97 protein-coding genes, 2 tRNA genes, 1 other RNA gene and 1 pseudogene (1 of these 101 running past the window's edge) are annotated in these 108,458 nt (G+C 38.4%); 61 read left to right on the forward strand and 40 right to left on the reverse strand.

Annotated features, from left to right (window positions below):
• Positions 1–8 precede the first annotated feature (8 nt).
• Positions 9–281 carry a hypothetical protein gene (locus V4B18_RS02385; protein WP_455476245.1) on the reverse strand — a complete coding sequence of 91 codons (273 nt, stop codon included), beginning with the start codon at positions 279–281 and terminating at the stop codon, positions 9–11.
• A 248-nt stretch (positions 282–529) separates the two neighbouring features.
• On the opposite strand from V4B18_RS02385, the gene ispG reads away from it, so the two are divergent.
• Positions 530–1,771 carry a flavodoxin-dependent (E)-4-hydroxy-3-methylbut-2-enyl-diphosphate synthase gene (ispG, locus tag V4B18_RS02390; RefSeq protein ID WP_455476246.1) on the forward strand — a complete coding sequence of 414 codons (1,242 nt, stop codon included), beginning with the start codon at positions 530–532 and terminating at the stop codon, positions 1,769–1,771.
• 103 nt (positions 1,772–1,874) lie between these two features.
• On the opposite strand, the gene V4B18_RS02395 is transcribed toward ispG, so the two are convergent.
• Positions 1,875–2,777: a polyprenyl synthetase family protein gene (locus V4B18_RS02395; RefSeq protein WP_455476247.1), complete on the reverse strand. Its 903-nt coding sequence runs from the start codon at positions 2,775–2,777 to the stop codon at positions 1,875–1,877.
• Between the two features lie 315 nt (positions 2,778–3,092).
• Here V4B18_RS02395 and rpmF point away from each other — a divergent pair, with 315 nt between their 5' ends.
• Positions 3,093–3,272: a 50S ribosomal protein L32 gene (rpmF, locus tag V4B18_RS02400; protein WP_455476248.1), complete on the forward strand. Its 180-nt coding sequence runs from the start codon at positions 3,093–3,095 to the stop codon at positions 3,270–3,272.
• Between the two features lie 490 nt (positions 3,273–3,762).
• On the opposite strand, the gene V4B18_RS02405 is transcribed toward rpmF, so the two are convergent.
• The 3 genes from V4B18_RS02405 to V4B18_RS02415 form a co-directional block, all read right to left on the reverse strand.
• Positions 3,763–4,347, reverse strand: a complete 585-nt coding sequence (locus V4B18_RS02405; protein WP_455476249.1) for a CarD family transcriptional regulator — start codon at positions 4,345–4,347, stop codon at positions 3,763–3,765.
• Positions 4,348–4,683: 336 nt separating this feature from the next.
• Entirely contained in the window at positions 4,684–5,022 is a 339-nt protein-coding gene (gene fdxA, locus V4B18_RS02410) for a ferredoxin FdxA (protein ID WP_455476250.1), read from the reverse strand.
• A gap of 21 nt (positions 5,023–5,043) precedes the next feature.
• Positions 5,044–6,612 carry a hypothetical protein gene (locus tag V4B18_RS02415; RefSeq protein WP_455476251.1) on the reverse strand — a complete coding sequence of 523 codons (1,569 nt, stop codon included), beginning with the start codon at positions 6,610–6,612 and terminating at the stop codon, positions 5,044–5,046.
• 579 nt (positions 6,613–7,191) lie between these two features.
• On the opposite strand from V4B18_RS02415, the gene V4B18_RS02420 reads away from it, so the two are divergent.
• Positions 7,192–8,103, forward strand: a complete 912-nt coding sequence (locus V4B18_RS02420) for an RNA polymerase factor sigma-32 (protein ID WP_455476252.1) — start codon at positions 7,192–7,194, stop codon at positions 8,101–8,103.
• A gap of 164 nt (positions 8,104–8,267) precedes the next feature.
• Here V4B18_RS02420 and V4B18_RS02425 read toward each other — a convergent pair whose 3' ends face one another.
• Positions 8,268–9,764, reverse strand: a complete 1,497-nt coding sequence (locus tag V4B18_RS02425; RefSeq protein WP_455476253.1) for a M48 family metalloprotease — start codon at positions 9,762–9,764, stop codon at positions 8,268–8,270.
• Between the two features lie 162 nt (positions 9,765–9,926).
• On the opposite strand from V4B18_RS02425, the gene V4B18_RS02430 reads away from it, so the two are divergent.
• From V4B18_RS02430 to V4B18_RS02440, 3 genes are all read left to right on the forward strand, one after another.
• Entirely contained in the window at positions 9,927–10,562 is a 636-nt protein-coding gene (locus V4B18_RS02430; protein ID WP_455476254.1) for a thiamine diphosphokinase, read from the forward strand.
• A 110-nt stretch (positions 10,563–10,672) separates the two neighbouring features.
• The gene (locus tag V4B18_RS02435; protein ID WP_455476255.1) at positions 10,673–11,086 is read left to right on the forward strand and encodes a hypothetical protein; all 414 of its coding nucleotides are present in this window, start codon (positions 10,673–10,675) and stop codon (positions 11,084–11,086) included.
• Positions 11,086–12,909, forward strand: coding sequence for an ABC-F family ATP-binding cassette domain-containing protein (locus tag V4B18_RS02440; RefSeq protein ID WP_455476510.1), 1,824 nt, complete (start codon positions 11,086–11,088; stop codon positions 12,907–12,909). The genes V4B18_RS02435 and V4B18_RS02440 overlap by 1 nt, the downstream gene beginning before the upstream one ends.
• On the opposite strand, the gene V4B18_RS02445 is transcribed toward V4B18_RS02440, so the two are convergent.
• Positions 12,906–13,163: a DUF2312 domain-containing protein gene (locus V4B18_RS02445; RefSeq protein ID WP_455476256.1), complete on the reverse strand. Its 258-nt coding sequence runs from the start codon at positions 13,161–13,163 to the stop codon at positions 12,906–12,908. The genes V4B18_RS02440 and V4B18_RS02445 overlap by 4 nt on opposite strands.
• Positions 13,164–14,517: 1,354 nt before the next feature.
• On the opposite strand from V4B18_RS02445, the gene V4B18_RS02450 reads away from it, so the two are divergent.
• The gene (locus V4B18_RS02450; protein ID WP_455476257.1) at positions 14,518–15,012 is read left to right on the forward strand and encodes a DUF1036 domain-containing protein; all 495 of its coding nucleotides are present in this window, start codon (positions 14,518–14,520) and stop codon (positions 15,010–15,012) included.
• A complete protein-coding gene (pyk, locus tag V4B18_RS02455; protein ID WP_455476258.1) occupies positions 15,009–16,445 on the forward strand; it encodes a pyruvate kinase in 1,437 nt (478 codons plus the stop codon). Before V4B18_RS02450 ends, pyk begins: the two co-directional genes overlap by 4 nt.
• Positions 16,446–16,578: 133 nt before the next feature.
• Here pyk and V4B18_RS02460 read toward each other — a convergent pair whose 3' ends face one another.
• A complete protein-coding gene (locus tag V4B18_RS02460) occupies positions 16,579–16,956 on the reverse strand; it encodes a cell division protein ZapA (protein WP_455476259.1) in 378 nt (125 codons plus the stop codon).
• A 12-nt stretch (positions 16,957–16,968) separates the two neighbouring features.
• Positions 16,969–17,244, reverse strand: coding sequence for a DUF4164 domain-containing protein (locus tag V4B18_RS02465; protein WP_455476260.1), 276 nt, complete (start codon positions 17,242–17,244; stop codon positions 16,969–16,971).
• Between the two features lie 300 nt (positions 17,245–17,544).
• Here V4B18_RS02465 and tkt point away from each other — a divergent pair, with 300 nt between their 5' ends.
• The 4 genes from tkt to V4B18_RS02485 all read left to right on the forward strand — a co-directional run bounded on the left by tkt (position 17,545) and on the right by V4B18_RS02485 (position 23,103).
• Positions 17,545–19,551: a transketolase gene (gene tkt, locus V4B18_RS02470; RefSeq protein WP_455476261.1), complete on the forward strand. Its 2,007-nt coding sequence runs from the start codon at positions 17,545–17,547 to the stop codon at positions 19,549–19,551.
• Positions 19,548–20,555 (forward strand): type I glyceraldehyde-3-phosphate dehydrogenase, encoded by a 1,008-nt coding sequence (gap, locus tag V4B18_RS02475; RefSeq protein WP_455476262.1) that lies wholly within the window; start codon positions 19,548–19,550, stop codon positions 20,553–20,555. The genes tkt and gap overlap by 4 nt, the downstream gene beginning before the upstream one ends.
• Positions 20,556–20,791: 236 nt before the next feature.
• Positions 20,792–21,985 (forward strand): phosphoglycerate kinase, encoded by a 1,194-nt coding sequence (locus V4B18_RS02480; RefSeq protein WP_455476511.1) that lies wholly within the window; start codon positions 20,792–20,794, stop codon positions 21,983–21,985.
• Between the two features lie 86 nt (positions 21,986–22,071).
• The gene (locus V4B18_RS02485) at positions 22,072–23,103 is read left to right on the forward strand and encodes a class I fructose-bisphosphate aldolase (protein ID WP_455476263.1); all 1,032 of its coding nucleotides are present in this window, start codon (positions 22,072–22,074) and stop codon (positions 23,101–23,103) included.
• A 1,018-nt stretch (positions 23,104–24,121) separates the two neighbouring features.
• On the opposite strand, the gene V4B18_RS02490 is transcribed toward V4B18_RS02485, so the two are convergent.
• Together V4B18_RS02490 and rpmE are read right to left on the reverse strand one after the other, a co-directional pair.
• Complete coding sequence (locus V4B18_RS02490; protein ID WP_455476264.1) at positions 24,122–24,919, reverse strand: TIR domain-containing protein; 798 nt, start codon at positions 24,917–24,919, stop codon at positions 24,122–24,124.
• 113 nt (positions 24,920–25,032) lie between these two features.
• Positions 25,033–25,254 carry a 50S ribosomal protein L31 gene (gene rpmE / locus V4B18_RS02495; RefSeq protein ID WP_455476265.1) on the reverse strand — a complete coding sequence of 74 codons (222 nt, stop codon included), beginning with the start codon at positions 25,252–25,254 and terminating at the stop codon, positions 25,033–25,035.
• Between the two features lie 208 nt (positions 25,255–25,462).
• On the opposite strand from rpmE, the gene V4B18_RS02500 reads away from it, so the two are divergent.
• A complete protein-coding gene (locus V4B18_RS02500; protein WP_455476266.1) occupies positions 25,463–27,253 on the forward strand; it encodes an ABC transporter transmembrane domain-containing protein in 1,791 nt (596 codons plus the stop codon).
• Positions 27,254–27,354: 101 nt separating this feature from the next.
• Here the strand turns inward: V4B18_RS02500 and V4B18_RS02505 are convergent, their stop codons facing one another.
• From V4B18_RS02505 to V4B18_RS02520, 4 genes are all read right to left on the reverse strand, one after another.
• Positions 27,355–28,146: an inositol monophosphatase family protein gene (locus tag V4B18_RS02505; RefSeq protein WP_455476267.1), complete on the reverse strand. Its 792-nt coding sequence runs from the start codon at positions 28,144–28,146 to the stop codon at positions 27,355–27,357.
• A gap of 15 nt (positions 28,147–28,161) precedes the next feature.
• A complete protein-coding gene (efp, locus tag V4B18_RS02510; protein ID WP_455476268.1) occupies positions 28,162–28,734 on the reverse strand; it encodes an elongation factor P in 573 nt (190 codons plus the stop codon).
• Between the two features lie 275 nt (positions 28,735–29,009).
• Complete coding sequence (locus tag V4B18_RS02515) at positions 29,010–30,056, reverse strand: tetratricopeptide repeat protein (protein ID WP_455476269.1); 1,047 nt, start codon at positions 30,054–30,056, stop codon at positions 29,010–29,012.
• Positions 30,053–30,733 (reverse strand): thiamine phosphate synthase, encoded by a 681-nt coding sequence (locus tag V4B18_RS02520; RefSeq protein ID WP_455476270.1) that lies wholly within the window; start codon positions 30,731–30,733, stop codon positions 30,053–30,055. Before V4B18_RS02520 ends, V4B18_RS02515 begins: the two co-directional genes overlap by 4 nt.
• 93 nt (positions 30,734–30,826) lie before the next feature.
• On the opposite strand from V4B18_RS02520, the gene V4B18_RS02525 reads away from it, so the two are divergent.
• The 10 genes from V4B18_RS02525 to tolB all read left to right on the forward strand — a co-directional run bounded on the left by V4B18_RS02525 (position 30,827) and on the right by tolB (position 39,962).
• A complete protein-coding gene (locus tag V4B18_RS02525) occupies positions 30,827–31,969 on the forward strand; it encodes an OpgC family protein (RefSeq protein WP_455476271.1) in 1,143 nt (380 codons plus the stop codon).
• Between the two features lie 185 nt (positions 31,970–32,154).
• Entirely contained in the window at positions 32,155–32,679 is a 525-nt protein-coding gene (locus V4B18_RS02530) for a DUF1465 family protein (RefSeq protein WP_455476272.1), read from the forward strand.
• Positions 32,680–32,856: 177 nt separating this feature from the next.
• Positions 32,857–33,366 (forward strand): crossover junction endodeoxyribonuclease RuvC, encoded by a 510-nt coding sequence (gene ruvC, locus V4B18_RS02535; RefSeq protein ID WP_455476273.1) that lies wholly within the window; start codon positions 32,857–32,859, stop codon positions 33,364–33,366.
• Complete coding sequence (ruvA, locus tag V4B18_RS02540) at positions 33,363–33,995, forward strand: Holliday junction branch migration protein RuvA (protein ID WP_455476274.1); 633 nt, start codon at positions 33,363–33,365, stop codon at positions 33,993–33,995. Before ruvC ends, ruvA begins: the two co-directional genes overlap by 4 nt.
• Positions 33,996–33,997: 2 nt before the next feature.
• Positions 33,998–35,095 (forward strand): Holliday junction branch migration DNA helicase RuvB, encoded by a 1,098-nt coding sequence (gene ruvB / locus V4B18_RS02545; RefSeq protein ID WP_455476275.1) that lies wholly within the window; start codon positions 33,998–34,000, stop codon positions 35,093–35,095.
• A 156-nt stretch (positions 35,096–35,251) separates the two neighbouring features.
• Positions 35,252–35,689: a tol-pal system-associated acyl-CoA thioesterase gene (gene ybgC / locus V4B18_RS02550; protein WP_455476276.1), complete on the forward strand. Its 438-nt coding sequence runs from the start codon at positions 35,252–35,254 to the stop codon at positions 35,687–35,689.
• A gap of 143 nt (positions 35,690–35,832) precedes the next feature.
• Positions 35,833–36,546, forward strand: a complete 714-nt coding sequence (gene tolQ / locus V4B18_RS02555; RefSeq protein WP_455476277.1) for a protein TolQ — start codon at positions 35,833–35,835, stop codon at positions 36,544–36,546.
• A gap of 12 nt (positions 36,547–36,558) precedes the next feature.
• Positions 36,559–37,011, forward strand: a complete 453-nt coding sequence (tolR, locus tag V4B18_RS02560) for a protein TolR (protein WP_455476278.1) — start codon at positions 36,559–36,561, stop codon at positions 37,009–37,011.
• 28 nt (positions 37,012–37,039) lie between these two features.
• A complete protein-coding gene (locus V4B18_RS02565; protein WP_455476279.1) occupies positions 37,040–38,587 on the forward strand; it encodes a hypothetical protein in 1,548 nt (515 codons plus the stop codon).
• A gap of 52 nt (positions 38,588–38,639) precedes the next feature.
• Complete coding sequence (gene tolB / locus V4B18_RS02570) at positions 38,640–39,962, forward strand: Tol-Pal system beta propeller repeat protein TolB (RefSeq protein ID WP_455476280.1); 1,323 nt, start codon at positions 38,640–38,642, stop codon at positions 39,960–39,962.
• Between the two features lie 376 nt (positions 39,963–40,338).
• On the opposite strand, the gene V4B18_RS02575 is transcribed toward tolB, so the two are convergent.
• Positions 40,339–41,085: a YebC/PmpR family DNA-binding transcriptional regulator gene (locus V4B18_RS02575; protein WP_455476281.1), complete on the reverse strand. Its 747-nt coding sequence runs from the start codon at positions 41,083–41,085 to the stop codon at positions 40,339–40,341.
• Between the two features lie 392 nt (positions 41,086–41,477).
• On the opposite strand from V4B18_RS02575, the gene V4B18_RS02580 reads away from it, so the two are divergent.
• The 7 genes and pseudogenes from V4B18_RS02580 (at position 41,478) to glmM (ending at position 50,366) form a co-directional block, all read left to right on the forward strand.
• Complete coding sequence (locus tag V4B18_RS02580; protein WP_455476282.1) at positions 41,478–42,176, forward strand: DUF1013 domain-containing protein; 699 nt, start codon at positions 41,478–41,480, stop codon at positions 42,174–42,176.
• A gap of 200 nt (positions 42,177–42,376) precedes the next feature.
• Positions 42,377–42,931 carry a peptidoglycan-associated lipoprotein Pal gene (gene pal / locus V4B18_RS02585; RefSeq protein WP_455476283.1) on the forward strand — a complete coding sequence of 185 codons (555 nt, stop codon included), beginning with the start codon at positions 42,377–42,379 and terminating at the stop codon, positions 42,929–42,931.
• Positions 42,932–43,005: 74 nt separating this feature from the next.
• On the forward strand, positions 43,006–44,031 hold the full coding sequence (locus V4B18_RS02590; protein ID WP_455476284.1) for a hypothetical protein: 1,026 nt from the start codon (positions 43,006–43,008) through the stop codon (positions 44,029–44,031).
• 13 nt (positions 44,032–44,044) lie between these two features.
• Positions 44,045–44,734, forward strand: coding sequence for a tetratricopeptide repeat protein (locus V4B18_RS02595; protein WP_455476285.1), 690 nt, complete (start codon positions 44,045–44,047; stop codon positions 44,732–44,734).
• Positions 44,735–44,754: 20 nt separating this feature from the next.
• The gene (gene tilS / locus V4B18_RS02600; protein WP_455476286.1) at positions 44,755–46,203 is read left to right on the forward strand and encodes a tRNA lysidine(34) synthetase TilS; all 1,449 of its coding nucleotides are present in this window, start codon (positions 44,755–44,757) and stop codon (positions 46,201–46,203) included.
• A gap of 119 nt (positions 46,204–46,322) precedes the next feature.
• A pseudogene (ftsH, locus tag V4B18_RS02605) lies at positions 46,323–48,333 on the forward strand (ATP-dependent zinc metalloprotease FtsH); the annotation flags it as partial.
• Positions 48,334–49,016: 683 nt separating this feature from the next.
• Complete coding sequence (gene glmM / locus V4B18_RS02610) at positions 49,017–50,366, forward strand: phosphoglucosamine mutase (protein WP_455476287.1); 1,350 nt, start codon at positions 49,017–49,019, stop codon at positions 50,364–50,366.
• 338 nt (positions 50,367–50,704) lie between these two features.
• On the opposite strand, the gene V4B18_RS02615 is transcribed toward glmM, so the two are convergent.
• Together V4B18_RS02615 and V4B18_RS02620 are read right to left on the reverse strand one after the other, a co-directional pair.
• A complete protein-coding gene (locus tag V4B18_RS02615; protein WP_455476288.1) occupies positions 50,705–51,142 on the reverse strand; it encodes a phage holin family protein in 438 nt (145 codons plus the stop codon).
• Between the two features lie 5 nt (positions 51,143–51,147).
• Complete coding sequence (locus V4B18_RS02620) at positions 51,148–51,459, reverse strand: DUF883 family protein (protein WP_455476289.1); 312 nt, start codon at positions 51,457–51,459, stop codon at positions 51,148–51,150.
• 426 nt (positions 51,460–51,885) lie between these two features.
• On the opposite strand from V4B18_RS02620, the gene V4B18_RS02625 reads away from it, so the two are divergent.
• The 3 genes from V4B18_RS02625 (at position 51,886) to V4B18_RS02635 (ending at position 53,561) form a co-directional block, all read left to right on the forward strand.
• On the forward strand, positions 51,886–52,725 hold the full coding sequence (locus V4B18_RS02625; protein WP_455476290.1) for a MotA/TolQ/ExbB proton channel family protein: 840 nt from the start codon (positions 51,886–51,888) through the stop codon (positions 52,723–52,725).
• The gene (locus tag V4B18_RS02630) at positions 52,725–53,258 is read left to right on the forward strand and encodes a biopolymer transporter ExbD (protein WP_455476291.1); all 534 of its coding nucleotides are present in this window, start codon (positions 52,725–52,727) and stop codon (positions 53,256–53,258) included. Before V4B18_RS02625 ends, V4B18_RS02630 begins: the two co-directional genes overlap by 1 nt.
• A gap of 177 nt (positions 53,259–53,435) precedes the next feature.
• Positions 53,436–53,561: a hypothetical protein gene (locus V4B18_RS02635; protein ID WP_455476292.1), complete on the forward strand. Its 126-nt coding sequence runs from the start codon at positions 53,436–53,438 to the stop codon at positions 53,559–53,561.
• A gap of 66 nt (positions 53,562–53,627) precedes the next feature.
• Here the strand turns inward: V4B18_RS02635 and dut are convergent, their stop codons facing one another.
• From dut to V4B18_RS02660, 5 genes are all read right to left on the reverse strand, one after another.
• Positions 53,628–54,176: a dUTP diphosphatase gene (gene dut, locus V4B18_RS02640; protein ID WP_455476293.1), complete on the reverse strand. Its 549-nt coding sequence runs from the start codon at positions 54,174–54,176 to the stop codon at positions 53,628–53,630.
• Between the two features lie 143 nt (positions 54,177–54,319).
• Positions 54,320–55,150, reverse strand: coding sequence for a VIT1/CCC1 transporter family protein (locus V4B18_RS02645; RefSeq protein ID WP_455476294.1), 831 nt, complete (start codon positions 55,148–55,150; stop codon positions 54,320–54,322).
• Positions 55,151–55,945: 795 nt separating this feature from the next.
• On the reverse strand, positions 55,946–56,473 hold the full coding sequence (locus V4B18_RS02650) for a type II toxin-antitoxin system PemK/MazF family toxin (RefSeq protein WP_455476295.1): 528 nt from the start codon (positions 56,471–56,473) through the stop codon (positions 55,946–55,948).
• Positions 56,474–56,789: 316 nt separating this feature from the next.
• Entirely contained in the window at positions 56,790–57,362 is a 573-nt protein-coding gene (locus V4B18_RS02655; protein ID WP_455476296.1) for a disulfide bond formation protein B, read from the reverse strand.
• A gap of 18 nt (positions 57,363–57,380) precedes the next feature.
• Entirely contained in the window at positions 57,381–57,989 is a 609-nt protein-coding gene (locus tag V4B18_RS02660) for a YqaA family protein (protein ID WP_455476297.1), read from the reverse strand.
• Positions 57,990–58,167: 178 nt separating this feature from the next.
• On the opposite strand from V4B18_RS02660, the gene V4B18_RS02665 reads away from it, so the two are divergent.
• Positions 58,168–58,252 (forward strand) — tRNA-Leu (locus V4B18_RS02665).
• Positions 58,253–59,028: 776 nt separating this feature from the next.
• Here the strand turns inward: V4B18_RS02665 and V4B18_RS02670 are convergent.
• The 4 genes from V4B18_RS02670 to V4B18_RS02685 form a co-directional block, all read right to left on the reverse strand.
• Positions 59,029–59,373 (reverse strand): hypothetical protein, encoded by a 345-nt coding sequence (locus V4B18_RS02670; RefSeq protein WP_455476298.1) that lies wholly within the window; start codon positions 59,371–59,373, stop codon positions 59,029–59,031.
• Between the two features lie 1,215 nt (positions 59,374–60,588).
• A complete protein-coding gene (locus V4B18_RS02675) occupies positions 60,589–61,182 on the reverse strand; it encodes a hypothetical protein (RefSeq protein ID WP_455476299.1) in 594 nt (197 codons plus the stop codon).
• Positions 61,183–61,412: 230 nt separating this feature from the next.
• Complete coding sequence (locus V4B18_RS02680) at positions 61,413–63,425, reverse strand: toprim domain-containing protein (protein WP_455476300.1); 2,013 nt, start codon at positions 63,423–63,425, stop codon at positions 61,413–61,415.
• 1 nt (position 63,426) lies between these two features.
• Positions 63,427–64,482 (reverse strand): YdaU family protein, encoded by a 1,056-nt coding sequence (locus V4B18_RS02685; protein ID WP_455476301.1) that lies wholly within the window; start codon positions 64,480–64,482, stop codon positions 63,427–63,429.
• A gap of 451 nt (positions 64,483–64,933) precedes the next feature.
• On the opposite strand from V4B18_RS02685, the gene V4B18_RS02690 reads away from it, so the two are divergent.
• The 3 genes from V4B18_RS02690 to V4B18_RS02700 all read left to right on the forward strand — a co-directional run bounded on the left by V4B18_RS02690 (position 64,934) and on the right by V4B18_RS02700 (position 67,412).
• On the forward strand, positions 64,934–65,245 hold the full coding sequence (locus tag V4B18_RS02690; protein WP_455476302.1) for an XRE family transcriptional regulator: 312 nt from the start codon (positions 64,934–64,936) through the stop codon (positions 65,243–65,245).
• Between the two features lie 321 nt (positions 65,246–65,566).
• Entirely contained in the window at positions 65,567–65,956 is a 390-nt protein-coding gene (locus V4B18_RS02695; protein WP_455476303.1) for a hypothetical protein, read from the forward strand.
• A 688-nt stretch (positions 65,957–66,644) separates the two neighbouring features.
• Positions 66,645–67,412, forward strand: a complete 768-nt coding sequence (locus V4B18_RS02700) for a lambda exonuclease family protein (RefSeq protein WP_455476304.1) — start codon at positions 66,645–66,647, stop codon at positions 67,410–67,412.
• A 120-nt stretch (positions 67,413–67,532) separates the two neighbouring features.
• Here the strand turns inward: V4B18_RS02700 and V4B18_RS02705 are convergent.
• Positions 67,533–67,607, reverse strand: a tRNA-Thr gene (locus V4B18_RS02705).
• Positions 67,608–67,770: 163 nt separating this feature from the next.
• Here V4B18_RS02705 and V4B18_RS02710 point away from each other — a divergent pair.
• Both V4B18_RS02710 and murA read left to right on the forward strand, forming a co-directional pair.
• Positions 67,771–67,923 carry a hypothetical protein gene (locus V4B18_RS02710; RefSeq protein ID WP_455476305.1) on the forward strand — a complete coding sequence of 51 codons (153 nt, stop codon included), beginning with the start codon at positions 67,771–67,773 and terminating at the stop codon, positions 67,921–67,923.
• A gap of 134 nt (positions 67,924–68,057) precedes the next feature.
• Positions 68,058–69,353 (forward strand): UDP-N-acetylglucosamine 1-carboxyvinyltransferase, encoded by a 1,296-nt coding sequence (murA, locus tag V4B18_RS02715; protein WP_455476306.1) that lies wholly within the window; start codon positions 68,058–68,060, stop codon positions 69,351–69,353.
• A 253-nt stretch (positions 69,354–69,606) separates the two neighbouring features.
• Here murA and V4B18_RS02720 read toward each other — a convergent pair whose 3' ends face one another.
• The 7 genes from V4B18_RS02720 to purE form a co-directional block, all read right to left on the reverse strand.
• On the reverse strand, positions 69,607–70,428 hold the full coding sequence (locus V4B18_RS02720; protein WP_455476512.1) for a TIGR00282 family metallophosphoesterase: 822 nt from the start codon (positions 70,426–70,428) through the stop codon (positions 69,607–69,609).
• 18 nt (positions 70,429–70,446) lie between these two features.
• Positions 70,447–71,055, reverse strand: coding sequence for a 5-formyltetrahydrofolate cyclo-ligase (locus tag V4B18_RS02725; protein ID WP_455476307.1), 609 nt, complete (start codon positions 71,053–71,055; stop codon positions 70,447–70,449).
• Positions 71,056–71,169: 114 nt separating this feature from the next.
• Positions 71,170–71,329, reverse strand: a non-coding RNA gene (gene ssrS / locus V4B18_RS02730) — 6S RNA.
• Between the two features lie 101 nt (positions 71,330–71,430).
• Positions 71,431–72,195 carry a tetratricopeptide repeat protein gene (locus V4B18_RS02735; protein ID WP_455476308.1) on the reverse strand — a complete coding sequence of 255 codons (765 nt, stop codon included), beginning with the start codon at positions 72,193–72,195 and terminating at the stop codon, positions 71,431–71,433.
• 104 nt (positions 72,196–72,299) lie between these two features.
• Positions 72,300–72,425 carry a type B 50S ribosomal protein L36 gene (gene ykgO, locus V4B18_RS02740; RefSeq protein WP_455476309.1) on the reverse strand — a complete coding sequence of 42 codons (126 nt, stop codon included), beginning with the start codon at positions 72,423–72,425 and terminating at the stop codon, positions 72,300–72,302.
• A gap of 1,162 nt (positions 72,426–73,587) precedes the next feature.
• A complete protein-coding gene (locus V4B18_RS02745) occupies positions 73,588–74,739 on the reverse strand; it encodes a 5-(carboxyamino)imidazole ribonucleotide synthase (protein ID WP_455476310.1) in 1,152 nt (383 codons plus the stop codon).
• A gap of 8 nt (positions 74,740–74,747) precedes the next feature.
• Entirely contained in the window at positions 74,748–75,239 is a 492-nt protein-coding gene (gene purE / locus V4B18_RS02750) for a 5-(carboxyamino)imidazole ribonucleotide mutase (protein ID WP_455476311.1), read from the reverse strand.
• 1,321 nt (positions 75,240–76,560) lie between these two features.
• Between purE and V4B18_RS02755 the strand changes: the two genes are divergently transcribed.
• The 19 genes from V4B18_RS02755 to V4B18_RS02845 all read left to right on the forward strand — a co-directional run bounded on the left by V4B18_RS02755 (position 76,561) and on the right by V4B18_RS02845 (position 101,571).
• Positions 76,561–76,713 carry a DUF5993 family protein gene (locus V4B18_RS02755; RefSeq protein WP_455476312.1) on the forward strand — a complete coding sequence of 51 codons (153 nt, stop codon included), beginning with the start codon at positions 76,561–76,563 and terminating at the stop codon, positions 76,711–76,713.
• Positions 76,714–76,723: 10 nt separating this feature from the next.
• Positions 76,724–77,299 carry a disulfide bond formation protein B gene (locus V4B18_RS02760; RefSeq protein WP_455476513.1) on the forward strand — a complete coding sequence of 192 codons (576 nt, stop codon included), beginning with the start codon at positions 76,724–76,726 and terminating at the stop codon, positions 77,297–77,299.
• Between the two features lie 1,805 nt (positions 77,300–79,104).
• The gene (gene infA / locus V4B18_RS02765; protein WP_010702900.1) at positions 79,105–79,323 is read left to right on the forward strand and encodes a translation initiation factor IF-1; all 219 of its coding nucleotides are present in this window, start codon (positions 79,105–79,107) and stop codon (positions 79,321–79,323) included.
• A 203-nt stretch (positions 79,324–79,526) separates the two neighbouring features.
• Positions 79,527–80,231: a Maf family nucleotide pyrophosphatase gene (locus tag V4B18_RS02770; protein WP_455476313.1), complete on the forward strand. Its 705-nt coding sequence runs from the start codon at positions 79,527–79,529 to the stop codon at positions 80,229–80,231.
• 81 nt (positions 80,232–80,312) lie between these two features.
• Positions 80,313–80,531, forward strand: coding sequence for a DNA gyrase inhibitor YacG (gene yacG / locus V4B18_RS02775; protein WP_455476314.1), 219 nt, complete (start codon positions 80,313–80,315; stop codon positions 80,529–80,531).
• A gap of 1,358 nt (positions 80,532–81,889) precedes the next feature.
• Positions 81,890–84,484, forward strand: a complete 2,595-nt coding sequence (clpB, locus tag V4B18_RS02780; protein ID WP_455476315.1) for an ATP-dependent chaperone ClpB — start codon at positions 81,890–81,892, stop codon at positions 84,482–84,484.
• A 1,009-nt stretch (positions 84,485–85,493) separates the two neighbouring features.
• Entirely contained in the window at positions 85,494–85,811 is a 318-nt protein-coding gene (locus V4B18_RS02785) for a hypothetical protein (RefSeq protein ID WP_455476316.1), read from the forward strand.
• A gap of 345 nt (positions 85,812–86,156) precedes the next feature.
• The gene (locus V4B18_RS02790; protein WP_455476317.1) at positions 86,157–87,482 is read left to right on the forward strand and encodes a PBSX family phage terminase large subunit; all 1,326 of its coding nucleotides are present in this window, start codon (positions 86,157–86,159) and stop codon (positions 87,480–87,482) included.
• A complete protein-coding gene (locus tag V4B18_RS02795; RefSeq protein ID WP_455476318.1) occupies positions 87,467–89,332 on the forward strand; it encodes a portal protein in 1,866 nt (621 codons plus the stop codon). The genes V4B18_RS02790 and V4B18_RS02795 overlap by 16 nt, the downstream gene beginning before the upstream one ends.
• A gap of 54 nt (positions 89,333–89,386) precedes the next feature.
• A complete protein-coding gene (locus V4B18_RS02800) occupies positions 89,387–90,184 on the forward strand; it encodes a hypothetical protein (protein ID WP_455476319.1) in 798 nt (265 codons plus the stop codon).
• A 282-nt stretch (positions 90,185–90,466) separates the two neighbouring features.
• Positions 90,467–91,621 (forward strand): N4-gp56 family major capsid protein, encoded by a 1,155-nt coding sequence (locus V4B18_RS02805; protein ID WP_455476320.1) that lies wholly within the window; start codon positions 90,467–90,469, stop codon positions 91,619–91,621.
• A gap of 111 nt (positions 91,622–91,732) precedes the next feature.
• On the forward strand, positions 91,733–92,413 hold the full coding sequence (locus tag V4B18_RS02810; protein WP_455476321.1) for a hypothetical protein: 681 nt from the start codon (positions 91,733–91,735) through the stop codon (positions 92,411–92,413).
• The gene (locus tag V4B18_RS02815; protein WP_455476322.1) at positions 92,414–93,880 is read left to right on the forward strand and encodes a hypothetical protein; all 1,467 of its coding nucleotides are present in this window, start codon (positions 92,414–92,416) and stop codon (positions 93,878–93,880) included.
• Between the two features lie 262 nt (positions 93,881–94,142).
• A complete protein-coding gene (locus tag V4B18_RS02820) occupies positions 94,143–94,601 on the forward strand; it encodes a hypothetical protein (protein WP_455476323.1) in 459 nt (152 codons plus the stop codon).
• A complete protein-coding gene (locus tag V4B18_RS02825) occupies positions 94,598–95,722 on the forward strand; it encodes a tail fiber domain-containing protein (protein ID WP_455476324.1) in 1,125 nt (374 codons plus the stop codon). The genes V4B18_RS02820 and V4B18_RS02825 overlap by 4 nt, the downstream gene beginning before the upstream one ends.
• 900 nt (positions 95,723–96,622) lie before the next feature.
• Entirely contained in the window at positions 96,623–96,841 is a 219-nt protein-coding gene (locus V4B18_RS02830; RefSeq protein ID WP_455476325.1) for a hypothetical protein, read from the forward strand.
• 185 nt (positions 96,842–97,026) lie between these two features.
• Positions 97,027–97,677, forward strand: coding sequence for a lysozyme (locus tag V4B18_RS02835; protein ID WP_455476326.1), 651 nt, complete (start codon positions 97,027–97,029; stop codon positions 97,675–97,677).
• A gap of 749 nt (positions 97,678–98,426) precedes the next feature.
• Positions 98,427–98,873, forward strand: a complete 447-nt coding sequence (locus tag V4B18_RS02840; protein ID WP_455476327.1) for a hypothetical protein — start codon at positions 98,427–98,429, stop codon at positions 98,871–98,873.
• 1,975 nt (positions 98,874–100,848) lie between these two features.
• Positions 100,849–101,571: a DUF4167 domain-containing protein gene (locus V4B18_RS02845; protein ID WP_455476328.1), complete on the forward strand. Its 723-nt coding sequence runs from the start codon at positions 100,849–100,851 to the stop codon at positions 101,569–101,571.
• A gap of 58 nt (positions 101,572–101,629) precedes the next feature.
• On the opposite strand, the gene V4B18_RS02850 is transcribed toward V4B18_RS02845, so the two are convergent.
• From V4B18_RS02850 to V4B18_RS02865, 4 genes are all read right to left on the reverse strand, one after another.
• A complete protein-coding gene (locus V4B18_RS02850) occupies positions 101,630–102,064 on the reverse strand; it encodes a hypothetical protein (protein ID WP_455476329.1) in 435 nt (144 codons plus the stop codon).
• A gap of 85 nt (positions 102,065–102,149) precedes the next feature.
• Positions 102,150–102,497 carry a hypothetical protein gene (locus tag V4B18_RS02855; protein WP_455476330.1) on the reverse strand — a complete coding sequence of 116 codons (348 nt, stop codon included), beginning with the start codon at positions 102,495–102,497 and terminating at the stop codon, positions 102,150–102,152.
• A 230-nt stretch (positions 102,498–102,727) separates the two neighbouring features.
• A complete protein-coding gene (locus V4B18_RS02860) occupies positions 102,728–103,741 on the reverse strand; it encodes a sensor histidine kinase (RefSeq protein WP_455476331.1) in 1,014 nt (337 codons plus the stop codon).
• A 20-nt stretch (positions 103,742–103,761) separates the two neighbouring features.
• Complete coding sequence (locus V4B18_RS02865; RefSeq protein WP_455476332.1) at positions 103,762–104,556, reverse strand: response regulator; 795 nt, start codon at positions 104,554–104,556, stop codon at positions 103,762–103,764.
• A 172-nt stretch (positions 104,557–104,728) separates the two neighbouring features.
• Here V4B18_RS02865 and V4B18_RS02870 point away from each other — a divergent pair, with 172 nt between their 5' ends.
• From V4B18_RS02870 to V4B18_RS02880, 3 genes are all read left to right on the forward strand, one after another.
• Positions 104,729–104,932 carry a NepR family anti-sigma factor gene (locus V4B18_RS02870; protein ID WP_455476333.1) on the forward strand — a complete coding sequence of 68 codons (204 nt, stop codon included), beginning with the start codon at positions 104,729–104,731 and terminating at the stop codon, positions 104,930–104,932.
• A gap of 6 nt (positions 104,933–104,938) precedes the next feature.
• Complete coding sequence (locus V4B18_RS02875; RefSeq protein WP_455476334.1) at positions 104,939–105,493, forward strand: RNA polymerase sigma factor; 555 nt, start codon at positions 104,939–104,941, stop codon at positions 105,491–105,493.
• A 237-nt stretch (positions 105,494–105,730) separates the two neighbouring features.
• Positions 105,731–107,134 (forward strand): sensor histidine kinase, encoded by a 1,404-nt coding sequence (locus V4B18_RS02880; protein WP_455476335.1) that lies wholly within the window; start codon positions 105,731–105,733, stop codon positions 107,132–107,134.
• Between the two features lie 208 nt (positions 107,135–107,342).
• On the opposite strand, the gene V4B18_RS02885 is transcribed toward V4B18_RS02880, so the two are convergent.
• On the reverse strand, positions 107,343–108,458 hold the 3' portion of the coding sequence (locus tag V4B18_RS02885) for a M23 family metallopeptidase (protein WP_455476336.1). Its footprint extends 882 nt past the window's final position; 1,116 of the gene's 1,998 nt are visible here — the last part of the coding sequence; its start codon lies off the right edge, out of view — the gene reads right to left on this strand; its stop codon occupies positions 107,343–107,345.

Consider the following 108,458-nt stretch of genomic DNA (forward strand, 5'->3'; position numbering starts at 1 on the left):
TAGCCTTTTTAATCTTTACGTGTCAGAAAAAAACCAGCTAAAGCCATTCCTGTAACTAGTGCAAAGGCTGTTTTAGGGTTTTCTGTTACTTTTTTCTTTAATTTTGTACCCTGTTTGCTTAGGGAGTAAAGCGTATGGGAGCATTTTTTCTTCCATATTTCACGCATGTCAAGGTTGTTATTATGAGAATGCCAACGGTTCATAGGTAGGAATTTATTCTTAAATTGTGCAATGCGCTTTTTAGTTGTAACGTTTTGTAAATGGGATGAAAATAGATACATCTATTGATTCCTTCATGTTTTATACTATTTTACTTCAGTAGCTGGAATTGTGCTTTGAGTTTTCTATAACGAATAGAAAATTAAAAAGTTGCAGTGGCTGCGTTTCTTATCGGTTGATGGTGAGATAAAGAATTTTGGCTAAATGAGGTAATTTTTTTTAATCTATTTTTTAAAAATTGTACTCTGATAAGTGTTATCATAAGAATGATGGTGATTTATAGTGCAGGTTTTGCAGGTTTAAGGATTTTATGAGCACGGTGTGTTATTTATCTAAACCTCTTGAACGTCGTCGAACTGTTGCTGTTGCGGTTGGTGATGTGGTTGTCGGTGGTTCTAGCCCGATTGTTGTTCAATCAATGACCAATACGGATACTGCGGATGTTGATGCGACTGTTGCGCAAGTTGCTGCTCTTTGGAAGGCAGGTTCGCAATTGGTTCGGATAACGGTTGATCGGGATGAAGCTGCTGCTGCTGTGCCTAAAATACGGGAGCGGTTGGAACGGTTGGGCATATTTGTGCCATTGGTGGGAGATTTTCATTATATTGGTCATAAGCTGTTATCAGACCATCCGGCATGCGCTGAGGCGCTTGCAAAATACCGAATTAATCCTGGAAATGTTGGTTTTGGTGCAAAGAAGGATCGTCAATTTGCAGAAATTGTCGAGATTGCTTGTCGGTATCGTAAAGCTATTCGAATTGGTGTGAATTGGGGCTCTCTCGATAATGTGTTGTTGACAGGGCTTATGGATGAAAATGCTCAGCAGGAAAATCCCTTGCCTGTTGGTGAAGTCATACGGGAAGCTGTTGTTCAATCCGCGCTTCATTCGGCTCTTTGGGCTGAAGAAATAGGGCTGGGTCGTGATAAAATTATTCTTTCCGCGAAAATGAGTGATGTACAAGATCTTATTGCTGTTTACAGCTCTTTGGCACAGCGTTGTGATCATGCGCTCCATTTGGGCTTAACAGAAGCGGGAATGGGTACAAAAGGAGTTGTGGCTTCTTCAGTTGCTTTGGGCGTTTTGTTACAGCAAGGAATTGGGGATACGATTCGCATTTCATTAACGCCTGAGCCTGGCGGAGATCGGACACGGGAAGTTAAAGTTTGTCAGGAGCTTTTACAAGTGATGGGGTTTCGACAATTTTTACCTGTTGTTGCAGCTTGCCCTGGGTGTGGTCGGACAACTTCGACAGTTTTTCAGCAATTGGCACAGAAAATTGAAGCGGATTTATGTAAAAATATGCCTGTGTGGCGTGAAAAATATCCTGGTGTTGAGGGGTTAAAGATTGCGGTGATGGGATGCATTGTAAACGGACCTGGAGAATCAAAACATGCCGATATTGGAATCTCTTTGCCCGGGGTAGGGGAAAGCCCAGCTGCCCCTGTTTTTGTTGATGGAAAGAAGGTGAAAACTTTGCGGGGTAATCATATTGCTGAGGAATTTGAAGTAATACTTGGTGATTACATTCATACACGCTTTGGACAAGGTTAAAATTTACAATAGAAATGAAATTCGAGACAGGGCAGAAACAAAGAAAAGCTTTTTCTTGAGTCTGCAATGCTTATATCTTGATATTTTAAGTGCAGATAAACGATTAGTTTTGGCGTGTTGCTATGAAATGGGCTGCTTGCTGAAGTGGTGTTGCTTTAGCGCCAAAAGGTTCTAGCAGTGATTCTGCTTTAGCGATGAATTCATCTCGTCTTTTTTGTGTTTCTTGCACACCATAAAGGCGAACAAATGTCGCTTTTTGTGCCGCTTCATCTTTCCCAGCGGTTTTTCCTAAAACTTCGGTACTGGCAGTGATATCGAGTAAGTCATCTGTCAATTGAAAAGCAAGGCCAATATATGTGCCAAAATCGGTAAGTGCTTGAATCTGTGTGTCAGATGCATTGCCGATTATTGCTCCGGCTTTGCAAGCAAAGCTTATAAGAGCAGCTGTTTTCATGCGTTGCAGAGAGGTGATGCTGTTGCCATCTTGTGTTTTTTTTTCAGCTTCAAGATCAAGGAATTGCCCTCCTACCATACCACCAACCCCGGCCGATTGTGCAAGAGATGTGATCAGATTTGTTCTGGTTTCAAAGGAAAGCGCATGCGTTCTATGTGCGATGATTTCAAAAGCTAAAGTAAGAAGGGCACTGCCTGCCAAAATTGCTGTCGCTTCATCAAATGCTATGTGGACGGTGGGCTGTCCGCGTCGGAGTGTATCGTTATCCATGGCGGGAAGATCATCATGGATTAGTGAATAACAATGGACACATTCTAAGGCTATTGCAACGTCGATGGAGTATTCAACAGGAATATCAAAAAGCGCAGCACTTTGAATAACAAGAAAAGGACGAAAGCGCTTACCACCATTTAGTACGCCATGACGCATGGCTTTGATTAAGGTTTCAGGACGGAAAATTTCGCCATTTTGGGCTTCGCTATTTAATAACGTGTCAAGTTCCTTTTCAATGTTATGACTATGTTTTGCAAGAAGGGTGGTAAATTCGTGCATTCTTGCTTCCCTTGTTTTTTAGCAAAAGTATTGTGGCAAATGAAATTTTAAAGTTTAGAGCATGAAGGCTTGCTATTCTTTATTTTTAATTAATTTTGCTTAGACTTTAATTGCTGTTTACTAAAAAAGATTTTTATTTTGTATCTGTTACCATTGTATGCGAGAGTGATGTTAAAGCCAAATAAAAAATTAAATGAAAGTCTAGTCAAATGGCTTTAATCAGTGTATAATCGTTAAAATTTCTAATGTTATTAATAAGGGTTGTGTCATTTGTGATGCTGCCTGTTCTTTTTAATGGATTTGGAGTGTCTCTTTATGGCTGTACCTAAACGAAAAACCTCTCCATCAAAGCGTGGTATGCGCCGTTCGGCTGATGCCCTTAAGGCGCCGGCTTATGTCGAAGATAAAAATTCTGGCGAGTTGCGTCGTCCTCATCACATTGATTTGAAAACTGGAATGTATCGTGGACGTTCCGTTTTGCCTGCTAAAGATTGAGATTTTGATCTTCCTAATCCGTGGCAGTTAGTTCTTTGTCAGTGGGTGGTAATCTTAAGTCTCATAGGTTAAGTGGATGCAAAGAAATCTTTTTAAGACACTTTTCTTAAGAGTGTTTTTGCTTATGTGAAAAGTTTTCTAGTCGTGTGTAAGGTTTTCTTATCAGCTTTTTTCTTGTTTTATCAGACGACCCTAATAGCTTTTTTAGCTTTTGGGGCGTTTTTTTGATAAAGATTTGGTTAATCTTATCGGTATCTGTGAAATAAGTCTGATAATCGGATAATCTTTCTTAATAACGTTCTAAACTTTGCGTTTAGCAGAAAAAGCAAAGTTTAACGATCTTAAGAAATAAAGTTGTGTGTTCGATTTTATCAATATATTGCTGTACAGAAAACTTTATTGATTTTCTATTAAAATGCTCTTCCATGTCCATGTGCAAAAGTAAAAATAAAACCAATATAAAGCTGGTTTCATTTTTTTATTATTACTGTTATGCAGCGTAAACGGTGTTGTTGCTGGTATCAGATTCTTCTAGTTCTGTTTTAAATTCACGCTTTGCTCTATTAGAAAGGTGCATTTCTATAAGATTGATGGCTTCTGTTTCAGAAAGACTATTAATGACAGCAATTTCACGAGCCATCCGTTCAAGTGCAGCGGTATAGAGTTGACGTTCAGAATAAGATTGCTCAGGTTGTATATCTGAGCGAAAGAGATCACGCACAACTTCAGCAATGCATATGAGATCACCGGAATTAATTTTAGCATCATATTCTTGAGCGCGGCGTGACCACATAGTTCGCTTAACCTTTGCTTTTCCTTGTAAGATTTTTAATGCACGTTCAACGGAATCAACAGCGGATAATTTGCGCATTCCAATAGAAATAGCTTTTGCGATTGGCACTTTGACATCCATTTTGTCTTTAGCAAAATGAATAACAAAAAGTTTTAATTTATGTCCTGCAACTTCCTGATCCTCAATTGCTATAATCTGCCCTACTCCATGGGTAGGATAGACAATATATTCAGATGTTGAGAATCCTTTAGTATTGGAAGAATCGCTATGTTGGGATGCCATATTTTAATTACTCCCTTTATGACTAATAAGTGCGCCAAAAAACAGACTTAAAGTCTGAACGCTGAATATCTTTGACCAAGTATATTACATTAATTTATCGAGCATAAAAGTTGAGTACTTTTAAATGTGACAAGAAACACCCCGCTCTATAATTAAAAAGCAAAGAAAAAATACTTAGAAAAATAATTATGTTAATTTGACATTAACACCAACAATTAAAAAAATCAATCATTTCACGTGGAATTTTTTAATTTTACAGAGGATGAGTTTACATTTTTGAAGCACTGTATAACTTAGGGTTGTACAATTGTTACTTGCTATTTGATTTCGCAATTATTATTCACCACTTCCGGGATTTTCTGAAAAATATTTTTCTAATTTATCCGGAACACCATCCATTTCTTTTGCTTGAGGAAGAGGGTCTTTTCGAACAGTTAAATTAGGCCATTTTGTTGCATAATGCAGGTTAAGTTCTTGCCATTTTTCTAAGCCTGGTTCTGTATCGGGCTTAATGGCTTCTGCTGGACATTCTGGCTCGCAAACACCGCAGTCGATACACTCATCGGGATGAATGACAAGCATATTTTCACCTTCATAAAAACAGTCAACAGGGCACACATCAACGCAATCAGTGTATTTGCAGTGAATACAATTGTCGGTTACTACATAGGCCAAAATTAAACTCCATTTTTTACTTTAGTGACCTTTATGAGGAAGTATATGTGTATCTTTGTCATTTGTAAGTTGATCGCGCAACGCCATTAATTTTGCAAAAGGAGAATCGAGGTTAGGGCGTTTTTCTTTATGAGATGATTTATGATTTGAGTATTTGCTATGAGGTTTGTTCGCGTTATAAGAGTGCTTAGCTTGCGATGTCGCTTTTTTAAGGGTACTTTCATCTGCACTATTTTCTTTTTTTAAAGTCTTTTTGTTTTGCCATCTCTGTCCAGATTTACCTTTATCACGGTTTTTTTGAGAATGGTGGTGAAATTGATAATTATAACGCCATAATAAGATAACTTTATCTTCTGCTGCAATGCGTTTTTGTTTTGCTAAATTGCCAACAGGTTCAGCAGCGGGGAGGCAATCTGTGGCACAGGATTGTTTTTCAGCAGCTGCGGGTAAAGCACTTTTTTCTTCCTTAATAGTTTTTGACGTATTCATTGTTTGCCATTGATCGCCAACAAATTCCGCTGCAGGAACATCTTGTACATTTTTTGCGTGCTCAGAGGTTTTATTTTGAAGAAGATTTTGTTCAAAAACGGCACTGCTACAAGGATAGGATTGGTAGCCAAGTCCTTTGAGAATTTCTTCCATATCGGTTGCATTAGCTCCAAGAATAGACATCATAGTTGGAGTAGAAAAAAAACTTTTTCCATCATAGGCACCATTAGGCTTTGGTTCATCTCCTTGTTTCCAATTGAGCGCAGAGCGGATTAGGTTTGCAAGGCGTTCTAAAATATCAATTCGTACAGCACGTCGTCCTAAAATTAGATAACCAGCTAATTGATAAAATTGGCGATTATAAGTTGGATCAACAATTAGGGAAGTTCGTCCAGCAGCTAAAGCGGTTAAAATTTCATTCAAACCCGTTTGGTCATGACCTTCATTTTGAAGGCTCCACAAAAGCGTAACGGCTTGGATTGGAGCTGGTTTAAGCATTCCTGCAATATAGATGTGAAAAGCGCCAAAGCGGACACCTAGTCGCCGTAATACAGCTCGTGATTCTTGATCAAGATTTTTAACAGTTTCGGCGATTGCCCTGCGAGGTAAAATTCCTAAAGATTTGGTAAGTTGTAGGGCAAGATTTCTTGTTACATCCGTTAAATTATCGGCATTGTGCAAGTCAAACAGTGGCTTTAAAGCTGTTTCAAAATGAAAAGTTATAAAACGCTCTAATCGCTTTACTACTTTTTCGTGAGCTTCTCCCGTTAATTGTGCATCTGCTAAAAGAATAAGTTTTGGTTTTAAAAAATCCTCTGTTGCGACCAGTTTGCCTACTGGTTGACCAGTCCAGCGCACAATTCCATCAGAACTGAGTGTAAAATCCCCATTGGCGGAAGCGCAAAAACGTACTGCACGCTTTTCAAAGGCAATAACCAGATTTTCTTCATTTGCTAAATTTTGCGTATCAGTATCAGTTGCTTGATCAGTACTGCTTTTGTCGGCATAAAAACGAAAACCTTCGAATCTGCCATTTCCATATTTTTCAATAAGAATATCATTCTGAAGAGTATCATTGTATTGAATAATCTTGCTGTCCATGATCATTTCTTTCTCAATGCTGTACCAGTAAAAAGCTTATTCTTAAAAATTGCGTGAATTGCGTTGCTCCTTTAGCACGTTTGTTGTGCTTGCTTCAATCGTTCTTGTTGCTTTTTGATATTTCTTTTTGCCACTTTTACTTCATGTTTTTTTCCTTTTTATTGAATTTAAATATTTTTTGGACATGTTGCGCGCATTAATTGTGTTCTAAACTTAAAAGTATTAAATTTTAAAAGCATTAAAGTAAGTTATTTGCTTAAAAGAACAGTTAAGCTGGCTGTCAAATAGGACGGATATTCTTTTTGGTTATCTTATTTTGTGCCATTTATATCACAATGATGTGAGGAAAAAATTTTCTTATACATTCCTGAAAGAAACGGGCGTATTGCGGCTTTCTCGTCAGTAAATTCACACCTTAAAGTAGTAAGTTTTACGATTACAGCAAAAAAACAATTGCGATTATAAAAATACACGTTAAAGTAGCGTTTATAAAATAAACAACTTTTACGTTCTTTTTAGAAAGAACAGTGGTGTCGTTGCTAGGTTAATTTTGATAATTTTAATCGCAAGGGGTTATTGATGAGTAATCTTTTAGATGCTGTTTATAAAAACAGCAAAAATTATGGCGATGTGGATAAAAGTTTAGGACGCAATATGATGCGTTCTGCCATGCAAGCGCCTTATCTTGAACGACAAAAAGAGTATGATTTGGCTCTGCGGTGGAAAGATAAACATGATGATGAAGCCATGCATCAAATTGCAGCAGCTCATATGCGTTTGGTTATTGCCATTGCTAACCGTTTTAAACGTTTTAAAATGCCATTAGGTGACTTGGTACAAGAAGGTTATGTCGGGTTACTGGAAGCGGCAGCGCGTTTTGAGCCTGATCGAGAGGTTCGTTTTTCAACTTATGCAACATGGTGGATACGCGCTTCTATTCAGGATTATATTTTAAGAAATTGGTCAATCGTTCGAGGAGGAACAAGCTCTTCACAAAAAGCGCTTTTCTTTAATCTGCGTCGGTTACGGGCTAAATTGGTGCAAGATGATAGCGCCTTAACAAAGCAAGATATTTTTCGCACAATTGCTGAAAAGCTTGGCGTTTCAGTTCGCGACGTTGAGACGATGGATTTTCGCTTTTCTGGTGCTGATAACTCATTGAGCGTTTCTATCTCTGACAGCAATGAAAGTTCTGTTGCCAAAATGGATGCTTTGGTAGATGATAATCCGCTTCCAGATGCTTTAATTGAGCAAGTTATTGATGGTCAGCGGCGGACAAAATGGCTTTATGATGCGCTACAGATTCTCAATGAGCGGGAACTTGAAATTATTCGTTTTCGTCGCTTAAATGAGGAAAGTGCTACTTTAGAAGTTTTGGGTGAAAAATTGGGCATTTCGAAAGAGCGAGTGCGCCAAATTGAAGCACGAGCTTTGCAAAAGCTGCGCTCTGCTTTGCTTAGCGCTAATCCCGTAGAGGCTTATGATGTATAGTATCTTATGGAATTTTTTGGCAATAAAATTGGAATTGGCATTGCAAATAAAGAGGTGCAAAGCGTAATCCACACCGGTATAAAAGGTTGCCATATCAGTAAAAAGCACAGTTACAGTTAGTGCGTGCGAAGGTTATGTAAATGCAAAAAATAAAAGGGGCGCGTTTACTCAGAGATGATTTTAACGCGTGTACCTGCCGGTAAAGTCGTTTGAGTTGATGGAAGCGCGTTAAGAATGCGAAACAGTTTTTCTTTGTTTTGTGTGCCTTGCATCTTATGAGCAAAGCTTGCAATACTTTTCTCTTGTTTAACGCGCACGACACGAATCTTCAAGGGTTTCAGCTTGCTTATCTCTAATGATGAGAAAGGGTGAAAGCTTTCAACCGTTCTTTTGGCAACAGCGTCAAAATTTTGAGAGTGCTGGGGAGCCGCGGTAAGGAAGCGAAAGATATGATCGTTGAATAAAATGACGACTACATCAAATTGCCATGATTGATTGGTTGCATAGGCATGGGCTCCGGACAGACCTTGTATCGTAACTGGGCGAATAGATGATTCGTCTAGTCCTTTAATCCATCCACTTTTTAAATAATCACTTGCAGACATGTTGGTTGGAAGGGGTACCGCATCAAAACGAATGGCAATTTTATCTAGGTTACTGGCTAAAACAGCGTTAGACGAATTGGTTATTGCAAAATCGCTTGGAACAGAAAAAGTTACGCCCAATTGTGGGTGAATGAATTGGTTTTCTCGCACATACCCGCCATGAAAACTACTGCCAAAAATCATATTGTCAATGCTATTTAAGAAATTGTCGCGATCTGTGTTTCCAGTGTTAGGGGTACTGATTTCATGAGCTTTTCTTATCGCGAGACGAATTCGTTCTGGGGTTGTTGGGTGTGTTTCTAAAAAATCTACTGAAGCATTCGTGTTTCCTTGGATATTGCGAAAAGCATTATAAGCTTCCAATGATTTCAAAAAGCGCGGTGATGCAAAAGGATCATATCCAGCACGATTAAGCATCTCTATAGCAATCCTATCGGCTTGCAATTCTTGTTTGCGTGAAAATTGTGCTAGTTGTTGCTCATTTTTAGTGGTGTTTTTGCGTTTGATGTCAGAGAGGAAGAGCCAATTTGTGCTTTTGTGATTTGCTTGCTTTAATTCTGCTTTTTTTTGCAGACGCAAAATGCCGTGATTTGCTATGATATGTGCTATTTCATGGGCTAAAACTGCTGCAACTTCTGAAGAATCGTTTGCCAATGCCAACATTGCGCGCGTTACGTAAATATAACCGCCTGGTAAAGCAAAGGCGTTGACATTTTCTGAGTTTAAAATCGTTACACAATAGGTTTGGTTAGCATTTTGTGCAGCAAGAGCTAATCTACTCAAAATTTTTTCTAACATTTGCTCAAGCTTTGGATTACGATATGCGCCACCATGGATTTGCAAAATACGTGGATGTTGTTTAGCACCCAATGTTGCGTAAACATGGGTGTTGGCGTATTTATCTTTTTGAGAAGATTTCAAAGAAGAAGGTGTATCACTTGGGGGAAGGGGCGTGTAACAGGCAGAAAGAAGAAGCGTTAAGCTTAGGAGAGGTGCTTTATAAATTCTGGTGCGAAAAAGAAATTTTCGTTGAAAAAATCTAGTGTCCCAGACCATTTTGTACCTCGTTTACTGATTTAAGATTTTTGATAAATTTATTTCATATTTTATAATTTAAGAAGCTTTTGGGAAAATATCCTTTTGGCTTGTATTATAGCTATTGTCTATAAAAATGATATGAAATGATGAAAGAAAACATTGCGAAAGGCATAATATGTTATGACAACATTTACAATATTGTTAAATGGAGACATTTGCATTACCGATCGTTTGCACAGCCAAATTCATAAGAGTCGAATCATTGCGGTCGATGGTGGAATGCGTCATGCAGCAGCACTCAATGTTGTTCCTGAGTTATGGGTGGGCGATTTTGATTCATCTGATGAGGCTTTAATATGCCAATATGATAATATTCCTCGTGAAATTTTTCCTTCTGATAAAGATATGACTGACGGTGCATTGGCATGTGAAAAAGCTTTGAAAAATGGTGCCAAGCAGCTTATTTTATGCGGTGCTTTTGGAGGTGAGAGGAGCGACCACAGCCTTTCTCATATGACGCAAGCACTTATGATGGCAGAAAAGGGTATTTCCACATTGTTAACCAGTGGCAATGAGGAAGGATGGCCGGTTTTACCAAAGTCTTTTACGTATGATTTACCTGATGATTGCCTTTTTAGTATTATTGGCTTTTCCGATTTGCAAGGATTAACTTTATCAGGTGTGAAATGGCCAATTCATAACAAAAATGTATCTTTTGGGTCTTCTTTAACACTTTCTAACCGTATTTGTGGAACCTTCTCTTGCCATTTAGGTTCTGGAAAAGCTATATTGTTAGCATCAGTGCCTATTCCATAAAGCTCTTAAGGTCTATTCGAGTAAGGCAAAGGGGGGAGGAGGGTGTGATAGTTAAGTGCTAACATGAGCGGTATGCCTTATGTTTTGGTCTTTAAAGGAGAGGTTTTTACATGTTAAAATCAATTTTGAAAATGACAGCTGTTTCAGCAATAGGTTTAAATTTGGTGGCTTGTTCTGTAAGTGAACAAAGAGTTGCAGGTTATGGCGCTGGGGGAGCTGCATTAGGCGCTTTGGCAGGAACAGCAATTGGTGGAAGTACTCCTAGTGCAGCACTTACGGGTGCAGCAGTTGGTGCAATTGCAGGTACGATAACAGGTGCTGCTGCAAATCAAAGAAAACAGCCTCACGTTATAGTTCAGCATCCACCTGTGGTTCAACAACCATCAATGTGTACTTATCGTGGTCGTAGAGGTCAGGTCTATCAGGCACCTTGCGCGCAAACGCCTCAGACTCAAGCAATAAAATTGTGTACTTACGAAGGCAGAGGGGGTGTCGTGTATCAGGCACCGTGTCATAAACGTTGATAGCCACGCCCCTACTCCGGCTTGATGGTATTTTTTTAAGCTTTGGAATGACTCCTTTGCTTGATCAGGTTTGCTTGTCAGTAGAGCAAGGGGCACGTATTGCGTTGGTGGGGCGCAATGGATGTGGAAAATCAACGCTGCTAAAAATTGCAGCTGGAATAATAGAACCGAGTGGGGGGGAAATTTTTCGTCACCCTCGGGTTACTGTGCGTTATGTATCGCAAAATCCTGATTTTTCAGAAGATGAAGACGTTCGCACTTATGTGGAAGCAGGTTTGGATCATGCGTCCGATGTGCAATGGGTGAATATACTTTTCAAAAATCTTGGTTTTTCAGGAACAGAAAAATTGGTAACGCTTTCTGGTGGTGAAAAGCGGCGCGTTTCGCTATTACGAGCGATTGCTGTAAAACCTGATATTCTCCTTTTAGATGAACCAACCAATCATCTTGATTTGCCAACTATTGAATGGCTTGAAGGCGTTTTGCGCTCTTTGCGCTCGGCGATTGTGGTGATTTCGCATGATCGACGATTTTTAGAAAATGTTACGTGCTCAACAGTATGGCTTGATCGGGGCATCGCAAAAAGATTGGAAAAACGTTTTTCTGAGTTTGAGAGTTGGAGGGATAAAGCGCTTGAAGAGGAAGCATTACAACGGCATAAATTAAGCCGGCAGATTACACGTGAAGAACAATGGCTGCGTTATGGGGTAACAGCACGGCGTAAACGTAATGTACGGCGTTTGGGTGCATTAAAAGAATTGCGACAGTTGCACAAAACCTATAAAGAACCTTTGGGAAGTGCGCTTTTTACGGCTTCCAAAAGTCACGATTCTGGTCAATTGGTAATTGAAGCTAAGCGCATTTCAAAATCTTACGGTGATCAAATTATTGTGAAAGATTTATCTTTGCGCATTCAGCGTGGTGATAGAATTGGTTTAGTTGGTCCCAATGGAATAGGAAAGACAACATTGTTGTCTGTTCTCATTGGGCAGGAATTGGCTGATAGGGGAACGATTAAGCATGGACATAATCTTTCTATGGCACTTCTTGATCAACAGCGTATTTTAGATGAAGAAGAAACTGTAGCACAGTATTTAACAGGTGGCAGAGGTGATACTCTCCTGATTAATGAAAAAGAGCGACATGTCGTTTCTTATATGAAGGATTTTTTGTTTTTGCCCGAACAAGCACGCACACCGCTTAAAGAATTGTCAGGTGGGGAAAGAGCACGTTTAATGCTTGCTAAGCTTCTTTCACGGTCGGCAAATTTTTTGGTTCTAGATGAACCAACCAATGATTTGGATATGGAAACATTGGATTTGTTGCAGGAATTTATTGCCGATTTTGCGGGAACAGTGTTGTTGGTGAGCCATGACAGAGATTTTTTAGATCGGACTGTAACGCATGTGTTGGCACCCAAAGGCGATGGTCTTTGGGTTATGTATGCTGGCGGTTATAGTGATATGATAGCGCAAGGTAAGCAAACCGCATTCTTACAACGTAAAGAGCTGCCAAATTCTCGTGCGCGGGAACACTCAAAACAAATTTCTGTTCCAGAAAGAAAGACGCAGCGCAAATTGTCTTACAAACAAGTTTATGCATTAGAAAAATTGCCTGAACAAATTGCAGTTTTGCAGGATGAAATTAAAAAAATTGAACGAGAACTCTCTGATCCAGCGCTGTATTGTCGCGATAAAGATCATTTTGAGCGTTTATCGACAGCGCTGAACGAGAAGAAAAATTCTTGCATGCAAAAAGAAGAAGAATGGTTGGAGCTTGAGCTTTTACGCGAAGAAATAGAAAAGGAAATGCGTGCGCATTAACTCATACCGAGGGCATTTTTATAAAGCTGGATAATCGCTTCTTCCTCGAGTCGCTCATGGTCTTCTTTTTTACGCAACCGTACAATATTGCGAACAGCTTTACTGTCAAAGCCAGATCCTTTAAGTTCCATGTAAACTTCTTTAATATCATCTGAGATAGTTTTTTTCTCTTCTTCTAATCGTTCAATGCGTTCGATAAAAGCACGTAGTTGATTTGCGGATATGGCGTGTGTTTGATCAGTCACTGTGTCCATTGTATTTTTCTCCAGATTGTATGTTTAAAGCTGTTTTTTACGATAAACTTGTGTTGGGATATTTGAAAAACAGAAAATAAATCAAGCTGTATAATTTTATAAACTGACTCTTAGACCAACAGTAAAATCCTTATGGGTTTCTATAATTAAAGCTGCAACGATACAAGATATTTTTCTTAGGGGGGATGGCATAGCCATCGGGAAGCCTTAAACGAAAGAAAAGTAAAATCTTAGTGATCGTTTTGTTTTACTTGGTTTAAATCATCAATAGTGCATTTTAGATAATCCATATCTGTTCAAATTCATCAACATTTAAAGAATATAGATTCATTTTCTAAAACAAATATGAAGGACTAGTTTTAGAAGATTTTTCAATATTTCTGAATGGAGTAATCTTTACGGTTACGCTTTAGATATTGATGAAATTTTATAAAAAATTGTTGTTTGCATATTGAATTTTATTTTCTGATTTCATTATTCGTCTCTGATGAGTGGTGTTGTAGAGTAGTGCAATGAAAATTTAATAATATTTTAAAATTTTTTGATAAAAGACCTCATTGAATATTTTATATTCGTTGATGCAAAGCAAATAGCATCTCATTATAAATTAAGAACGCTAATTTTTTAGGTTTATCTTTAAGACATTTATTGTTTTCAGTTGTTATATTCGTTGAGTAGGATTGTTTGTGCTTTTGAAAAGTAAATTTGTTTAGAGCGATCAGAATGTGAGAAGGTATTCAATAATCCCTCTTTGAATGTTTTAGGCTTTACGAATATGCGAGCTTTTTAAAGTTATCTGGATATTGTTATTTGTAGGTGGTTTTTCGAATTCGTCGAGATGTATTGGGATTATGAATGATATAATCACCTACGCATTTAAATTCGAACGGTTGAATAATGCTTTTCCGTCTAGAATTGGAAATATTTTTTTAAGATTTTTATGTTTTTTTCCTGAAATTGACGAATGTAAATTAAAGTTCTCTTGTCTTTTTTATAAAAATATGAGGGTACTGAAATTTCAGTTTTCTGTTACTCTCCAAAAATTCTGTAACGTATTATCGGGGAGTGCTTTGTACATTATTATTGCTTCTTTTTACATTAATCTCTATCCTTAAGAAGCAATAATTAGGCTGTTGCGTATTTCCTATTTAGTAATCTCTATTGTACTATTTTAAGAATTATACTGCAAACAATGAAAAGTTTTTTATAAAAATTTAAAATATACGCATTGAAAAAGGGCGATAAAAGGCAGAAAAATGTGCAGATGTATCTGCACACATGCAAAGAGCTTTAAGAAAAGAAAAAAAAAGAGATATATATTTTGTCTTTGTAGTTACGTCATAAAGGTGGTTTTGTGTTTGCTAAAAAACATGCATGGGTGTTGGAGAGAGGATTTAGAATTTTTCTTTTAAGTGTCTTTTTCTCCATCTTATCTGTTGATTTTGCAAAAGCGGACTTTCGGGTTTGTAATACTACGCAACAGCCTGTTGGTGTTGCCCTTGGTTATCGTACATTTTCAGGATGGGTAAGTGAGGGATGGTGGGTCATTCCAGATGCGGCGTGCAAAACCTTAATTGAGGGCGCTCTTTCTTCGCGGTTTTACTACTTTTATGCGGAAGGGGCGCAAAAAAAAGGCAGCTGGTTGGGCTCTGTGACTATGTGTGTGCAAGATAGCCAATTTATGATTCAAGGGGTTCATGATTGTTTTACCAGAGGTTTTCAAAAGGCTGGATTTAAAGAAATTGATACAGGCAATCAAACCAATTGGATGGTGCAATTAACCGATAAATCTTTGCTTAGTGATTCGGTTTTGCATTCTTCTACTTTTTCAGGAGTTTCTCCACCGTGAAATGTGCACGTAAAGTAAAAATTATTGCTACTCTTGGTCCTTCTTCTTTTTCCATTTCGATGATTGAAAAGCTTTTTATGGCGGGAGCAGATGTTTTTCGTCTTAATATGAGTCATATTGATCGTGAGACAATGTGTGATTTGGTAAAGAAAATACGCGATGTTGAAAAAACTGTTCGTCGGCCAATTGGTATTTTGGTAGATCTACAGGGGCCAAAATTGCGGGTTGGCTCTTTTGCTAAGGGGCAAGAGGACTTGGTTGTTGGACAAAGTTTTACATTAGATGATCGTGATGTTCTTGGTGATGCACAGCGTGTTTTTTTCCCGCACAGGGAGGTTTTTTCAGCTGTTAAATCAGGAGATCGTTTGTTGATTAATGATGGGAAGTTGGAACTGCGTGCTGAAGTTTGTGATAGCCATCATGTTCAGTGCCGTGTGGTTGCGGGCACCTATATTTCTGATCGAAAAGGGGTGAGTTTCCCCGATACAGTTTTGCCTTTTGGTTCAATGACGTCAAAGGATGAAGAAGATTTGCAGGCTGTTTTAGAACAGCCAGTTGATTGGGTAGCGCTTTCTTTTATCCAGCGTCCAGAAGATATTGAGATGGTGCGTCAGTTGACGAAAAGCAAAGTGGCTTTGATGGCTAAGATCGAAAAACCTCAAGCTTTGGAGCATATAGAAGAGATTATTAATATTTGTGATGGTATTATGATTGCACGAGGGGATCTCGGTGTGGAAGTGCCACTGGAGAGAGTTCCTGCTATTCAGATGGAGCTTATAAAAGCATGTCGTTTAGCAGGAAAGCCTGTCGTGGTGGCTACGCAAATGCTTGAATCAATGATCACATCGCCTGTTCCAACACGGGCAGAAGTTTCTGATGTGGCGACAGCCGTTTATGCGGGGAGCGATGCGGTGATGTTGTCGGCTGAATCGGCATCTGGGCTTTATCCTGAAGAAGCAGTATTGATGATGGATCGGATTGCTCGGAAAATTGAACAAGATCCAACCTATGCAGCTTTAATTGGTGCGCAACATCCTGTTCCAGAATCAACAGGAACAGATGCGATTTCTCTTGCTGCCCGTCAAATTGCTGAAACGCTTCAGTTAGCCGTCATTGTTGCTTATACCGCTTCAGGAAGAACAGGTGTGCGTGCATCGCGCGAGCGCCCAAACAGACCCATTATTGTTCTTTCACCAATTGTGGAAACTGCGCGGCGGTTGGCTTTGGTTTGGGGGCTTTATTGTGTAGTTACAGAAGATGCGCGCGGTTTGGAAGATATGGTTGATCGTGCTGCAGCAATTGCTTTTCAAGAAGGTTTTTGTCGTGGAGGAGACCGGTTTATTGTGACGGCGGGAATTCCCTTTGGAACACCAGGTGCTACGAATTTATTGCGGATTGCTTCTGTTTCTCAAGATGGAACAAAAAGCGTTTAATGTAAATCTCTACATTTTTGTTTTTTGAGAATATTTCAGCGTACTTGCTGCTGTTGCAATTTGTGCAATTTTCTCAAAATTTTACTTGTCTTTGATAATTCTATCGTTGCACTTTCAAGATGAGGATATATTTCTATGTCATTTCCTTATCTTCAAAATCTGCGTCACCATGATTATCTTTAAGCAATTGATTGGTAAGTTTTTCAATCCGCTCGGTTGTATCTTTCATAATTTTATTCATGGTACGGTCTCTTTCGTTGTGCTGTCGTAAAAGAGCGTCATAGTCTTCTTGTAATTTTTTATTTTCCCGCTTTATTTCTTCCATTTCGTCGATAATCATAATGCCAGCCATGATGGACAAACGATTATCACCGATTTCTCCAAAATTTTTTTTCAGATGTGTGATATATTGATCCAATCGCGCTGCAAGTCTTGTGAGATGGTGTTCTTGTCCTTTATCACAAGCCATACGATAAATTTTACCATCAATGGTAACGGAAACGGTTTCCATGCGTTTAAACCCTCATCTATCAATTACGACACGAATTGTTTCCATTGCTTTAATAAGCCGTTTGGAAACTTCTTTGTTAACTGTTTCTAGTCGTTCTACATGCGCTTCTGCTTTATCAAGTGCTTGGGCAAGACGGCTACGATCAGCGTTCATTCGTTGAATTTCTTCTTCCCATTCATTATTTTTGTCAATAACAGTATTCCGATTTATAATGGTTATCTCCAATGTCCTGAGTGCTTTTTCTAATTGCTCTAAGGCATGTAGCAGAACCGTATTCTCTTGGTTCATGATGATTATATCCTTTGAGTGATTGTTTCCTTATATCAGCCCTTTACGCAAAAACGAATCATTTATTTTACTTTTAAGTATGTAGGATATTTTGGCAAGCGAAGCAGAGGACACATGTTAATTAAAAGCTGGATTTTTTAAAACTGTTAGCATAAATGATATGTGCACAGAAGATCTGTGAAGGTACTTAAATATGAGTCATTAATGAGAGCTGTCTGTTGAGAATCTGGGCAGATTGAGCAGTGCTCCTTAAGGCATTTTTGAGAAAAGCAGTAAAATTAACAAAGTGGTTTATTTTTCATGACAAATACCGAACAACAAAATCAGATGGCCAATGCTATCCGTTTCCTTGCTATTGATGCGATCGAAAAAGCAAATTCTGGTCACCCTGGTTTACCAATGGGAGCAGCTGATATTGCAACTGTTCTTTATACAAAATTTCTTTCTCATGATCCCAAAAAACCCTATTGGCCAAACCGTGATCGCTTTGTGCTATCAGCTGGGCATGGATCTATGCTGCTTTATGCCTTATTGTATCTTTCAGGTTATGAAGATATTTCTCTCGAAGATCTAAAAAATTTCCGCCAAATAGGATCGAAAGTTGCTGGTCATCCAGAATATGGACATGCGGTAGGAATCGAAACAACCACTGGACCTCTTGGGCAAGGATTAGCCAATGCTGTGGGAATGGCTCTTGCTGAGCGCTTAAGCAATGCGCGTTTTGGTGATTTAATTGACCATTATACTTATGTGCTGGTCGGGGATGGATGTCTCATGGAAGGGATTTCCCAAGAAGCCATTTCGCTTGCTGGACATTTAAAATTAAATAAGCTGATCGTGTTGTGGGACGATAATAATATTTCCATTGATGGAAATATCTCTCTTGTTGACAGCACAGATCAGGTAGCACGTTTTAAAGCATGTGGATGGGATACAATTAAAGTCAATGGGCATGATCAAGCAGCAATTGCGCGTGCTCTTGAAATCGCACGAGCTTCTGATAAACCAACGTTGATTGCTTGTAAGACAGTTATTGGGTTTGGTGCGCCAAATAAAGCGGGAACCAGTAAAGCGCATGGAGCACCTTTGGGAGCACAGGAAATTGCTTTTACACGTATTGCTTTGGGGTGGGATTTTGAGCCTTTTGTTGTTCCAGCTGATATTCTTGATAATTGGCGCTTAGCAGGGCTGACTGCGGCTAAAAAGCGTCAAGAATGGGAGACAAAATTGGCTAATCTTCCCGTATTAGAGCGAGTGGAGTTTGAAAGAGTAATGCGGGGTGAGCTAGTTGGAGGATTTGATAGTGCTATTGATGCTTATAAAAGGCAATTGGTTGAAAATTGCCCTTGTGTTGCTACGCGTAAAGCTTCTGAAATGGTTCTCGAAATCATTAATGAGGTTGTGGTAGAAACAATTGGTGGTTCTGCGGATTTAACAGGATCAAATAATACAAAAAGCACACAGATGAAAACAATTTCTGCAGATGATTTTTCAGGGCACTATTTGCATTACGGAATTCGCGAACACGCTATGGGCGCAGTGATGAATGGTCTTGCACTTCATGGTGGTTTTATTCCTTACGGGGGAACTTTTTTATGCTTTTCTGACTATATGCGTCCTGCGATGCGTTTGTCTTCTTTGATGGGATTGCGGGTTATTTACGTCATGACCCATGATTCAATCGGTCTTGGGGAAGATGGTCCTACCCATCAGCCCGTAGAGCATTTGGCTGCATTGCGTGCGATTCCCAATCATTTCGTTTTCCGTCCTGCTGATGCCATGGAGACAGCAGAATGCTGGCAGTTGGCTTTGAAAGCGCGAAAAACGCCTTCCACTTTGGCTTTGAGCCGACAAAATTTACCATTTTTGCGTCAAGATTATGAGGAAGAAAACTTATGTATGTTGGGCGCTTATGAGCTATTAACAGCCAGTGATGATGCTCAAGTAACGCTGTTTGCTTCCGGTTCGGAAGTGCAAATTGCGGTAAAGGCGCACACTATATTAGAAGCAAAGGGTATCCCAACGCGTGTGGTTTCTGTGCCTTGTTTTGAATTGTTTGATCAACAATCTTGTTCCTATCAACATGCTTTAATTGGTGGTGCACCAATTAAAGTTGCAATTGAAGCAGCTATTCGGCAAGGATGGGATCGTTTTATTGGTAATGAAGGCATTTTTATTGGGATGAACGGATTTGGTGCAAGTGGAACAATGGAGGCACTTTATGAGCATTTTGGTATCACTTGTGAAAATGTGGTAGAGATTGTTGAAAAAAAGCTTGAGAAGATGAATAAGGGAAGTGTGAAATGACTGTTCGCGTTGCAATTAATGGGTTTGGCCGTATTGGGCGCAATATTTTGCGTGCACTTATGGAAAGTGGTCGGCAAGATATTGAGGTCGTGGCAATTAATGATTTAGGATCGGTAGAGACAAATGCTCATTTGTTGCGTTATGATTCAGTTCATGGGCGTTTTCCTGGAACTGTTAAGGTTGTTGGTGATGCGATTGATATTGGCTATGGCTTGATAAAGGTGACCGCAGAGCGGGATCCAGCGCAATTGCCTTGGAAAGCGTTGGATATTGATATTGCCTTGGAATGTACAGGCATTTTTACTGCACGTGAAAAAGCAAGTGCGCACTTAAGTGCAGGTGCAAAGCGTGTTCTTGTTTCTGCACCTTCAGAAGGAGCAGATCTCACGGTGGTTTATGGAGTTAATCATCAGTCTTTGAGCAAACAGCATCAGGTTGTTTCAAATGCTTCTTGTACAACAAATTGTTTGGCACCTGTCGCTCAAGTGCTGCATAATGTCGTTGGAATTGAAAAGGGTTTTATGACAACGATCCATTCTTATACAGGGGATCAACCTGTGTTGGATACAATGCACCGTGATCTTTATCGTGCGCGGGCGGCTGCTCTTTCTATGATCCCTACCTCAACAGGGGCGGCAAAAGCTGTGGGGCTGGTTTTACCAGAGTTGAAGGGCTTGCTTGATGGGGTATCGATTCGTGTTCCAACTCCTAATGTTTCCGTTGTTGATTTAACATTTACAGCAAAGTGTTCCACAACTGTGGAAGAAATTAACGAGGCTATTTTGACTGCGGCGCAAGGGTCGCTCAAGGGCATTTTGGATTATACGCAGGAAAAGCTTGTGAGTTGTGATTTTAATCATAATCCGCATTCGGCTATTTTCCACAATGATCAAACGAAGGTGATTGATGGCAAGCTTTGTCGTGTTCTGGTTTGGTACGATAATGAATGGGGTTTTTCAAATCGTATGGCGGATACCGCTGTGGCTTTTGCGAAAACAATTTAAGAAAAAAGCTCTTTAAGGGCTTTTTTCATGAGAAAGCAAGGTTGTATTATTTGAAAAAAATAGGCGTAAAAACTGTTTATTTATGCGCTAAAAAGAAAGTGCGGCTTAAACAAGTAAAATTTAAGAAAATAAAAGTTGGAGAAACGCAGGATATAGTGCATCTCCTTCATTTAAGATAAAGAGAATATTGCACGTATGTGTTTGTTAAAAACAACAGAAAGTGGAGAGGAGCAGTGATGGGTTTTCGTACACTTGATGGTGTTGATGTCGCTGGGAAACGTGTTCTTGTACGGGTAGATTTTAATGTACCGATGTCACAAGGAAAGGTATGTGATGAAACGCGTATTGAACGGCATAAAGGGACAATCATTGAGCTGCAAAAACGTGGTGCTAAACTTATTCTTCTTTCACATTGTGGTCGCCCAAAAGGGCAGGTGGAACTGGATTTTTCACTACGTCCTGTCGTTGAGGTTTTAGAAAAAATAATTAACCAACCAGTTGCTTTTGCACCCGATTGTATTGGTGAAGCCGCACATGCGGCAGTTGAGGCGTTGCAGAATGGTGCTGTTTTGCTGCTGGAAAATGTTCGTTTTCATTCTGGAGAAGAAAAGAATGATCGCTGCTTTGCGGAGTCTTTAGCGCAAAATGGAGATCTGTATGTTAATGATGCTTTTTCAGTCTCTCATCGCGCTCATGCTTCTGTGGAGGGAATAACACATTTGCTGCCTTCTTATGCAGGACGATCGTTGCAGTGTGAATTGCAGGCGTTGGAAAAGGGGCTTGGCAATCCAGCACATCCTGTGGTCGCAATCGTTGGGGGTGCTAAGGTTTCAAGTAAGCTTTTTGTGCTCAATCATTTGGTTGAGAAGGTTGACAACTTGGTGATTGGTGGTGGTATGGCCAACAGTTTTTTAGCTGCGCAAGCTATTCATGTGGGCAGGTCGTTGTGTGAACATGCGCTTATGGAGACGGTAAGAAAGATCATTGAAAAAGCACGAGAGTGCCGATGTACACTTTTGTTACCAGTGGATGCAGTGGTTGGATTTCATTTTGAAAAAGATGCGCTGCATAATCTCTATGATATCGGGGATATTCCTGAGAATGGGATGATTTTGGATATTGGTTCGCGCTCCATTGCCCGTGTAAATGCCATGATTGATGAGGCTGCTACCCTTGTATGGAATGGCCCCCTTGGTGTTTTTGAGATGCCACCTTTTGATCAGGGAACGATCGCAGTGGCACGTCATGCAGCACAACGTAGCAAAGGAGGAAAATTGGTTTCAATTGCTGGAGGGGGAGATACGGTCTTTGCTTTAAATCATGCTGGTGTTGCCAATAATTTTACTTATCTTTCAACTGCAGGGGGAGCTTTTTTGGAATGGATGGAAGGAAAAGTATTTCCTAGTATTCTCGCCCTCGTGCAGCATTAAGTGATGGGTCGTATTCGTATGAATAATACAAGCATGTTGGTGCATTGCTTACGTTTAGAAATTAAGACAGAAAAGAGGAATTTTTTATGAATGAACGTCTTGAGGACATTGCGCTTGTTCTGGTTAGTAAAGGTAAAGGAATTTTGGCAGCAGATGAAAGTACTGCTACGATTGGAAAGCGCTTTGAAAGCATAGGTGTTGAATCAAGTGAAGATAGCCGCCGCGCTTATCGTGAAATGCTTTTTACAGCAAAAGAGGCAATGGAAAGCGCTATTTCTGGTGTTATTTTATTTGATGAAACACTTCGTCAAAAAGCATCATCGGGACAAATGTTGACAGATCTTATTCGTGATACGGGTGCTTTACCAGGGATTAAAGTTGATACTGGTGCTAAACCGTTGGCGGCGTTTCCTCAGGAAATGATTACAGAAGGATTAGACGGCCTCCGTGAGCGTTTAAAAGATTATTATGCTTTAGGAGCGCGCTTTGCAAAATGGCGTGCAGTTATTGCCATTGATGAGCAAACTTTGCCAACAAGAGGGGCAATAAGACAAAATGCGCAGGCTTTAGCGCGTTATGCTGCTTTGTGTCAGGAAGCTGGAATTGTTCCCATTGTTGAGCCAGAAGTGCTGATGGATGGACAATCACGCCAGCATTCGATCGCGCGCTGTTTTGATGTAACAAAAACGGTTTTAAATACTGTGTTTAACGAGTTATCTGAAGCGCGTGTCCATCTTGAAGGTATGATTTTGAAACCCAATATGATCATTGATGGAAAAGATGCACGGGTTGCTTCTGTGGAAGAAGTGGCTGAAAAGACAATTCGTGTTTTGAAAGAAGCTGTTCCTGCGGCTGTTCCTGGAATTGCTTTTCTTTCTGGAGGACAGTCTGATGAGGAAGCAACAGCTCATTTATCAGCGATGAATGCTTTAGGAACATTTCCTTGGAAATTGACCTTTTCTTATGGTCGGGCGTTGCAAGCGGCAGCATTAAAAGTATGGGCAGGAAAGCATGAAAATATTCCTGCTGCACAAAAGGCTTTTGCACATCGTGCACGGATGAATCATCTTGCCGCTTTGGGACAGTGGACAAAAGAGCAGGAAAAGTCTTGTGCTTAAAGAGCAATAAGTTTTGCTTTTAGGCAAAATAATTTATTGATTTTTAAATATAAATTATAAAATGATGTGATATCAGGTTTTCTGATATGGCATCATTTTTTATTTTGCACATGGCTATGAGCAAAGATTATTAAATGGCAAATACAACGTGAAGCAGAATTTCAAAAAAGTGAAAGAAAATTACAAACAAAAGAGGGGGAGATAGGTGAATAGCCGTATGTGTTTCATGGAGCGTTTATGTGCAGGGGATGTCACTGTTCTATAAGGAGAGACAGTTCAATGAGAAGAGGATTAGTTTATTGCTTTATTAGTGTTAAAATAGCAGTCTCCAGCGGGTATATTTATATTATTGGATGGTGCTAGAAGTGGTAGTTTAAAGTAAGGAGAGAGGTTTTCTGTAAGATAAGTGCACTGCTGTGCTGCTTCATGATGGTTGGTGTCCATAAAGATTCATTATTTTGTTAAGCATGTAAGAAGTAAATCAGCAAAAAATTCAGTAGCAAGAGAATATAAGGCCATTTGCAATTTTTTCCTATTGGAAAATGTTATTTTACACTTTCAAAAATCTAAATAGTAAAAAGAGTAGAGCATATGGGCAAGGACAAGCGTTGGTTTTAGAAAGGAAACTTTTTTTCTTAAGTGTAAATGAGAATATTGTGATCGTTTTTTTAAAGATATCATATTTTTTTATTTGCCCATTTAAAAACTGTTTTTTCATAGGAAGATAAAAGTTATAAAAGCTAGAAATTATTCAATTTTTTCTCCTTTTAATAATAAAGCTTTAGTCTTTAAGGAATAAACAGTCTTTTGGAATAAAACAAAAGGGATTCTGTTAGTGAATCTAGAATGATTGATAACATTCATTTTATTTTTGAAAAATTGTATCAAATAGTATCGCGTTCTTAAATGGTATCCTTTTTTGTGTATGTCAAAGATTTTAGATTACATCTGAAATCATTTTAGGCAAATAAAAATGCAGATTAAGATTTTTTTACCAAAGTAAGCCGTCTTTTAGTTTTTACTGATATGCACGAATAATTGCATCTTTTTCTATAGAAAATCCAGATTTTTGCAATCGATCAACAAGCTTTGTAAGTGTTTCTCTTACATGCTCCTTGAATTCAAGATATATAATTCCTTGAGCATCTGAAGGAACTTCAAGATGTTGTTTCTTTAGGATGGCAACATTTTTGCGCGTAAGCGCAGCAATCAACATACCCATTTCAAAAACAACATTTTGTCGAGCGCGGGGTTGAATACTGTCTTTACCAGCAGATTGGGCGTATCCCATATCATCGGGAGTAAGCAGTACAATACCAAACTTTGCAGAGCCATCTGTTGTACAAATCTCTCTTTCCAGAGCTTCAATAATAGTCAAGCCATCGCTGCTGTTATTTTGCAAGATATATGGTTCAAGTTTAAGTTTGAGAAGAAGAAGTTCAAGATCCTCAAGAGAATCACGATCATGACCGTGAACGATAAAAATTTTGTTTTTTATTTTGGAAGACTCAGATGCAGAAATTTCTGGAAATGCGGAATAAGAAGATTCTATAGGTTCAGCTGCAGGAGTCTGAGTTGTTACTTCCTCCAGAGCTGGACGCAAATCTTCTTCTAGTCTTTTTTTCGCGTCCGAAGTACCTTGAACTAAAATCTTTCCTGTTGTTTCATACCAGGTAACTACTGCTCCGGAATAAGTTCTTATCTGCTGTGTTGTGCAAGATGGGTTAGGGGATTTAATAGATTCAGAGGGTTTAATCTTATGTCCAGCTTTGCAAATTATTTCTTTAAGGGCTTCAAATGTTCCATAGTACTTCATTTTTTATTATTTGATGCTATAAAAGTAAGTATCAGTCAGCCAAATTCTACCACTTTTAGCATTTCATCCCCCCTTATTTTAGTCTTTTGACTTTTATAATGAGCAATAAAATTTTATATGCCGAGATTACCAAAACGGTTTTGGAACTTAGAAACACGTCCACCACGATCCACCAATGTCTGAGATCCTCCTATCCATGCTGGATGTGTTTTTGGATCAATATCCAGATTCAGGGTGTCACCTTCTTTTCCCCATGTGGAGCGCGTTTGGTATTTTGTACCATCCGTCATAACAACGGTAATCATGTGATAATCAGGATGAATATTCGCTTTCATGTGGCAAACCTTCTGCTTTCATATAACGCAATGGCGCATGCTTTATTTTTTAAGTGCGCTTTCTTCGTCTTTTTGATAAGTTGATTAAAGTATCATCTTTATAGCTGAGCACGCATAAAAAAACAAGTGTTCAAGGTGCATCATTTGCATTAAAGAGTTATAAATGATCTGATATAGTGAGCAAAATTTTTATAGTGAGCAAAATTTTATGAAGCCATTCAATCATTCTAACAAATCTGCAAAATCTTCCAATACCAAACCTTCGCTTTCTTTGCTTTCAAATTTTGGTTCCTATATTGTGCGCTATCGCTGGTTGATTATCTTTGCTTTTTTGGCTTTGTTTGTTGCTGCTCTTGTGACATTGGCTTTGCCTATTGCTATTCGTCAAATGCTTGATCATGGTTTTTCTGCTTCAAGTCGCGGTAATATTAATTTTTACTTTGGCATTTTGTTTATGTTAGCCTTGCTTCTCGCACTTGCTTCAGCTTGCCGTTATTACTGTGTCATCACCTTGGGGGAGCGCATTGTTGCTGATTTACGGCGCGATGTTTTTGCGCATATCACGAAACTTTCTCCTGACTTTTTTGACAAGTCTCATTCCGGTGAAATTGTTTCGCGGCTTTTAACGGATACCACGCAAATAAAATTGGCCGTTGGTTCGACTGCCTCTACGGCTTTGCGCCATCTGATTGTCGTGATTGGAGCGATTGTTATGATGGTCATCACCAATGCCAAATTATCTTTGCTTGTTTTGTTTGCTATCCCTTTTGTTGCTATTCCACTCGTTATCTTTGGACGTAAGGTTCGCGCACGCACTCGTGCTGCACAAGATCGGATAGCCGACGCAAATGCTTTAGCAACAGAGCAAATAAGTGCGATGCGCATTGTGCAAGCTTTTACCGCTGAAAAAAGCATTTCAACACGTTTTTCAGAGTTGATTAAACGTGCCTTTCAAACAGCTCGTTCTTCGGTGATTTTACGTTCTTTTTTTACAGGCTTTGCGATTTTTTTGGTTTTTAGCAGCGTTGTTGCTGTTTTGTGGATTGGTTCTCATGATGTTTTAAATGGTACCATGTCTGGTGGAACATTAGGTCAATTTGTTCTCTATGCTGTTTTTGGGGCTTCAACCTTTGCTCAATTGTCAGAACTTGGTGCAGAATTGATACAAGCAGCAGGTGCTGCTGAACGGATTGCCGAATTGTTGCAAGAAAAACCCACCATTGTTGCTCCTGAAGTGCCTTCTCCATTAACACATCCTGTCCAAGGGACAATTGTTTTTGATAAAGTTGATTTTTCCTATCCTTCCAGACCACAAGATAAGATTTTGCGCTCTCTTTCCTTTTCTGTCAAAGCGGGTGAAACAATTGCTTTTGTTGGTGCTTCAGGGGCAGGGAAAAGCACTATTTTTTCCTTAATTCTTCGTTTTTATGACCCAACAAGCGGGAAAATTCAGTTTGATGGAACTGAGATCGATCGTCTTTCTCTTCAAGATTTACGCCGCTCAATTTCTTATGTCCCGCAAGATATTACCATTTTTGATGGCACGTTACGCGATAATATTGCTTTTTGGACAGAAAATATTAGCGAAGAGCAAATTATTGCAGCGGCGAAAACAGCCAATGCGCTTGAATTTATTGAAGCTTTACCAGAAGGCTTTGACACGAAAGTGGGAGAACGCGGTATTATGCTTTCTGGTGGGCAAAAACAACGCATTGGTATTGCGCGAGCAGTTTTAAAAAATGCTCCTCTCTTGTTGCTTGATGAAGCAACATCCGCTTTAGATGCAAACAGTGAAAAATTAGTGCAAGTCGCCTTAGAAGGGTTGATGAAAAATCGAACAACACTGGTGATTGCGCACCGTTTAGCAACGGTTTTAAAAGCAGATCGTATTTTTGTCATGGAGAAAGGTGTCCTTGTTGAAGAAGGAACACATACACAGCTTGTTGCGCAAAATGGGGTTTATGCAAATTTGGCTAAACTGCAATTCTCACTTGAATGAGTTATCATCATAAACATCAGCATTGCTTGGGTTACTGCTGATTTGAAGAACATAAAAGCAGCATTTTTTACATTGCTGCTTTTTTAGGAATTTTTTGTAGCTCAGATGCCTTTTTTTATAGCTGCTTCTAATTTTGTACGAATGCGCTCATTTCCAGCAATAATATTTTTTTTGCTAAATATATCGCTTCCCCCTTCTTTATCGGTGACAAATCCACCCGCTTCACGCACGATTAGTATTCCTGCAGCCATATCCCAAATTTGAAGATTATCTTCCCAAAATCCATCTGTGCGTCCCGCGGCAACATAAGCCAAATTAAGAGCAGCAGATCCAAAATAGCGAATACCAGCTACTCCCGCCATGATATTACGCAATTCGATAAGATATGTTCCGTGATTGGGACGGCTTAAATGAGGCGTTCCCGTTGTAATGACACAGTCTTCTAATTTCTTTCGTGCAGAAACGCGGCAACGCCTGTCATTAAAAAAGGCGCCGTTACCGCGTTCAGCGGTAAATAACTCATCACTGATGGGGTTATAGATTACGCCAGCAGCAATCTGTCCTTGGCTTTCCAAGGCAATAGAAACAGCAAAAAAAGGAATCCCGTGTAAAAAATTTGTTGTTCCATCCAAAGGGTCTATAATGAAGCGATGCTGAGAATCTTCTCCAATAATTTCTTCAGACTCTTCCATTAGAAAACCAAATTTAGGTCGTGCTTTGCTTAGCTCATTGAAAATAATTTTCTCAGCTTTGCGATCTGCTTGGCTTACATAATCTGCTGGTCCCTTCAAAGAGACCTGTAGATTTTGAACTTCACCATAATCACGCACCAGCGAGCGTCCCGCTTTCATTGCAGCTTGCACCATGACATTCATGATTGCAGAATGGGCCATATTTTATCCCTTTATTTATCCTTTATCATTTGCACGACGCAAATAAGTCAATTCGTTGGTATCAACAATGATGCGCTCACCTGCATTAATAAAAGGTGGTACAAGAATGCGAATACCATTTTCAAGAACTGCTGGCTTATAAGAGGATGTGACTGTTTGTCCTTTTATTGCCGGATCAGCTTCAGCAATTGTCACGGTCACCTGATCAGGAAGCGATATGCCGATTGGTTTTTCTTGATAAAGTTCAACGGTTACTGTCATTCCATCTTGCAGAAAAGCAGCGCGCTCACCGACAAAATCCTTTTGCAATTCCAGTTGCTCATAGGATTGTGAATCCATAAAGACTAGAGCTTCACCTTGTTGATAAAGGAAAGTAAAGTCTTTTTGTTCAAGACGCACTCTCTCAACCGTTTCAGCGGCGCGAAACCGCTCATTGAGTTTTGTACCGTCGATCACATTTTTCATTTCGACTTGGTTAAATGCGCCTCCTTTTCCTGGTTTTACAGCATTACATTTAACCGCTACCCACAAGCTACCTTGGTGCTCTATTACATTCCCAGGTCGAATTTCATTGCCATTAATTTTCATAATTTACATCCAATTTTGTGCTTGCAAAAAGAGTCTCTTGTTGTTTTCATCGAGAGATTCTTTATCGTCTTTTTAGAGGGAAAAGCATGAAAGAATTTTTGTGTATTCCAACTTTTCTATTTTTTGCAAGACCATAAAAACAATCCATACGCAAGTTTTTTAAAAATTTTCTAAAAAATTTTTTGTAAAGATGGAAAAATTTGAAGCAAAGAACGCTATGCTGCAAAGATTGGTTATGTTCGTCACATTCGACATATCAATTATTGGGCGCGCATTTAAAGAACAGGCAGAAACGTTATTGCTTTTTTGCGTGCTTTTTCTAATTGTGTATTATCCATACCTTGGAGCATAATTTCTAGATCAGTTGCTTGTATTTTTGTTTGTTTTGCCACCATATACCATGCAGCTGCTGTTATAATATTGCCCTCTACTCCCATTCCATCCCGATAAAGCCTTGCAAGCATGACTTGTGCGGGGACAATCATGTTAAAGGCATTGGGAAGGAGCAAAGAGAATGCACGTTGAAAATCAGGCTCTCCTCCGCGACCTTTTATAAGCCACTCAGCTAAAAGGATTTGAGCCATGGGGTGTCTATTTTGGGCTGCAACTTCCAAGAGCTTTCGTGCATTGTAGTCATCCTTTGGTTTTGTCAAAGTTCCCGAGGAGATAATTTTTGCAGCAGCAAAAGCGGCTTCAGAATCTCCAAGGGCTGCGCCTTTTAGAAAACATTTTAATGCTTGTTCTGTCGCTTTATTGTCGCGGCTTAGTGAGGAGACACCTGCTAAAACTTGCTTTTCGCGCGAGGCTTTATAAAGAATTAATTGTCCGTAATAAAAGTAAGCTTCTTTTACACCAGCTTTTACGGATTTGCGAATAAATTCTTCGCCAAGCTCTTGATTTTGCGTAGTAAAATGTCCATCAAATAACATAAGACCATAACGCAGTTGTGCGCGTGGTTCGCCTTGTTTTGCTGCGCGTCCAAACCACAAAGCTGCCCGTGCTCCATCTGTCGTTACAGCATTTCCTTCTATATAAAGCTGAGCAACTAAGGTTTGTGCGGTTGGGTCATTTTGTTCAGCACGTCTTAATGCTTCACGGAAAGCTTTCAAATAATAACCTTGGATGTAATAGTCATAAGCTTGGTCATATTGCCCAGCTTTTAAGGGGCGAAAACGCTTGTTGCTATTGCTTGAAGCATCTTGAATGGTATTCAAAGAGCGTTCAAGATTTAAGGCTTCTTCAGCAAATACAGTAGAGTTTGCAGCAGCTATTGTGAGCCAAATCCCTGTCCAGATAAGCAGCTTAATGCTTCTTTTTATCATGGATGCTCCCTCTTTATTAACAGGGGAGAATTGTGACATTTTTCTTTCATCATATCAAGTATGTCTAAAGGGTTATCGTGTGCAAAAAGGACTTCCTCAACGGCAATAAATTCGCATGCGGTTTTTAAGACTTCATCAAAGGTAGCAAAATCGCTTCCCGCTTGAAGGACTGCTGGGGTTTCCATAATTTCTGCCCACCATTGTGCTAACTGGATATTGCGAGGGTGCGCGTGCGGTTTTTTGTCAGCGCCTAATTTTCCAAAAAACAGGTAATCAGCACCAGTTTCGGCGGCAACCATGGCGCAGTGGCGATCGCGTAAATTTCCAAAACCTCTTATTTTTTGTTCCTTTTTCTGGTTTTCAATTTTAAGAGCGTCAAGATCTCCTTCCAGATGCAAGCCATCGGCTTTTATCCGTCCAGCAATCCGGCTATCTCCAGCAATAAGAAGCGCAGCACCATTGTTTTGAATATCTTCTACGTAAGTTTGTGCTCGTTTTTGTAAAAAAGCTTCATCACCTTGAGCTCTATGAGAATCATAGAGAATAACACATGCAAAAGATCCCGATTGCATCATCTGGCGCAAAAAAGTTAGATGTAAAGTGCGTCGAACATCCAATGTCAAAATTAATTGAGGAAAAAGATAAGACGCAGTCTGTTTATTCTTTTGTTTTGTCATACAAAACCCTTGACTCTTAAAAATAAAGATAATCTTATTAAGCGCTTTTTACTAAATTATGCTACTTTTTTATGACTGATTGGGGGTTTATTAATGAGATCCTATGGTGTTATAGATCATGACGCACGCCTTTCCAGTCGTGATGTACGCATTGATGTTTTTCGTTCTCTAGTTCTGTTGACAATTTTTATTAATCATATCCCTGGAAACTTATATGAACATATAACACATAAAAATTTTGGTTTCTCTGATTCAACAGAAGTCTTTGTTTTACTTTCCGGTATTTCTCTCGGACTCAACTTTAATGCTCACTTACAGTGGGAATCTTTTACTTTTATTGTGTGTAAACTTTGGAAAAGGGCTTTGCAGCTTTATGGAGCGTACCTTTTTACTACCTTTGCAACTTTAAGCCTTTTTTGGGGAGGCTTTTTAGTGTGGCGCGTAGAAAAGCTTTTATCCATGAATAATATTGACTTATTTCTCACAAAGCCTTTTACGGCGTTTTTAAGCACTTTTAGTTTTGGGCATCAATTAGGCTATAATAATATTCTTCCACTTTATATTGTTTTGATGATTTTTGCTCCTTTTATACTTTATCTGTGCCAAAAACAGACAAAGTTGCTGCTTTTTGGCTCATTCATGCTTTATCTTGTTTGCGGATTTTATGAGATTGCTCCATCTTCTTACCCCCTACAGGGGCAGTGGTTTTTGAACCCTTTATCGTGGCAATTTCTTTTTGTCATAGGGTTAACGGGCACTTTATACTTTAAGCAAGAAAAAAAAATCGCTTTTCAGCCTTTTTTGATTGTTGTTTCAGCTGGATATCTTTTATTTGCGCTATTATGGGTTCGCTTAAACTGGTGGGGTGTTTTGGAGTGGTTTCATTGGTCTTCCCCGTTGCTTAATTTTAATAAAACCTTTTTAAGCTTGCCTCGTTTGTTTCATATTCTTGCATTAACCTCTCTGATTGTCTGCTTGCCTAGCTTAAACAAGAGGTTTTGCTTTTCACCGCAAAATCCTTTAGCAATTTTAGGTAGACACAGTTTGCCAGTGTTTGTAACGGGCACTCTCTTTGCTATGTTTGGACAAGTTTTAAAAACAGTGATGACGGGAACGTTTTTTTCAGATAGTATATTGATTATAAGTGGTATTGCAGCGCAATTTGGTGTCGCTTATTATTATGAAAGATGCCGATATCTTTATCGGTTTTCATCAAGGGAGCTGATGCATTTATGATGTCATTTTTGCGTGTTAACTTTAGTGTGAAAAGCATATTGCACGGAAGTCTTAAAAGAGGTACTTGGATTAAAAGAGAGACGTTTTATTTTGGGTAAAGATATTTTATGCGGTGGGATGAGAAACTTTTTCTCCCTTTATTTGTTAAACGTCATAATTGTCGGCTGATATTGGAGTGTAAAAGCGTGAGTGCACATGAACATCCTTATGATGAAGATAAGCCCATTATCATGACTGAGCACGGTGCTTTTGAAAGTGCTTTCAATCGCCTTTATGAAGAAACTATGAACCTTATTGAAGAAACAGCATCTTATATTGACTCAGATGGAAAATTGGCTGCGCGCACGCTTTCTGCAGAAGTTTCTGCAATTTATGCCAAAGAAGCAATGTATTTAAGTACACGACTTATGCAAATAGCCTCTCAACTTCTTCTTTTTCGTGCAGAGCGTGAAGGAGAAATGTCATCAGAACAAATACAAAAAGAGATCGCAAAAGTATCACTTCATACACCAACTTTAAGATTAGAAAGTGCGCATTGGCAAGAGTTGCCAGAAATTTTCCGCTATTTTGTTGCGCGTTCGCTTCGTCTAGAAAAACGAATGCAATATATGAGTTACAATAAAGAACGCGAATCTACCTATAATTTAGAAGATAATAATCCAGTCAATAAACAAATCGAATTGCTTAAAACTGCTTTTCGGTGCTCTTGAGATAATCTCGGTTTTTTTGTCTTTTTTTCTCTATTCTTGGTGGACATACGACTCTCTTAAATGAAGGAATATTTTGTTCAGTTTCTTGTATGTTATTATTTCTATATCTGTTATATGTTTTGTTAGCTTAAAGCCTGCATCTGTTCAAACATAAAAAAATAGCATAAACTGATTTTCATGGCAGAAACGATTCGTATTATAGGTATTGATCCTGGACTTAGGCGGACGGGGTGGGGTGTGATCGATCTTTCTGGCAATCGTCTTCAATTCGTTGCAGCAGGCACGATTACTTCTAATGTGCGGTGTGATCTTGCTTCTAGACTGTGCCAGCTCTATAATGGGCTTTCAGATATTTTGCATAAATTTATGCCTCATGAAGCTTCTGTGGAACATGTCTTTGTCAACAAAGATGCTACGGCAACTTTAAAACTTGGTCAAGCACGGGCTATTGCACTTCTTGTTCCAGCGCAAGCAAGTCTTCCCGTTTTTGAATATGCTCCCAATAAAGTAAAAAAATCGGTTATTGGTGTTGGTCATGGAGATAAGGAACAAATTCACATGATGGTAAAAATTCTTCTCCCACGTGCTGAATTTGACAGCAGTGATGCAGCTGATGCGCTCGCACTTGCTCTTTGCCATTCTACGCACCGTACTAGCCTACAGTCTCGTTCAGGTATTTTAGCATGATCGGCAAACTAAAAGGAACCCTTGAACACGTCTTTGATGACCATATTATTCTTAATGTTCATGGTGTTGGTTATATTGTTTTTATTTCAAATCGGCTGCGTTGTTCGCTACCAGCTCTTGGAGAAAGTTTAAGCTTATTTATTGAAACGCATGTTCGTGAAGAGGCTATCCATCTTTTTGGTTTTGCAGCGAAAACAGAACAAGAATGGTTTTGTCTTTTGCAAAATGTGCCCGGTGTAGGAGCAAAAGTCTCCTTAGCCATCTTAGGGGTTTTATCACCAAATGAATTGGCTCAAGCGATTGCATTAAGCGATGTTGCTATGGTTAGCCGTGCTCCAGGTGTTGGCAAAAAAGTTGGCGAAAGAATTGTAAGAGAACTCAAAAGTAAAGCTCCACCCTTTAATGGTGATGCGCTTCATTCCATTTCTTCCCCTCATCTGGAAGTGAAAAACAACCAACCCATTGATGATGCACTTTCGGCTTTGGTCAATCTTGGCTTTGAGCGCGATCAAGCAGCCCAAGCTCTTGGCTTAGTGATGAATGCTTTGGAAGAGGGAAAAACGGTTTCCTCTGCATTGCTTATTCGCGATAGCCTTAAATTGCTTTCTCTTCCAATTAATTCAAGGTAAAAATGCATAAAGATGATGAAGAACAACGCCTTTTGAGTAGCGTTCCCCTTTCCAACGATCCAGATCGCTCTTTAAGACCACAAGTGCTTGATGACTTTATTGGTCAAGAAGCAGCGCGTGCAAATTTGAAAATATTTATCGAAGCCGCAAAAGCACGCCAAGAAGCGCTGGATCATGTTTTATTTGTAGGTCCCCCTGGTTTGGGAAAAACAACGCTTTCGCAGATTATGGCTAAAGAACTAGGGGTTAATTTTCGTTCGACTTCAGGTCCCGTTATTGCCAAATCTGGGGATTTGGCGGCACTTTTAACCAATTTAGAAGAACGCGATGTTCTTTTTATTGATGAAATTCATCGTCTAAATCCAGCAGTTGAAGAAATTTTGTATCCAGCCATGGAAGATTATCAGCTTGATCTTATCATTGGTGAAGGACCGGCAGCGCGTTCGGTTAAAATTGACTTAGCTAAATTTACGCTGGTTGCTGCAACTACGCGTTTGGGACTTTTGACCACGCCATTGCGGGATCGTTTTGGTATCCCAATTCGGTTAAACTTTTACACAATAGAAGAATTGGAATATATTGTGCAGCGTAATGCGCGCCTTTTTTCAGTACAAATCAGTGATGATGGTGCTCATGAAATCGCACGCCGTGCACGGGGTACCCCAAGAATTGCAGGACGGCTTTTACGTCGTGTTTGTGATTTTGCTCTGGTCAAACGTGCTAAAAAAATTGATTGTATACTTGCTGATGAAGCCCTTTCTCGCCTTGAAGTTGATCATCTAGGGCTCGATCCGCTTGACCGTCGCTACTTGCTGCTAATTGCAGAAACTTTTTTAGGCGGTCCAGTTGGCATTGAAACTATTGCTGCCGCTTTATCAGAACCGCGTGATGCTATTGAAGATATTATTGAACCCTATCTTCTACAACAAGGTTTTATTCAGCGAACCGCCCGTGGACGAGTTCTTACAGAAAAGGCTTTTGCTCATTTGGGGCTTTGTCCACCATCCTCTACGGTGTCTACGCAAAAACGCACACAATTTTCCGATCTACAAGGTAATTTACCAATACAAACAACTTTATGGGACGCAGCAGAGGACTAAAAGGTCTATGGAACAGAGTAGGAGATGAAAGTTGTTTCTCACAAAAAAGCTTGGGCTTCTTTATGATTTGGTGTTTTGACTTTCACAATTTTAACATAGAAACTCGCTCAATTGCTCGATAAACAAGATAATGCGCTAATTTATAGGACAGAGAGGATGAGTAAAATAATTTCTGAGAGCGATCATATAAGTGATTTTCATGATTTTCAGGTACGGGTTTATGTTGCTGACACAGATTTTTCAGGTGTGGTTTATCATGCGCGCTATTTAGAATTTTTTGAACGAGGCCGTTCAGAATTTTTACGGGATATAGGCTTTAATAACAGTATGTTAGCATCAGGCTCTCAGGGTGAAAAATTGTTTTTTGTGGTGCGGCATATGGAAATCACTTTTTTACAACCAGCGCGAATTGATAATCTTTTAACAATTAAAACACGTGTAAATTGCGTCCAAGGGGCACGTTTTTTTATGGATCAACATCTTGTGCATAATAATACTATGCTGGTTGCTGTAAAAGTTGAGATTGCTATCGTTAATAACGAGGGGAAACCTCGACGTTTACCCAAAAGTCTTTTTTCAAGAATTCTTGCTTAAAAGAGTGTTATCAATTTAAAAGAGAGGGGTGAGAGGGCTCATTTGTAGAGAGAGTGAGGTTTGTTTTTTGTAATTTAAGAACTATAAACAATCTATTCTATTAAATTTTTAAAAATAATCTTTCACTGAGAGGGATGAAAACTATGCCGCATATGGAACTGGCAAGTCCAGAAACGATTGGAATTTTAGGCTTGTTTATGCAGGCTAATTGGATTGTAAAAGCTGTTATGGTTGGATTGTTGTTGGCTTCTATCTGGAGCTGGACAATTATTTTTAATAAAATGTTTGCTTATCGGCAAATCTGGCGTGAAATAAAACAGTTTGAAAGTGCGTTTTGGTCAGGAAATTCTTTAGAAGATCTCTATGCAGTTTATAAAAATCAGCGCACCAGTAGTATGTCAGCGGTTTTTGTGGCCGCAATGGGAGAGTGGAAAAAGTCTTTTGCAAAAGGGATCCATACATCAACCAGTGTCCAAAATCGGGTTGATAAAGCCATGGATCTTGCTTTAGGGCGTGAAAGTGAAAAAATAGAATCAAAATTAAATTTTTTAGCAACACTTGGATCGGCTGCGCCTTTTATTGGGCTTTTTGGAACAGTTATTGGTATTATGAGTTCATTTCTTTCTATTTCAGCTTCTCAAAATACCTCACTAGCGATTGTCGCGCCGGGTATTGCAGAGGCACTTTTGGCTACAGCCATTGGTTTATTTGCGGCGATTCCAGCAGTTATTGCTTATAATAAATTGGTTCATGAAAGTGCTCAGATAATAGCAAAAATAGAAAGCTTTGCTGATGAATTTTCGACAATTATGTCACGGCGTATTGATGAAATACAAACATCTCATTCGCTATCATAAAGGAGAACATCTATGGGAGCTTTTATTGTTTCTTCTTCTCGGAAAAATACGCGCAAGCGGCATCATTCGCGTAACCAACTTATGAGCGAAATTAATGTAACACCTTTTGTGGATGTGATACTGGTCTTGTTGATTATTTTTATGGTTTCTGCTCCACTGTTGGTTAATGGTGTTCCTCTTAATTTGCCTCATAGTCAAGCTGGGCCTATCCAAATGAATAAGCCTCCGCTTACCGTTTCTCTTGATGAGCAAGGGCGCTTAGCCATTAATCAGGATTATTACGATACACCAGAAGATCTGATTGCACAGCTTAAAGCTAAACTCGTGACGGATCCTGCACAAAAAAACCAACGAATCTTTGTGCGTGCTGCTAAAACTGTTGAATATCAACAAGTGCTACAACTGCTTGCCGACATTCAAAAGGCTGGTTTTTCACAAGTTGCTTTAGCGAGTTTGGCACGGTGATTAAAAATAAAAAATGCAGGGTATAGAGATGAATAACTATTCTCATTATGGCATGAAACAAAGCTTGGCTTTATCTCTTGCCGTACATGCTATACTTCTCGGGTTGGGAGCTGTTCATCTCACCAATCCTATCTCTTTACAGCAGCAACAGCTAGAAGCTATTTCGGTCACTCTTGCTCCTCTCGAACAAGAAATTTCCTTTCAACAGGGGGTATTTAATGCGCCTGTTCATGCGGTCTCCGCAGTAAAACCAACTACAAAACCACAAAAAAAAGAAGAAGCATATCATTTTGGAGATGGACAAGTCGATAGTTCTGCGCCTTTAAAGCTGAAAGAAAAACCGCGCGACGTTGAGGTAGCGTCCGCACCATCAGGAGAAGAAAGGGCGCTAGAAACAAATACAGAGACGTTGCCAGAAGTTCCACAAGAGGAGATGCAGGAGATTGCACCAGAACCATCCTCAGCGGCTCCATTAGAGGAGATGCAGGAGGTTACACCAGAACCATCCTCAGCGGCTCCATCAGAGGAGATGCAGGAGGTTACACCAGAACCATCCTCAGCGGCTCCATCAGAGGAGATGCAGGAGATTGCACCAGAATCATCCTCAGCGGCTCCATTAGAGGAGATGCAGGAGATTGCACCAGAACCATCCTCAGCGGCTCCATTAGAGGAGATGCAGGAGATTGCACCAGAACCATCCTCAGCGGCTCCATTAGAGGAGATGCAGGAGATTGCACCAGAACCATCCTCAGCGGCTCCATCAGAGGAGATGCAGGAGATTGCACCAGAATCATCCTCAGCGGCTCCATTAGAGGAGATGCAGGAGGTTACACCAGAACCATCCTCAGCGGCTCCATTAGAGATTTTTCAAGAGACTACACCAGAGGCATTTCCAAAAGTTCAGTCTGAGGTGCCAACACCAGTGCTTAAAGATAAAAAAATAATCTCGCCGCAAAAAGCAATTTCATCGGTGCAAGAAGTATCTGAAGGACAAGCAGCTTCAGCCCACCAACAAGCAGAAAAAATTGTGCTGCCAGAAAAATTTCCTTACCCACAGTTCAAACCGAAATCCATCAAACAGCTCGCAGCTAAAAATACGCAAACTGCAAAAAAACAAAATCAACAAAAAGCTGGACAGACCATTGAAGATATTTTGGAAATAGAAGAAAAAAGTTTACTCAATCATGCACGTACACAAGGAGGTGGTGCAAAACGCTCCAGCAAACCGGAAGCTTTTGGCGGACGAAAGGATATTGGCAACACTGAAAAGATGGCACAAACATTGGTCAATATCGCTGGTGCGTGTATTCAGAAAAAACTTAAACTTGTTGCTCTTGGTGGAGATTTAAAAAACCGTCCAATTGTGCGTTTACGATTTTACTTAAATCATGAAGGAATGGTAGTAGGAAATCCAATCATTGATCCATTAAGTGGTGCAAAAAGTCAGCAAGATATTATGATGAGGCAGGTGTATGCGGCCGTTTTTGCGTGCCAACCTTATACAGATCTCCCACGCGATCAATATGATTTGTGGGGACAAGGTTTTGATTTTAATGTTGATCCGCTTCAAGAGTAACGCGATGAGAGACAGATATATTTTTTCTTTAATGCAAAGGATACATTCCGTTATGTCTATGACAAGACGCATATTTTTTTCTTGGTTTGTTGTAACCACATGTTTATGGCTTTTAAGCTTTTCATCTGTTCATGCGCAACTGAAAGGCACCATTTCTAGTGCTGATTTTAATCCTATTCCAATTGCAATTACGGATTTTGCTTCTAATGATTCTCTGGGGGTAAAGATTGCTGCCGTTGTCACATCAGATCTTGAACGGTCTGGGCTTTTTTCTCCCATTAATAAAACATCTTTTTTGGAAAAAATGCTCGACTTCAACAGTCAACCGCATTTTTCTGATTGGCAAGCAATTAATGCACAAGGCTTGGTTACTGGGCAAGTTATAAGAGAAGCCGACGGACGATTGAGAGTTGATTTTCGTTTATGGGATGTTGTGGGGCATCGACAACTCAAAGGACGGCGCTTTTATACAGCTACAGAACGTTGGCGGCGTGTTGCACATATGATTGCAGATGAAATTTATAGTGAAATGACAGGGGAAAGTGGTTATTTTGATACGCGAATTGTTTTCATAGATGAAACTGGACCAAAAAATGCGCGTATCAAACGTTTAGCAATTATGGATCAAGATGGAGCCAATTTGATTTATGTTTCTGATGGACGTGAATTAGTGCTTACACCGCGTTTTTCACCTAAACGGCAAGAAATCACTTATATGTCCTATGGGAACAATCAAACGCCGCATGTTTATCTTCAACAAATTGAAGTTGGACAAAGGGAATTAATAGGAACCTTTAACAATATGACAATTGCTCCGCGTTTTTCTCCTGATGGGCAAAAAGTGATTATGAGTTTATTGCAAAGTAATGGCAGTGCAAATCTTTACACCATGGATTTACGTACACGTACGATGACGCGGCTCACGACAACTTCAGCCATTGATACGTCAGCTTCTTATTCACCAGATGGGACAAAAATTGTCTTTTCATCGGATCGCAGTGGAAAGCCACAACTCTACACAATGGATGCGGATGGTAGCAATATTCAGCGTATTTCTTCCAATGACAGTAGCTATTCTACGCCTATTTGGTCTCCACGTGGTGATTATATCGCTTTTACAAAACAGGCTGAGGGACAATTTTCTATTGGCGTTATGCGTCCTGATGGAACCGGAGAGCGGATTTTAACCACGGGTTTTCACAATGAAGGGCCAACGTGGGCGCCCAATGGTCGCGTGTTGATGTTTTTTCGTCAAGATCCAGGTTTAGGACCCAAAATTTATACGATTGATATTACTGGACGCAATGAACGCTTATTGCCAACACCAAATGATGCCTCTGATCCAGCATGGTCGCCGTTGCTTAGTACACGGTAAAAAAGCGAGCTGTTCAATTGAAGTGAATAATGCAGGAAAAAAGGAGATTAACGCATGTGTCGTTTTGGTTTAAGAGCGCTGGTTTACTGTTGTACTGGCTTATCTAAATAACTGTTGGACTTTCATAGTGCGGATACACTATTGGTATGAATGAAAGTGTTTAAAAACAATTCTCTAAGAGGGAAGAATTTTTAAGCCATTTACATCTATGGTTTTTGTTAAAAACGTTTTATAAAATAGAAGACCCCCGCTTTAAAGCGGGGCTTTTTATATTTGAGGAAAGCTCAAGATCAATAATGCTTGTGCAGACAGTAATCATAGAGAAGATAAAAAAACTTCGGGTTAATGTTTGTGCGCAAAAAGAATGGCATGAGGATCATGCGGAGAGTTTTGCCAAAATTTCATCACTGACGTCAAAATTGGCATAAACATTTTGCACATCGTCATCTTCTTCTAATGTCGAGATAAGTCGTAAAACCGACATTGCTTTTTCTTCATCTATTGGAGCAAGTGTGCTGGCTTTCCACACAGTCTTGATTGATTCTGCTTCGCCAAGTTTTTCCTCAAGCAATTTTGAGACTTCACCAATATCTTCAAACGCGCAAATGATATGATGTTCTGTTTCTTCTGATTGTACATCTTCGGCGCCAGCCTCGATAGCTGCATCCATAATGCTATCAGCTGTGCCTGCTTCGAGTTTATAGATTATTTCACCGATTCGGTTAAACATAAAGCTTACCGACCCCGTTTCTCCTAGTGCGCCACCTGATTTAGTGAAAGCAGCACGCACATTGGAAGCAGTACGGTTTCGGTTATCGGTTAAGGCTTCGACAATTACTGCAACACCACCTGGACCATATCCTTCATAGCGCACTTCATCGTAATGTTCCACATCATTGCCTGAAGCTTTTTTAATTGCGCGTTCAATATTGTCTTTTGGCATTGACTGCGCTTTCGCGTTTTGGATAGCAAGTCTTAAACGCGGATTCATGGCTGGATCAGGAGCGCCTTGTTTGGCTGCAACTGTAATTTCGCGTGCTAGTTTGGAAAATATTTTCGAGCGTATTGCATCTTGGCGCCCTTTACGGTGCATAATATTTTTAAATTGTGAATGGCCTGCCATGGCTTTCCTTTCCGTTTTGGGATTTCTCCCTCAATTTTAGTCGGTTAAGCACCTATTTTAAAGTGGTTAAACATCTATTATGATGAAAAAAATATGCCAATAAATATGCCATATAGGTGAATAAACCGAATAAACTCTTTATAAAAAAAATCCTATTAAAGGTAAAGACACATCTCTTTAAGAGCCATCACAGGACAGGTGTCTTGTCGTCTATTAAAAATCACGCTATAACAGGGCGTTATTTTATGGAAAAAGTGGTTTATTTCATATCTCGCTTTGACTGTAAGGGGGTGAGATGAATAGAGCTTTGATATATAAGAAAAAATACCCATAGTTTCAAAAGTGGGCAAAAACCTGCCTTAAATTTAGGCGAAGAAGAGGATATTATAAAGATGGCAACGCAACTTTTGATGCCCAAAGCGACAGCTGTTTGGCTGGTTGATAATACCGCACTTTCTTTTGAACAAATCGCGGAATTTTGTAAGTTACACGTATTGGAAGTAAAAGCTATTGCAGATGGTGAGGCTGCTTATGGTATTAAAGGTCTAGATCCAATTAGTTCTGGACAGTTGACACGAAGTGAAATCGCGCGTGTTGAGGCTGATAAAACTGCACGCTTAAAAATTTTGGAATCAAGGGTTCGTATCCCTGAAAAAAAACGTAAAGGTGCTCGTTACATTCCTCTTTCTAGGCGTCAAGATCGCCCAAATGGTATCTTATGGCTGGTGACCAATCATCCTGAACTCAAAGATGCGCAAATTGCACGCTTGATTGGAACAACAAAAGCAACCATTGAACAAATTCGTAATCGAACTCATTGGAATAGTGTAAATTTGGTTGCTCTGGATCCTGTAGGACTTGGCTTGTGTTCGCAAATTGACTTGGATATTGAACTTCAGCGTGTTGCAAAAGATCGCCCCGCCTCTCTTGAGGGTGATAGATCCTTGCTTCCTGCATCTGTTACCGAAAATGCTGTTTTTGAGAATGATGAAGAAGAGCAAGATCTTAACAAGAATTTCGATGCTGATAAGGTTTTTGCAAAATTGAACGCTTTGCAAAAAAAACGCCAAGATGATGAACAAAAAGGGTAATATGATGATTGCATATCATGTGTAAATAAGCTGTTCATATCGATGCTGAAAAGCTGTGGATGAAAAAATAAGAGGATAAAATAGCAAAACATATAATAGAAATATAGTTTTATCTTCATAAAAAATTGCTAATCATCATTAGCTAGCTAAAAATAATGAATCCTTCGATTTTAATGTTTATAACAAGGAGAACCTGATTTATGCGTTCTGTAAAAAATATTTTCTTTCATCCATTAACAGTGTTTTTATTTTTATCGCTGTTTTTGGCTGGTTGTGCGAAAAAACAGGTCACTTCTGCTGATTATATGAATGGCTCTTTGAGTGGTGCTGATTTAAAACAGGCGCAAGCAAGCGAAAAGCAAGAGTTTACTATTAATGTCGGTGATCGTGTTTTCTTTAGTCTCGATTCTTTTGTTATTGAACCTGATGCCCAACGCATTTTGATGAGGCAAGCTGAATGGTTGCTTCGCCATCCTTTCTATTCCATTACAATTGAAGGTCATGCTGATGAGCGCGGTACACGTGAATATAATTTGGCACTTGGGCAGCGGCGTGCTGTTGCTGTGCGTGATTATTTGATTTCTCTTGGTGTATCTGGGCAGCGGATGAGGACAATTTCTTACGGGAAAGAAAGACCTGTTGCAGTGTGTAACGATCTTTCTTGCTGGAACCAAAACCGTCGTGCTGTTACTGTGGTTGATTGGAATCAAAATTTTCGTACTTTTAATCCAATTAATAATATGAATGGTGGTTAAAAATGAATGACGATGGTTTAATTAAATTAAATTATATTAAAGTCATGAGATTGAATTTTTTAAAGGGGAAAGGCATGTATGTGCTTAGAAAACAAAATTTTAAAAGCTTCTTTTTTGCATTAAGTTTTATGGCGTGTTTTGCCTTGTCTGCTCAAGGTGCTTCGCGGAGTCCTTCGCAATTTTCTAATTATGGAGAGGATTCTTCTAATAAAAATAAAGATGCGGCTCCTTCCGCTAAAGATACTGTTGCTCCAGCGCAGGATGCAGAGCCTTCTACTGAAGATACGGCTGCTCCAACGCATGACATGACACTTCCTGCACAAGATGCAGCGCCTTTCACTGAAGATACGGCTGCTCCAACGCATGACATGACACTTCCTGCACAAGATGCAGCGCCTTTCACTGAAGGTACGGCTGTTCCAACGCATGACATGACACTTCCTGCACAAGATGCAGCGCCTTTCACTGAAGGTACGGCTGTTCCAACGCATGACATGACACTTCCTGCACAAGATGCAGTGCCTTTCACTGAAGGTACGGCTGCTCCAACGCATGACATGACACTTCCTGCACAAGATGCAACACCTTCCACTGAAGGCAGTGCTGCTCCAGCACAGGATGCAACGCCTTCTACTGAAGGCAGTGCTGCTCCAGCACAGGATGCAACGCCTTCTACTGAAGGCAGTGCTGCTCCAGCACAGGATGCAACGCCTTCTACTGAAGGCAGTGCTGCCCCAGCACAGGATACAACGCCTTCTACTGAAGGCAGTGCTGCCCCAGCACAGGATGCAACGCCTTCTACTGAAGGCAGTGCTGCCCCAGCACAGGATGCAACGCCTTCTACTGAAGGCAGTGCTGCCCCAGCACAGGATGCAACGCCTTCCACTGAAGGTAATGCTGCTTCAGCACAGGATGCAACGCCTTCCACTGAAGGCAGTGCTGCCCCAGCACAGGATGCAACGCCTTCTACTGAAGGTAATGCTGCTCCAGCACAGGATGTAACGCCTTCCACTGAGGATGCAGCTTCCTCGATACAGGGAGAAACTCAAAGTCAAAAAAAAAAGTTGGGAAGATCTGAAGATTCTTCTGAAGGACTATGATGTAGATAAGCTTTTGCACATAATACAAACGGTGCTTGAGAATAACGATTTAGAAGATATTAAAAAGCAATTTACTCGACTTTTTGGTCAAAGGGATTTTGCTTTTTATGTTTGTCCCTTTAATAAGTCTTATTGGGATAAAAGTTTTCAAGTCGTGAAAAATGCAGGGACAAGCTCTTCTAAAGATAACAATCAAAGCCATATTGCCAGTGTAGAGCACCATGATCATGAACGCGGTGTTAAGGAAAAAAGTGATCATTTGGGGCAAGTGCATAATCTTTTAGAGAAGGTGCATGATGAGAAGAGCAATTATGTTGAACACAATCGAAATGAAGGTTTGTCTGTGCTTTCCTCTAAAGAATTGTATAAAAAAGGTTATGATTTCATTCTTTCTGCCAATTATTTGCAAGCTGAAAAAGTTTTTTGTGCTTTTCAAAATCGTTACAAAGAAGATCCTTTGAGTATTGATGCTTTGTTTTGGTTAGCAGAAGCCTTGTTGAGACAAGGGCGTTACTATGAAGCGGCGCAAACTTATCTTACATTATGGTACACAGACAAAAGAAATTTCTACGATTCTGAGATTTTGCTAAAATTAGCAATCAGTATGGCTGCTCTTGAGAAAAATAAAGAGAATTGTGCTCTCTTTGAACATAAACAAAATAATTCTCAAACGCTGGAAGGTATTTTTTGTAGACATCTTTAAAAGGAGTGAAATCGTCCGCAGTGCTTGTTAAATTAGCAAAAGATCTCTTTACAGCATCAGACTTTATCCAGTGTCAAAAGCTGATTCTTGCGGTTTCGGGAGGAAGTGATTCGCTTGCTTTACTGTTTTTGGTCAAAGATCATTTAAGAACCATGACTGTTCCTCCAGAGATGATTGCTGTCACTGTTGATCATCAGTTGCGTAGAGAATCTGCTCATGAAGCGGAAAATGTTGCAAAAATTTGTCAGGCGCATCACATTCCGCATATCATTGTGCGATGGGAAGGTAAAAAACCAAAGACGCATATCGCTGAAAAAGCACGCACGGCTCGTTATAATCTTTTGTTTCAAGAAGCGCAAAAGCAGGGTGCAACACTTATTATGACAGGGCATACACTCAATGATCAGGTAGAAACCTATCAGATGCGTCATCAACGTGTTCAAAAGAGTGCGGATATTTTACAACAAGAGTTCTTTGAAGCTTCGCGTGAGGGGATTTGTGTAACAAAAGCTACAAAAAATATTACTGAAAAAGATTGTGTTTTAGTGTATGAGCGCGGTTTATCCTGTATTCCGCGTGAAGCATTATTGCGTCAAAAAGTGCGCTTAATCCGTCCACTTCTTGGCGTAAAACGTAAAACATTGCGTGCTTATTTACGCGTTCGAGGACAAACATGGATTGATGATCCAACAAATGAGGATCTTCATTTTGAACGCGTGCGTGTGCGTCATTCTCTTCATCAAAAAAAGCTTTCCGTTATTGCCAAAAAAGTTAATGAAGCTGCGCTTGAACGTCGTAGGCAGGCGCAAAATATTGCCGATTTGATCTTGGCTTTAGATGTTGCTGTTGAACATGGGCGTTGTTTTATTGGTAAGCCCGCACCATTCCTGCACAAACACCCAAGTTTTCCTTTTGTCGTTGGGCTTTTCGCGGTGCTTATGGGGGGAGGTTCTTATTTGCTTCCCTTTAAAAAATTAATCACTCTTGATAAAAAATTGTACCTATCTGCTCCACAAAAACAGCGTTTTACTTTGGCTGGATCGGTGATTGAACATAGTCAAAGTGGAATCACTCTTTGGCGTGAATCCCGAAATATTAAAGAAGCCGTTATTGGCGCTAAAAAAACCTTTTTATGGGACGGGCGTTATCAGGTTACAAACTGTGGGACTGAGGCTATAAAAGTTGGAGCAGCTGATTTGGGACATCTGAAATCTTTGTTTAAAAACAACATGCTCGATTTTGAGCATCCTCATTTTCCTTCTTTGCAATCGCTTTTAATGATTTCAAATGACAAAGGCGTCGATATTCCAGAGCTCACCGATCAAAAGGCTTCTCAACAAAAACAAAATGCCATTCAAAATATTATTGTAAAGCGGATTATGGCACCCTTTGATTGGCTTTTGTCACGCGAAGACGCTGCTCTTGTTAATGTTGTTGAATCTTTTTTTAATATAGAGATAAAAAGGTGAAGAAAAATCACTCGAAAAGATGATAAACATCTTCTCATATCTTGGCAAGGGGCAAACAAGGTTATATGTTAGGAAAAGTATTTAAGAAATATGATTAAGCATGATTAAGTGGATATAATATGAATTCCAATTACCGCTCTCTCCTTATTTGGGGAGTTATTGCATTAATTTTGATTATATCGTTTTCTCTCTTTAATGGGGATGGCCAGCATTCTGGAGGTGGAGAGATATCTTATTCTGAATTCTTGAAAAGAGTCGAGAATAATGAAATTAAATCTGTAACTATTCAAGGTCAAAAGTTAACAGGACATACCGCTGATTTCAGGAGCATTTCAACTTATGCGCCACGAGATCCAAGTCTGATACAAAAATTGGAAAGTAAAAACGTTAATGTTAAGGCTATTCCTGAAAATTCTGGGAATAGTATCTTCCTTAATCTTTTATTTTCCTTGTTGCCTGTTTTGATCATCGTTGGAGTGTGGATTTTTTTCATGCGACAAATGCAAAGTGGATCACGCGGTGCAATGGGATTTGGAAAATCCAAAGCAAAATTGCTCAATGAAGCTCAGGGACGCGTTACCTTTCAGGATGTTGCTGGTGTTGAAGAAGCAAAGCAAGACTTGCAAGAAATTGTTGAATTTTTGCGTGAACCACAAAAATTTCAACGTCTAGGGGGACGTATTCCACGTGGTGTTTTGCTTGTTGGTCCTCCAGGAACGGGGAAAACCTTGCTTGCGCGCTCGATTGCCGGTGAGGCTAATGTGCCGTTCTTTACCATTTCAGGGTCAGATTTTGTTGAAATGTTTGTCGGTGTTGGTGCTAGCCGTGTGCGGGATATGTTCGAACAGGCTAAGAAAAATGCGCCATGCATTATCTTTATCGATGAAATTGATGCTGTTGGACGTCATCGTGGTGCAGGACTGGGAGGTGGAAATGACGAACGCGAGCAGACTTTAAATCAGCTGCTTGTTGAAATGGATGGGTTTGAACCCAATGAAAGTATCATTCTTATTGCGGCAACAAATCGTCCTGATGTGCTTGATCCTGCTTTATTGAGACCAGGGCGTTTTGATCGGCAAGTCGTTGTGCCGAATCCTGATGTTATGGGACGCGAACAAATTTTGAAAGTTCATGTACGCAACGTGCCTTTAGCGCCTAATGTTGATCTAAAAATTTTGGCAAGAGGAACGCCAGGATTTTCCGGTGCTGATCTGATGAATCTTGTCAATGAAGCTGCTCTTATGGCTGCTAGCCGCAATAAAAGAGTGGTGACGATGCAAGAATTTGAAGATGCTAAAGATAAGGTTATGATGGGCGCTGAGCGTAAATCAACCGCCATGACACAAGAAGAAAAAGAGCTCACCGCATATCATGAAGCAGGACATGCTATTGTGGCTCTTAACGTTCCTGTTGCTGACCCTGTTCACAAAGCAACGATTGTGCCAAGGGGTAGAGCTTTGGGTATGGTAATGCAATTGCCCGAAGGTGATCGTTATTCTATGAGTTATCGATGGATGATTGCTCGTCTTGCCATTATGATGGGAGGAAGAGTTGCTGAAGAGTTGAAGTTTGGAAAAGAAAATATCACATCCGGTGCTTCTTCTGATATCGAGCAAGCAACAAAATTGGCACGGGCAATGATTACCCGATGGGGATTTTCTGATCTGCTTGGTCATGTTGCTTATGGTGACAATCAGGATGAGGTTTTCTTAGGCCATTCTGTTGCACGGACACAAAATATCTCCGAAGAAACAGCGCGTATGATTGATTCCGAAGTGCGTAAGCTCATCGACAATGCTTATACAGATGCAACAAAAATTCTGAAAGAAAAAAAGAAAGAATGGTTTGCTCTTGCACAAGGGTTATTGGAATATGAAACTTTAACAGGCGCTGAAATTAACGAAGTTATCGCGGGAAAGCCTCCTTCACGAATGCAAAAAGATGAGAATACTCCTTTGCGTACTTCATCTGTCCCTAAAACTGGAGTGAGTAAAGTCGCTTCTGCAAGTAAAACAGAAGAAGAAACAGATGTTGGTGACGAAAAATAGGAAAAAAGAGCTAGAAGTTAAACAAAAAACAACAAAATCTAGTGATGATAAATCCAGTGATGTTAAGTCTAAAGAGAATAAAGTTCAGTGAGGCTGGAAAAAAGCCAAGTTCTGCTAAGCATAAAAGAAAAAAGGAGTCTTCTGACGACACTTAAATGGCTATGTTTTTAGAACAACTTTAAACAAAATCTAAAAAAGGTGCAGGTTTGCCTGTTTCTTTAAAACAATGTTTATAAATATATAAAATGGCAGTGCGTTTCTTTGGAAAAGTATTTAAAAGAGGCTGTCTGTGGTAGAAATTATCTTTAAACAGGATTATTTTGAACAAAATTATTTTTAAAAGGAATTGTTTTTTAACAGAGCGGTTGTTAACAGGAACTATGAGCTTGATTTTTGGTTGTGTCTAAGGAAGTAATTGCGTTGAGTGGGGCATATTAAATAAAGGATATTGCTCAGGCACATGGGATATGAGATTTGTCTGGTGGAATATCTCATTGTTTTATCAAATCGAGCTCGCTTTAATTGCGAAAAACATATCAAAGAAGAACATTGACTGGTCGCATGAGATACTGAAATATCTCTGTTGAAGTGTTTCATGGTCTTTATAAAATAAAAAATTGGGGGGATAGGGTTTATGTGGCTGTTCTGATTATGTCTTAAGGGATGAAAAAGTATAAATGATCCCACATTTAAAAGGGGATCTTACTGTACCAAAAGTTAATTATAGCAGGATAGCGAAAGAACGTGCATATAAAGGAAACAAGGATGGCACAAAAATATTTTGGTACAGATGGAATTCGAGGTAAAGCCAATTCTTTTCCCATGACACCAGATTTTGTTATGAAAGTTGGGATGGCTGTGGGGATTTTTTTTAAATCTCGACGTCAGTCGCGTCGTGTGGTGATTGGTAAGGACACCCGCTTATCTGGCTATATGTTAGAAAATGCTTTAGTCTCAGGGCTTACTGCTGCTGGAATGGAAGTTTTTTTACTTGGCCCCGTGCCAACACCTGCAGTTTCCATGCTGTGTCGTTCGCTGCGCGCTGATATTGGGGTGATGATTTCTGCTTCTCATAATCCATATTATGATAATGGGATTAAGCTTTTTGGTCACGATGGTTTTAAGCTTTCAGATGATGTAGAAGCAAAAATTGAAGAATTAATTGATACCGATCTTTCAAAATTTTTAGCAAGTTCTGCAGAAATTGGCTATGTAAAACGAGTTGAAGGCGATATTTATCGCTATATTGAATATGCCAAACGAACTTTGCCGCGTGATGTTGGCTTAGATTCTTTGCGCATTGTTGTTGATTGTGCAAATGGTGCTGCGTATAAAGCCGCACCGCGTGCTCTATGGGAATTAGGAGCTGAGGTTTTTACTATTCATAATGAGCCAAATGGGTTTAATATTAATAAAAGATGTGGATCAACCGATCTTACTTCCTTAAAACAAAAAGTTCATGAAGTGCGTGCTGATGTGGGAATTGCTCTTGATGGAGATGGAGATCGTCTCCTCATTGTTGATGAAAAAGCACAAACCGTTGATGGAGATCAATTGATCGCTGTAATTGCTGAATATTGGCATAAAACGGGACGCTTAAAGCGCAATGGCGTTGTTACAACAATTATGTCAAATCTTGGACTTGAACGCTTTTTATCAAGTAGAGGATTGGAGCTTGTTCGGACAGATGTTGGTGATCGCTATGTTGTCGATGCAATGCGCCAAAAAGGATATAATGTTGGGGGGGAAGTATCTGGTCATATCGTGCTGAGTGATTTTGGAACAACCGGTGATGGGTTGGTGGCTGCATTGCAGATTTTATCTTGTATGAAAGAGAGTCAAAGCTCGATGAGTGATTTATGTAAGCGGTTTGAGCCTGTGCCACAGATTTTGAAAAATGTTGTGACTAAAAATAAAAATGTGCTGAAAAAAAATGCGGTAAAGACGGCGATTAATCAAGTAACGCAACGTTTGGGAAAAGAGGCGCGGTTGGTGATTCGTCCCTCTGGAACAGAGCCTATGATCCGCATTATGGCTGAAGGCGATGATCGGGAAGCGCTTGATGCTATCGTGACAGAGATGACAGAGGTTATTGTGCATCATGATGTCGCTTGAAAAGTATAATTTTCATTAAAGCATGATGAATGTTTTTATCAAAGTGATTTGCTCTTTTTCTCATGGAGTTTGACGGTTGAAGATATCCTCTTCATTGGGAAACAGTCAAAATACCCCTGCGATAAATATGGTCAGGCGATAACTCTTGCAGGGTATTCTCATTGTCGTATTGCCTATAGGTTGATGATGCAAGCAATGTGTGGGAGCTTTTAATTTTTGTTTTCAAGGATTGGTCACATCTTTAACAGAGAGACAAGCGGGATATTTGCTAAAAAAGGTGCTTTCTCTCATAGTAGAGAGAAAGCACCTTGGGGGGTAAAAATGATAAAATACCTTTCTTAAAAATGGCTTTTTTTATCTTTTTTCCATAAAAAGTAGGCCATAAGCCCAAGAACTGGAATGCTCAATTTAGCAAAAGACACATGCTTGCTTAGTGCTGCAATGCTGAAAAGTGTTGCTTCTGCAATAAGCTTTTGACGTTGTTCCTCCAACTTTTTTTGTTGGTAGTAGCGCTGATGCGCTTTGATAACCCGCCCAACAATAACTCCGAATGCTGCAATAAAAAGCCAAATGAAAAACATTATGCTCGCTGCTGCAAGAGGAGTGGTAACCAAACACAGAGCAATAAAACCGATGACACATAAAAATATCAAGGATATGAGCATTGAAGTTCCAACAATCCCATAGCAAATTGCTTGAAGGCGCACTTGCTTGATCGTGCTTTTTAATTCTCTATCGAAAAGATGATTTGAAATAAGAGCAACCAACTTGTACATGGGAATTAGTGACGCAATAATTGAGCGAGAATAAAACCAAAACCTGCTGCAAATAAAACGCTTTTGTTCGGGTTTTTACGGACGCATCGACTAAGAGCGTCTTCAAAGTTTTTCATGCTGTTTTGCGCGTGCGATACAATATTTTCGCCATTTTCTTTTGCTGAGTTGTATAGTTCTTCAGTTTTGTTTTTAGCTTTGTCTAATTTATGTGTTCCAAGATCGGCTAGTGTTGAGGTTAGATCTGAAACTTTACTACGTAGTTCTTTCAATTGTGCTTGCATATTTTTTTCTGATTCTTCTTTACTATTACTTGCCATGACAATATTTCCCTCTCTTTATTGTTAAGCGTTATTTTTGTGTTCACTGTGATCATTTGCTTTGGAGTAAAAAACTTTCACGGCTTTGTAACGCCAAACACTTGGCTTAGTTCCCTTCTTTTTATTTAATATTTAATTGAGAAGTTTTTTTGATAAAATAAATTTTGCGCTTTGATCTTATCAGTAAAATTGATTTGCTTATGTAGTTCATTGGGATTTAAATTCATTACGTAGTAAATCATTTGAAAAATTCTTGAAATGTATTTCGAGATAAAACTATACTTGATTTATCAAGTTTTATTCCTTAAATTGAACAAACAATAACGCTATAGGGGATTAATGTTGCAGAAAAGTGATGCTACAGAGGCTGTGGCAGGGCTTTTGGCTGCAAATAAAGATGTAAGACCTTAATAATATGGGACGGAAATGGAACCTGAAACAGCATCCTCAAGCAGCATGTCTACTGCACTTTCTGCGCATGATCTTTCCCCTTTTTCTATGTTTATGGCAGCTGATTGGGTTGTAAAGGCTGTTATTATTGCTTTGTTGCTGGCCTCTTTGATTTCTTGGACGATTGCTTTCGTCAAAATCGTTGAAGTGTTTGTCGCAAAACGGAGAGCGCGCCATGAACTCCGATTGATTTTTAATACACAAACCCTTGTGCGTCTGGATGCGAGTTTGAAAGAGAGCAAAGGCGTTGGTGTGGATTTTTTAAAAGAAGTTTTAAGGGAAGTATATCTTTCCACACAACAGATCGATTTTATGAAAAATGAAGGATCCAGTGGAAAGCAGAGTGGGCAGGTTGATTCCTGTGAGGAAGCCGTCTCTTATGAAAAAGCTGTTCGGTACGGGGAGATTGCTCGCGATCTTAATCAGGGTGTGAAGGAGCGTGTGCATTTGCTTTTGTCGCGCTGCTTGTTAGCAGCTATGCACCGCATTGCACGTGGAAGCGCTGTTTTAGCAACCATTGGCGCCATTGCTCCCTTTGTTGGTCTTTTTGCAACCGTGTGGGGAATTATGAATGCTTTTATCGGAATTGCCAAATCTCAAACAACGCGGCTTGATGTGGTTGCTCCTGGAATTGCTGAAGCCTTGCTTGCAACTGCTATTGGGCTTTTTGTGGCTATTCCTGCCATTGTGATGTATAATGGTCTTATGCGTGCTTTAAGCAGTTATCGCAATGATTTGGGCGATATCGTTGTCGCGATCGAGAGACTCTTGAGTCGTGAACTTGATAGGCAAAGACAGCAGAAGAGTTGTAAATAATGAAAGCAAACTTTGGTGATGATTGGGATACTGATAATAGTGGGTTGCACAGTGAAATTAATGTGACGCCTTTCATTGATGTTGTTTTGGTGTTGCTCATTGTTTTTATGGTGGCTGCGCCTTTAGCGACATCGGCTATTCCCGTTCAGTTGCCTTCTATAACTCAAGCTCCTTCTGCGGCACGGTCTGATGAGCCTTTCTATGTTACTTTACAAAAAGACAGTTCTCTTTATATTGGTGATACTCCAGTTAGTAAAGCAGGGTTCGCTGAAGCTTTGTTGAAGAAAACAAATCGGAACCTAGAAACAAAAATTTTAATCAAAGCCGATAGCGAAATTGATTATGGAACTGTTGTGGATTTGCTCAATCAAATAAGAATGGCTGGATATACTAAAGTTGGTCTTATGGGATTGCAGAAATCTGCTAATGTTGCCGCAAAAAGCGAGGAACAAGAAGCACAAGCTGACGTAACAAGTGATACAGAAGCACGTGCGATAAATGATACAACAATAGATATGAGGGATGATGAGTAACGGCACTCATAAAAGGGGGTGCAGCTTGCATGGTCAATCACTTTATACTGTAAGCCAGTTTTGCTTGTTGAGTAAATATCTAAAAACCCGTCATTCATCAATTTTGAATATTGCTGCAGAAGCAGACAATTTTAAATATTGCTGCAGAAGCAGACAAGGCGAGGGGAAAAAGCTGATGTGACAGATGGTGCCATGACTGGTGCAACAAGAAATACAACAGCGAATATGATGGACAATAGCAACGTGTTTGCGTTAGCCAGACTACGTCGCTGTGGGAAAATTCTCCCCACATCGCTTGCATGAAAAATTCCCCATTGTAGATCATTTTTCTTGTCTTATAATATACAAGAGCTCATTCGTGCATTATGCTTAATTTTGTCCTGTTGAACCAAAACCACCCGTACCACGTCCTGCTGTGCTGTTTGATACTTGATCATTGTTTTTTTGATTTGGTTCAATTTCGCAAACTTGAACTTGCACAACTGGTGCGATGACCGTTTGTGCAATACGCATCCCACGCTGGATAGAAAAGTCTTCTTGCCCCAAATTGATAAGAAGAACTTTAACTTCACCACGGTAATCACTGTCAATTGTGCCAGGAGTGTTTAGGCATGTGATGCCGTGTTTTAAAGCTAAGCCAGAGCGTGGACGTATTTGTGCCTCAAACCCAGGTAAAAGATGAAAGATAAGACCTGTTGGAATAAGAGCCCGTTGTCCAGGGGCGAGAACAATTGTTTCTTCTTTTAAAAGCGCTGCCCTTAAATCAAGACCAGCCGAACCTGCTGTGGCATAGTGAGGGAGCTCTAAGTTTTGCCCATGTTTAAGACGCTGGATGTGTAAAACCACTTGTTGAGAAAAATGGGAAGGAGAAGGGGACTCTTGATTATCTAATTGAGTGTTGGTTTGCATATGTGGCATAGTTAAAGACATTTTGAATGAAAAAACAGGCGCCACTTTAGTAAAAATTATTCTACAAAACAAGTTGCTAAAGACTTTTGGATATAAGCAATCCCCAATGTTTTTCTAGTATGGTTAAGTCTCTGTTTTATCCTGTATTTACCTCATATACTGCCAATAAAGATTCCTACGGCAAAAACTAGAACGCCGCCAATAATGACTTGTAAAGATGCCCGCCAAAAGGGTGTTGACATGAATCTATTTTGAATCCAGACAATGATTCCTAGCTCAAAAAATACAGCGATAAACGCGATAATCGTCGCGAGGCAAAAAGAGTTGATCAAATAAGGAAGCGTGTGCCCCAGTCCCCCCAGCATTGTCATAATGCCACAGGCAATACCTCTTTTGATCGGAGAACCCCGACCTGATAATTTGCCATCATCATGGACAGCTTCGGTAAAACCCATTGAGAGACCTGCGCCAACTGAAGCTGAAAGCCCTATTAAAAAGGTTTTGTGTGTATCACCTGTTGCAAAAGCTGCAGCAAAAATGGGGGCAAGGGTGGAGACAGATCCATCCATTAACCCTGCAAGACCTGGCTGTATCCATGTTAAAAGCGTCTGTTTGTCTGTTTGTGATAGGTTTTGCGTTTCTTGATTTGTCGCTACCGCAGCAGGTTTTTCGTGAGCACGAAAGAGCTTTTTTTTCACAAAAGAGGGGCGGTCACATAATGGTGTTGCAGTATTTGCAAAATTATTACGAGAAAGGCGAAAAAGCTGCTTATAATTTTTCAGCTCTTGAAGTCCCATTTCTGTAAAAATTGCGGCTTGCTTAGAAGAATAAGGCGCTAAAACTTGTGCATATTTTAGATAAACAAAGGCACGTTTTTCTTTTGATTTCAGCGCACGAACTATCATCTCACGAATCATTGTCCTTTGTGTTGAACCAAAGGCAAGCGTTTTTTGTTGTACAAATGAAAAGAGAGATTTTAACATTCGTTGTTCTCTTAAAATTTAGAATAATTCTAAGATATAAGAGAAAAAAATTGAAAGTCAATCTAAAAAAGTTAATTTAAAATTTCAAAAATTGAAAAAAAGAGTGATAAAAAAAGGAGTTATATGAGCCATAAAAACAAGAAAAAATATTTATCCGTCAGCGAAACGATTATGTATGAAAAATTTAAGCATGCGCAAACACTGTAAATGAGATGATAATGAAAAATGACAGCAAAAAGGTACATACAGTATAGACAAGCGGTGTAAGATCAACCATGCTAAACGAAATCGTACCTAAAATTATGCTCGAGGAAGAAGGGGAAGATTTTCCTTATGGAAAACAGTTCTTATGGAAGGATATAAGAAGATACGCTTATAATACGATTTTCATGAAGGATTATGAGAATTTGACGAACTAAACAGTACAAGTATACATTTCTATGCATACAACTTATAATTGTAAACGAACAAGGAATTTGCTGTAGATTTCATCATAAATAAGGAAATTTGTATTAAAAATATGCCTCGATACTTTAAGATAAGCACAGCAAAAAGTATGCGCTAAAATCACTAAAGAGCACCCTGCAAAGCTCTTAAATGATACACAAAAAATGACATAAAAAAGAGGTCTTAAATGACGAAAGGAGCAGTTTCCTACTCCTCCGTTCCTGTCTCCCTTTTCAGGGAAGCGGCCACCATTACTGATGCCGTAGATACCATTATATATACATTTATTTTTTTAAAAGTCAAACTATTTAACTTAGTTGACAAATATTAAGTGAGTTTTTAGCAATATTATAAACGCGGTAAAAATTGCAGCGTAAGAGCGACAATTTTATGAAATTCTTTCTGGGACAATCTTGGGATATTGCGTGAACAACTTAAACGGCTGACGGAGACTGTTGTGACGTAATTACAGATAATCCATGCTTTTTTGTTTTCTATGGGAGACTGAAGTGCAAAAGCTGCTGGATTATTGGGTTGTGATTTTGTCGTAAAAGGTAAGACTGTAACATTGCCGTACAGTTTTGCATTTTTAGAGAGCACTAAAACAGGGCGCTTTTTCCAAAATTCTGGCAATATTGCATCATAAGGAAAGTCGCACCAAAAAACCTGTCTAATGCGTGGTGCTGATTTAATGCGTGGTTTTATATGGGGCGGACGTTTGTAGGGAGTGTTGTGGAAGTCCATTTCTCGCACACGTTCTTGCCATGCATCATGGTCATATTCCATGGGCTCATTTGGCTCTTCATGCTGGTTTTTATCTAAAAGTGTGGATGATGGGGATAAAAAAGGAGGCGTTATATTTTTATCGTTGGGCATTGCAGATTATTCATATTTATCATGCCCCTCACTTGTTCTGTAGCTTTTCAATGTGGGTTTCTATCAAAATATTGCCTACAAGTACAGAGGGGAAAAATGATAAAATGGACGGGTCTTCTTAGCCTGTTGATATTTCATTGTCATTCTAAAATAAGTGCGGTTTTGGTGTGGCACAGCTGAAAAATGCGTTTCATACTGATTAAAAGGGGCAAAATAAAGCAAAATGTTGGTAAATGTTAAAATTGGAGAGCGCAAAATTGCGCTCTCCTTTGGGCTTTGCTGTTACACCCTAGAAGTTATACTTTAAACTTTTCTGTTATAGTTTTTGACGTCTTGAAAGGATGCCTTTGGAAGCAACATAAAGGCTGATCATCATGTAAAATAAGCTAAAAACAGCATTCCATCCAGCAAATGAGAGTAAAAGAAATCGCCATGGCGCCTCAGAGCAGGATGGAGGGTGGATATTGTTTAATTGATTAAGCAGTTGGTTAACATCTGTTGTAAAAACCGTCGCGTTTGAACCACAACTGGGGGGAGCAGGCCAAAAATTATATTCGATACCCATATGATACAGCGCTAAGATCAAGCTAACTGTCATTAAGACAAAAACGCATGAAAATAAAAATTGTACTCCAAAAGACATGCGGAAAAACCATGCACCAAGACCTGCTAAAAGCAAAAATGGAAGAGAAATATAGTAAGGAAAACGCTCAATTAAACAGAGATTGCAAGGAAGATAGCCTCCAATATATTCAAATCCGAGTGTGACACCTATCGTGGTGGATAGGCAAAAAATAAGAAAAAAAGCCCATAAGCCTTGTTCTTTTCTGTTTGGTTTAAGAAAAAGGTGCTGTTGTAAGATATGCTGTAAAGACAAAGTATGTGTCATTGAGCATGTTCCTTATTTTTAAAATGAAAAGTGCTTGTTTATAAAAAATGTAAAAATCCCATAAACTAAGAATAGTGTAATGCAGCCAGCCAAGATCATCCATTTAAAATGGCGAGAAAGAAAGTGAATCACTTGACGACCAAAACGTTGGATAAGCCACGCAAGAAGATAAAAACGAGCTCCTCGCGCAAAGGCAGAGGTTAGAATAAAAATTCCAAGATGTACCCCCATAACACCAGCCAAAATCGTAACAATCTTAATAGGGGGAAAATGAAAAAAACTAGAAATAATCAGTAAAATAACCAAAAATTTCAGTGTTGCTCCATTTCGCAGTGCTTGAAAACTCTCATATTTACCATAAAATTCTAAAATAGGCTTGGCAAGAGTTTCATAAGAAAAATGTCCAATACACCAGCCAATAATGCCTCCTAAAGTGGAACATAAAGTGGCAATGAAAGCGTAGTGATAAGCTCGATACGGACGAACAAGAACCATGGGAATATACAAAATATCTGCTGGAATTGGGAAAAAAGAACTCTCAATAAAAGCAATAAACCCTAACCAATGTGATGCTGTGCGCCGTTTCGCTAAAGAAACCGTCCAGAGCTTTAATGTGTTTAATGTCATAGGTTTTTTCATAAGCTTAAAAATAGACAAAGATTTTTAAAAATTGATGCTCAGTAAATTCAAACAGAATAAAATAATGCAAATTTTTTAAATTAAAGAGAAGTCTTATATTGACGAATCTGTACTTCTTCATATAGTTCCAAAGAGTAATGAACAAGTTTGTTCTTTATAGTGATATGCGGGTGTGGTGGAACTGGTAGACGCGCCAGACTCAAAATCTGGTTCCGAGAGGAGTGTCGGTTCAAGTCCGACCACCCGCACCATTTTTTTTGAACAATTAAGTAGCTTTAATTCCAAAACATACTCTCAATAAATTGGTTGTCTTTTTGTTTATTTGCTTAAGGCGACTCTTTGTGTATTCTTTTGTTATGTGGATTAAGTTATGCTGTGATAATAAGTATTCGCGATATACAAATAATATTAACGAATCTTTTAAAAAAGAAAAATCTCCTCAAGTTGTTATAAAAGAATATATAAAAAGTAAAACAAATTAAATTGAAATTTAACTAAGTAAGAAAAAATAATGTGTGTTGGATCCAAACTTATCTTTTCAATTTTTTAAGGTTATTTCTTAAAATTTTTATAGAAAGTACTACTTAGAGAAAATATGCAATAGAAAGAAAAAAAATATAATTGTAAGATAAATATAAGCGTCAAGTAAAACGAATGATCCCCAAAAAGAAACGATTTTATTGAATGAAAACTGCATTGCTTAAGCCTTTTTATAAAAGCAAATTATTGTAAAGGTTAAAGACGTAACAAAGACAAAAAAATATAATCGCTAAACAGAAATAAAAGCAACATAAAACGAAGATCCAATAAAAATAAAATTATTAAGACAGAGGCTTGTTAATTAACTTTTTGTTAAAACTAAACTCTTATAAAGTGCAACGTATGTGGAGTTTTGTAAAAGGCCCACAAAATAAAGGGCCTTTTAGAAGATTTTAATTCATAAAATATATTTAGATGGTTGGACATTTGGACATTTGGATATTTGGAGAATATATTTCATGAATTTATAAGCTCAAATTTATTGAGTTTAGAAGAATTGTTTTAGAATATGTATAACAATAAAGAAGATTTCTATTAGAACGTTAAATATTTTTTTCCCCGTTGAAGTATTATCATTGGTTGTGCTTCCTGTAGTTGCGATAGTCTTAAAAGGTTTTGTGGTCTCAATTGTACCTTTTGTGTGTTCAATAAAGCGCAACTCTTTTTTAGGAGTAGTAAAATATTTACCATCAATAGTAAAACTATTTTTATTTTCAGTAAAATGAGTAATAGATGTAGAATCTTTTGGGATTATTTTATGATCAGATGCTTGAGAGGCCAAAGCTAAACTGCCAGTTATTGCCCCCGCCATAAAAATATATCTGATATTCATAATTTTTCTCCTATATTTACTTCAATAAATAAATATCATAATGTATCATATATAAAATCAATTTAAATAACTATAGTAAAAATGCAACAGTCATAAAAAAGAGTCAAATTCATCTATAATTTTATAAGTTTAAACCTTAATTTTTCAAACTAATCCTTAGTTATTCTAGAGAATTCTTTATAAATTTATTTTTTTATAAGAAAAAAAGAATTTTTTTAAAAAATATGCAAAATTATACTAAAATAGAAATTATAAGTATCTTATTTAAGCATGATAATAATGAATATGAGCAATAAAAATTTATAAGAATTCAAATAAGTCTTATAGTAAAAAGTACATCTTATGTTAAGAATTGAAATGAGTAAAAAATATTATGATTTCTATCTTTCATAAATATGTATATTAAATTTATTCTTTTTATTTTTCTTTAGTTATAAGTATATGTTTTTATTTTATCGTTAATATAAGAAAAATTATATAGCTATGATAAGGAATAAAGAGAATTTTACAATATAAGTTGTTGTAAAATTACAATATATAAAAAATATTGGTGTTGCTGTTTTGTCTTTTCTTAATTGTATATTTTTTTATAAAATTTATAATTGGTAAATTTATAAAACCTATGAATTATCGGGAGATAAAAGCAATAAAACTGTATAAATAAGAAATATAAGTTAATATTTTTTGTTTATCGTTCTTTATTTTTTTGAATATATGTATTTAAATGTATTTTTAATTTTATCCAAAAAGATATTAATGATGTTGAACCTATTTGAGATAATATGCTGTCGTAAAATATTTTTATCATTTGCTAAAACAGAGATTTAATGAAAACTATAAAGTTGAAAAGTTAGTAGTATTCATGAAAATAATTAAGAAAGAAGTTATCTATACTTGCTAAATGAATAGAAAACCAAAACTAAAAAAAATAATGGAGAAATACTTAAAAAAAATTGTCGATGTTTACAAGAGAGGCAAGCTTTTTCAATAAAGATATTTCCCCAGTAATATTGGTTTCGAGAGAGGGGTTATTTTAAGAGAATTAGGTGTTTGCGAAATTGGTGAAGATGCTACACTGAAGTTGGTTAATTCTTTTCTCAGAGGGATGGCTATCATCTAAATTTTTTGATGATGCTTGTATACTGTTTAATGTTTTGTTGATTGTGTTAGATCTTAGTCTGTCGTCGTTTTTCTTCTATTGCGCATGGAAGATTTTTAAGAGTGTTTACTGTTTGTATATCCCCAATGCGATGCGAGCAGGTTTAAACAATCTCGTAAATGGTCAGCAAGTGAGTTTTGTTTGCGTTTTGAGGTACTTAAATCTTTTATCGCTTGGCCATAACCAATAACCTGCTCAACAAGCTGATAGCCAAGAACACCAAGGAAAATTTTGATTGTATTTAAGTGATTCGTTGCCTCTATTTGACGTTCAATGGGGTGATTATAAGTTTGATTACTGTCAACTTTTTGACGCGTATAGTCAAGGCTCATGTGAAGGTCAGCTTGACTTTGACGCCAGTAAATATAAAAACGCTCTGCCGCTTTATATTGCGCTTTGTTGATATGTCCTTTCGCGTATAAAAGCGCAATGGGACGGCTATGGGCATTAGCAATGGCAGTGACGGTGCGTGGGTTGCTGGTGCTCTCTGGATGGGACGATTGAAAATAAGGATTGCTTGCTTTAATGGAAACTTCTTGTGTTTTTAAATGACCAATACGCTGTTTCTTTTTAGCGTGGCTGGAAAAGGGAAGAGTGGGTGCTTTTCTTTTTTGTGCATCTTTATTTTTTTTCTTGTTTTGATGAGGCATGTTATCTCCTTCAAAATCGTCATTTGGTAATGTGCTTAAAAAATTGAATGCATTGGTATCTGCTTTTAAAAAAGAAATTTTAGCTGCTGCCAGTGCAAGTAGGCATTGATAGAGATTGTTATTTTGTTTTGAAGTTTTTCCTTTGGTGTTAAGCTGTTTAAGAAAAAGTTTGGGTATGCTCTAAAATATACGCTGCATTTAGTGAGATTGATGCTTTATGGTTGCATCGGTTATTGAAAAGATGCGTTGGTTTGTTTTTCTGCTTGTTCAAGATAATGCCGTGCAGAGGGAGAATATTCATAAGAACAACGATAACGATAGGTTTGCTTATCAAACCAAAGACCTATTTTTCCTTCAAAGTCACCTGAACGTTGTTTTGCGATATTTATAATTACGCTGGGGCGTTTAGCTAAATTCACCTTTTCTTCCGTGTTTGGTGTTGCATAAATTTTGTCTTCTAACGATCGATTGCGCCAGATGGTGATAATGTTAAACGCATTGGCTCCAATTTCTGAAGCGCCTTTAATATCTTCGGTGGTAGGAACTTCCCTTTCTAATCCGCTTTTGCGTGTATGGGAAACAAGGTGAATGTGCACTGCATTTAAAACCGCCCAATTAACCATTTTATAAACGGCTTGTTCTTGTCCTGTATAGTCATCGGAAGCGATTCCTAGCCGCATGAGACTATCGATAATAAATTGGTCGCAACCATAGCGCGCACGGCAATAATCAAACACATCAAGCAATGTATCAACGCTTGATTTTCCAACATGTTCATAAAGAATAAGCCCTTCGTCTAAAAAATGTAGGATTTGTTCAATCATTTCTCTTGTGGGTTGGTTTAAACCTCCTGTTTGTCTGGTTAAACGGCGCAGAGATTGTTCGCCTTTCATTTCCAGTGAGGCTAAGCAAAGGCGACTTTTTTGTGCGATCCAATGGGGGATACAATCTGACAACAGCTGACTCTTTCCCGCACCACTTGATCCACTCCAAAGGGTTAATTCTGCTGGACGAAAATAAAGCTTATCTTTTAGCCTAGGGTAGGGAACTGTGTAACCTTGATGTTGTTCTGGCTCTGGCCAAAATAATCCGATCACTTGATTCTTATAGTCTGAAGCACGCCTTAATCCCTTTGGGGCAAAACTTTGGGCTGACAAAAAGGCTGCTTTTATGGTTGCAGCATCAACACCTGCTGTGAGACATTCATTTGCATCTTTTCGGGGTAAGCGGACACGATAGCAGCGATAACGGCCAAGCCTATTGGCAATTTCATAGGCTGCTTCTTCTCCTGGTTTGTCCATATCCGTGGCTAAAAAAATGGTCTCAAAAGGTTCTAAATGATCAAATTCATTTTCAATCCAATTTTGTTTTCCTCCAGTACCTCCTCCAAATGGCACTGAAACTGCTGGATAGCCGTAAGCGGCTAATGAAAGTGCATCAATTTCTCCTTCGGTGATGACAATTGTACGATTGGTTGGTGCAAAGCTTTGATCCACAGGGGATATATTCTGATTTGCTAAGAAAGCAGTCTGTGCTGTTGATATAGGCTCCCGATCCACAGGCGATATGTTTTGATCCACTGAAAAAGCAGTCTGTGCTGTTGATATAGCTTCCTGATCCACAGGGGAGGTACCTTGATTCGTTAAGGTAAAAGTAGAATCCATTGGGAAAAGTGCTTGCCAGCCGAACAAAATCGCTTCACACTGCGATGTTGTCGGCTTTGTTTTTGCATCTGCTTGCGCCAGCCTCTCCTTCACCAAAGCAAGCGTACCATCAGGTTTATAAAAGGGAAAAATAATTTTTCTACCATTTTCTCCTATGTGATAACGTTTCAAAATCTCAAGAGGGATGCAACGCTCTTTATTTAGGTAAGTTTTTACCAAGTTTTGCGGTATACCCCCAGAAGGGAGCGATGGGCGCCGATAGGAACGCTGAGGCGCCATAAATGGTTTTGGACGTGTCAGATTAAGGTAGCTGCGCGCTTCCTCTAATGCTTGAGAGAGGTTGATTCCTTTTACACAGCACCAAAGATCTAAAAGATCGCCACCGCTACCTTCGGCAAAATCATACCAAAGCCCAGCTTTATTGCCGCTCAAACATACTGACAAACTTTGACCCGCTTCGCCTTGTATACTGCCTACAATCCAGTTATTGCCACATTTGTACCCTTGTGGTAAAAGCATTTGTATAACCGAAGCGGCTTGAGATGAAAGTTTCTGTTTGATTTCGAAAATTGTGCTCATGTTAAAGCATGTGGTAGTTGATGAGGCTGCGGTAAAGAGCATCGTCATTATTGGATTGCGATGCTAAAGTTTTGTGAGAGGAAAAAACCGCCAGTCTTTCCTGATTGTCTTTTAACCGCTCAATTTCACGACGAAACCAGTTGCGCCACGTGGCTTGCCAATCAACCTTAAGTGCTTCTTTGCCGCTTTTAGCATGCCAATAATCACGAAATTTCTTTTCTTGCCAACGAGCTTGCTCTTCGCTCAAACCTTCCAAAACTGCTGCATGGATATCTGCTGTCCAATCGGCAGGCAAACGCTGTCCTTTGTTTATGAGAGATTCAGTCTTCTTGCGAGCATTAGCCACGCCTTGTGTATGCCCAGCTGTGTTGGTTAAATTTTCTACACGGTCACTGGAGCCGATGAGATTTTCTGCGTCCTCAATGGCGCTGGAAAAGTTCTGTGCACTCTCTGTTGAGTTGGAAAGGTTTTCCGTTTCGTCTGATCCTGTGGATATCAGGGGAGGAGAGCATCTCTTAAATGAGCTCCCCCACTCTCTCTCCTCCCTTGATGAAGAAGAAAAAACATCCTTTTCTAAAACACCGGAAGGTGTTTTCTCTTTTTTCTCCTTCTGAGCTTCTGAATTAGGTTGATCGTTTTTTGCTCTTTTATCTAGCAATTGTTGAATTTCTTCATTGATTTTTTTTCGTTTTTTCGCTGAAGAGCGACCCGCAAATGATTTTTGTTCTAGCAATTTTACCCGTTCATGAAACACATTTTCGCAGCGCTTATTCCATAGACCATTTGCTAAATTTAAAATTTTTCCTTCTTCAATTAGCATGTCTAACACATTCACAAAGGTTCGCTTATCACTGCCACAAAGACGTGCTAGTCGCTCTGTTGATAATTCTAAAGGACGACCGCGAGCGTACATTTCATTGAGTAAAACGGTGTAAATTCCAATTTCGTGTGCGCGCATTCCCCGTACACTTCCTAAAAAATCATTTTGATACCAACAAACATAGGGAAGCGTAGAGGATTCATAGTGAGGAGTTTCTTGTTGATTGACATGTTTCATGCTTCAATCCATTTTCTTCTTTATTTATACGTTTTTATTTATGATAAAGTGGCGACAATGCTTTTATGTATTCATTGATGTTTGGTGAAAATTTTATGCTTTAGACGCATGTCACAGTTTGGTTGTGGTTTATTCTTGTTGGATGATAGGCTTTTAGGTATTTTTATAAAGTTTAATAGGTAATTGTTTGTGTCAAAATGCATGTAACCTTACAGTGTGATATTGCGTAAAGGACAAAGGATCAATAATACATATTTTGACGCATAGGTTTTCGGGGGCGCCTTTTTGCATCCTTTGGGGTGATGAAATGTTTTTGTGGTCCGAGAATAAGTTTTTGTCCCTTCAAAGAATAAAACTTTTTTTCTTAATTTTATCCTTTTTCGAGGATAAAGCAAGTTCATTTTTTAAAAAGGGCGTGTCTTTTTTTTAAGACACGCTATATGGTGAGAGTATGAATATCGATGGTTGGCGTCAAAGATTGCGCGCAGCACTTGAAAAAAGTGGTCGGTCAAAAAGATCTATCTCTCTCGCGGCAGGAAAGGGTGCGGGGTACCTTCATTCTATTTTGAGTGAAGGAAAAGAACCAACAATAGAATCCCTTGCTCGCATCTGTCACGAAGTTAATGTCAGCATGAACTATATCCTTTATGGAGATAGTATCAGCTTTGAAGATCGAGAGTTTATAGAGCTTATTTCGAAGCTTTCTCCTGAGGAGAGGCAGGCGATTTTGATTCTCTTGCGGCGATCAAATAGCGAAGCATAAAAATAATATTTTTTTGTGTTTTTTGATCAAGAGTGCACCAATATTCTATTAATTTTAAGTCATTCATTTTAGCTCTCCTGTCTATTTGTGATTGCGTTGAATGAGAACGAATAGAGGGCAATGCAAGGAACATTGGTGAACAAAGGTGGATAGGTTTTTTCATTCACATATGCCATTTCAACGTCATTTAGACTTTAAAATATATCTTTTATTAAGGATAAAATAATTGACATATCTTCCATAGAGGATATAAGACTACTGCTATATTTGGTCATGTCAAGATAAAGCTGCTCTTTATCAACTATCCAAAAGGGGGACACCATGAAAAATATTCCATTTGTTAAAGAGGATGAAGTCATCATAATTCTCTGCGATGATGAAAGTAGTGATGTATATGAAGGACCTATCGAACAAGTTGAAGAAGTTCTTGAACTTGTTGAAGAACGTGAAACAGTTCAAAGACTTTTACGTCTTGATCTTGTAACGCTTCATGCCGATGATGTAAGCGAAGAACTAGCTGATGCCTACATTCAGAATAATAATATTGAGGCACAAGATATGCAAATACAGCCATTCATTCTCAATAGTGATGCCTACCATGCTTATTTAGATGAAAAAGTCGCGCGCGAGTATGAAGAAAATCTCTATGGATCTTACCAAAAACAACACCGTTTGCGTCCATGTGATGTGTTGACAGATTATTGGTGGTAAAGCTATGCCAAGTTATCTCAAAACTATTTATCATGGAATTCCGCTCTATTATGCTGGTAGAGCCCAAAGTACTATAAGACTCGAGCCACAAAGACAAAATGCAATTCCTTTTATATCGCAAAAAGCTGCGCAATGCGCTGCAAAAAATTTGGCTCAAGAATACTTTCGGGATGATTTCTTCATTGTTCAATTATGATTGAGGTTCTCTCCATTTTTTACCCAATAGAAAGGCATTAAGGCAAGAAGAAAAATAAGAGAAAGCGATATTGTGCTTGATAAAGGGAAATGAGGCGGTCAAAATTGAAATCTGACACGCAGAAATTAACAAGAAATGACTCTTATGGGAGGAGGATTCTCTAAGGAAAGGGGTTATGGTTATAGGTTAAAGAGCCTGATCAGCCCCTTTCATGGAGAAGTGCTTTATGGAGGAGCATAAGCAGAGAAGTTACAAAGTTTGTTGATTTAGCAAGCGGAACTTTGAATTGAGCTCATGAGACTTAATCCATTAAGATATTAAAATACTTTGAACCAAGAAAGAGGAGGAAGTCGCTATGAATTAAAGAAATAGCGAAAAACGCCTCACGTTTTTCGCTATGCTGCAAAACGTGCTTGAAAAAGCAAAAAAATCAAAATTGATTAACCAAAAAGCGTTTCAAAGAGAAGCGCTTCTTAAAAAAAGGGGGATTGCATGCCAATCATTATCGATTGTATTCAGGGAACGGATGAATGGATCAAAGTGCGCAATGGTTTAATTACTGCTTCTTTGTTTGAAATGGTTATGGCGAGAAAAAAACAAGGACAAAAAACTCAAAAATACCAATCCATTATGATGAAACTTGTCGGAGAAAGAATCACTGGAAAAACCGTTGAAGAGGGCACAACGCTTGCTATGCGGCGCGGAACAGAATTAGAACCTGTTGCGCGCCAGCTTTATGGTACCCTTACTCATACACAGCCTGAAACTGTCGGGTTCGTTTTAGCCGATGATCGCAAAAAAGGGTTTTCTCCCGATGCTTTTATTGGAACAGATGGATTGTTAGAAATTAAAACCAAAAAACCTGAAGTTCTGATTCCTCATTTTTATCAAAAGGGTTTTCCTCAGGAGCATAAAGCACAGTGTCAGGGAGGACTATGGATTGCCCAACGTGAGTGGCTCGATTTGATGCTCTATTGGCCTGATATGCCGCCTTTGATTAAACGCACCTATCGTGATGAAGTCTATATTCGTAAGCTTGAAAATGAAATTAACCATTTTAATGAGGCTCTAGAAAATATGGTGCATCAAATCAAGCATGCCGAAATGGGAGGAATAAGAGGAGTTGAAACATCTCTAGAGGAGCGTACACCTCTTTCATCTCTCCCAAGCACAAATAGAAAATCCGCAAGGAGAGTGAAAACACATTCAGAAAAAAAATCTATCTTTTCGCCTTGGGGGAAGACAAACAGAAGATTTTAAAAAAGAACAGGAATCACTTCAGAAAGCATTAGCAAAACTGGAGTTTAAAAAAAACTAAAAAAGCCAACACAGGCTTTAAAGATGTGCAAAAATCCCTCAAGAAATGGAGTCTCAAGAAAATGGTGCTGCGAGAGAGGATTGAACTCTCGACCTCTCCCTTACCAAGGGAGTGCTCTGCCACTGAGCTACCGCAGCATCTTGCAATTTTTACGCTGAGTTTTGCCATATTGATGTAAAATAGGCAAGAGAACATTTGCGCATTCTTGCAAGAAAACTATTCTTGTGTCATGACATAAAGTCCTTACACAACAGCAATGAGCTTTTTAAAAAAGTTCAATACTGCTCAAAAGGTTGCGCAATGACACAAATATCTCAAAACAACGAAGAAAAAAAAATTAATCAACAAGACGAAAAAGAAAAACGTCGACAAGAAAGACTTGCTAAACAATTGCGCGAAAATTTAAAACGCAGAAAAGAGCAAAGTCGAAAAAGAATGCAAAAAGAAATCTAAAAGACCAATTCTTTTTGCCACTTTGGCAACAAAACTTCTCAATATCTCGTTCTAAAAGTCATCTTATAGAATAACTTTTTCAAGGATTAAAAACCTTTGGAAAGGAAAACTTAAAGGGAGAAAGTAGAACTATTATGGATGCTATTCAAATTGTTGGTGGAAAACAACTTAAAGGAACTATTCCCATTTCAGGAGCAAAAAATGCGGCATTGCCTCTTATGATTGCGGCTTTACTTACAGAGGATACCCTTATTTTAGATAATGTTCCGCATTTGGCTGATGTAGAATTATTAATCCGTATTCTTAATAATCATGGTATTGGGTATGCTGTTGAAGGGCAAAGAGAATGTTCAGACACCATCGCTGCAAGAACAATCCATTTTTCTGCACAAAAAATAGCAACAACATGCGCCCCATATGAGTTGGTCAAAAAAATGCGTGCAAGCTTTTGGGTCATTGGACCTTTGCTTGCTCGGTGCAAAGAAGCTTATGTTTCACTGCCAGGTGGATGTGCTATTGGAACAAGACCGGTTGATTTTATTCTTGAGGGACTCAAAGCTTTAGGAGCACGCATTGCCATCGAAAATGGATATGTACATGCTAAAGCGCTTAAAGGATTAAAAGGAGCTCAATATCGCTTTCCTAAAGTTACCGTTGGGGGAACGCATGTTATGCTTATGGCGGCAGCAACTGCAAATGGAAAAACTGTGCTTGAAAATGCTGCTTGTGAACCAGAAGTGATAAATCTTATTCAGACTTTGAATGCAATGGGCGCAAAAATAACCGGACAAGGAACATCAACGCTTAAAATTGAAGGCGTGGAAAAACTCAATGGTGCAAGAATATCTGTTATCGCGGATCGAATCGAAGCGGGAACTTACGCAATGGCTGTTGCCATGACAGGGGGCGATGTGTTGCTTAAAAATGCAGATCATAACCATCTTACAAAAGTGCTAGAGGTTCTTCAAAAAACAGGACTTGATATCGAAATAAAACCTCAAGGAATCCACGTTAAACGAGATAAACAGCACACAAAAATAAGTCCCGTAGATATTAAAACAGGTGCTTATCCTGATTTTCCAACCGATCTCCAAGCGCAATTTATGGCTTTGATGATACGCGCTCAAGGAACAGCACGAATTACAGAAACAATTTTTGAAAATCGATTCATGCATGTTCAAGAACTTAAACGTTTGGGTGCGCAGATACAGCTTAATGGGCAGACTGCAACAGTTGAGGGAACAAAGCATCTACAAGGTGCGCAAGTTATGGCAACAGATCTACGTGCTTCCGTTTCTCTTGTAATTGCTGCTTTGGCTGCTAAGGGAGAAACTATCATTAATCGCGTCTATCATCTTGATCGGGGATTCGAACAGTTGGAAAAAAAATTAGCTGGGTGTGGCGCGACAATTCAACGAATAGCAGTTTAAATCCTTTGCTCTTCTCTTCTTGGGGATGACTTCTTAAGAGGCTTCTCTTTAAGAGAATAATTTCTTCAACGGAAGGGATTCTTCTCTTCAAGGACAATGGCCTTGGAGGCTTGTCTTTAAAGCAGAGGAGCTTCTTTTCAACAGGGACATGAAAGAGAAGAAAAGTGACTCAACAGTTTTTCAGTTTGCACGCCCCTTTTAAGGTTTGTGCTTCATAAGGTATACAATCTTTGAAGATCTTATCAAGAAGGTCTTACCAAAAATCTGGACTTTCCGGCTTTAAACGGGGACCTATACGCACCGCCGAGACTTTTTCAGCTAAACCCGTTTTGTCTGAAATCTCAACTGCTAAACCACAAATTGTCGCTGGACCACGTGCAGGCTCGTAGCGATCTCGCTTCTTTTTATAAAGAAAACGGTATAAAGGCTCTTCTTTATCCATTCCAAGAGAAGAATTATAATCTCCGCACATTCCAGCGTCTGACAAATAAGCACTGCCACCTTCTAAAATTTGCGCATCAGCTGTGGGGGTGTGGGTATGTGTTCCTACAATAACGCTGACACGACCATCAAGAAAATGTCCAAAACATTGCTTCTCACTTGTCGTTTCTGCATGAAAATCAAAAATAATCGCATCTACCTGCTCAGACAAAGAACAAGCTGACAAAATCTTTTCAGCTGCTTCAAACGGATCATCCGCCTTGCATGGCATAAAAACAGTTCCCAAAAAATTTGCAACAAGAACACGTGCCCCATTCTTGGCTGTAAAAATACTACAACCTCTTCCTGGAGTGCCTGTGGGAAAATTGGCAGGACGCAAAAAGCGCTCGCTCTCGTAAGCATATTGCAATGTTTCTTTGCATCTAAAAGCATGGTTGCCCGTTGTGATAACGTCAGCTCCTACAGATAAAAGGTTGTGATAAATCTCCTGCGTGATGCCAAAACCACCAGATGCGTTTTCACCATTCACTACAACAAAGTCAAGTTGCCATTTCTCAATTAGTCGAGGAAGCTCTCGAAAAACAGCATCACAGCCTGTTGTTCCAACAATGTCACCCAAAAATAAAAATCGCATAAGTGTTTTAATCACACTTTAGCGCTCTAAGAAACCTTTTTCTGTAAAAATTCCTTGCACAATCAGGTCATGCTTTTCATGAGGAATTAATTCAACTTCCTGACACGAAAAGCCAAAGCCTAATAGATGAGCTTGATATCCTTGTTTTGTTAAAGATTCAATAGCGCGATCATAATATCCCCCTCCATAACCAAGACGATGACATTGGCTATCAAAGGCTGAAAGTGGGACGATAATAAAATCTGGGACAACAACACGACTCTCTGCGTTGGGACCTATTGTGCCAAAGCGCATCTTTTCTAAAACTGTGTTTTCTACAAATTCACGAAAAACCATCGTGGTTGAATCAAGCACTGCTGGCAATGCTAAACTGCCACCACGTGACACTATAAAATTAAACAAAGGCTGAGGATCGATCTCCGACTTTATGGGCAAATAACCAGACAAAATGATGCGAGAAAGATCTTTGCCACTTTTTTCAAGATAATCGATCACGTGGGAACAAGCACAATGCGAATAAAGAGTGCGATCTTGTATGGAAAGTGCGTCACGGCGAGAGAGGCCAATCTGGCGTAAATGAACCCGAATGGAAGAAGAAGACTGAGGAGGCTGGGTGCTTTGGATCATTGTTTGCTCAATCATTTTGTAAATTGCCCAAAAATGCCAAAAATTCCCGCAAATCTTATAAAAATATCTCTATACAAAAAGAAAGATGATGATTAAACATATTGGCATAAAAAGTGGTGATCCACAGCAGCCGATGGAAATGTTGATCCCAAGAACCTACACAAGTAGGTGGGCGCCATATGAAAAGACCCACGAGTCTCCTCAGGGACAGCTCCCTTGGAATTCAATAAGGTCTCAGGAATATATTATTTCCTGTCGAGAAGTGTAGAACACCATATTTCAATATAAGATATTCTAAGATTTTTTTCTAGGCGCAAAATTGTTTTAGTGCAATCTTTAGAAAAATTAATAATCTCCAAGTGCAAAGCTCTACATTTAAAGAGCTTGCGAGGTTTGTTTATCTAATAAAAACACAAGACGCTTTTGAAGCTTTTGCATTTGAGGATAATAATGAAGAGCTGTTTCATAAGCTTTGATAGCAAGTTGTGGGTGTTCTGTTGCTTCCATGATAATTCCAAGCTCCCAAAATGCTACGTAACTGCGTGGTTCAAGGTTTATCGCATGGTTAATGTCAAGCATAGCAAGTTTAAAATCACTAAGTTGAATATGTATCCAAGCACGTCTGATCCACGCTTCAGCGTAAGTGGGTAAAAGCGCAAGGACATTATCAATATAATCAAGAGCAAGACCATAATCGTCGATATTGATTGCATTTTCAGCCCACATCATCAAAAGATCAATGGTCTCACTACCTGATTGTGACCATAATTGTTGAAGTTGCTGACTTATTTTTCTTGCTTCATTGACATTTGCACAGAATTTCAATTCCTTGAGCAAACGTGAAATTTCCGCTTCTTTGCGTTGCTTGGCTCTGTCGGTATGAAAGGGATGTGTTGCGTCTAAATCTTCCTCAATGCTCGCTTTGCTATCTGGAGCAGCGGGTGTTGAAAGGGGAGAGCTTGGTATCAGATCATCTAAGGGTAAAAGCAACTGTGGAGGATCATCTTCAAACGGAAATTCAGGAATATCTTGCCCATATCCAGAGGAAAGTAAGAAAAAGCTTCCTGCAAAGACAGTTAGAAAAATTTGCCAAAAAATAAAAAAGCTCTGCAATTGTAAAGCTTCCAAAAAAAGTCTCATAAGGATATGCTTTCAAAAACAAGCATCAAAAAACAGATTTTCGTACTTGAAAACGAACCTCCATGAGACCAATCCAATGCCTACAAAAGCAGGCACAAAAACTCTTAACCCTGACGCGCTCTAAAGCGTGGGTTAACCTTATTCAAAATATAAACACGACCTTTACGGCGTACCAAACGGTTGTTACGGTGACGTCCTTTTAGTGCTTTAAGTGAATTTTTAATTTTCATTATACTCACCGCTTAGAGGCGCACAATAATGCAATGCAATTTGTAATCACACCCTCAAAATTGCAATACCGCAACCTCGATGTGCAATACATTAATATAATTGCATTACAACACCATACTCCATTCATAGTAATTATAAAAACAAATGCGCTATTAATAATAAAAAACCCACCCACGTAACCTCATAACGGTTAACATAATGAGTACATAAAATAGCGAAAAAAACTTGCGGTTTTCTTAACAAAAAGTCCTACTTTTGTCAAGCGACTATTCTTTACAAATTCTCTATAGGATTGAGGAGAAAAAGGAGAGAGTGGATAAAAAATAAGATGAAATTAAGAAGACAGAAAAGTATCGAAAACAACAGTTGATGTATCACATCCATTAAAAATTGGGGAGTTATAGGGTTTGCATACAGCTTTTATAACGTGTTTTTCTATACTTTTTTATAGTGTTTATGTAAATCTGTGTTTTTCATGTTTTCTTTATAAGTACTAAAACGTAAATATGTATAAGTGTTAAAACTTAAATAAGTTAAAGCGTAAATAATGAATTTAAAAAAACCGATGAACAAGACTTTATAGTTTTCTGGACAAATGCAACGTTAAAGAAACAGAATTAAAGTGGTAAGCATGAATGTTAAAGAGGGTAAAACTAGAAAGAGTAGGAAAAATATTAAAGAGGTTGTCTAGGTATGGAAGAATAAGTACAGGGTATGAAAACAGAGGCAAAAGAGCAGAAAAATGCAGCAAAAAGATTGAAGAAGAAAAACCTCGGTAAATATTCTGAGTTTGATATAGGAAAAACTATAAAACAACTATCAAAGGACATGCTATGAATTTATCATAGGGAGAAATTTTGTCTTTTTAAAAGGTGCACTGAAGAGCTACTTTGAGGGATATTGCTAGAAAATTACGAAAAAATGCTATCCAAAAAACTGGTTGAGTGAGCCAAAAATATCCCTACAACTGTTTAGAAAAGATGCTATCTCGAAAAATTAAAGAAACACCGCTTGAAGAGAGCGCCATACGAAAAGCTTAAGATGCCTATAGAAAATTTAAAAAAAATGCGCTGCTTACAAAATAAACGCAAAACATTTTTTGTTTTTTTCTTTCTTTTTGCGTTAAAAAATTTTGCTCAAAGATATTTGTGTGAGAGTAGGCTAATATTCAGATTTTTTTGATGGACCTGTTAATTTGATGACATGCCCCATCTTTCGGGTTGGTTGAGCAGAGCTCTTGCCATATAAATGCACCGATGTGCGATCTTGCCTTAGAAAATATTTGAATTCATTCAAATTATTGCCGAGAAGATTTATCATTTCGCAATCACTATGGCGGTAGGTGCTGCCTAAAGGAAGCCCGCAAATAGCACGGATATGTTGTTCAAATTGGGAAGTCACGCATGCCTTTTGTGTCCAATGACCAGAATTATGCACGCGAGGTGCCAATTCATTCACTAAAAGAGTACCATCCGTTAAGACAAAAAACTCAATGCAAAGAACACCAACATAATTCAAGTATTCCATAACTTTTACACTTATTTCTTGAGCTGCCTTTTGCACATTAAGTGGAACACGAGAGGGCAAAAATGTCTTATGAAGGATGCCTTGTTGATGCTGATTTTCAGGGCAATCATAAAAAATAAACTCTCCTTGGAGCGTGCGTGCCGATAAAACAGAAATTTCCGATATAAAGGGAACTATTTCTTCCAAAATAGATGGCTGTTCCTGAAAGTCCTTAAAAACTCGTGAAACGGCATTTTCATCAGGATGATCCAGCATTACCTGATTTTTTCCATCGTAGCCAAAACGGCGCGTTTTTAAAAGACCACGACCGCCTAATGCACAAAGACCAGACATGAGAGAAGAACAATCATCAACTGCGTGCCATGACGCTGTACGAATACCCTGAGAGTTCAAAAATTCCTTCTCAAGTAACCGATCTTGCGTTATCTTCAATACTTGAGATGAAGGATGAACAGGTTTTGCTTGCTCCACATATTGAATTATAGGAAGTGGAAGATTTTCAAATTCATAAGTGATAACATCACAAAGTAAAATAAAGCGATCTAATGCAGAGTAATCATCATAAGATGCAACAATATGGTCGTTGGCGGTTTGTGAGGCTGGACAATCTTCTTCAGGACAAAAAATAATCGTTCGAAATCCAAGTTCTGCAGCAGCCATCGATAACATACGTGCTAACTGCCCTCCTCCTATTATACCGATCAGGCTTCCCGAAGCTAACATATGAGATGAATGTAATGAATTGTTGGATGAAGAAAAAATCTTAGAAGGTAAAGACTCTGTCATCTTAAATCTCAATCAATAGGGGTTTGTGTTACACGTGATGCTTGTTGTTGGCGCCACTCTTCTAAACGTTGCGCTAAATTATTATCATAAACTGCCATAACTGCTGCGGCTAGAAGTGCTGCGTTAATAGCACCAGATTTACCAATCGCCAATGTGCCAACTGGTATTCCCGCTGGCATTTGCACAATCGAAAGTAAAGAATCTTGTCCAGATAAAGATTGTGTGTGCACTGGAACACCAAAAACCGGAAGTGGAGTAAGAGCTGCCAACATACCAGGAAGATGTGCTGCACCACCAGCTCCAGCAATCAAGATTTTAAAGCCTGCTGCTTTTGCACCTTTCGCAAAATGGTAAAGACGCTCAGGGGTACGGTGCGCCGAGATGATTTGAGAAATATGAGAAATTCCAAGAGACGTTAAAATATCTGCACTATGGCGCATTGTTTGCCAATCTGATTGGCTGCCCATTAAAATTGCTACGTCACATGCTTGTTGAGTCATTTTGTATCCTTTTAAGGGGTTAAGGCGATTCCTTTCCATTATTTTTTAGAATTTTATATCTTTTTGCAAAGGTAATTCACACACAACAACAGTTTTTTATCCAGTTTGAGATTAAGATAGAGATTTCAAACAATAAAGGATAAAATTTTCTCTTTTATAAAAACAATGAGCTAATTTTATTAAGCCAACTATGTTTCTTTGGTCAAATACATATATAGTATCTTGAAAAAAAGTGAGAGTAAAACAGAACGCAAACCGGTAAAATAATTCGCTGAAACAAAGAATTTATGATTTAAAATTGTCTATCAAGCAGTGCTAAAATGGTAGATCAAAGCACGATGCTATATAAGCTATATTTGTTACTCATTATTGAAACAGATAATTCAAAAAAGGGAAGGGACTATGTCTGGTGGGCTGTTTGCAGAGAAGGTTAGCATTTTACGTCACTTGAAAAACTGTATTCTGATTTGTGGAAGTAAAAATTTTTCATCTTAAAGGGAAAAATCGCTACAGGAAAAGGATATTCATGCCTAGAAAATGATAAAGTTCAATATAAAAATGGGATGCCAATAAATTTTCCACATTTGAAAATTATAGCTTATGCATTATTGGTATTGCGCTATCAATAATCTAGAGTAGTAAAAAATTCTTTCAGCTTTTCTGACAAATTTGAATATGGTAACTTGCTATTTGGGATAGGGTCAACTGTGATGGCTCTTTATATGTGAGAGCAAAAAGGTGCCAAGATCATGACAACAAAAAGACTGTCAATTTTATCTGCTCTACGTGCGTTCATCTCTTATAACACATGTTCTATTATAGGATAAATCATATGGCAGAGAGTAATGCTTTGTAAAGCTTTAGGGATTTTTTGTGCATGTTAAATAAGCAAGAGCCATCAGTTTAAGATGTGTTGCAATTTTTCTAAAATATTCAATGTCTAAGTCTAATAAAAAAATTGATACAAAAAGAAAATTGATGCAAAAATTAAGTGCCTATTGAAAAAAGAAGACAAAAGCTTAAATATCAAGGGGATGCTTAAAGCGGCGCGTCGTTTAAGTGATATTGCACTTTTCATATAAGCTGAAAAAACGCTTGCTCCTTGATGAAAAGTACATCTCATGCCGGAAATAGCTTCAATAATATGTCATTTCCTAGCTCATACAATTTTTTATCTTACATATAAATGTATGCGTAGAAATGAGAAAATATGAAGGGCAAATTGTGGATAATAAAGCCAATGCCTCTTTTTTGACAAATTGTCTAATATGGTACGGTTCAGATTGCGATAACAATTAATATACAGCAGAGGCTTTGAACCATGTTTGTACCATTTTTAATTGCTTTAGGAACAGCAGTTTCAGCTGTATATGGCAAAAGAAATTTCAGTTATGCTTTTTGGATTGTTTTATTGGTTGTTATTCTTCTTACCTTTAATCACCATGCAACTTCTGTTTTAAATTTATGTTTTTGAGAAAATGGTCATAGAAAATATTGAACAAAAAAATCATAACTTTGCTGTTTTTATGAATTCTTTAGGCCTTATCGGCTTATCTCTTGTTCTGTTAGTGGCTTTTTATTATCAGTTGGTAAAGTTTGAACTGCCGTGCCCGCTTTGCCTTCTTCAGCGGGTTGGTATGATGCTCGCAGGGTGTGGTTTCCTCTTCAATATATGCTACAGAATTAAAAATACTCATTATGCTATGGTTATTCTTGGTTGCATGGTAACAAGTCTTGTGGCTGCTCGGCAAATATTTTTACATATTACACCAGATGATCTTGGGTATGGTTCAACATTTTGGGGATTCCATTTTTACACTTGGGCTTTTATTATCTCAGTTCTTTGTATTCTTGGTGTTCTCCTCGTTATGATTTTAACAGAAATATCGAATAAATTTGAAGTGTTGTCTTCTTTCCCAATGCTAAGCAAAACGGCAAGTTTCTTATTTATATTTTTGATTGCAGCAAATCTTATTTCTACTGTACTGGAATGTGGAAGCGGCCAATGTGAGGATGATCCGGTAAAATATGAATTATTGTCAAATTGGTTTTCCTCTTAATTAAAAGAATTTTATAAGTAAATTTTTAGTAAGATATTTAAGCAAAGAGTTTGTGTAAGTTTATCTATATATAATGCGACCGTAAAACCTAACAAAAGGCAAAACTTTTAATAGTTTTGCCTTTTGTTATAAAAAATTTTAAAAAATACTGTGAGAAAATAGAAAAAAATGATAAATGTCCTCTATTGTGGAAAGATGACTGTGCGCATGTTATAAGGGTAAAAAATTGGGTATTTAACAATGAGACTTCTATAATCAACTTTTATTGTAAGTTGCTGTTTGTTTATTAAGCGAGTGCACGCATCTATTGACCTATTTTTTATAGCATTATGCTTTTTTATTTATGAATACGCGCATATTTGATCTGTTTACTGTTCCTTTTCCAATATCTTAATTACGCTTTCCCTTATTTACGTTTTAACGCTTATACATTTATACAGAAAAAAGTACAATAAAATAAACCTATAGTATGAGAATAATGTAAGAGAAGGTATGCAATGTAAAACTTATACGCAAAGAACAATATTGGTTCTTACCAAAAAAAGAGAGACTAAAATAAAAAATAGGTGAGAAAGAACTGGCTTTGCTATTGTTTACCTCAAAGACATAAAAATAATATCTATCAGATATCACTTTTATTGCGACTGAAAGTCGCATTATTTATTTGAGTATTTTTAGATCTAGATACTTTGCCAATAAACGTAATATAGGCATAGTATTAGTACAATCTTTCGTTAAAAGGGTAGGGATATCTTCCCTTATATAGAAATATCTTCTCTCTAAAACAATAAAAAACCTATATATTTTCCATCTTTATATGAGATTTGAATGTGTACTTTTGTCTATAAAAGATGATCTTTTATAAGAAAGGAATAATTTTATATTTTCTACATTAATGCTTTGAGATCGATAAATTAAAAACTTATTAGCGTATTTACTTTTATGATATTTTCTGTATTTCAGTAAAATTGTTTTTGAAATGAAAATAAGCCGTAGCATTTTGATTTTGTTCGTTGCTAAAGAGCGTAAATATAGTGTCATTATTAGTGCCTCATAATATTTTAAGTGAGAACCGATAATGCTTCTGAGGGATGAGGGGATCTATCAATATTCTCTAAACAGAGACACATTGTACGCATAACGTAGGGATAGCATAACAGTTTGAAAATAAGGCACCTATGCTTTTCTGCGTACTTCCATAGTTGCAACACAGCAATTTGCAAAGCGATGAAAATCTTAAAAACAAAAATTCATGTCTCAAAGCTTTAAAAAAGAAAGAGGATTACAAAAGCACTTCAAGACAATTTTTATCATGCATTCTCATATACAGGATGTTTGTTAAGATTTGCTCTTTTTTATTTTCTGTATAAATGTATAAGCGTTAAAACGTAAATAAGGTAAAGCGTAAATAAGATATTGAAAAAGGAATAGTAACAGGTCAATATGTGTGTACTCATGAATGCAGAAAGAATGCAGTGTTGAAAAAATGAAGTTTTAAGAGAGGAAAACAAGAGTGAAGCTAAAATAAGGTGAAAAAAAGATAAAAAGCGTAAAATAGGAAAACTGATTATGCTTATCTTTTCTTTCTATTCATCTATTTCAGAGTTCTATAAAATCCTTAAATGTAAAATAAGCTAAAGCTTTTAAAAACAAATATAAAAGAAAAACCCTCTCTTTATTATTGAATTTTTATTCACAAAACTAGAAAAATAGGATATGAACGCTAAAAAATAATCCACAGGATATAAAATCAGAGCACGGGATTATATCAAGATTAATGTTTAAATGAAAGGAATTCATTATTTATGTCCAAAGAAGAAGTTTTAGAATTTTCTGGTGTTGTGACTGAGCTCCTTCCTAATGCGATGTTTCGCGTAAAATTGGAAAACGATCATGAAATTATTGCCCATACCGCAGGAAGAATGCGCAAAAACCGTATTCGCGTATTGGCTGGGGATAAAATTATGGTCGAGATGACCCCTTATGATTTGACAAAAGGGCGTATCACATATCGTTATAAATAAACGATGCAGCTTTTCGCTTTTATGAAAGCGGGGGTGTCTTTTAAAAATTCTTTCATTTTCCTCAAAAAAATTGTTTCTAAACGAAAGAAAAAATGATCCTGTAAACTCAAAAAAGGTAAGCGGAGAAGCAGTTCACAAAAAGGAAACAGCTATGCTGAAACTTATCATGTTAAAAGGTTAAAATCACTTTTAAGGGGTTGGGTATGGGAATCATAAGGGGAACCTACTTTAAAAAAACACATTTGGAAGAAATTCAATTGGTGCTTGCTTCTGCTTCGCCACGTCGTTTGGCGCTTTTGGCACAAATCGGTCTTGATCCCCATCATGTTTTGGCAACCAATATTGATGAAACGCCAAAAATAAAAGAGCACCCTGCAAATCTTGCAAAACGCTTAGCAAAGGAAAAAGCTCTTAAAGCGCAAGAAACTTTGCTATGGTGTAAACAAAACGGAAAAAAAGAATTATTAGCGCAAAACGAAGAGTTGTTAACGCAGAAAATTGTGATTTTGGCCGCTGATACTGTTGTTGCTGTTGGACGTGTCATTCTTCCAAAACCAGAGCAAAAAGACGAAGCTTATGAATGTTTGCGCTACCTCTCAGGGCGTTCTCACAAAGTGTATAGTGCTATTTGTGTGCTGAATGAATGCGGAAAAAAAACTGTGAAATTGGTCGAAAGCCGTGTCCGTTTTAGACGGTTAACCTCTGCCATGATAGAAGCTTATCTTGCTTCTGGAGAATGGGAAGGAAAGGCTGGGGGGTATGCTATTCAAGGAAAAGCTAGCACCTTTGTTGTTCATATTGCAGGCTCTTATTCTAATGTAGTTGGTTTGCCATTGGCTGAAACAATGGATCTTCTCACGGCTTATCGTTATCCCATTCTCTCTAATTGGAATAGAGAAATTGCGTAACAGAAAAATAAAAATAAGATAGTCTAAAGTTTAACAGGGCGAATAAAACGAAAAGATACCAGAAAAAAGGTTGTGCGACAAGTGACAAAGAGCCATCAAATACCAAAAGAGCCAAACGAAAAGCAAACAGAGATATCTCCTAAACGTCCTTCGCATCCTTGTCCAATTTGTGGTAAAATGTCACAACAAAATGCTTATCCTTTTTGTTCAACAAGGTGTCGGGCGCTGGATCTTAACCGATGGCTTTCAGGCGCTTATATTTTGCCACCACCATCGCAAAAAACAGATGAGGAAGAATAAAAGGAAGCGATAAAGAAGCATTTAAATTTTGAAGGCTTATGTGTTTGAAGCTAAGGAGAAGAAAAAAAACAAGTGCTTAAGTTTTACAGGGAAACTCACGTGTATAAAGCCGGTAGAAAGCTTGGGATTTAGAGACAAACAAAAATCTGGGGATGAGGCTAGAAAAAAGCAAAATGCTTAAAAACAAGAGAAAACAAAGTGCTTGAAGCAAAAGAGTCTGCGCTGGTTGCTTGAAGCCAATATGTTTTAGCCAATTCTAAAAATAAATAAAAAACATTTTGTGGTACAGCCTGAAAATAATAAAAACAGAATTAGCAAAATGCTTTCGTAAAGGGCAACATGCTCTTAAGTTTGATGTGCAACGCAAACAATTGCTGAGCATCTTGATCTAATCTATTGGATCTATAGAAACTTGTGAAATTAAGTATAAATGAGTTCACAGCTTCCACTTTTTCTAAATATCAAAAGATATATGGTGTTTCATTAGATTGGCTAGTAACTGGTAACCGTGAAAGGTTTACGCATATGGTAAAGGTAAAAACAGAAGATGCTAAACCCAAGCTATTCCTGTGGGACTTATGAAAAAGCTTGGATGTATGCTTGTATTGCTACCGTTATGATACGCAAATATCCCCTTGAAGGTATAGCGGAATTCGCAGCAGAGCTTTAGGAAAAATGGCTAAAACTTGTTCAAAACATCAACAATAGGAAAAAATCGAAGCTACTTTGTCACTGCTATAACTGTATTTAACATGCAAAACAAAAGCTGAAAAATTCATCGTACAAAATGCACAAGATATTACTTAGCCACCTCTAAAATAAAAATGCCTCTCTTTTTCGCTTTTTGTTCTTTTAGAACGTTCGTGAAATGGGTTCTATTCTTTGTATTCGATTTTTTTCAAAGAGCAGTTTTAAAAAACTTCCAAAGACTTTTTTGAGTTTTCTTTTCTTTATTGTCAAAGCATCATTTGACAATAAAGGCATTTAATTCTACAATTCGCTTATAAAACAATTGGTTATTTTTATTTGATTCTATTTTTCTCCTTTTATACAGATTTTTATATTAAACAGCTAAGAGAAGCTGTGTGTTTAGTGCAAAAAATAGAACGTTGCTGCTATTTTTGTGAATGATAGGGCTGCTTTTTTTCTTCTTCATGTGAGTTGTTCTTGGGGTGCTTTTTTTTGCCATAATTTCTCTTCCTTTGTGGTCTTTTCCTCTTGCACTCCTTCTTATGAGAACCCATATTCGTTTTAGCGCTCTAGCTATTCTTCATATTGCGTTCTTGAATGAAACTTTATCAGTTTTTGCAAGATTCTTGGGGAATTAAAGTGCGGTGGTGGTTATGAAAGGAAAGAAAATGAACCTAGAAAAATATAGTGAACGTCTTCAAGGTTTTTTACAAGCAGCACAAAATAACGCGCTTTCTTCTGACCATCAACAATTTACGCCAGAACATCTGCTTAAAGTGTTGTTAGAGGATTCTCAGGGGTTGGCTGCCTCTTTGATCCAAAAAGCAGGTGGTGATCTTTCTCTTATTAAAAAGGAGCTTAAAGAAGCTCTCGAGGCATTGCCAAAAGTGCAAGGAGGAAATGGACAACTCTATCTAACTCAGCCCTTGGCAAAAGCCTTCTCTGTAGCAGAGGAGCTCGCAAAAAAAGCCGGTGATCAATTTGTAACGGTAGAGCGTGCACTGCAAGCGCTTATCATGGAAAAATCCGCTAAAACAGCCGATATTTTAACCAAAGCAGGCGTAACTCCGCAAGCGCTTAATCAGGCAATTAATGCTCTGCGTAAGGGAAAAACAGCAACCAGCCCACGTGCCGAAAGCCAATATGATGCCTTGCAAAAATATGCTCGTGATTTGACAAAAGATGCACGGGAAGGAAAACTTGATCCTGTTATTGGGCGAGAAGAAGAAATTCGTCGGACTGTTCAGGTGCTCTCAAGACGTACCAAAAATAATCCCGTTCTTATTGGTGAGCCTGGAGTAGGAAAAACCGCAATTATTGAAGGTTTAGCACTGCGCATTGTCAATGGTGATGTGCCTGAAACATTACGCGATAAACAGCTTTATGCATTGGATATGGGATCTCTTATCGCTGGAGCAAAATATCGTGGGGAATTTGAAGAACGCTTAAAAGGGGTACTGGCTGAGGTGCAAGCCGAAAACGGACAGATCATTCTCTTTATTGATGAGTTGCATAACTTGGTAGGAGCAGGAAAATCCGATGGTCCTATGGATGCTTCTAATCTCTTAAAACCCGCTCTTGCTCGTGGAGAACTCCATTGTGTGGGCGCTACGACACTGGAAGAATACCGCAAATATGTGGAAAAAGATGCCGCTCTAGCACGGCGTTTCCAACCCGTTTTTGTTGCTGAACCAACGCTTGATGATACAATCTCTATTTTACGCGGAATTAAAGAAAAATACGAACAACACCACAAAGTGCGATTGGCAGATAGTGCTTTGGTTGCTGCTGCACGCTTGTCTAATCGCTATATTACAGATCGATTCTTGCCCGATAAAGCTATTGATCTTATCGACGAAGCTGCCGCAAGACTGAGAATGCAGGTTGATTCAAAACCTGAAGAACTCGATGCCATCGATCGGCGGATTTTGCAGTTGAAAATCGAACAAGAAGCCTTGAAAACAGAAGTGGATACAACCGCAAAAGAACGCTTAAAAAGTGTGCAAAATGAACTTAAGACATTGGAACAACAGTCGGCAGAAATGACAAGCGCTTGGCAAGCTGAAAAACAAAAATTAGGACATGCCGCAGATTTGAAAAAACAGCTTGAAGAAGCACGAAATGCTCTCGCTATTGCACAGCGTAATGGACAATTCCAAAAAGCTGGAGAATTGGCATATAGTGTTATTCCTGAACTGGAAAAGCAACTGAGTCTTGCCGAAAATGATGACCAAAAAAATAATCTCGTCGAAGAAACCGTGACAGCTGAACATGTGGCACGGGTTATTTCTCGCTGGACCGGAATCCCCATTGATCGTATGCTTGAAGCAGAGAGAGAAGCACTACTGCGTATGGAAGATGAAATTGGCAAGCGTGTTATTGGACAGGACGAAGCTATTCAAGCTATTGCACGTGCTGTTCGACGCGCGCGCGCAGGTCTGCAAGATCCAAATCGACCAATCGGATCTTTCATGTTTCTAGGATCAACAGGTGTTGGAAAAACAGAATTAACGAAAGCTCTCGCAGCTTTCCTCTTCCAAGATCCTAATGCAATGCTGCGGATCGATATGTCTGAATATATGGAAAAACACGCCGGTGCTCGCTTGATTGGAGCGCCGCCAGGATATGTTGGATATGAAGAAGGAGGCGTGCTTACTGAAGCCGTTCGCAGAAGACCATATCAAGTCATTCTCTTCGACGAAATTGAAAAAGCACATCCTGATATCTTTAATCTCTTATTGCAGGTGCTCGATGAAGGACGCTTGACAGACAGTCAAGGGAGAACTGTCGATTTCCGCAACACTTTACTTATTATGACATCGAATCTGGGTGCTGAATTTTTAACCGCGCTTCCCGATGGACAAGCAATTGATCAGGCAAAAGAAGATGTCATGAATGTTGTAAAAGCAGCTTTCCGTCCTGAGTTTCTAAATCGTGTTGATGAGATTATTCTCTTTCAGCGGTTACAACGTCACGATATGGAAAAAATTGTCGATATTCAGATACAACAATTGCAAAATTTGCTCAATGAACGAAAAATAACACTACATGTCAAACCTGAAGTTCGACGTTTCCTTGCTGATAAAGGATATGATCCTCTCTATGGTGCGCGCCCTCTCAAACGTATTATACAAAGAGAAATTCAAGACCCTCTCGCTGAAAATATCTTGTTTGGAAAAATTCATGATGAAACAGAGGTTACAATTGCAAAAGAAGGTGATAAGCTAGTCTTTTTGCCACAAGAAGTAGTCAAAGATGCTTAAAAACAAATTTGAAAAAATAACGTGCAAAAAGTTACAATAAAAATATAAAACTTGACAACGTAAACCTAAACGGGTATCATTATCGCATAATCAGAATTCTATGTTTCATTCATAGAAGCTTCAATCGTAAAAAATTATGTGAGAGTGCTTAGTCAGAAGGAAGAATTGTCCTTTGGGGAAGTGTTCTAGGTTTGGTCTTTTAGGTTTTTTATGACTTCCGTGGTGGAGCTGCTATCCAAAGATAATGGTTTTTTGACTGTCTAGGACAGCCAGCTGAAAGCTTATAATCAGTTTTAAGTTGTGATCAATTCTGGAGTCAACAGACTTAAATTAGCAAAATTATATGAACGATGTTTCTAAAAAACGGCTTTCTCGGAAAAGCAAGCGATGATTTTGACGAATTTTGCAGGATTACGTTTTATCTAGTCTGATTTTTTAGATCTCTGTGTATGGTAGTTTTTGGCAAGGGCTGGCGAAGGATCTTCTTAGCTGTTTAACAAATTATTTTTGATGAGTTCATTGCTATGGTATCGTTTTCGTTCTTGTGAATCTTTTGTTGCTGTTTTGTTTTTTTATGTTTTGATATTTTGAATTCGGATGTGAATATTTGCATACCATTTTAGAGAATGAAAACTGTAATCGTAGAAAAAAGTACTGTCAGAAAATAAAACATAAAAACAGGCTATAATTGCACAAGCTAAAGAGAAAAAAGACTATTACAAGCCCTTGAGCAAGAAGGATAGTAGAGTGCACTCATTTTATAAAAGGTGACTATTTATTGAAGAGTGTCAAAGAAAAGTTTTCGCAGAAATGAGCAATTAAAGATTGCCGCAAGGATTGCATCATTAAAGTAGATTACTAAACAGATATTCTAAATTATTATTTTTAAAACTGCATCATAATATAATATTACGAAAAGATTATATAGGCTATCTTATTGATTATTATACAAATTTGTTGCTGATTTTTATGCGATAAGATCAGATCTTATTTATTTAAAGGAACATGAATGGTAAAAAATGAGCAGCGTCTTCCTTTTCGCAAAAAAGGGCGGCCAAAAGGTTCATCAAATAAAACAACAAAACGTTTTAATGAGGCTCTTCTTACTGCTGCAAAGCAGGCTGGATCTCAATATGGTGAAGATGGACTAGTGTCTTATCTGCAATATCATGCCCTTAATAATCCTGTGCCTTTTTTTTCGCTGCTTGCAAAGGTTTTGCCTTTGCAAGTGACCACAGAAGCTGAAGGAAAGGTCAAAACAATTTCACGTGTCGAAATTGTACCAGTGGTCTCAAAAGATACAACATCTGGGGAATGTGATGCTTGAGAATAGGGTCTTTTAAAAGTGCTGTGTTTAAGGATTATCATGTGGGGGGAAGCGATATGCGGTGAGCGGTGGATGAAAGATTATAATGCTTGATAATTACAATATGTTTTTTGTGCATATTAATATTCTCAATCATATCAAACTTTATAAGCCAATTTAGAAATCTTGCGTCAGATGCGGTGAGATATTTTATGCAGTGGGGCAGGAGGAACACAGACCAAGAAAGCACGTGGTCAAGAAGAATGCTCGCAAATTAGTATTGGCAAATTTTCTTTAAACGACCTTTGTGGATTTACTTTTAAAAAAGCCAGAGGGAATTATTTCCCTTCATCATGAAATCTTAAAATGACAACTACTCAAGTCGCTCTTATTTCAAAATTAATCCCTATTTTTGCTGGAAAAGCTGATGTGCGTGCCGCTTGGGGAGGACGTGGATCTGGAAAAACACGGTCCTTTGCTTTGATGACTGCTGTGGTCGGATATCGGCATGGAAAGGTAGGAGAACGGGGAATTATTCTTTGTGCAAGACAATTTCAAAATTCGCTCAATGAAAGTTCATTGGAAGAAATTAAACGTGCTATTGAATCTTATTCTTTCCTACAAGATTACTATGAAATTGGCGATAAATATATCAAGTCAAAAGATGGACGGATTGTTTACGTTTTTGCTGGTCTGGATCGCAATATCGCAAGTATTAAGTCAATGGGACGCATCTTTCTTTGTTGGGTTGATGAGGCTGAACCTGTGACCGAAGCTGCTTGGCAGACCCTTATTCCAACATTGCGCGAAGAAGGAAAAGATTGGAACGCAGAGTTATGGGTGACATGGAATCCTTGCCGAGAAAATGCTCCCGTTGAAAAACGTTTTCGAAATATTTTGGATCCCAATATCAAAGGAGTTGAAATCAATTGGCGCGATAATCCGCAATTTCCAAAAAAGCTCAATCGAGATCGAAAAGCAGATTTGGAACAAAGACCAGAACAGTATAACCATATTTGGGAAGGCGGATATCTTCAATCTGTTCAAGGAGCTTATTATCAAAAAGCACTCCTTGAAGCAGAACAGGAAGGGCGCATTACCACTGTTCCACGTGATCCCTTGATGCAGATTAAGGTTTTTTGGGATATTGGTGGAACAGGCGCAAAAGCTGATGCTACCGCTTTGTGGGTAGCACAATTCGTCGGGAGAGAAATTCGTGTCCTTGATTATTATGAAGCACAGGGACAGCCTTTATCAGAGCATATAGGGTGGATAATTCAAAAAGGATATGACAAGGGACTTATGGTCTTGCCACATGATGGTGCGACAAAAGATCGCGTTTATAATGTCAGTTTTGAAAGTGCTCTTCAACAAGCCGGATTTCAAACAAAAGTTATTCCTAATCAAGGAATAGGTGCTGTTAAAATGCGCATCGAAGCCGTAAGGCGATTGTTTCCTGCAATATGGTTTAACCGTGAAACAACAAAAGCAGGGCGAAAAGCTCTCGCATGGTATCACGAAAAACGCGATGAACAGCGAAATATTGGGTTAGGCGCTGAACATGATTGGGCAAGCCATGGAGCAGATAGTTTTGGACTTCTTTGCATCGCCTATGAACAACCAACTCTTCAACCCAAAAAAAATCCTTATCGGACTCTTCACCATTCTCAAACTTCATGGATGGCTTTTTAATGAATAATTTTACAGATTCTCTTAATCAGCTTGAAACAATCGAACATCAAGCTCTCTTTAAAAAACTCGTCAGCTGGTATCAAAACGACATCGACCATGTTGAACAATGGAGAAAAAATGCTCAAGAAGACTACGACTTTTATAATGGACGACAATGGAATGAGCAAGATATCGCTGTGCTTAGAGAACAAAACAGACCAGTGATGACTTTTAACCGTATTGCGCCTTTGGTCAATGCTGTGATTGGTACAGAACGCAATAATAAACGACAAGTGCAATTTATTCCACGACAAGAAGGCGCAGCCTTTGCAAATCAGATCCTAACGGGGGCTGCTGAATGGTTTCGTGATGAAGCCGATGGGGAATACGAAGATTCTGATGCTTTCCAAGATACTATTATTTGTGGAATGGGGTGGACAGATACTAGATTGGATTTTGAAGAAGATCCACAGGGAAAACCCGTCATTGCACGATTGGATCCAATGAAAATGGTTTGGGATACAAGTGCTGTCAAACCTAATCTCATCGATGCTCAGCGCGTATGGTATATTGATGAAAAACCTCTCGAAGTTGCTCAAGAAATGTTTCCAAATGTTCATTGGAGTGATCTTAATGCTGATTGGGTGAAACATAATATCTTTTTGCACGAAATAAGCAATGGTGATGCGAAAAGCTATGATCAAGATTTTTATGAAACAGATAGCGCTCAAAAGCCAAAAATGGTTACATTGGCTGAGTGTCGATGGTTTGAGCGCGAGGTTCTTTATAAAGTTCTCGATCCGCAAACTGGAAAATTTATCAATTATTCTGAAAAAGAATTCCAAAAAATTAGCAAAGATTTTCCCTATATCCAAGCAACAAGATTAACTAAAAAAGTTGTCAAACGAGCCTTTTTGGGAAGAAAATTACTCGATGCACCAGATAAGCCATTAGTGCCACCAAATCAATTAGGTTGGGAATGTATTACTGGATATTTTGATAAACTAAGTCGCCAGTTTTACGGAATTGTTAAACCAACAAAAGATCCACAACGCTGGGCTAATAAATATTTTAGTCAGGTTATGCATTTGCTCAATAGCCAATCAAAAGGCGGAATTATGGCAGAGCGTGATGCTTTTGATGATGATCGTCAAGCCGTGGAAAGTTGGGCAAGAGCAGATAGTATTACTTGGCTTAAAAATGGCGCTGTTGCGAGTGGGAGAATTCAGCCAAAACCCATGGCACAATTCCCGCAAGGATTTTTCCAACTTTTTAACGAAGCAAAAGGCGCTATTTCGCAAGTCACAGGCTTATCATCTGAATTTGTTGGGACACGTGCAGTTAACCAACCAGGAATTCTTGAAGAACAGCGACGCCAATCTTCACTCAATCTATTAGCTTCATTCTTTGATGGTTTACGAAGATATCGACAACGACAGGGAAAAATTATTCTCTATCTCATTCAAAACTATCTCTCCGATGGGAGGCTGGTACGTATCGCAGGGGATGAAAATGCACAATATATCCCACTTACGCGCGAAATGATTACAAGTTTGGAATATGATATCGTCGTTGATGATGCTCCAACAAGCCTCAATGAAAAAGAACGCACTTTTGCTATTATTATGCAATTATTGCCTTTGATGCAAAGTTTCATAACATCAGACATTATGCTCGATCTGTTGCGTTATTCACCTTTGCCAGCATCGCTCATTCACAAAATTTCCATAAAAGCATTAAAGCAGGAGCAACTTCAACAAGAGCACTCTGCAACCTCTTCCACACAAAGCGGAGACGCTCGAGCAGAACAAAGCGCTGGAGAAGAGCAAATAATGCAAACCATTTTGCAAATGGCAAACGCTAAACTGTAAGCTACTTCACATAAAAATATATCCTATTGTCTGAGAAAAGAAAAGGTCAACTGAATGGATCAAGAATATTTAACGCCGGAAGAACAAAATCAATTGGAACAGGATTTTCTTCCCCAAATACAAGGGGAAAAAGATGATCAAATGGGAGAACAAGTAGAGGGGAAAACAATTGATGCAAATTTGTTAAAAGTTGGCACGATAGAGCAACAACAAAATGCATACCAAGAAGGTATGTTGCAACAAGATGCAAAAGTGGCACAAGAGGAAGAAACTCCACCAGATCCAAAAAAAGATTTCATGGGATATATGCAGTGGTTGGGAAAAACTCTCCACAAACAAGGATTGCTGCATACAAAACAACCACCTAATGCTTCTTCACAAGCTGAGCAGCTGCACTCTTTTTACCAAAAATCTGTTGTCGATGTTAAACAAAAATATCATGACTTTGATAAAGCAGCAGATTTCATTTATGATATGCGTGCTAAGCAATTGGCTGCTTTTTCTTCACTTTATCCAGAAATGGCTGATCAACAAGTCATTGATACTGTCATTGGCAATGAATTAAAGCAGATCTTGCAGGAATGTGTACGAAAAAATCAAAATCCTGCAGAAGTGATCTACTCTATTGCACAAAGTATTGGATACAAAAATCATCAGAGCAATGTGGTTGAAAATTTGCAGGATACGCATCAGTCTGCACGCACACTTGCTGCCTATAATGGGTTGACACCAAACGGTCCCATTTCTTTGGATATGCTCGACAAAATGTCAGAGACAGAATTTAGTACTTGGATCAGTGACCCAAAAAATAAAGCTGCTTTTAACAGTTTAATGCGAGGAGAACACCTATAAAACAATGCGTGAGAAAAAACCTCTCAAAAAAGAAATAGGTAAATGAGGTCTCTTTCAAAGAAATATTGAAGGTGTATCTGTAAAGCTGAAAAATGTTCAAAGAGGAAATTTCTCAAAAAGGAAGGCATGAGAGCAAAACCTCTGAAAAGAGGGAAATGCTATCAATGAAAATCCATACAAATACGCAAAAAATAATCCACCATCTGGAAAATAAGAAATGTGGATAGTTAGAAATCGGTAATTTTCCGATTTTCTTCACGCTAATAATCTTAAGGGGGAAAAATGACAACAAATTATATCGGACTAAATGACCAAAAAGCTGTGTGCGTGTGGTCTAAATTCTTGAATCAAGAAGTTTCGAAAGCAATTCCAATTGCTTCTTTGATTGGAAGAGATTCAAACAGTATCATACAGTTAAAAGATGAAACCAATAAAGCAAGTGGTGATTCAGTAAGCTTTAATTTGCGTACGCAGCTGTTCGGATATGGAGTAAGCGAAGGAGAACGGCTTGAAAACAATGAAGAAAATCTAAACTTTTTAAGTGATCGCTTGGTTCTTAATGAACTTTCTCATGCAGTGCGTGTCAAAAATACAGGGACAATCAATCAGCAACGTATCATACATGATTTACGCACAGAAGCTAAAAATGCTTTGGTTGATTGGTATATAGATCGTTTGAGCATGATGTTCTTTATCCAAGTTTGCGGATATACAGCAGATACTATTCAATATGAAGGAAGAGATATTCCTATTTTGCCAGTCAGTTACGGATTTAATCAACCAATCGCACCAAGTAGTAAACGCGTGGTACGACCCAATGGCAAAACAGCAGACGAAGATTTAGATGAAAATGATGTCTTTAGCCTCAGACTTATCGATATAGCAGTTGAACGCGCTAAGCTTGCAAATCCAAAAATTAGACCAGTGCGTGTTGATGGCAAAAATGTTTATGTCCTTTATCTTCACCCAACACAGGTCACCCAATTGCGCTCGAATACAGAAACAGGACAATGGCTTGACATTACGAAGTCTGTCTATAATGGAAACAGCGCAAAAAATCCACTCCTTGATGGGTCGCTTGGCATGTATAATGGAGTCATCTTACGTGAAGCTGAGCATATCACCCATGGCGTTGCTACGTTAAACGAGGGAGACGAACAGAGTTACGATGAGCCTGTGAAAAATGTGCGTCGTGCTGTTCTGCTTGGAGCGCAAAGTGCTGTTATCGCTTTTGGTAAAGATAGAGGAGCTACACGCTATAAATTGGTGGAAGAGCTCTTTGATTATGAACGCGAATTCGGTGTGGCTGCAAAAACAATTATCGGCATGAAGAAAACACGTTTTACTATTCCAGATAAGTCATACAATCCAAATACAGATGAAGATGCGCAAGATTTCGGGACAATCGTGATCTCAACTTATGCAGAGCCTGCTTAAAAATTGTTCGAAAAATTTTAAATTCATCCCCCAACAAATAATTCTGTTGGGGGAAGAAAAAAGCACAATACCCAAAATATCTCATACTTAAATCAAGGATTATGGTGCTTCATGACCGTTTCATCCGTCGATCTTACACAACAAGATCAGTCTAAAATTTTTGCCCATATGGTTGCGCTTATTCAAGACGAAATTGACGATACAACAGCTGAATATTCCATTCAAATTCAAGATTCAATCTTTACCGCTTTACGCTTGTGTAAACGGGAAAACTTTTTCTTCAATGATAAGATTAAACCAACATTTAACACACAAAGTGGAAAAATATGGTATGGACAACAAGAAGGACTCTTTATTAGGACAGAAAAAGATATTGAGGCTATGTTTTTAGGAAAAAATCCTACAACACAAACACAATTAATTTATGAAACTCCAAAGGTCTTGAAAAAAAAATATGGTACAAATCCACCGCAAGGAACACCTTTCTTTTATACCTGCGTGGATCAAAAAATAGGTCTCTTCCCAACGCCAAAAATGAGTGATACTGTACGATTTTCTTATGCATCTGCACGTTTTGGCGAAGAAAATATTATGCTTGAAGATGATCCTTGGATGCTTTATGCATTTGATCTCATTAAAGCACGCGCAAAGTACGAGCTTTATAAAAATATCCTCAAAGATCCTGAATATGCTGCTGTTTCTTTCAATGATTTTCAAGAGCAGCTTAAAGCTTTGCATATCGAAACATCACGCAAAAAAGGCTCTTCAAAAATTATTCCAATGGGGTTTTAAATGGCTTTTTTCCCAATCGCGGATTATCGACCAGATGTTGCTGACATCAGTGGTATCTTCACGGATGAGCTTATCAACGTGTTGCCAGCTGATGGGTCTTATATTCCTATGCCAAGCTTTATGCCTTTAGCAACACCTTGTCCTGATCTCATTTTAAGCGCTATTGCTGTCAAAACGAAGTCTGGTGTGTCCATTATTGCTGGAACAGAAAAAAAAATCTACCTACTCAACAATACAACAATGCAATGGCAGGATATTAGTCGAGAAAAAAAACAATATCTTGCCAATGTCGATGCACCTTGGTCTTTCGCTTTGTTTGGCGATTATGTTATTGCTGTTAACGCTAATGATAAGCCACAAGTCATCAATCTTGCTAATCGTGATAGAAGATTTAGAGATTTAGGCGGAAATCCTCCACGAGCTGGAATCGTTCGCGTGTGGGGTGATTTTGTCTGTTTGATGAAATTAACAAAGTATCCAAGGCGTGTGCATTGGTCAGGGCTAAATGATATCGAATGCTGGACGGTCGGAAAAAAAAGCTGCGATTATCAAGATTTCCCTGATGGTGGATATGTCCAAGGATCAACCGAAACAACAAACCCAATCATCTTTATGCGATCAGCAATCTATGCTGGATCTTTTATTCCTGGATCCAAGATGATTTTCAGTTTTCAAAAAATACACGATAAACGTGGCGTAAAAAACGCTGAATCTATAGTTTGTCGAGGAAATTTTTCTTTCTTTGCCGATGATGGAGGATTTTATCAGATAACCAATGATGGACAAATTTTGCCTATTGGTTTTGAAAAAGTGGATCGAACTGTTATTACAAAAATTAATCATAATAATATCTCCACTTTGTCTGCTGCTATAGATGGGGTTTATAATCGCGTTTATTGGATGGTGGAGGGAGATGATACAGAACAAGAACGCATCTTACTCATTTATGATTGGAGTCTGCAAAAATGGACAAAGGCTATTTTGGACATCAAAATGATTTTGCCTATTTTCCTATCAGGCATCACGCTAGAAGGGCTTGATCAGATTTCAAAAAGCATTGATGATTTATCTTTTTCACTCGACAGTAAAGTTTGGAACAATGAATCTCCTGTTCTTGGTGCTTTTGATAATCAGGGAAGACTTGGTTCATTTTCTGGTAAACCTATGGCTTGTGTTGTGACATCGCAGGAGATGGGGCAGACAAATGGCATGATAACGCGGGTAAAAAATATTATGCCTCAAGTTGATAGCAAAAAGTTTTATTTGTCGGTTGGAATACGTTTGCGTCAATCTCTCGAAGAGGAAATTTTTTGGCTTCCTGAAAAACAACCCTCTCATAACACCGGCCAAATTCATTATCGCGTGAGAGCGCGGTTTTATCGCTTTAAATTGCGAATTCCTGAGGGGGTTAATTGGTCTCATGTTACGGGATTTGATGTGGAGTTAAAGCCCGCTGGCATGCGTTAAGCATGCCTCTAAATAAAAAAGAGTTATGCGTTGTGTATGATCTTAAACGAAAAAGAATTATGCGCTCTCAGCCACGTCCATAAATGAAAAAAATATGCGTTGGTCATGCTCCTAAGTGAAAAAGAGTTAGCGTGTTTAGTCATGCCCACAAACCAAAAATAGCTACGTTTTTAGCTATGCCGCATATCGAAGAATGAAGCAGTTAAATTATGTTTTGCTATTGATCATGAAGTTAACTGCAAAAAGGCTAAAAAATAAAATTATGACACAGCAACAAGATAATAAAAACTCTTATTCTGTTCACCTCACTAATCAGTGGCCATGGGAAAAAATAGCATGCTATCAAAGTGATATTAATGTCGCTATGAGAAAATATGCAAAACGATTTCCAGATGATGTGTGCTTGGCTACAATGGCTCAAGAAATCGCTACAGGCCAAACACAATTATGGATCATCTTAAAAAACAACTCCAAATTTAGCGCTTTCGTGATCACAAAAATTGAAATGACTCACACAGGAAAAAAACGTGTTGTTATTCTGGATCTTGCCGGAGAGGGAGGCGTAAAATTGGTCAAATTGATTGAGAAAATTGAAGAATGGGCACGTGCAATTAACGCTGATGAAATGTTGACACTTGGAAGGTCTGGATGGGCTAAAATGCTCGCTCATCATGGATATTCTCGTAATCTTATTCATTATAGAAAGGTTCTAGTCCCATGAGGAAAAAAGTAACACCACAAATTCAAACAACAACACAGACAAATGCTCCACCTATATGGGCAGAAGATATCTTTAAAACCGTCAGTTCTCAAGCGCTCGATCTTTTTAATAAAGGCGTTGGGGGTAACGTTTATCAAGGTGAACGCACCGCTGGTTTAAGCAATATAACACAAAATGCGATTACAGGATTACAAAATGCTGCTGATCAATATAATAATCCAGCTCTGATGGGATTGCTGAATACTCCAACACAAAGTGCAACAAACCTCTCTAATATGGCAAAGGGAGATTTGATTGGGGGAAATAGCAAATTTGATATGGCACTGCAAAATGCCCTCAATAAAACCTCTGACGCCATTAATCAATCTGTAGCAGGAGCTGGGCGATACGGGTCTGGCGCACATACTAAGGTTCTTGCCGATGAACTTGGTACATTGGCAACAAATGCTACTGCACAGCAGTATAATCAAGATATAAAAAATATGATGAACGCAAATCAGATGATTGATAATTCTTTGCGAGATCAGGTTAACGCTGCAAATGCTTTTTTTCAAGGACAAAGTGCTGCTCAAAGTAATGCTTTAAAGGGTGGAATGGCTCAAGATAGTGCAAACCAAAATGCCTTGGATGCTCAGCGCCAAAAGTGGGCAGAAGAAGATAATAAGGAATGGAACCAACTGGAACGGTTATTGCAAACGGGAAAGCAAGCTGCAGGAAACTATGGAACAACATCAGGACAAACGATAACAAAGCCATCAGTTGTAAATGATCCGTTAAACGATATACAGCGATTGCTTGGGTTGGTAGGGGGAATTTTCGGACTTTCTGATGTTCGAGTCAAAGAAAATATTGTGCCAGTAGGAAAAAAAAATGGTTATCCGCTTTATACATTTAATTATAAAGGAGATCCACAGCGCTATCAAGGCGTTCTTGCTCAAGAGGTACTGCTTTTAAATCCAGATGCTGTTTATATGGATCCAAAAACAAAATTACTGCATGTCGATTATGGTAAAATTGGTTTTAAAATAAAAAAAATTAAAGCGCCAAAAAATAAAATTTTTTCCTTCCTTTATAATCTCTTTACTTGTGTTTATTTTTTAAAAAAAAGACATATTCTATGAGAAATATTTGTAATTAGTCGTAACAGAGGCATTCAAAAATACTCGTTGTCAATAAGTTCATAAATTGGGGAGAAAAATAGCTCCCCTATACAGGTTAACAAGTGAGAATATTTGTGCGATGAGAAAATCTGTTTTTATCAGATAAGGACACGGTGATTGATATACGAGTTCTGAGATGGGTGAGGAAAAATGTTCATTCGTTTAATCAACACAGTCTCTTTTGCCTCTTTTTTGATCTATTAGCACTATGATTTTGAGCTCCAAAACCAAGGGATGAATATGTGGGGGAAAACAACAGCTGTGGCTTTCAATAACGTTTATAAGGTCATCAAAGGGGGGGAGGGCTTTTTGCATGCAAGGAAATTTTGCTGGGAAACCTTTATGTGCTGACTAATTATTAAGGAGATGATTGGCAAAAATAAAGAAAGTTGCTCTTTGTTTCTTTTCTTAAATTGGGGTCGTGAGATTATTGCGCTTTTTGTTGTTATAAAAAAATGTCTGAAGAGTAGTTTTGAGCAATGGCATACAGCCTATTAGTGCCTATTTTAGAGAAAATGGAAAAATCTCTTTGCCATTATTGGTCAAACATGGATACGGAAAAATGTGTGCACAATGTTCGCTCTTATTGTACAAATACGCACAATGATAAAGTGAGAGTTCTGAAAACACACAAAGAGCTCCGATCCTATAGAGATCTACGCAATGCGGATAAACTCACTCCTCTTGAAATATAGCTAAAAAATGCTCGGAAGTTATTCAATTTAAAGCCTTGTTCGCGCCGATTGTCATCTTTTTGCAGCTCAATAATTTAAGACTTTGGGATGCACATACAAAAAGCGCGCAAAGTCGCCAGTCCTAAAAATTTGCCCCTTATCTATGAAACAAATAGGAGGTTATGAAATGGCACTCTTTTCATTTTCTATCGCTGACATTGATAATCATGAACACATTCGTGTAGCTCTTTATGTCAATGACAAATTGGGACATGTTCCCTTGAATGCATTATTAAAGAAAATACATAAAGATATCAGCAGTCTTGATAAAAAACAGACAAAAAATATCACACAGATTTCACAACGCCTAGAGACTTTAGAACAACAATTGAAAACGTTCTTCTAAGATCTTGAGAATGTTGAGTATGAACAAGATTCCCAAAAAAGCACGAAAAAGATTGAAAACGAAATAGAAAATAAAAATGGCAACGCAGAAAGTGAAAGTGCTTTAAAGGTGCAGCAGTCTCGATCCTTTCCATTCTCCAATCCTATTTTTTTTTACACCATAAGTTGCATGAGGAGTTTAAAAAAATGCGAAAAATCTCAAAAGAGGGGCTTGCTCTTATTAAACAATGGGAAGGTCTTCGCTTACATGCTTATAAAGATGCTGTTGGTGTGTGGACAATCGGCTATGGACATACCGCGCAAACGGGAAAACCTTCCGTGCAAGAAGGAATGCAAATTACTGAAAAACAAGCAGAAATCTTATTACAAGAAGATTTGAAACAATTTGAAAAAGCTGTTGAATGTGCAGTTAATCAATTTTTAACTGATGAGCAGTTTGCCGCTCTTGTCTCCTTTTGCTATAATGTAGGGATAAAGGCTTTTCACAATTCTACGCTTTTAAAAAAGCTTAATGAAGGTGATTATGAAGCTGTGCCAGCTGAATTGCAAAAATGGACAAAAGCAGGAGGAAAACGTTTACAAGGTCTCGTATACAGGCGGGCTGCTGAAGCGGGGTTGTGGACAAAAGGCGCTTATGTTTCTCCTAATTATCAAGAAGTCGAATCGCCACAAAAATCCTTTTGGGAAGTGGAAGTTTTAGCACCAATTATTGGTTCATTTTCTGGATTAACAGGAATTTTAACGGGACATGGACCTATACAATGGGCTTTAGCCTTTATTATGATTTTGGCAACTGTTGCTGGTATTGGGATGTCTATTTATCGGATGAGAGAATAAGAAAGGTGACTTTTTTCTCGTTGGAGTTTTATTTTAGTCCTGTGTATTGCCGCTATCTTGAGTGGCTTTTTTTGTGGACGTTTCTTTAAAAAAATAGAACTTTTATTCTAGCTATTTCTACTTTTCAAAATCGTAAAAAAATTAATGATACAATTTTCTCTCTTTCAGCTTTGTTTTGTTCTTGATAGAGTGACAGATGAGTATGCTCCTTTATTGTGCGGGATGGATATTCCCCACAACCATTAATAAACCAGCCTCTTTTGTGAAAACAGGGCTGTTATTATTTGCTGGATTTTGGCGATAGACTAATTTGCTCAAAAGCAAAATTTAAATCTTCGATAGGGTCTATGATAGAAAATATTTTAACAATTTTTTACTCGTTTCTTCAGCAAAAACGTAAAAGCGCAAAAGAGGAAAAAAGGAAAGGTTGGGGCATTGAAATTAATTACATTATCTTCAGGCAATTTTACATCAACAAAATCTTATGGTAAATCCTCTGTATTTTTTTATAAAAGGAACGAAAAATTTTCCAATAAATAATTAAGTGAACACAAAAAAGGGGATAAAAACATTAATGGCCTGAGAGAGCTTGAAGAAAAAAATACTCTATTTGCAGCCTACGGGGTGCTTTTTGATGCAAAAACTTGGCTATTGTTTCTAATGCATCTTTATGGTGCGGGGTTTATGTTTACATCATTGTCCGTTATGAAAGAATTCACCCCCTTAGTACATTAGAGGATATGATATTCATGGAAAGAAGAGTCCATGCGATGAGGAAGCTATATCGCAGAAAATTTTATCGTATAGCCTTTCGTGTTTATATTGTTATTCTTTTTATTGTTATATGTGGTTTTGCCGTTAAAAAAGCTGTTAATTATTTTTTTCTCACAACAGATTATTCTGCACAACAAGAGCTGGTTGCTCTGGCTATTCCAACATTTGATTTGCGCATTTATTGCAAAGAAATTTCTGCTTCAGTTCTGCCCGATGTGAAAAAAGAAGTTTATTATCGTTGCGTTAATTTAGAAAGTGAAGCCTATTTTGCAATCCGTGATATGTGGGATGATCTTTCTTACCACACAAAGGAAAGATGTATTAAAATGGTGCGACCAGGAGATGGAAGCTATTTTCTCTTACGAGACTGCTTTATTAATGAAAAAAATCATGAAGAGCGAAAAGTACGTAATTACTTTTAAGTTTTTGCTCACATCGAATGATATATGAAGTCTTGTTCCAAAATTCTTAAAGTTGAGCCTAAAAACATCGAGGAGTTTCGTATTTTTTGGAAAGTATAACTGTCGCTTAACGAACAGTTCTTCCTACCTATTTCATTTTTTAACAGTGTCGCAGAGCCATTGCAAAAGATTAAGGCAAAAGCGTTCAATGTTATCTTTGTGAAGATAATTGGGAGAAAGGTAAAAAATGTACGTAAAAATTTATGCCTTTGATTCTTTGTTTTAAGCACAAAAATTTTCAAATTTTCTGTTGGCATTAAAGCTTTAAAAAATTATCTCGTATATAAAATTTTTGTATTGTTTTTGATAAAAAACTACAAGCGCAATAATTTAATTTGGTCATTTTTTGCAGGATGCTAAAAAGAGGGATTAAGCGCCTTGGGTATTTAAAAAGAAGAGGTTCAGAAAAAAGAACCGTTGGCGTACTTATATCTCGGTAAAAACATATAAAGGTTTTTATTGATTGTGTTGTTTGCAATAATTTCACATTCTACACAAATTTTAAGTAAAATATTTATCATAAATGTTTTTGTGTTAAAAAATACCTTGTGTTTCTTTGCTCAAAAGCACATTGAATATACCGATAATGTTCTAGAACGCTATAACAAAAGCAAGAACAAGATGCCTTTTTATATGATACGCGTTGAGGATGAGTTTGGCGAAATGTAGGTTGCTAAAGTTTGAATAAAATCTACTTTTGCGAGATTGAGCTTTGAGAATCAATTATAAAACTGGTAGAAAATAAATAATTTGCAGTGTTAAAATATGTCTATATCCATTGTGGCTAAACAAGCCTATGGTAAAAAAACATGAACCTTACAGCGCCGTCATTGACCTTTCGCCCTCATTTAATCAAGAAGTTCTATGCCTTGTTATAGAAAGCGTTTCAAGGATACATATTTTTACAAAAATCTTCAACAACGTGTGCAGCGAATTTTTATTTCGATTGAGAAAAAAAGGAAAATTTTCTCCCTCAACAATAAAGAGATATAACAAATCCTTTAAATTTTTCGGTTGATTATTGTAAAATAAGCCAAGAAAAGAAGATTTTTTTTGTTTTAAGATTATGTGATGATTCAATGTGAAAATGCTGTGCGCGTTTTTACAGGGTTTTCCTCATCGGGAAAATATGACAAAAAGAGCTAAAAAACGCTCTGTTTTTTTTGATATAAAGCGTTTTTGAGGAAGCTGATAAAATTTAACGTGCAGCAGCGCTTACTGATTCTAACGAAAATGATGGATTTTTAATAGTAAAAGCACTTGAACAATGTAATCTGTTAACTTACCTGTAAAATAGGTAATCTTATTACGTAGTAGCTTAAGTGTCTGCTCAAAGTGGGGTTGCTTTAGCACAGAAAAGAGGTTATGTTTACATAATAAGCATATGTATATGTGTCAGCATAATGAGTATATATTCGTTTAATAGGTAATTTGTGGGGAAAAAGGCGTTCATGAGCTGGATATGCGAATGAACGGAGAGTGTTGGTGTTTTTTAGGAGTTGTGGTTTTAATGAGAGAATCACTTAAGTTTTTCTAAAAGAATCATTTAAGTTTTGATGACGCGGTTGGTTTTGCCGAGGCGGTTGTTCGTTTGTTGAAGTATTGTGTGCGTGTTTTCGTTTCTTGCTGTTTTCCACAAAATGGTGGTTTTTTTAGTAAAATTTAGTCTATTTTAAAAAAAACACTTGGCATTTTATGTGAACATCACTACGTTTCTGCTGATTAAAAGAGAAATAGGGAAGTTTGGGCTTGGGTTTTCCCTACTGTTTTTGTGATTCTCAAAAAATATGTGCTTTTATCAAATATCAGTAGGTATCATTTTAGTATAATAAAGCGCGGATAGCCTGATGACCGTATTTTAAACATGATCGGCGTTATTGAAAAATAATGCAATGCAAAAGAATCAATTAAAACACAGACTCCAAAAGGGATGAAGATGAGGCCACAACAAAATAGACGGGCGCGCGGTCGTAATAATAACAATAATGGGAATAACAATAGCCGTCGCGGTCCTAACCCGTTATCTCGCAATTATGAAAGTAGCGGTCCAGATGTTAAGATTCGTGGAAATGCACAGCAAATTGCTGATAAATATTTAAGTCTTGCACGAGATGCACAAGGAAGTGGTGATCGCGTGATGTCTGAAAATTATTTGCAACACGCTGAACATTATTTGCGTATCATTCTGGCAGCGACTGCGCAAATGCCTCAACTTGCGCGTCGTGAGGATAGCAGTGAGCAAGAGTTTGACGAAATAAATAGTGAAGGCGCAAAAAAAGACGGTATCAGCTGTGATAGTTCTGAGCAGCAGAAAAAAAGTAGCAATGGCTTACAAGGTAAGGAAAAAAATGGCTATGAGGGCGATGAAGTCTTGGACAACAATGCTCTATACGATGGGCAAGAGCCACCTGTTGCACAAGAGAGTACCGAATCTGTTAAAAAACTACGCCGTGCTTCACGTCGACGCGTTGCAAAAAATCAGGAAGAGCCATTCCTTGAGCTTGCGCAAGGAACACCAGAGAATGCTGAAAATGAAGATGAGGTAGCAGAGAAAATCTCCTCCATTCCTTTGTTAAGCGCAGAGGTTCCAAGAAAACCACGTCGTCGGCGCGTGGCTGCATCTCGAGTAGAAACATCTTCAGCAGAAGGAAATGTTTAAACGTAAGAACAGTGTTTAAGTGAGCTTAAGGGTGCTTCTTTAATCAATAGAACTTGTTTTAAATGGAAGAATTAGCTGTTTCAATTGAAAGAATCGCAATAAGTGCACCAGTGTAATAATTATAAATCATAAATTGTGTTTGCCCTTCTGGTGTTAAGATTTTCAGCGCGATATTGTGTTCTGAAAGACTTTGCGACAGGATGTGTGCTCCTTTTGGTAAAGAGAGAGTGTGGTGGGTAGTTTTGAGGGTTTTGCTCTGAGAAAAGAAAGAGTCTTCTTGCTTTGGAGCCGATGCGGGTGTCATGATCTTGTAGATAACGCCAAACAGTACGGCGAGAATAAGAATGAGCGTTATTGAAATAGAAATAATCATTAAGCGCATGAGCTTTTTTCTGATACATTCTACTGCAGGATCTAAAGGTTGATCTTGAGGTAGAGCACATTGCTCTGCATAGTCATTGCTTGAAATATAAATTTGTTTATTGTCTGTCATGTTGCACTCTTCCATTAATTTTTTAGAGTGTAACTGATTTATGCTTTTAATAATTTTTGTGCAAGTCGTCTATGCATATCTTATACTATTCTATGCGCACCTTATGCAAAAGAGGGTATGCGGAAGGAAGATCCTCTGCTGTGTGATCTGTGCTTAAACTATTATCTATGTTGTGATTTTTAATTAGGAAATTGCCTCTATTGGTTACAGTCCAAGTGAGATTAGCTTCTTCTTGAGGTAAGTTGGCATTCATGCTGGTGCATTGGGCAAAAACTTGTTCTCCATACGACGCAAATCTTTGAACAGATGGCTCCAAGGCTTGATCACATGCTTGGGCGGTCGGATAGGTTTTGACCATTGTCTCATTAGAATAACAGCTTGTAAAATCATCTGTACAAGAAACCAGTAATAGGACAAAAATGAGGGAACTCATAAAATATTTCTCAAGTTAAAGGCTGAGTGCGGTAACGCAATTTATCAGCGCAAGGATTAGCTTTCTTAACTTTTAAATGTTTTCAAAGATCTTTTGTTCCCAAATGGATGGATTCTCGTTTTGTTGGTTTTAGTGAAGTTGGTTACACTAGGAATAAAAGCATCTGCTAAAGATATGCTGTGGAAATTCAAGCGTTTTGCTTTTTTATTTTGCAAGATTTGAACGGCTTTTTAGGATAAAGTATCAAAGTAAGTATCAGGAACATAAAGATAATAAACGATACCTTCCTCTGTTAATTTTAAAGAAGCTGAACCATCAACAGCAGCAGGAACGATCTTTTCTAACACAGCACTGCCGAAACAAGCTTTTTTATCAGCAGAAACAAGGCTTCCAGATTCAAAAATTTCATTCCAAGTAATGAGGAGTTGTGTTTTTTCATCCATTTTTTTATTGATTTCGCAGTGCACATATACGCGCCCCCTCTCTTGAGATAAAGCGCCAAAAGAGAGAGAGTTAACAATCAATTCATGAAAGGCTAGACCAATATGCAAAGCTGCATTTGGAAAAAGATAAGGATCTACGCCTTCAATAGAAAAGCGTTCTGTTTCTTTGATCAAATAATCTAAGGTCTGTGAACGAATCAATTCACGAAATTGAGCGCCACGCCAATCGGAATCGGTGATTAGATCTTGAGAATGAGAGAGAGAATGGATACGTCCTTGAAATTTGCGCAAAAAAACCTGAAGCGATTCAGTGTAGCGTGCGGTTTGGCTAGCAATACTTTGGATGATGGCTAAAAGATTTTTAGAGCGATGACTGACTTCTCGGAGTAATATTTTCAGAACCTGTTCACGTCGGCGTAATCCTGAAATATCAACACCGGTGGTGATAATGCCGATAATTTCTCCCTGATCGTTGCGGTGACAATCGATAGAAAATTTATACCAAATAGCTTGTTTTGCCATATCTTCAAATCGTGCTTCAATGGTTTGCATTTTACCAGTGGCTAAAACTTGCAATTTGATTGTTTCCATATTGTCAGCAAGATCGAGTGAAAAAAAATCAATGTCACGGCATCCAACGCGCCATTTGTTATATAAATGTTTCGGCAAGTTTTCAGCCCATGCGTAGACCAGATTTGTTGTCTGATACAAAACACAAATATCCGCACCACGAATGGCTTGCATTAAAGCGCTAAGGTGTGATTTTTCTATTGGAGGCTTGGGAACAGAGGTAACAAGCATAATGAAAATGTTACCTTGTATTAAGCGGCTTTGGAAGTGTTTTTTTGAAAAAACAAAGCCTGTGAAATGAGCGCTTTGACCATATCAGGATTGAAAGGCTTGGTTACTAAAAAAGTTGGTTCTGGACGCTCTCCAGTCAATAATCTTTCAGGAAAAGCAGTGATAAAGATAACGGGGATATTATCTCCTTCTAAAATGTCATTGACTGCGTCAATACCGGAACTGTTATCAGCCAATTGAATATCAGCTAAAATCATGCGTGGTTTTTTTTGATGATGTATCATTACGGCTTCGTCGCGGGTACGTGCAATCCCAACAACTTGATGGCCAAGGCTTTCTACCATTTGCTCAATATCCATAGCAATGAGAGGCTCGTCTTCAATAATCATAATCTGTGTGGCAATTTGTTGAGAAATGTCCGTTGATGCTTGGTTGAGGAGTTTGCGAAACTCTTTCACATCAAGATCCATGATTTCGCTCGCTTCTTGTTCGTTAAATCCTTCAACTGCAATCAAAAGAAATGCCTGACGTGCTCGTGGTGTGAGATATGATAATTTTGCACTGGCTTTTTGCTCAAAACCAAATTGTGGTAGTGGGTCGGGAATATTGGGCGTGGTCTGATCAAAAAGATGGCAAAAAAGCCAATAGGTACCGATGCGATTGCTGGAAGCCTTTGGAAAAATGGAAATATCAGCAATAAGTGCTTCTAACATCGCAGATACATAGGCATCACCAGACGTTTGGCTTCCTGTGACAGATCGAGCAAAACGCCGAAGATAGGGAAGATGTGGTGCGATACGCGTTGATAATGACATGATTTTTAACTCCTTTGACCTTTGAAGCACTTTGCTTAAGTGGAAATCTTCAGCAGGTAAAAAAGTTCCCCCTCTCGTATGGAACTTTTTACATAAGATTATATTTACAACTATGAGGTGCAAAAACCTCTTTTCATTGTTACTATTATTATATGGATTAGGGGGATGAAAAATGAACGACCGTGATGAAAAAAATCTCGCCAATTGCTTTGCTTTTGGAGAGGACATTCTCGGGGTCAATAGTGAAATAGCTCGAAAGTTACGTCAATTTTACATAGAAATTCAGGAAGAAGCACTCCCTGTGCGTCTATTAGAGCTTTTGGACAGGCTTGATCAGGTAGAAAAATTAAGCTTAAACACTGCAGAAAAGGTTTGATCTTTCATGGGAACGGGCGTGCAAGATTTTAAACGGGAGCTCCTCTTGATTTTACCTACACTGCGAGCTTTTGCTGTTTCTTTGAGCGGTAAACATGATAAAGCCGAAGACTTAGTTCAAGATACTATTATGAAAGCATGGGCTAAACAAGATAGCTTTGAAATGGGAACTAATCTTAAAGCTTGGCTTTTTACCATTTTGAGAAATGAATTTTACAGTCAATTGCGCAAAAAAGGAAGAGAAGTTCAAGATAGTGATGGTGTATTTACCAAAAATGTGGCGATTCATCCTGCTCAATATGGGTCGCTCGATTTGCAAGATTTTAAAAAAGCCTTAAATACGTTGTCCGATGATCAAAGAGAAGCCATTATTCTCATTGGCGCATCTGGTTTTTCTTATGAAGATGCTGCAGCTATTTGTGGTTGTGCTGTTGGAACAATCAAAAGCCGTGTGAGCAGAGCGCGTAATCGTTTGCAAGATCTTCTCAAGGTGGATGGTGAATCTGATTATGGTCCCGATGTTTACTCAGCTGGAAGTACATTATGTTCATTTAATGGCTAAAAAAGCATAATAATTATGGTTTATAGGCTTGTTTTTTTGATTCCCTTTATAGCTATATAAAAGTAAGGAAAAGTTGATATTTTGAGGGAATTTAAAGTGTTTGGCGTGCATCCTTGGGAAAATAAGGGCAGCTTATATAAAGTGATTAATCGGGCTTTTGGTGCTGTGCGATCTCCACAAGGCAATCCTCCTTTATGCTAAAAAATGACGATTTTTAGGTTCGCTGATGGAAATTATATGACAACAGAGACGAATTTGCTGCCTAAAATATCTACTTCTGCTTCAACGATTTCACGCTGGCGTTGGGCGGCAATTATTGTATCTCTTGTTATGGCTTTTTTGGCATCAGCTTTTATTATGCTGCTTTCAAATGCTGTTAATAGAGAAGTTGCACGGTTGAATACAAGTTCAGAATTGCGAGAGCAGGCTGATTTGGTGCTCATTGGTTTAATTGATATGGCTGTCGCTGATCGTAACTATGCAAGAACAAGAAATCCAGAAGATAAAGCACACTTTGAAAATGCAGCACGCAATCTTGATGATATTCTCGAATATGCTGCGCTCATTGTTTATGCGCATCCGCAATGGTATGAATGGTTTACTGCTTTTAAAAAAGAGGTTGAAGCGCGAAAGGATTTTATGAATGCCCATATGCTTGCTCTTGATGGAGGCTCTGATCAATCTTTAAAATTCGCTCTTCCTGAAATCCATAAAATTCAAGTTGCACGCTTAGCACAATTGATGACAAGTTTTATTCATGGGGATGATATTGTACGGCAAAAACAGCGTGAAGACATAACAATGATGCGCGCTGCTTTAACAGTAGCAGCGATTATTTCTGTGGTGAGTACTTTTATTTCAGCTTATTTTGTCATTAATCGCTTTCATCGTGATGTGCGTTCCTTGAAAATGTATCAACTGCTGTTACATAGTGAAAATGCTGCTCTTGAAGCGCGCGTGAAGGAGCGTACACAAGAATTGGAAAAAGCACGCAATCATGCCGAAAAAGAACGTCAACGTGTTGAAATGCTGTTGCAGGATGCAAGTCATCGCATCGGTAATTCTCTTGGTACGGTGTCTTCTCTGCTTGGTTTGCAATTAAATCGTAGCACAAATGAAGAAGTTCGCTCCGTTCTTGGTGCTGCACGTGATCGTATCCAGACGATATCTGCGGCGCATCGTCGTTTACGTTTAAGTGATGATATGGAAACAACTTCATTGGCAGAGTTTCTAAGTTCAGTGGTACATGATGTCGAATTGGCCGTGCCTTTTGAATTGCGCGAAAACATAACCATTCATACTTCCTTTAAAGATTATCGATTGTCTTCAAGAGATGCGACAACGCTTGGAATTATTCTTGGTGAATTGCTCACAAATTCTTTAAAGCATGCCTTTCCTGATCAGCGTTCTGGGAATATTCATATTTCATTTGGTCCCCAAGAAGATGGTCAAATGATGTTGATCGTGGAAGATGATGGTGTTGGTATGGGCACGCAGAGTGCAAAGAAAAAAACAGGTCTTGGTCGTTTGGTTATCGAACAGCTTTGTATGCAGTTTGGTAAAAAACCACTTTTTGAAATTTCTACTTTGGGGGGGACAAAAGTTATGATTCCTTTGCCAAAGCTGAGCGTGGACGGTTAAAATCACGTATTATTTGTTTTATCAAAGAAACCTTGCGTAGAGGGTGAGATTTCTGCTTCCAATGAAATGCAAATTTTATTCTATTAAAATGGCTGCTTTGATTAAAATAAGAGGATCATGGGATTTGTTTTTTAGCTCTTTGCTCTTTCAGATTTTATCATGCCAAAATTGAAAGGGGATTCTGTTGTCATACATTTTGAGAAGCTGCTTAAGAAGCATCTTCTGAGAGTGATTGGCTGTTTATCAAAGAATCGATATTGTTTTTTTCTTTTAAAAATGCTTGCAAATCTTGATTTGTTAAAGATTTTCTATCGGGGAGGCGGATACGCATTGGATCAACTTTTGTGCCATTGACAATAATTTCAAAATGAAGATGAGGACCTGTTGCCATTCCTGTTGATCCAACATATCCAATAATTTGCCCTTGTCGCACCTTGACGCCTAATTTGATGCCTTCAGCATAACGGCTTTGGTGTGAGTAAGTGCTAATATATCCATTGGCATGTCGAATTTCTGTATGGTTTCCATAGCCACCTATTACGCCTATTCTTGTTACAACTCCATCTCCAATAGCAACGATGGGGGAACCTTTCGGAGCAACCCAATCAACGCCCGTATGCATTCGAACATATCCTAAAATGGGGTGTTTACGCGGTCCAAAGGGGGAGCCAAAAATGCCATTTGGAAGAGGTTTTCGGGTTAAAAAGGGTCTTGAATTTTTGCCTTCTGAGTTATAGTAATCCACACTTCCGTCTTTTGATTGATAACGGTAATATTTATAAGTTGCATTGCCGAATGTTGCGCTAATGTAGCGAATTTCAGGATCTACATCTGCTGTCAATTTTTTTGCTTTTAGATTCTTTTTTCCATTTTTTGCTTCTTTGTTGTTTTTGTTTATCTCATTTTCCTGTGGTACGGCATAAAATATTTCAAGTTGATCTGTTGGTGATATCCGGCTTTTCATATCAATATTGGTTGCAAGCAGACGAATGATATGTTGAGAGAGGGATTTTGACATGTTATGACTGAGTATTGCGCTGTAGATGGCATCATAAGCTGTTGGTAATTGTTCTGTATTGATCTGAGGGATACCACTTTGAAAAGCGGTTTTAAGTGCGTGTGATATTTCTGGTTCTGCACTTTCAACGAATTGGTTATCATCATTGAGGGCAATTGTAAGAACGTGATGTTTACCTTTATAGATACTTGCGCGCACAATATGATCTTCTTCTCCAGGTTGTGTGACGATTCCAATGCGTAAAAGACTTCTCTCTTTGAGCGTATCGGAATGATTTAACATGGCTAAGGCGTTTGCAATTTGTTC

The organism is Bartonella sp. B17 (assembly GCF_053795755.1).

Coding starts and splice junctions, on each gene's coding strand:
- V4B18_RS02385 (WP_455476245.1), bottom strand. CDS start 281: ATGTATCTATTTTCATCCCATTTACAAAACGTTACAACTAAAAAGCGC.
- ispG (WP_455476246.1), top strand. CDS start 530: ATGAGCACGGTGTGTTATTTATCTAAACCTCTTGAACGTCGTCGAACT.
- V4B18_RS02395 (WP_455476247.1), bottom strand. CDS start 2,777: ATGCACGAATTTACCACCCTTCTTGCAAAACATAGTCATAACATTGAA.
- rpmF (WP_455476248.1), top strand. CDS start 3,093: ATGGCTGTACCTAAACGAAAAACCTCTCCATCAAAGCGTGGTATGCGC.
- V4B18_RS02405 (WP_455476249.1), bottom strand. CDS start 4,347: ATGGCATCCCAACATAGCGATTCTTCCAATACTAAAGGATTCTCAACA.
- V4B18_RS02415 (WP_455476251.1), bottom strand. CDS start 6,612: ATGGACAGCAAGATTATTCAATACAATGATACTCTTCAGAATGATATT.
- V4B18_RS02420 (WP_455476252.1), top strand. CDS start 7,192: ATGAGTAATCTTTTAGATGCTGTTTATAAAAACAGCAAAAATTATGGC.
- V4B18_RS02425 (WP_455476253.1), bottom strand. CDS start 9,764: ATGGTCTGGGACACTAGATTTTTTCAACGAAAATTTCTTTTTCGCACC.
- V4B18_RS02430 (WP_455476254.1), top strand. CDS start 9,927: ATGACAACATTTACAATATTGTTAAATGGAGACATTTGCATTACCGAT.
- V4B18_RS02435 (WP_455476255.1), top strand. CDS start 10,673: ATGTTAAAATCAATTTTGAAAATGACAGCTGTTTCAGCAATAGGTTTA.
- V4B18_RS02445 (WP_455476256.1), bottom strand. CDS start 13,163: ATGGACACAGTGACTGATCAAACACACGCCATATCCGCAAATCAACTA.
- V4B18_RS02460 (WP_455476259.1), bottom strand. CDS start 16,956: ATGGAAACCGTTTCCGTTACCATTGATGGTAAAATTTATCGTATGGCT.
- V4B18_RS02465 (WP_455476260.1), bottom strand. CDS start 17,244: ATGAACCAAGAGAATACGGTTCTGCTACATGCCTTAGAGCAATTAGAA.
- tkt (WP_455476261.1), top strand. CDS start 17,545: ATGACAAATACCGAACAACAAAATCAGATGGCCAATGCTATCCGTTTC.
- gap (WP_455476262.1), top strand. CDS start 19,548: ATGACTGTTCGCGTTGCAATTAATGGGTTTGGCCGTATTGGGCGCAAT.
- V4B18_RS02480 (WP_455476511.1), top strand. CDS start 20,792: ATGGGTTTTCGTACACTTGATGGTGTTGATGTCGCTGGGAAACGTGTT.
- V4B18_RS02485 (WP_455476263.1), top strand. CDS start 22,072: ATGAATGAACGTCTTGAGGACATTGCGCTTGTTCTGGTTAGTAAAGGT.
- V4B18_RS02490 (WP_455476264.1), bottom strand. CDS start 24,919: ATGAAGTACTATGGAACATTTGAAGCCCTTAAAGAAATAATTTGCAAA.
- rpmE (WP_455476265.1), bottom strand. CDS start 25,254: ATGAAAGCGAATATTCATCCTGATTATCACATGATTACCGTTGTTATG.
- V4B18_RS02500 (WP_455476266.1), top strand. CDS start 25,463: ATGAAGCCATTCAATCATTCTAACAAATCTGCAAAATCTTCCAATACC.
- V4B18_RS02505 (WP_455476267.1), bottom strand. CDS start 28,146: ATGGCCCATTCTGCAATCATGAATGTCATGGTGCAAGCTGCAATGAAA.
- efp (WP_455476268.1), bottom strand. CDS start 28,734: ATGAAAATTAATGGCAATGAAATTCGACCTGGGAATGTAATAGAGCAC.
- V4B18_RS02515 (WP_455476269.1), bottom strand. CDS start 30,056: ATGATAAAAAGAAGCATTAAGCTGCTTATCTGGACAGGGATTTGGCTC.
- V4B18_RS02520 (WP_455476270.1), bottom strand. CDS start 30,733: ATGACAAAACAAAAGAATAAACAGACTGCGTCTTATCTTTTTCCTCAA.
- V4B18_RS02525 (WP_455476271.1), top strand. CDS start 30,827: ATGAGATCCTATGGTGTTATAGATCATGACGCACGCCTTTCCAGTCGT.
- ruvC (WP_455476273.1), top strand. CDS start 32,857: ATGGCAGAAACGATTCGTATTATAGGTATTGATCCTGGACTTAGGCGG.
- ruvA (WP_455476274.1), top strand. CDS start 33,363: ATGATCGGCAAACTAAAAGGAACCCTTGAACACGTCTTTGATGACCAT.
- ruvB (WP_455476275.1), top strand. CDS start 33,998: ATGCATAAAGATGATGAAGAACAACGCCTTTTGAGTAGCGTTCCCCTT.
- ybgC (WP_455476276.1), top strand. CDS start 35,252: ATGAGTAAAATAATTTCTGAGAGCGATCATATAAGTGATTTTCATGAT.
- tolQ (WP_455476277.1), top strand. CDS start 35,833: ATGCCGCATATGGAACTGGCAAGTCCAGAAACGATTGGAATTTTAGGC.
- tolR (WP_455476278.1), top strand. CDS start 36,559: ATGGGAGCTTTTATTGTTTCTTCTTCTCGGAAAAATACGCGCAAGCGG.
- V4B18_RS02565 (WP_455476279.1), top strand. CDS start 37,040: ATGAATAACTATTCTCATTATGGCATGAAACAAAGCTTGGCTTTATCT.
- tolB (WP_455476280.1), top strand. CDS start 38,640: ATGTCTATGACAAGACGCATATTTTTTTCTTGGTTTGTTGTAACCACA.
- V4B18_RS02575 (WP_455476281.1), bottom strand. CDS start 41,085: ATGGCAGGCCATTCACAATTTAAAAATATTATGCACCGTAAAGGGCGC.
- V4B18_RS02580 (WP_455476282.1), top strand. CDS start 41,478: ATGGCAACGCAACTTTTGATGCCCAAAGCGACAGCTGTTTGGCTGGTT.
- pal (WP_455476283.1), top strand. CDS start 42,377: ATGCGTTCTGTAAAAAATATTTTCTTTCATCCATTAACAGTGTTTTTA.
- V4B18_RS02590 (WP_455476284.1), top strand. CDS start 43,006: ATGTATGTGCTTAGAAAACAAAATTTTAAAAGCTTCTTTTTTGCATTA.
- glmM (WP_455476287.1), top strand. CDS start 49,017: ATGGCACAAAAATATTTTGGTACAGATGGAATTCGAGGTAAAGCCAAT.
- V4B18_RS02615 (WP_455476288.1), bottom strand. CDS start 51,142: ATGTACAAGTTGGTTGCTCTTATTTCAAATCATCTTTTCGATAGAGAA.
- V4B18_RS02620 (WP_455476289.1), bottom strand. CDS start 51,459: ATGGCAAGTAATAGTAAAGAAGAATCAGAAAAAAATATGCAAGCACAA.
- V4B18_RS02625 (WP_455476290.1), top strand. CDS start 51,886: ATGGAACCTGAAACAGCATCCTCAAGCAGCATGTCTACTGCACTTTCT.
- V4B18_RS02630 (WP_455476291.1), top strand. CDS start 52,725: ATGAAAGCAAACTTTGGTGATGATTGGGATACTGATAATAGTGGGTTG.
- dut (WP_455476293.1), bottom strand. CDS start 54,176: ATGCCACATATGCAAACCAACACTCAATTAGATAATCAAGAGTCCCCT.
- V4B18_RS02645 (WP_455476294.1), bottom strand. CDS start 55,150: ATGTTAAAATCTCTCTTTTCATTTGTACAACAAAAAACGCTTGCCTTT.
- V4B18_RS02650 (WP_455476295.1), bottom strand. CDS start 56,473: ATGCCCAACGATAAAAATATAACGCCTCCTTTTTTATCCCCATCATCC.
- V4B18_RS02655 (WP_455476296.1), bottom strand. CDS start 57,362: ATGACACATACTTTGTCTTTACAGCATATCTTACAACAGCACCTTTTT.
- V4B18_RS02660 (WP_455476297.1), bottom strand. CDS start 57,989: ATGACATTAAACACATTAAAGCTCTGGACGGTTTCTTTAGCGAAACGG.
- V4B18_RS02670 (WP_455476298.1), bottom strand. CDS start 59,373: ATGAATATCAGATATATTTTTATGGCGGGGGCAATAACTGGCAGTTTA.
- V4B18_RS02675 (WP_455476299.1), bottom strand. CDS start 61,182: ATGCCTCATCAAAACAAGAAAAAAAATAAAGATGCACAAAAAAGAAAA.
- V4B18_RS02680 (WP_455476300.1), bottom strand. CDS start 63,425: ATGAGCACAATTTTCGAAATCAAACAGAAACTTTCATCTCAAGCCGCT.
- V4B18_RS02685 (WP_455476301.1), bottom strand. CDS start 64,482: ATGAAACATGTCAATCAACAAGAAACTCCTCACTATGAATCCTCTACG.
- V4B18_RS02690 (WP_455476302.1), top strand. CDS start 64,934: ATGAATATCGATGGTTGGCGTCAAAGATTGCGCGCAGCACTTGAAAAA.
- V4B18_RS02695 (WP_455476303.1), top strand. CDS start 65,567: ATGAAAAATATTCCATTTGTTAAAGAGGATGAAGTCATCATAATTCTC.
- V4B18_RS02700 (WP_455476304.1), top strand. CDS start 66,645: ATGCCAATCATTATCGATTGTATTCAGGGAACGGATGAATGGATCAAA.
- V4B18_RS02710 (WP_455476305.1), top strand. CDS start 67,771: ATGACACAAATATCTCAAAACAACGAAGAAAAAAAAATTAATCAACAA.
- murA (WP_455476306.1), top strand. CDS start 68,058: ATGGATGCTATTCAAATTGTTGGTGGAAAACAACTTAAAGGAACTATT.
- V4B18_RS02720 (WP_455476512.1), bottom strand. CDS start 70,428: ATGCGATTTTTATTTTTGGGTGACATTGTTGGAACAACAGGCTGTGAT.
- V4B18_RS02725 (WP_455476307.1), bottom strand. CDS start 71,055: ATGATCCAAAGCACCCAGCCTCCTCAGTCTTCTTCTTCCATTCGGGTT.
- V4B18_RS02735 (WP_455476308.1), bottom strand. CDS start 72,195: ATGAGACTTTTTTTGGAAGCTTTACAATTGCAGAGCTTTTTTATTTTT.
- ykgO (WP_455476309.1), bottom strand. CDS start 72,425: ATGAAAATTAAAAATTCACTTAAAGCACTAAAAGGACGTCACCGTAAC.
- V4B18_RS02745 (WP_455476310.1), bottom strand. CDS start 74,739: ATGACAGAGTCTTTACCTTCTAAGATTTTTTCTTCATCCAACAATTCA.
- purE (WP_455476311.1), bottom strand. CDS start 75,239: ATGACTCAACAAGCATGTGACGTAGCAATTTTAATGGGCAGCCAATCA.
- V4B18_RS02755 (WP_455476312.1), top strand. CDS start 76,561: ATGTTTGTACCATTTTTAATTGCTTTAGGAACAGCAGTTTCAGCTGTA.
- infA (WP_010702900.1), top strand. CDS start 79,105: ATGTCCAAAGAAGAAGTTTTAGAATTTTCTGGTGTTGTGACTGAGCTC.
- V4B18_RS02770 (WP_455476313.1), top strand. CDS start 79,527: ATGGGAATCATAAGGGGAACCTACTTTAAAAAAACACATTTGGAAGAA.
- clpB (WP_455476315.1), top strand. CDS start 81,890: ATGAACCTAGAAAAATATAGTGAACGTCTTCAAGGTTTTTTACAAGCA.
- V4B18_RS02785 (WP_455476316.1), top strand. CDS start 85,494: ATGGTAAAAAATGAGCAGCGTCTTCCTTTTCGCAAAAAAGGGCGGCCA.
- V4B18_RS02790 (WP_455476317.1), top strand. CDS start 86,157: ATGACAACTACTCAAGTCGCTCTTATTTCAAAATTAATCCCTATTTTT.
- V4B18_RS02795 (WP_455476318.1), top strand. CDS start 87,467: ATGGATGGCTTTTTAATGAATAATTTTACAGATTCTCTTAATCAGCTT.
- V4B18_RS02800 (WP_455476319.1), top strand. CDS start 89,387: ATGGATCAAGAATATTTAACGCCGGAAGAACAAAATCAATTGGAACAG.
- V4B18_RS02805 (WP_455476320.1), top strand. CDS start 90,467: ATGACAACAAATTATATCGGACTAAATGACCAAAAAGCTGTGTGCGTG.
- V4B18_RS02810 (WP_455476321.1), top strand. CDS start 91,733: ATGACCGTTTCATCCGTCGATCTTACACAACAAGATCAGTCTAAAATT.
- V4B18_RS02815 (WP_455476322.1), top strand. CDS start 92,414: ATGGCTTTTTTCCCAATCGCGGATTATCGACCAGATGTTGCTGACATC.
- V4B18_RS02820 (WP_455476323.1), top strand. CDS start 94,143: ATGACACAGCAACAAGATAATAAAAACTCTTATTCTGTTCACCTCACT.
- V4B18_RS02825 (WP_455476324.1), top strand. CDS start 94,598: ATGAGGAAAAAAGTAACACCACAAATTCAAACAACAACACAGACAAAT.
- V4B18_RS02830 (WP_455476325.1), top strand. CDS start 96,623: ATGGCACTCTTTTCATTTTCTATCGCTGACATTGATAATCATGAACAC.
- V4B18_RS02835 (WP_455476326.1), top strand. CDS start 97,027: ATGCGAAAAATCTCAAAAGAGGGGCTTGCTCTTATTAAACAATGGGAA.
- V4B18_RS02840 (WP_455476327.1), top strand. CDS start 98,427: ATGGAAAGAAGAGTCCATGCGATGAGGAAGCTATATCGCAGAAAATTT.
- V4B18_RS02845 (WP_455476328.1), top strand. CDS start 100,849: ATGAGGCCACAACAAAATAGACGGGCGCGCGGTCGTAATAATAACAAT.
- V4B18_RS02850 (WP_455476329.1), bottom strand. CDS start 102,064: ATGACAGACAATAAACAAATTTATATTTCAAGCAATGACTATGCAGAG.
- V4B18_RS02855 (WP_455476330.1), bottom strand. CDS start 102,497: ATGAGTTCCCTCATTTTTGTCCTATTACTGGTTTCTTGTACAGATGAT.
- V4B18_RS02860 (WP_455476331.1), bottom strand. CDS start 103,741: ATGCTTGTTACCTCTGTTCCCAAGCCTCCAATAGAAAAATCACACCTT.
- V4B18_RS02865 (WP_455476332.1), bottom strand. CDS start 104,556: ATGTCATTATCAACGCGTATCGCACCACATCTTCCCTATCTTCGGCGT.
- V4B18_RS02870 (WP_455476333.1), top strand. CDS start 104,729: ATGAACGACCGTGATGAAAAAAATCTCGCCAATTGCTTTGCTTTTGGA.
- V4B18_RS02875 (WP_455476334.1), top strand. CDS start 104,939: ATGGGAACGGGCGTGCAAGATTTTAAACGGGAGCTCCTCTTGATTTTA.
- V4B18_RS02880 (WP_455476335.1), top strand. CDS start 105,731: ATGACAACAGAGACGAATTTGCTGCCTAAAATATCTACTTCTGCTTCA.